The organism is Streptomyces sp. R41 (genome assembly GCF_041053055.1).
GTDB lineage: Bacteria > Actinomycetota > Actinomycetes > Streptomycetales > Streptomycetaceae > Streptomyces.
Map to the genome: position 1 here is coordinate 4,385,001 of NZ_CP163443.1, position 114,699 is coordinate 4,499,699.

The window sequence follows — 114,699 nt, forward strand, 5'->3', positions numbered from 1 at the left end:
GGGAGAGGTGAGTGGCGGTGCGTTGGTACAGGGCGACGAGTTCGTCGGCCTCGGCTCCGGTGAGGCGGCGCTGGCGGCGCAGCAGGGCGTCGAGCCTGTCCCATTCGGCGCGGTGGGCGGACACGAAGACGTCGAGGTCCATCGGGTTGGCTGCTCCTCGGCTGCTCGTCGTGAGTGTCAGCTTGTCGTACTGCGGCGCGATGTGCCCTCAGCTTGGCAGACTGGCCGTTCACGGGGCAGGTCAGGGGAAGGACGGCGAGCGTGAGTGAGCTAGTGACGGGCGAGGCGGTGGCGCTGGAACTGCGCCCCGCGAAGCTGCCGAGCCGAGCGCTGGCCGTGCTGCTCGACCTTGCCGTGGCCGTGGCCGTCTATGTGATCGTGACCATCGGTCTGGTGGCTTCGACGGCCTCCCTGGACGATGCGGCGCAGCTGGCGATCTCGATCGCGAGCTTCGTTCTCGTGCTGGTGGGCGGGCCGATCGCGGTGGAGACGCTCAGCCACGGCCGCTCGCTCGGGAAGCTGGCGTGCGGGCTGCGGGTGGTGCGGGACGACGGCGGGCCGATTCGGTTCCGGCACGCGCTGGTGCGTGGAGCCGTCGGGGTGGTCGAGATTCTGATGACGTTCGGAATCGTCGCGTGCATCGCCTCGCTGGTGTCGGCGCGGGGACGGCGGCTCGGTGATGTGTTCGCGGGGACGCTCGTCGTACGGGAAAGGATTCCTGTCGGCCGTATGCCCTTCGTACCTCCTCCGCCGCCCTGGCTGGCGGGGCGGTTCTCCGGGCTTGATCTTTCCGCGGTGCCGGACGGGCTGTGGTTGGCCATCCGCCAGTACCTGACACGGATGCACCAGTTGGATCCGCAGGTCGGCGGGGCGATGGCGGAGCGGCTGGCCATGGATCTCGCTGCCCGTACGGGGGCTCCGGCGCCGCAGGGGGTTCCGTCGGCCGCGTATCTGGCGGCGGTGATGCAGGAGCGTCAGGCGCGGGAGGCTCGTCGGGCGTTCGGGAGCGGGGCGGCCGGGATCACTCAGCCGGGCCCGGGTGGGGTACCGAGCGCGGTCGGACCGGCGGCACAGTCGGCGGGCGCACCTCCCTCCCCCTTCCCCCACCCGTACCCGTCGGCTCCGTCTGCACCGTCAGCGAATCCCGCAACGGCGCCGCAAGCGCCCCGACCCGCGGTGCCGCAGGCCGACCGCGTCGATCGCCCCTCGACCGGCTTCGTGCCGCCCGCGTAATCAGCAGCCGTTGCGGCTTCGGACCGGCCGCGAGAGGCGTCGCAGATCGAGCCCGCCAGGACATGGCCGCCGGATCTACGTCGGGACGTCGTCGTCAGCTGAATACCGACGGCGGTGATTCGAGGTGTTCCAGTTCGATGCCGGGTGCCGCTAGCACCACGTCTCCCGAGATGTGCACGGCGTGCTGCTCCCCCGTGTCCAGCGCTGTGACCTGGTATTCGTCCACGGTCAGCGGGCCGTTGTCAGTGGCGTGTGTTTCTCTCGAGATCAAGGCCCAGGACTGGTCGAGGGTGCGCGGGGCCAGGACCGGGTCCGTGAAGGCCACAAGGCGTACGCGGGTCGCGGAGGCGGAGGGGGTGAGGCGAAGGAGACGGGCGGTGGCGATGAGGAACGCGGGGGATGTGCCGGTGAAGGCGTGGGCGCGGACATTGCCTTCGGTGGCCTGTGTGCCCGTGGGGTCGGTGCGGACCCAGGTCACGCCGTCGAGGGCGGCGCCGCGGACCTGCCAGCCCGCGGCGTGCAGTTCGAGACGGATGGGGCGGCCGATGTCGTCGACGGCGAGGTCGACGGAACCGGCTTGGTCGCCGGAGGGGGTGGTGAGTTGGGAGACGTAGCGCCAGCCGGAGGGGCCGGGCGCGCAGTGGAAGTGCTCTTCAGAGAGGGGGGTGTGATCGTGCGGATCATGGAGCGAATAACGGCCGCGGGGCATGGGCGTTCAGGTCCTCATCGGGGACAGGCCCCCGCCACGGGGGCGAGGGCCTGCTGACATCCGTACGCCGAGCGGTGGTACCGCTGCTCGGCCGGGTGCTCAGTAGCGGTAGTGGTCCGACTTGTACGGGCCCTCGACCTCGACACCGATGTACGCGGCCTGCTCGGGGCGGAGCGTCGTGAGCTTCACGCCGAGCGCGTCGAGGTGGAGGCGGGCGACCTTCTCGTCCAGGTGCTTGGGCAGCACGTAGACGTCGGTCGGGTACTCCTCGGGCTTGGTGAACAGCTCGATCTGGGCCAGCGTCTGGTCCGCGAACGAGTTGGACATCACGAAGGAGGGGTGACCGGTGGCGTTGCCCAGGTTCAGCAGGCGGCCCTCGGAGAGGACGATGATCACCTTGCCGTCGGGGAACTTCCAGGTGTGGACCTGCGGCTTCACCTCGTCCTTGACGATGCCCGGGATCTTCGCGAGGCCGGCCATGTCGATCTCGTTGTCGAAGTGACCGATGTTGCCGACGATCGCCTGGTGCTTCATCTTGGCCATGTCCGAGGCCATGATGATGTCCTTGTTGCCGGTCGTGGTGACGAAGATGTCGGCCTTGTCGATGACCTCGTCGAGGGTCGTGACCTGGTAGCCGTCCATCGCCGCCTGCAGCGCGCAGATCGGGTCGATCTCGGTGATGATCACGCGGGCGCCCTGTCCGCGCAGGGACTCCGCGCAGCCCTTGCCCACGTCGCCGTAGCCGCAGACGACGACGGTCTTGCCGCCGATGAGGGTGTCGGTGGCGCGGTTGATGCCGTCGATCAGGGAGTGGCGGCAGCCGTACTTGTTGTCGAACTTCGACTTGGTGACGGCGTCGTTCACGTTGATCGCCGGGAACAGCAGGGTGCCGTCGCGGTGCATCTCGTACAGGCGGTGGACGCCGGTGGTGGTCTCCTCGGTCACGCCGCGGATCTCCGAGGCGAGCTGGGTCCACTTCTGCGAGCCGTCGCTGATGGTGCGCTGCAGGAGTTCGAGGACCACGCGGTGCTCGTCGGACTCGGCGGTGTCGACCGAGGGGACCTTGCCGTCCTTCTCGTACTCGACGCCCTTGTGGACGAGGAGGGTGGCGTCACCGCCGTCGTCGAGGATCATGTTCGGGCCGCCGGTGGGGCTGTTCGGCCAGGTCAGAGCCTGTTCCGTGCACCACCAGTACTCCTCCAGGGTCTCGCCCTTCCAGGCGAAGACCGGGATGCCCTGCGGGTTCTCGGGCGTGCCGTTCGGGCCGACCGCGATGGCGGCGGCGGCGTGGTCCTGGGTGGAGAAGATGTTGCAGGAGGCCCAGCGGACCTCGGCGCCCAGGGCGACCAGGGTCTCGATGAGGACGGCGGTCTGCACCGTCATGTGCAGGGAGCCGGTGACGCGGGCGCCCGCGAGGGGCTGTGCCTCGGCGTACTCCTTGCGGATCGACATCAGGCCGGGCATCTCGTGCTCGGCGAGGGTGATCTCCTTGCGGCCGAAGGCCGCCAGGGAGAGGTCGGCGACCTTGAAGTCCTGTCGGTTGTCGACAGTCGTCATTGCGAGCTGCTCCTCGGGATTGGGGCGAGGTGGATACGGCTGGTCTGCGCGGCGGCTGGCATACGCATGCCCGAGCGAGGCACGAACGTGCCCAGCACGGCACAGGAGTGCCTGGTACGCGCAGCGCAGTCCGTCGGAGGCCCTCTCTCCCTCGGCCGGTCCGCGGTGGGACCGCCCGACCGCCATCAGCAGCGACGTCTGGCTCAGTCACCCAAGCTACACCGGTGGGCCCGGCCCTCCCCAGTCCGCCTCCGGACACCGAGGGGTCCGGTGGCAGGCATCAGGCCGATAACGGAACGTCCTCGGGATCGATAACGGCCGGTCCTCGGAAGGGCCAACAGGGGCCATCGGACCGGGGCATCCAGGGACGTTCGGAGCTTTTGATCCAGGGCTCGGGTGTTGCAGGATGCGGGGAGATCGCGGCCATACGAGCGATCTTGCGGGGCGTCCGGGACGGCGTTCCGCGTGACAAAGGCGTCAAAGACGTTAGGAGATCCACGTGACCAGTCCGGCCGGCCCTCCCCCCACGGGCAACGGCGGCGGCGAGCAGAAGCGGTTGAAGCTGCTCGCGGTGACCGCATGCCCGACCGGCATCGCCCACACGTACATGGCGGCCGAGAAGCTCGCGCAGGCCGCGGAGCGCCTCGGTATCGAGATGAAGGTGGAGACCCAGGGATCCATCGGGTCCGAGAACGTACTGGATGACAACGATGTCAAAGCTGCGGACGGCGTCATCGTCGCTGCGACAAGGACGTGGACCTGAGCCGGTTCGCGGGGAAGCGCGTCATCACTGTCGGGGTCGCCGAGGGGATTCACCATCCGGAGCGGCTGATCGAGCGGGTGCGGTCGGCGCCCGTGCACACGGCGGTCGGTGCCGCCGAGACGGCGAGCGGCGGCGGCAAGGAGCGGAGCCTCGCGTACAAGGCGCTGATGAACGGGGTCAGTTACATGATCCCGTTCGTCGTGGTCGGCGGGCTGCTGATCGCGATATCCCTCTCGCTGGGCGGGCACACGGACCCGTCCGGCGGTCTTGTCATCCCGAAGGACTCCTTCTGGATGGACGTCAACAACATCGGTGTCATCGGCTTCACGCTGATGGTGCCGATCCTGTCCGGCTACATCGCGTACGCGATCGGGGACCGGCCGGCGCTGGTTCCCGGCATGATCGGCGGCTGGATCGCCAACACCGGCTCGCTCTACGACTCCAAGGCGGGCGCGGGCTTCATCGGGGCGATCGTGACCGGGTTCCTGGCCGGATATCTGGTGCTGTGGATCAAGAAGGTCCGGGTCCCGAAGTTCGTGCAGCCGATCATGCCGATCATCGTGATCCCGATCGTGGCGACGACGGCGCTCAGCCTGTTCTTCATCTACGTCATCGGCAAACCCATCTCCTGGGTCTTCGAGCATCTGACCAGCTGGCTGAGCGGGATGACGGGGACGAGCGCGGTGCTGCTCGGCGCGATTCTCGGCCTCATGATCGCGTTCGACATGGGCGGGCCGGTCAACAAGACGGCCTTCCTCTTCGGAGCCGGACTCATCGCGACCGGCAATCAGACCGTCATGGGCATGTGCGCGGCCGCGATTCCCGTCATGCCGCTCGGGCAGGGCCTGGCCACGCTGCTCCGGAAGCGGCTCTACACCGAGCAGGAGCGCGAGACCGGGCTGGCCTCGCTGTTCATGGGCTGCTTCGGCATCTCCGAGGGCGCGATTCCGTTCGCGGCCGCGCGGCCCGCGCAGGTCATCCCCGCGAACATGCTCGGCGGCGCGGTCGCCGGTGCGATCGCCGGGCTCGCGGGGGTCAAGGACGCGGTCCCGCACGGCGGGCCGATCGTGGCGGTGCTGGGTGCCGTGGGCGGCGTACCGATGTTCTTCGTCGCCGTGCTCCTCGGCACGGCGGTGACGGCGCTGACGACCGTCACCCTGGTCGACCTCAGTGAGCGCAAGCGGCGCGGGGAGGCGCTGGTGCCCACGCCTCGGCTCGCGCCCGAGCCGGCGCTCGCGCTCTCCGGTGTGGGCGCCGCCACCGCCACCGCCGTACGGACGACGCCCGGCAGCACTTCCACCGGCGCCGACCCCGAAGTCCTCTCCGGCTACCTCACCGAGCGGACCGTCAAGGTGCAGCTCGAATCGCGGGACAAGGAGTCCGCGATTCGGGAGATGGCCGGGCTGCTGGCCTCCACCGGGAAGGTCGCCGATGTGGAGGAGTTGGTGCGGACGGCCTTGCGGCGGGAGGAGCAGGGGACGACGGGGCTCGGGGAAGAGATCGCGATTCCGCATGCCAAGACGGATGCGGTGACCGCGCCGGTCCTCGGGTTCGCACGGTCCGCCGAGGGCATCGAGTGGGGTGCGCTCGACGGGACCAAGGCCAAGCTGGTCTTCATGATCTCCGTACCGGAGGCGGCCGCGGGCGACGAACATCTGCGGATTCTGGCGCTGTTGTCGCGCAAGTTGATGGATCCCGGGTTCCGGGAGCGGCTGACGGCGGCGGAGGACGAGCGCACGATCCTCGGCGTGCTGGGCGAGATCCGGTAGCCGTACCGGCCCCGGCGGGTCCCGTAGCCGGAAGGCTCGGGGCCCGCCGTCGTACGTTCACAGCGAACCGCTAGCCTCTGCGCGCGCGGGAGTGCCGTGCGGGGAGGGGACAGGGATGCGCAGGGGGCGAGGGCTCGCGGTCACGGCGTGGGTGCTGGGGCCGTTGGGACTGGTGATGCTGATCGGGTCCTTCATATACGCGCGGGGTGCGTATACGACGGCCGTGGTGCGGAGCGAGAGCATGACGCCCACGTACACCGTCGGTGAGCGGCTGGTCTTCGAGCGCGTGGGCGGGGACGAGGTGCGGCGCGGTGACGTGGTGCTGTACTCGGCGCCGGAGCGGTACGGACCGGGGGTCAGTGTCATTCAGCGCGTCATCGGGGTCGGTGGCGACCGCGTGGCCTGCTGCGGGGGCCAGGGGGCGGACCAGCGGATCACCCTCAACGGGAAGCCGCTCGACGAGCCGTATGTGCAGGACGGCATAGTCGACGAAACGCAGAGGCCGTACGACCCGTACGACGTCAAGGTGCCTGAAGGGCGGCTGTTCCTGCTCGGCGATCACCGCCTGAACGCAAGGGACTCCCGTTACTTCCGCGACGACCACGGCGGGACCGTGCCCGTCGGCGCGGTGCAGGGACGGCTGACCGACGAGCGCACGGTGCCCATCGCGCTCGCGGTGACCGGGATGCTCGGGGTGCCCGTCGCGCTGGCCGGGGCCGGCTTCGGGATCGCCGCCTTGGTCGTACGGCGGCGGAGTCGGGCGGTGCCGCCGATGCCGCCGTGGGCCGTGCAGGTCTGACGGACGTCATACGGCTCATACGGCCGGGGCCCGCCTGGACAACTCCAGGCGGGCCCAGCCACGTACAAGAAGTACAGGCAGAAATCAGTGCGACTGTGCCGGTCCCCCGGGCGTCGCCTCGCGGTCCGGGCCCTTGGCGGCCTCCGCCTCGCTGTAGATGTCCGGCTCCAGGTAGATCACACGGGCGATCGGGACGGCGGTGCGGATGCGGGACTCGGCGGCGTCGATCGCGGAGGCGACCTCGGCGGCCGTGTCGTCGTGCTGGACGGCGATCTTCGCGGCGATCAGGAGCTCCTCCGGGCCGAGGTGGAGGGTGCGCATGTGGATGATGCCGGTGACGGTGTCGCCGTCGACGATGGCGTCCTCGATCTCCTTGATCACCTCGACGCCCGCGGCCTCGCCCAGGAGAAGGGACTTGGTCTCGGCCGCCAGGACCAGCGCGATCAGGATGAGCAGGACACCGATGCAGACCGTGCCGATGCCGTCCCAGACACCGTCGCCGGTGAGCAGGGCCAGACCGACGCCGCCGAGCGCGAGGACCAGACCGATGAGCGCGCCGAAGTCCTCCAGGAGGACGACCGGCAGTTCGGGGGCCTTGGCACGGCGGATGAACTGCGACCAGGAGTGCGTGCCGCGCAGCTCGTTGGACTCCTTGATGGCCGTGCGGAAGGAGAAGCTCTCCGCGATGATCGCGAACACCAGGACGCCCACCGGCCAGTACCAGTGCTCGATCTCGTGCGGGTGCTTGATCTTCTCGTAGCCCTCGTAGACGGCGAACATGCCACCGACCGAGAAGAGGACGATCGAGACGAGGAAGGCGTAGATGTAGCGCTCGCGGCCATAGCCGAAGGGGTGCTGCGGGGTCGCCTCGCGCTGGGCCTTCTTGCCGCCGATCAGGAGCAGGGCCTGATTGCCGGAGTCGGCGAGCGAGTGGACGCCCTCGGCGAGCATCGAGGACGAGCCGCTGAAGGCGAACGCCACGAACTTCGATACCGCGATCGCGAGGTTGGCGCCGAGTGCCGCCACGATCGCCTTGGTGCCGCCTGACGCGCTCATGTGTCCGGGGTGTCCCTTCGCCTTCGCCTCTGTCCGTCGCCGGGCCTTTGCCAGCCCTTTGCGACGGGCCATTCTTGCAGCCCGGTCCAACAGCGGCGCCTCAGGCCACCACAGTTACCTCATCAGGCCACCACTGTCGCGCGGAAGATCGTGCCGTTCCCGGACACTTCGGCCTTTTCGCCGGCCGGTACGAAGACCGACTGGCCGGGAGCCAGCGTGATGGCGTCCGCGCGCACCGAACCCGCCGTGCAAAGGAGGATCTGCGGGGTCTCACGGGTGAGGTCCCGCGGGGCGGCGCCCTCGGCCAGGACATGGCGGGAGAGGCGGAACTCGTCGATGGGGGTCTCGTAGACCTCCTCGCCGTCCGGGGACGCCTCCGGGCGCAGGACGCCGGGGTCGCTCGCCTCGAAGCGGACGATGCGCAGGAGTTCGGGGACGTCGACGTGCTTGGGGGTCAGGCCACAGCGCAGGACGTTGTCGCTGTTGGCCATGATCTCGACGCCCAGGCCGTTCAAGTACGCGTGCGGGACGCCCGCGCCGAGGAACAGGGCCTCGCCGGGCTGCAGTTGGACGTAGTTGAGCAGCATGGCGGCGATGACGCCGGGGTCGCCCGGGTAGTGGTGGGCGATGTCTGCGTACGGGGCGTATGCGCCGCCGAGGCGGGCACAGGCGGCCGCGGCCTCGGTGACCGTGCGTGCCATGTCCTCGGGGTCCGCGCTCAGCACGGCCGTCAGGACCTCGCGCAGCGCCGCGTCCTCCGGGTGGGCGTGCAGCAGGTCGACGTACGGCTTGAGGGAGTCGACATCGAGGCCCGCGAGGAGCTCGGCGGCCTCGTCGGGGGTGCGGAAGCCGCACAGGCCGTCGAACTCCGTGAGCGCGCAGATCAGTTCGGGCTTGTGGTTGGCGTCCTTGTAGTTGCGGTGCGGGGCGTCGATCGGGACTCCGCGGCGCTCCTCGTCCTCGTAACCCTCCCTGGCCTGCTCCAGGTCGGGGTGTACCTGGAGGGAGAGGGGGGCGCCTGCGGCGAGGATCTTCAGCAGGAACGGGAGGCGGGGGCCGAACTTGGCGACGGCCGCACGGCCGAGTTCCTGCTCGGGGTCCTCGTCGATGACCTCGTTGAGCGGACCGCGCTCGGTGCGCGAGGGTGCGCCCGGGTGGGCGCCCATCCACATCTCCGCCTGCGGCTCACCGCTCGGCTCCACGCCGAGCAGCTGCGGGATGGCGGTCGTCGAACCCCAGGCATAGGGGCGGATGGTGTTGTCGAGGCGGTCCATACGAATCTCTGCGGTTCCTTCTGGGTACGACGCGGGCGACGCGGGTCCTGCCTCCGTGGACGAAGGTCACGGAGGCGCTTGTCGGCGTATCTCGCGTACGAAGGTCAGGGTGTCGGAGTCAAGATCAGGCCCCCGAAGCGAGCGCCAGGTAAACGGCGGCGAAATCCGTGATGGCGATCAGCTCGGCCAGGGTCTCCAGCTCGCCGCCCTCCTCCGGTTCGAGCTCACTGATCGAGGTGTCGTGGCTGAGGGCGAGTTCGCGGGCGGCGGGCGCCGCGCTGATTCCGCCGATCGGGCGGTCACGGAGCAGGACCACGCGCGCGTGCAGGGCCTGCGCCTCCTCGACGCGGTCGCGGAAGAAGTCGTCGGGGTCGGCGCCGGCGGCGAGTGCGCCGGCGAGCAGCACACTGTGGGAGTCGAGTGCCTCGGGGAGCTCGGCGATGAGCGCGGGGCGGCCCGCGAGCTCGGCGAGCGCGGCGGTGAAACGGCGGCCCGCGGGACCCGCGGAGGTGCCCTCCGTCCAGATCACCGGGAGGGCTTCGGCCAGCTCTGCGGCGAGTGTCTTGGCCGGGTTGCTGTAGGTCGCGATGGCCGGGCCGCAGCGCTCGGCGACGTGGTCGAGGCGATTGGCGACCTTCTGCAGGACCTCGGGTGGGGCCGAGATCAGGCCGGTGCGGTCGAGGAGGGAGAGCAGCGGGGTGAGCAGCGCCCACAGGACGCCGGGCGCGGACGCGGCCAGGGGTTCGTCCTGCTCGTACGGAGCTGTCGCCATCGGTACGAAGAGGCCGTGCGCGCCGTCGACCGAGTCGGTGAGCGGGGATCGGGCGGGGGCCACGGCGGCGACGGTGCAGCCGCGCCGGTAGGCCTGCTCGACCAGGAGTTCGAGGCCTGGTTCGGTGCCGTCCGGTGTGGCGACCAGGAGGAGGTCGACCGGGCCCGCCCAGCCTGGCAGCTCCCAGCGCAGGGCTCCCGCGGCGGGGGCGACACCGGTGGGGGTGAGCCGGGTCAGGGGGCAGCTCGCTCCGGCGAGGGTGCCGAGCAGTTCGGCGACGCCGGTGGCGGCCATGCCGGGGCCCGCGATCAGGACGGCGCGCGGGCGGCCGTCCGGCTTGAGGTCCGGGATCCCGGCCTCGGTGGCGTGCCGGACCGCGGTACGTACGCGGGCGCCGGCTTCGGCGGCGCCGCGCAGGAGCGCCCGCCGGTCGGCTCGGGCGAGCGCTTCGGGGTCGTCGAGCAGCGATTCGTCGAGCATGGGGTCGGCAGCCTCCGATCGCCGGTGTGTCGCCATGGTGCGCCGCGTGGGTGCGCCGCGTCGATGCGTCGCGCAGGCGCGTCGCCTTGTGTCGCTTACGCGGGGCGGCGGGCCTCGTCGACGAGCAGTACGGGGATGCCGTCCCGGACGGGGTAGGCGAGGCCGCAGTCCCCTCCCGTGCAGATCAGCTCGCTCTCCTGCTCCTTGAGCGGGGCGTGGCAGGCCGGGCAGGCGAGGATCTCCAGGAGGCCGGCTTCGAGCGGCATGGGGTGTCCTTTCGAACGGGTGGATGCGGCCTGGTCAGAGTACCGCCGGGGCGCGGCGCTGGCTTGTGCGGAGTGCGGTTGCCGGCGCTCGCATGTCCCCGGGGTCGGGGCGGGCGTGGGGGGACAGCGAACCCGGCGCCTTGCCGGGTGCTGCTCTCTTCGGGACGGGCGCCACCCCTCGCGCCACGCATGTCCACAGCTCGGACGGCTGCGATCCCTCAGCCTCTGATGATTTCCAGGACCTCGTCGCGCACCTTCGCCATCGTCGCCTCGTCGCGTGCCTCCGCGTTCAGACGCAGCAGCGGCTCCGTGTTGGACGGGCGGACGTTGAACCACCAGTCGTCGGCAGTGACCGTGAGGCCGTCGAGTTCGTCGAATTCGACGCCCTCACGATCCCCGTACGCGGCCTTGATCGCGGCGAGGCGGGCGGCCTGGTCGTCGACCGTGGAGTTGATCTCGCCGGAGCCGACGTAGCGGTCGTACTCGGCCACGAGCTGGGAGAGCGGGCCGTCCTGGCCGCCGAGGGCGGCGAGGACATGGAGGGCGGCCAGCATGCCCGTGTCGGCGTTCCAGAAGTCGCGGAAGTAGTAGTGCGCGGAGTGCTCGCCGCCGAAGATCGCGCCGGTGCGGGCCATCTCGGCCTTGATGAAGGAGTGGCCCACACGGGTGCGGACCGGGTCGCCGCCCTGCTCCCGGACGACCTCCGGGACCGACCAGGACGTGATCAGGTTGTGGATGACCGTGCCGCCGCCGTGCTTGGCGAGCTCGCGGGAGGCCACCAGCGCGGTGATCGCGGACGGCGAGACCGGCTCGCCGTGCTCGTCGACGACGAAGCAACGGTCCGCGTCGCCGTCGAAGGCGATGCCGATGTCGGCGCCCTCCTCGCGCACGCGCTTTTGGAGGTCCACGATGTTCGCCGGGTCGAGGGGGTTGGCCTCGTGGTTGGGGAACGTGCCGTCCAGTTCGAAGTACATGGGGACGAGGTCCAGGGGGAGGCCGGCGAAGACCGTGGGGACCGTGTGGCCGCCCATGCCGTTGCCCGCGTCGACGACGACCTTGAGGGGGCGGATCGAGGTCAGGTCGACGAGGCCGCGGAGGTATGCCGCGTAATCCTCCAACGTGTCACGCTGCGTGATCGTTCCCGGCGTCGTGTCCGAGGCCTCCGGGGCGCCCGAGTCGAGCCAGGACTCGACGAGTTCGCGGATCTCCGAGAGGCCGGTGTCCTGACCGACCGGGGTCGCGCCCGCCCGGCACATCTTGATGCCGTTGTACTGGGCGGGGTTGTGCGAGGCCGTGAACATGGCGCCCGGCAGGTCGAACTCGCCCGACGCGTAGTAGAGCTGGTCCGTGGAGCACAGGCCGATTTCGGTCACGCGGACACCGCGCGCCGCCGCACCGCGCGCGAAGGCCCGCGACAGCCCGGGCGACGAGGGCCGCATGTCGTGCCCGATCACGATGGCCTCCGCTCCGGTCACCCGGACGAAGGCCGCTCCGAACAGCTCGGCCAACGACTCGTCCCACTGATCCGGGACCACACCGCGTACGTCGTACGCCTTCACGAGCTGCGACAGATCAGCAGTCACGACCAACCCTCCAGAAGTCCACTTCGGTCGCCCCAAACTACTCGTCCCCACCGACAGTCCGCTGTCGGGCCTCTGAGCGGACGCACATCCGTCACCTGGGGGAAACGAGGCTCGTCACAACGGCGCCGGGTCCGTCAGGGCAACATCCACTCCAGGACCGGCGAACTCTGCCCCACCACGATCAGACACATGATCAACAGCAGTCCGGCACTCCAGGGCAGCACCTTGCGCAGCAGGTCGCCCTCGCGGCCCGCGAGCCCGACCGCCGCGCACGCGATGGTCAGGTTCTGCGGCGAGATCATCTTGCCGAGCACACCGCCCGAACTGTTGGCGGCGGCGAGCAGTTCGGGAGACAGTCCCGACTCCCTGGCCGCGCTCACCTGAAGGGCACCGAAAAGGGCGTTCGCCGAGGTGTCGGAGCCGGAGACGGCCACGCCGAACCAGCCCAGAACGGGGGACAGGAAGGCGAGCCCCGCGCCGGCCGCCGCCACGAAGTGGCCGATCGTGGCGGCCTGTCCGGAGAGGTTCATGACGTAGGCGAGGGCCAGCACGGACGTCACGGTGAGGATCGCGAACCTCAACTCGTGCACGGTGGCCGCCCATTCCCCGACGGCCACGCGCGCGTGCACCCCGAGGACGACGGCCGTGCACAGCCCGGCGAGGAGCACGAGGGTGCCGCCGGTCGACACCAGAGGCAGCGTGAAGACATTGCCGCCGACCGGTTCGCCGTCCGGGTTCACGACATTCAGGAACGGCCAGTCGAAGACGCGCGTCGCCTTCGCCAGCCAGTCCTTCACCGCCGGTATCTGCGCGATCGAGAAGATGGCGACGATCAGGGCGTACGGGGCGTAGGCGCGCACGACTTCGGGGCGCGGGTCCTCCTCGTCCAGGTCCTCGCTGCGTACACCGGTCAGGACCGCGGCCCGTACGGGCTCGGCGGCGGGCCTGCGGGCGTGCGGTACGGCGACCAGGGCGGCCGCGCCCGCCAAGGAGGCGCCGATGTCGGCGAGTTGCGCGGAGACGTAGTTCGAGGCGGCGAACTGGGCGGCGGCGAAGGCGACTCCGCACACCAGGGCGGGCACCCAGGTCTCGCGCAGCCCGCGCCGGCCGTCGACCAGGCCGACGAGTACGAGGGGCACGACCAGGGCCAGCAGTGGGGTCTGGCGGCCTACTACGGAGGCGACGGAATCCAGCGGCAGGCCCGTGACTTGGGCGAGCGTGACGACCGGTGTGCCCATCGCGCCGAAGGCGACCGGCGCAGTGTTGGCGACGAGCGCGACGACCGCCGCTCGCACCGGGTCGAAGCCGAGCGCGACCAGCATCACGGAGCAGATCGCGACGGGCGCGCCGAAGCCCGCGAGGGCTTCCAGGAGCGCGCCGAAGCAGAAGGCGACCACGAGCGCCTGGATGCGCGGATCGTCGGACAGCCGCCCGAACGAGCGGCGCAGGATGTCGAAATGCCGGGTGCGGACCGTCATCCGGTACACCCACAGCGCGTTGACGACGATCCACAGAATGGGGAAGAGGCCGAAGACGGCGCCCTGGGCGGCACTGGAGAACGTCTGGCCGACCGGCATGCCGTACGCGAGGCAGGCGACCACAACGGCCGCCAGCAGACCGATGAGCCCGGCCAGGTGCGCCTTCATGCGGACGCCGCCGAGCAGGACCAGCACGATGACGAGGGGCAGGGCAGCGACTAGGGCGGACAGGCCGAGCGAGCCGGCGACGGGTTCCAGTTCCTGGACGTACACGGGCGCCTCCCCGGTTTCCGTGATGCGGAAAGCGATTTCTCACGGCAAACGGAATGGTCGTGTCCGCGACAACTTCACGTCAATGGGTGTGCGTCGCTCGATGAAATCGGCGTACGGGAAACCCACGTACCGGGATGGCGCACGCAGGCGCGGGGAAACGGCGCACGGACGAGTGCGGGGCGCTCAGTTGTCCGGCGAGCGCAGCACCCGGAGATGGCCGCGGCGCGCGACCTCCATCGGGTCCGCCGAGCGGGCGCTGCCCGAGCCACCGGCCTCCGCGGCGCGCTGCTGCGGTCGGGCCGCCTCGCGCACCGCGTTGGCGAGCGCTTCCAGATCGTCACCGCTGGGGCGGGAGGGACCCGAGGCGTCGGCGAGCCGGACGACCTCCCAGCCGCGCGGCGCGGTGAGGCGCTCGGAGTGCTCGGCACACAGGTCGTAGCAGTGGGGTTCGGCGTAGGTGGCGAGCGGGCCGAGGACCGCGGTCGAGTCGGCATAGACGTACGTCAGCGTCGCGACGGCGGGACGGCCGCAAGCGGTGCGCGAACAGCGACGTACAGGGCTCACGACGTTGGACGGTACCGCACTCTTGAGCGGGCCGCGACGACTCTCCCCCAGGTCACCCCACCGTGTCGTGCCGTGAGGCGGCCCACACAGAGCTCCGAACATCCTGCCCTGACCTGGGGCGACATCACGTTCCGAGATCCCGAACGGACCTGAATCCGGTCACCACTTGGCGCAAACCACGTCAATTGCCATGTGAGCGGCGGTCTTGGAGGGATACGGAATCGAGCCCAACCTTGGCTGGAATGGTCATCGAGCGACATCGCACATGATCACCGGACTTCGTACCGTCGGCGTGATCACCGGACTTCGTGCCGTCGGCATGATCACGGGACTTCCTACCGTCGACGTGATCATCGGGCTTTGTGCCGTCGACGTGATCACCGGGCTTCCTGCTGTCGGCATGATCACCGGGCTCGCGCCGCCGGGGCGCGGGCGGCCGCGTGGGGGCCGGGCACCCGGACCACACGGGGACTACTCTTCGTCAGTGATGGACAACCCCGTACAGCCCCGCGCCGCCGCACCCGGGCCCCGCCGTCGTGACCGCCATGGCAGGGGCATGCGCGGCCCCGTCGCGCCGCCCCAGGTGCCGCTCTCCGCGAGCCGCGCCGAGGTGTTCGCGGACCTCGTGCAGGACTCCGTGGAGCGACTGGAGCGGCGCTGGCCGCAGCTCGCCGACATCGACTTCCTGGTCCTCGAAGTGCCCCGCCTGGAGGGCTCGGGCGAGGGCTGGAGCGACGAGGCGGTGCCCCTGGGCGGCACGATCCCGGCGCGCGAGGGCCGGCCCGCGCGCGTGGTCGTCTACCGCCGCCCGGTCGAGATCCGCACCAAGGGTCGTGACGAGCGCGCCGCCCTGGTGCACGAGGTCGTCGTGGAGCAGGTCGCGGAGGTGCTCGGGCTGACGCCGGAGACGGTGGATCCGCGGTACGGCGAGGACTGAACCACCGGGTCCTCGTGCAAGGCCCGGCGGATCACTACCCCATGGGCCGTCGTGCCGGCCCGCAGATCACTACTGACGTTGTCGCTGTGATGTCGTCAAGGTGAGGCCGGTTTCGGCGAGGCATCCGTCGATGCGCTTGCTGCGGTACTGAATCTGGCGGAGACCGTGCCGAAGCGTGCTGATGAGGTGGTCGGGGTCGGTGAAGGCGGTGTTGGTCTGGCTGCTGCGCCGCAGCAGGGACCAGATGCCCTCGACGGGGTTGAGGTCGGGTGCGTAGGCCGGCAGAAAGTAGCAGGTGATCCAGTCGTGGGTGTCGATGAACTCCCGTAATCGGCGGTCTTTGTGGACGTTGAGGTTGTCCCACACCAGCACGATCGGTGCGCCGAGTTGCCGGTGGGCGGCGATGAGCAGGTCGCGATAGTCGGTCCAGGTGAAACTGCGTCTGCCACCGCGTTTGTGATCGAGATGCCGTTTGGGCCGGTAGATCAGCCGTGAGTGTTCGCCCTGCTTGTAGCAGGCGAGCGCGGCAACGGAGAAGCGGCGCTGGGAGCGTCCCCGGACCCGGATGACGGGTGTGTGGCCGCGTCGGGCCCAGGTCCGTGCGGTGGGCGGCGTCATCGAGAACCCGGCTTCGTCTTCGAAGCACAGCCAGGCGTCGAGCGCCGCCACGGCCCTTCCACCTGCGGCCAGGTCTCCTTCACCCAGCCCGCCACGGCCTCCTCGTCGCGCTCGATGGCTCGGCGGGCTGGGACCTGGTGACTGAAGCCGTGCCGGTGCAGCATCCGCGCGATCGCCGACAGCGTCATGCTTTTGTGGAACCGGCGCCCGATCAGCGTCTTGATCCGCGCCAGCGTCCACGTCTGGTCCGGCCAGCCATGGGCGACCGGCCCTTTGGCCAGCTCCTGCTCGAGCACGGCGAACAGCTTCTCGCTCAGCTTGGGCAGCGATACCGGTCCGGCAGACCGCAGCCCCTCCGCGCCGGCGTCGTGCCAGGCCCGGCGCCAGCGCTGCACCGAGCGCACACTCACCCGTAATTCCTTGGCGACCTCGGCGGTGGAGGCACCGACTGCGAAGCGCTCCGCGGCCTCCAGCCGGATCCGCTCGCGAAACGCCTGCCGTTCAGGCGTCAGCCCACCACCCTGCGGATATCTCACACAACCGGCATACCGCGACGATCACACATCGTCATCCCTCAACGACATCACGCCGCAAAAGTCAGTAACAGTGGCTCGCTACTTCAGTAGCACCGAAAGATCCTGTTCCGCCTCCGGCACCGCCACCGTCCCGCGGTCGTCGGGGAGCGTCTGGATCGTGAAGCCGGGGACGCCCTCTTCGGTGGCCGCGAGCATCCGGGAGGCGTAGACGGGGCCTCCGGAGACCGGCTCGACCGTGAGCGCGTACGTCCCCTTGAGGCCGCTCGGGACCGGTGCCTCGACGTTCTGCGTCGTGCCGCCCTTGATCGTGAACGTCTTCGTCACGGCCGTGCCGCCCTCGCTGCCCGCGGACGCGGTGACCTTGACCTGGGCGGCGCGGCCGGGGGCGGCCAAGGCGAGCGTGGAGCCCTTGGAACTGTTGTCGGCGACCGTCGCGCGCGCGGAGACCGGGCTGGTGGCGGGGATGAACGCGGTCTCCTGCTTGTCGCCCTTGCCGCGCACGACGCGCAGGGCCGCGACGACCGGCACCGATGTGCCGGTGGGCGTGAGCACCAGGGAGCCCGCTTCGCCCCGGGTGACGTCGCCGAGGTCTATCGCGGCTGTCATGCCGGACTTCACGTGCAGCGTCTCGTTCCCCGCGGGAGTGATCAGCCCGGAGGGTGAGGCGAGGCGCACCTTCAGGTCGGCGTCGGCGTCGCCGGGCACGAAGGCGACCAGCCGCACGGACGTGGCGTCCTTCGGGATGCCCGGCAGGACGAGGCTGCCGGCGGGGTCCGTGGAGGCGGCCAACCAGTCGCCGCCGAGCTTGTCGTCCAGGGCCTGCACGGCGGCTCCGACGCGGCCGCTGCGGACCTTCACATGCACGGTGAGGTTGGACTGCGGGTCGTCCGTGAGCGTGTTCAGCAGGATCGGCTCGCTGGAGTGGGGCTGGACCGTGATCCCGTCGCCCACCGTGGACTTGAGGGTGCCGTCCTTGCCGTACAGCTCGATGTCGACGACGGCGGCGGAGTCGTCGGGGTTGGTCAGGTGCACGTAGTCGGTGCGCTCGGCGGCGGTGCTGGCGCCCGGGAACCAGAACTCGGTGTCCGGGGCGGTGCAGTTGGTGCCGAGCAGACCGCGCCCGGTGCCCGCGGCGACCTCGGTGGTCTCCTGGACGGTCCAGCCTGGCGCGAACTTGCCCTCGGCGGTGCCGACGAGTGCGGGCGCCTCGGCGCCCGCACTGTCACCGGTGGCCGGCTTGCCGGGCTCCTTGGGTTCCACGACGGGCTTGTCGGCCTTCTTGCCGCTCTTCTGGCCGCCGGTCCCGTCCCCCGACTCCTCGGTCGCCGCCTGGAGTTCGGCCTTGCCGTCGGCGCTCGTGCCCTTCGAGACGGGTGTGAACGACGTGTACGCGGTGTCCGCGATGTCGGAGGTGCTCGGCTGCGGGCAGAGCAGGCTGGTGCGCTCCACGGGCAGCCGCGCGGCCGCCTTGGCGGTGTGCTCGCCGGAGGCGGACGGCTCGGAGAGCGTGGCGAATCCGGTGACGGCGGCGAGCGCGGTCGCGCCGGCGATCAGGGACAGGGTGGTGCGGTTCACTGCTGGCTCCCGTCGGGGCGCTCACTGTCGGTGCCGTGCGGCGGTTGCGCGGGCATCTGGGGCTGCGCCGGGTCGTAGCCCTGGCCGGTCGCGTCGTAGCCCTGGCCGTACGCCTGGTCGTACGAGGTCGTGCCCCCGTAGGCGTACGGGTCGTACTGGCCGCCCTGGTAGGGGTCCGCCTGGTACGGCTGCTCGTAGGTGCCCGCCGGGTACTGCTGCTGGCCCTGGTACTGCTCGCCGCCGTAGGTGCCGTACTCGGCGCCCGCGTAGCTCGATGTGTCCCACTCGCCGTACGCCTGCTGGTGCGGGACGGCGGGGACCTCCTCCTCCGGAGGAGGAAGGGTGTCCGCGTCCTCGGTCTGCGCGGCCTGCTCGGCCTCGGCCTGGGCGCGCAGGCGGCGGGCGCGGCGGCCGTCACCCGTGACGTCCTGGGCGGGCACGGCCTGCTCCTCGGGGAGGTCGTCGTCGACGTCCCGGCGCCGCCCGGGCAGGGCGAGCACCACGAGGACCACGGCGAGCCCGCCCTGCGCCCACAGCCAGGCGGTGTGGCTCACCGGAGCGTCGAAGGTGACGTCCAACTTGCCGCCGTCGGCGGGCAGTTCGAAGCCCTGCGCCCAGCCGTCGACCGTGGTACGGGTGAGCGGCTTTCCGTCCAGGGTCGCCGTCCAGCCCTCGTTGGCCGTGTCGGCGAGGCGCAGGACGCGGCCGTCGGCCCCGGAGGGGATGGTGGTGTGCACCTCGACGGGTCCGGCGGCGATGGACAGCGAGTCGCCGGACTTGGGGACGATCGCGGCGCGCGAGACCTGCTGGTCCACGCGCCACAGGGCGCTGCCGTCCTGCTGGCTGAGCCGGGTCAGGCCCGGCGTGGCGTCCAGGACGCGGCTCACCTCGCGCGGCGCGCCCTTGCGGACGAGGACGTAGCGCACGGCGAAGCCGCCGAGTTCGTCGGCCTGGTCGGCGCCGGAGCCGGCCACGAGATTGGCGACGACCTTGTCGAGCTTCTTGTTCGCGCCGCCCGCCGCCGCGAGCTCGCCGTCGCCGAGGCGGGCGCCGGAGCCGCGCACGAGGGTGTAGCCGACCGTGGCGGCCGACCGGCTGTCCAGGACGAGCGTGCGGGCCTGGTCGCGGGTACCGCTCTCCTCGGCGACGAACGCGGGCACCTGCACCGGGTCGCGGCGCTCCACGGGCCCGTCGGCGCCCCGGATCATCCATCCGGCGGCGACGAGCAGCGGCCCGGCCGCGCAGGCGAAGGCGATGAGCGCGGCCACCGGCTGGCGCCAGCCGAAGCTCTGCTCGGCCACGCGCGCGCGTGCCCCGTCGGCACCCATGGCGGCGGCGGCGAGCAGCCCGAGACCGTAGACGAGGGTGGCGGGGCCGGCCCACGTCGAACCGTTCGACATGACGGCGAAGACGAGCGCCACCAGCGCGACCGCCCACGCCGTCCAGATCCCCGCCTGGCGCTGCGTGCGCATCAGGGCGGCCAGCGCGGCCAGCACGATGCCGAACAGCATCAGCCCGCTGACGGTCCCGGGGCCGCCGGGGCTGGCGCCGAGCAGATCGAGCGCCGAGGCCGCGCTGTCGCCGTACTCCAGACCGGCTTCCTTGAAGAAGCCGAACGGAAGCAGGGTCAGTGACCAGGGGGCGAGGATCAGCAGCGGGGTGCCCAACTGGGCCAGGAAACGCAGCCCATAGGCGGTGATCTCGTTGCGGCGCACTGCGAGGAGTGCGATGCCGAGGACCAGAGCGATGGGCCACACGATCGGGGTGAACGCCGTGATGAACGTGAGCAGCAGGGCGTACGCCCAGGTGGCGCGCCAGCTGCCGCGTGCTCCGGAGGAGTGGGTCAGGCCGCTCGCGGCGATGCCCGCGCGCGCGAGGAGCGGCAGCAGGATCGCGAGGACGGCGGTGCCGATGCGGCCGCCCGCGAGCGCGCCGGTGGCGGCGGGCAGGAAGGCGTACGCGACCGATGCCCAGGCGCGCAGCAGGCGCGAGTCGACGAGGGGCCGCGAGGCGAAGTACGCGGCGAAGCCGGCCAGCGGCACGGAGGCCACGAGGAGCACCGTGACCGCGAGCCCGGTGGAGCCGAGGAGCAGCGAGGCCAGCAGCGCGACGAGCGCGAGGTAGGGCGGCGCGGACTGGGTGCCGCCCGCTCCCACCGGATGCCAGCCGTCGAGATAGTGCGACCACAGCTCGGAGGAGTCGGCGGGCGCGGGCAGCAGCGCGCCGCCCGCGAGCGCCCCGCCGCCGAGCAGCTCACGGCAGGCGAGCAGCGAGACGAACAGCAGCACCAGGAAGAGCATCGGACCGGGGTTGCGGGCGACCCGCTTGAGCCGGGCGAACTGCTCGATCTCCAGGAAGTCGGCGTCGTCGCCGCCCGGCCCGGACTCGACCGCGCCGCCGTGCCGTCCGGCACCGGCGGCGACCTCGGGGTCGGAGCGGCCCACGAGGCTGCTCGCGACCTGTTCGACGGTGGCCCGCACCGTCGCGCCGGGCGGCGGGAACAGCGCGCGCAGCTCGCCCTTGTCGACCTGTGGTCGGCCGCGCCTGCGCCGCCCTGCGATGATCCGCTCGGGGCGCAGCAGGGTGCCCAGGAGGCCGCGGATCTCGTCGACGGCCTGTCCGGGGACCTTGCCGACGAGATACGCGACCGTGCGCAGCAGGGTCCCGAGGACCAGTCGGATCAGGATCCAAGGCAGCTGTGCCGTACGGGCGTTGACGAGGAGGGTGTAGACGGCGCCCGCCTTGTCGACCTTGTGCGGGGACGCGGAGGTGCGGCCCACGCAGTCGACGGTGCGGCGCTCGCGGGAGGCCGCCTCGGCGTGTCGTACGACCGCTTCGGGGGCGACGAGGACGCGGTGGCCGGCGGCCTGGGCGCGCCAGCACAGGTCGACGTCGTCACGCATCAGGGGCAGCCTGCGGTCGAATCCGCCGAGCTGCTCGAAGACGTCGCGCCGGATCAGCATGCCGGCGGTGGAGACGGACAGCACGGGGTGGACGTGGTCGTGCTGGCCCTGGTCCTGCTCGCGGCGGTCCAGACCCGTCCAGCGGCGGCCGGAGTTGGCGATGGTGACGCCGACTTCGAGGAGCTGACGGCGGTCGTACCAGCCGCGGAGCTTGGGGCCCACGACGGCGACTTCCTTGCCGAGCTCCAGCTCGTTCTCCACGACCCGCAGCATGTGCGCCAGGGCGTCCGGCTCGGGGGCGCTGTCGTCGTGCAGCAGCCACAGCCACTGCTCGGGCTCGCCGTGCGGGAGGTCCGGCATGTCGTACGCGTCGTCGCGCCAGGTGCGGGTGACGGGGTCCCAGCCGCTGGGGCGCTTCAGGTAGGGCAGGTCGTCCGGGGTGAGCACGGCGGCGCTGCGGGCGGCCTCCTCGACGGCCTGGCCGAAGCCTGTGCGCCGGGCGAGGTGCAGCACGCGGTCGGCGCCGAGCGCGTCGGTGAGCAGCTGGGCGGAGTCGTCCGCGCTGCCGGTGTCGGCCGCCACCGCGTTCTGCACGGGGCGCTCCTGGCCGAGCAGCCCGGCGAGCGCCTCGGGCAGCCAGCGGGCGCCGTCGTGGGAGACGAGCACCGCGGTCACCACGTGGCGCGGGAACTCAGGAGTGGCAGCGGCGTCGTGATGGGCTGCCGAATGGCTGTGCACGGACATCGAGGTACGGGCCCCGGTTCGATGGACTGCGGTGGACGTCTGTGTCCGGCGGGGACAGCGGGACGTCTCGGACGAGGGCCCACACTAACGGCTGGGCAACACAGCGGCCCGCCGCCTGTGGATAACCCACCTGCGACGGGCCGTTCGTTACGTATCGGTACGGAGGGGTGTGCGCCGTTCGGTCGGGCGGCGGCCTTCTTCGGACAGCGGCGGTCACGCTCAGACGGCGGCCTTCTTCAGCCTTCGTCGCTCACGCTCGGACAGACCGCCCCAGATGCCGAACCGCTCGTCGTTGGCGAGCGCGTATTCGAGGCACTCGGAGCGGACCTCACAGGCGAGGCAGACCTTCTTGGCCTCGCGGGTGGAGCCGCCTTTCTCGGGGAAGAAGGACTCGGGGTCGGTCTGGGCGCACAGCGCGCGCTCCTGCCAGCCGAGTTCCTCGTCCGCGTCGTCGACCAGCAGTTGCTGCACCAGCTCGGTCATGTGCGCCCCTCGTCTGTCTTTCGCGTCCCCGTGATGCTGCCGTTACCGATTTCGGCTGAACGACACGAGTGAAATTACAAGTGTGCCGATCCGGGCCAGTCAAGCCGAGATCTGCTATTGGGCCCCTTATTCACTCTGCGGAACCAAGGCTATGCGGAAAGTGTTCAAATCGGCATAAACCCTGACAGCCCAAGGGTCCAGGTCAGACGCCCGATCCCGCACAGGGAAGGACGCCCGGGAGTTCGATCTCGTTCCGAACGTTTCGAACACGAACATCGAAGCGAGCCGGATCACAGTTGGATCACGGGATCGTCGAGGTTTGTGCGCCCGGTTGAGCGCCATGTGTCCGGGGTGGCTGTTGCACAAACCTTTCGCCTGCCAGATGAACCGGATGAGGTGAAACATTGCCCACATACCGGACATGAAGTTGACAGTCGAGGTGTGAACCGGTGTGCTTGTGGGCATGCTCGCGAACTTGGCACTCACCTCGACCCGCACCGCCGGGTCCCACGGTGCTGCCCGCGCTCGCTGTAGCTGTTGCTGTTCCAGCTGTTGAGTCGTACCGCGCTCCGGCTGCCTTCCGCCCACTGAGGCACCGCTGAGGCACCCCACCGCCCCCATCCGGGCGACTCCTCCCGCTCGTGACCCGGGCGGAACGACCTGCGACACCCCAGCACTCTCCGCCGAGGAACCACCGCACCCCATGAACAGCGACAGCGACCTCCAGATCGCCGGCGACATCCTCGAAGTACCGCACCTCCTCCAGCCGCCGCGCGAGCACCCCGCCACCGTGGCCGAGTTCGTCGGCCTCGCCCGCTCCATCGCCGCCGACCGCTCCCAGTGGGGGCACCTCGTCCAGTACGACGCGACCTCACGCTGGTACCACCGGCTGCGCACCGGACCCGGCTATGAGGTGTGGCTCCTTTCCTGGGTGCCCGGGCAGGGCAGCGGGCTGCACGACCACGGCACCTCGTCCGGCGTACTGACCGTCCTCGAGGGCGAATTGACCGAGCGGACCGAACGCGGCACGCGCGCGTTGGGCGCGGGTTCTCAGCGGGTCTTCGCGCCGGGGTACGTCCACGAGGTCGTCAACGATTCCCTCGAACCGGCCGTGAGCCTGCACGTTTATTACCCGGGTCTCACCGAGATGCCGATGCACACGGCCCAGTGCGCCGCGGCCGCCGTCACCGCCTGAGAACCGCCCGAGGTCTCGTAACCGCCTGACGCGTTGTCGCACCCGCCTGCAAGACTGAACCCCATGCGCATTGTGGTTCTGGCAGGCGGTATCGGTGGTGCCCGGTTCCTGCGTGGTCTCCAGCAGGCCGTGCCGGACGCGGACATCACGGTCATCGGCAACACCGGCGACGACATCCACCTCTTCGGGCTGAAGGTCTGCCCCGACCTCGACACGGTGATGTACACGCTCGGCGGCGGCATCAACGAGGAGCAGGGCTGGGGACGGGCCGACGAGACCTTCCACCTCAAGGAGGAGCTCGCGGCGTACGGGGTCGGACCCGAGTGGTTCGGGCTCGGCGACCGCGACTTCGGGACGCACATCGTGCGGACGCAGATGCTCGGCGCGGGCTATCCGCTCAGCGCCGTCACCGAGGCCCTGTGCGACCGGTGGAAGCCGGGCGTGCGACTCATCCCCATGTCCGACGACCGCGTGGAGACCCATGTCGCCGTCGAGGTGGACGGCGAGCGCAAGGCGATCCACTTCCAGGAGTACTGGGTGCGGCTGCGGGCCTCCGTACCGGCCGAGGCCATCGTGCCGGTCGGCGCCGAGCAGGCCAAGCCCGCACCCGGGGTGCTCGAAGCCATCGCCGAGGCGGACGTCATCCTCTTCCCGCCGTCCAACCCCGTCGTGTCCGTCGGCACGATCCTCGCCGTGCCCGGCATCCGGGAGGCCATCGCCGACGCGGGGGTTCCCGTGGTCGGCCTCTCCCCCATCGTCGGCGACGCGCCCGTGCGCGGCATGGCCGACAAGGTGCTGGCCGCGGTGGGCGTCGAGTCCACGGCCGCGGCGGTCGCCGAGCACTACGGCTCCGGGCTCCTCGACGGCTGGCTCGTCGACACGGTGGACGCGTCCGCCGTGGAGCGTGTGGAGGCGGCCGGCATCCGGTGCCGGGCCGTGCCGCTGATGATGTCCGACCTCGACGCGACGGCGCAGATGGCGCGTGAGGCGATGACGCTGGCGGAGGAGGTACGGACGCCTTGAGCAGAACGCTGCCTCCGGAGGAGGCGCTCGGGAACGGCGGACCGTCGGCCGGCTATCGGGTCTGGGCGCCGGCCGGGTTTCCCGAGGTTCGTCAGGGGGACGACCTCGCGAAGCTCATCGCCGCGGTCGAGCCCGGGCTCGTCGACGGGGACGTGCTCCTCGTCACCTCCAAGATCGTGTCCAAGGCGGAGGGGCGGATCGTCGAGGCCCTCGACCGCGAGGCCGCCATCGACGCCGAGACCGTACGGGTCGTCGCGCGGCGCGGGCCCCTGCGGATCGTCGAGAACCGGCAGGGGCTCGTGATGGCCGCCGCCGGCGTCGACGCCTCCAACACCCCCGCCGGGACCGTGCTCCTGCTCCCCGAGGACCCCGACGCGTCCGCGCGGGCCATCCGGGACGGGCTGCGCGACACCCTCGGCGTCAGTGTCGGTGTCGTCGTCACCGACACCTTCGGGCGGCCGTGGCGCACCGGGCTCACCGATGTCGCCATCGGCGCCGCGGGCATACGTGTGCTCGACGATCTGCGCGGCGCCACCGACGCGTACGGCAATCCGCTGAGCGCGACCGTCGTCGCCACCGCCGACGAGCTCGCCTCCGCCGGTGACCTGGTCAAGGGCAAGGCCTCCGGGCTGCCCGTCGCCGTCGTGCGCGGGCTGCCGCACGTGGTGGCCGAGGACGACGGTGAGGGGGCGCGGGCGATGGTACGCGGCGCGCACGACGACATGTTCCGCCTCGGCACGTCCGAGGCCGTACGGGAGGCGGTGACCCAGCGGCGTACCGTACGGGCCTTCACCGACGAGCCCGTCGACCCCGGTGCCGTACGGCGCGCGGTCGCCGCGGCGGTGACCGCTCCGGCCCCGCATCACACCACTCCCTGGCGGTTCGTCCTCCTGGAGTCCGAGGAGTCCCGGACACGGCTGCTCGACGCCATGCGGGACGCGTGGATCACGGACCTTCGGGGCGACGGGAAGAGCGAGGAGTCCATCGCCAAGCGGGTACGGCGGGGGGACGTGCTGCGCAACGCGCCGTACTTCGTGGTGCCGTGCCTCGTGATGGACGGGTCCCACACGTACGGCGACGTACGGCGGGACGGGGCCGAGCGCGAGATGTTCGTGGTCGCCGCCGGCGCGGGCGTGCAGAACTTCCTGGTCGCGCTGGCCGGGGAACGGCTCGGGTCCGCGTGGGTGTCGTCGACGATGTTCTGCCGTGATGTCGTGCGGGAGGTGCTCGGGCTGCCGGAGGGGTGGGATCCGATGGGGGCCGTGGCCGTGGGGCACGCGGCCGAGGAGCCGAGGGCGCGGCCGGAGCGGGACGCCGGGGCGTTCATCGAGGTGCGTTGAGCTGCTGAAGTAGGGGGTCCTGCGGCGCTCTGCGGAGCGCTTCGGCCGGCACCAGCGTTGTGCAGCACCTTGCGGAGCGCTTCGGCGAGACCGGCATCTCACGGTGCGCTGTCTTGTGAGTGGCGACTTCTGCGTGTCGGGTGACTGGAGCGCCTACCCTCGTAAGGCATCCCTGGCGCATCTAGGACCTCATTCATGGCTGGACGTTTCGCTCCTCGGCCGACGCGTACGACTGTGCGCGGCGGGCATGTCGTCGTGCCCGGTGGTGGGGTGCCGCGGCAGGCGGCCGTGCCCGGGCGCAGTCGTACGTGGACGCCCTCGGGGCCGCTCGACCTCGGGCTCGTGCTCGGGCCGCTGCGGCGCGGGCCCGGCGATCCGACGTTCCGGGCGACGCCGGACGGGGCCGTGTGGCGGACCAGCCGTACGCCTGCCGGGCCCGGGACCCTGCGGGTCGCGCTGCGGGGCGGGGTGGCTCGCGGCGAGGCATGGGGGCCGGGGGCCGAGTGGCTGCTCCATCAACTTCCCGAACTGCTCGGTGCGTCCGACGATCCCGACGTCTTCGAACCTCGGCACCGGCTTGTCGCTCTCGCGCGGCATCGGCGGCCGGGGTTGCGGCTGACGCGGACCGGGCTCGTGCTGGAGTCGCTGATTCCGTCGGTGCTGGAGCAGAAGGTCACCACGGATGAGGCGTATCGGGCGTGGCGGCTGCTCGTACGGAAGTTCGGGGAGCCGGCGCCCGGGCCCGCGCCGGAGCGGATGTACGTCATGCCCGCGCCGCGGACGTGGGCGTTGATCCCGTCCTGGGAGTGGCATCGGGCCGGGGTCGACAACAAGCGGGCTTCTACGATTCTTCGGGCCGTGCGGGTTGCAGCGCGGCTCGAGGAGGCGGTGGGGTTCGATCCCGTGCGGGCTCAGGCTCGGCTCGAGGTGGTGTCCGGGGTGGGGCCCTGGACCTCTGCGGAGGTTGTGCAGCGGAGTCATGGGGCGGCGGATTCGGTGACCGTGGGTGATCTTCATCTTCCCGGCATCGTGGGGTATGCCCTGGCGGGGGACCGGGATGCGGACGACTCCGTGATGCTTTCGCTGCTGGAGCCGTATGCGGGGCAGCGGCATCGGGCGGCTCGGTTGATTCTGCTGTCGGGGCGTACGCCGCCGCGGAGGGTGCCGAAGATGCCTCGGGGGGACATCGGACGGCTGTAGTCGGGCGCCGCCGTCCGGGCTGAGCGCCGAGCGGTTCTCGCCCCCTCCGCCCCTGCCCGTCCCGTACCTGGGGGCTCCGCCCCTCAGACCCCCGTATCGCGCTTCGCTCTCGTCCTCACACGCCGGACGCGCTGAAGGACTGCCGGCCGGGGCCGAGTTTTCGGCCCCGGCCGGAACCGCCGCCCAGCCTCGCCTACTGGTCCGAAGAGAAGCGGATCGCGCCCCCGGGGATTCGGGCGTCGCACCACACCCGTACGCCGGAGCGGAGTTCGTTGTCCGGGCCGATCGTCGCGCCGTCTCCGATGACCGCGCCGGTGAGGAGTGAGCGTTCGCCGATGCGGGCGCGGGCGCCGACGAGGGAGTCGGTGATGACGGCGCCGGGTTCGACGACGGCGCCCTCGAGGATCGTGCTGCCCGAGATGCGGGCGCCCTCGCCGACATGGGCGCCCTCGCCGACCACCGTGCCGCCGGTGAGTTTCGCGTCGGGGGCGACCGTGGCGGTGGGCAGGATCAGGCGGTCGCCGCAGCGGCCGGGGACGGCCGGGGAGGGTGCGCGGCCGAGGACGAGGTCCGCGGAGCCGCGTACGAAGGCCTGGGGGGTGCCCAGGTCCAGCCAGTAGGTGGAGTCGACCATGCCCTGGAGATGGGCGCCGGTGGCGAGCAGGTCGGGGAAGGTTTCGCGTTCCACCGAGACCGGGCGGCCCTCGGGGATCGTGTCGATGACCGAGCGGCGGAAGACGTACGCGCCCGCGTTGATCTGGTCGGTGACGATCTCCTCGGGGGTTTGGGGCTTCTCCAGGAAGGCCGTTACGCGGCCGGTCGCGTCCGTGGGGACCAGCCCGTACGCGCGCGGGTCCTCGACACGGGTGAGGTGGAGGGAGACGTCCGCACCGGTCGTCTCGTGGGTCGCCACCAGCGCCCGGATGTCCAGGCCGGTGAGGATGTCGCCGTTGAAGATCAGTACGGGGTCGTCGGGGCCCGAGTGGAGTCGCGACGCCACATTGCGGATGGCGCCGCCCGTGCCGAGGGGTTCCTCCTCGGTGACGTACTCGATGCGCAGGCCCAGCGAGGAGCCGTCGCCGAAGTACGGCTCGAATACCTCGGCCAGGTAGGAGGTCGCCAGGACGATGTGCTCGACGCCCGCCGCCCTCGCTCGCGCCAGCTGGTGGGTGAGGAACGGGACCCCGGCCGCCGGGACCATGGGCTTCGGTGTGTGCACCGTGAGGGGGCGCAGCCGGGTGCCTCTGCCGCCGACCAGGAGGATCGCTTCTGTCACCTGTCGTCTCTGCTTCCTGCCGGGACCGGCCGAACTGTGTTTCGGCCGGCCAGTGTATGCAGACCGTTCGATGGCGCCTTCGATGGCCGCGCGGTGTCCCTCGATGGCCCTGTGTCGACGTCAGGTGATCTCCGCTGCCCCCGGTCGGCCCCCGCCCGCTCCTACCTGCCCTGGTAGCGGGCCGCCGCTTGGCGGGCCGTGCCGAGCTTGCCGTACAGGAGTCTTCCTGGGCACTCCGTTGCGAACCCGTCGCGATGGCCGGAGATCACGTTCAGTCGTACGTTCTTTCCTTTTCGGTAGAGATTGCCACCGCCGGACTTCAGGTATGTCTTGCCACGCGGATTCGCTCCGTAGAGGCCGAGTTTCCATGCCGTGAGCCGCGCGATGGCTGTGACCGCGGCACCGGAAGGCTTCGTCTTGGCGAAGCTGCCGAGGACGGCGATCCCCATGCTGTTGCTGTTGAAACCGAGGGTGTGGGCACCCATGACGGGCTTCGTCACGCCCCCGGCGCGGCCTTCGTAGATGTTTCCGCACTTGTCGACGAGGAAGTTGTAGCCGATGTCGCGCCAGCCACTGCTCACCACGTGGTAGCGGTAGATACTGCGGATGACCGAAGGGGCTTGGGAGCAGCTGTAGTTGTTGCCCGACGCCGTGTGGTGCACGAAGGCCGCCTTGACCTTCTTCGTGTAGACGAAGCCGCGTTCGCGCAGGCTCTCGTTCGCGCCCCAGCCGCGGCGCGTGATGATGCGCGGGCGTGGGCCGATGTACGGCTTCACGCGCTCGTCGCCCCCGTTCGCGGCGACGAATTCGCGCTCCGTCTCCTGCTGGGAGAGTGCGGGAATCTCCTCCCCGGCGCCGAGGGGCGCGAGCTCGGCGTTGGCGGAGGACGCGGCGGCGTCCTTCGCGGACGGGGCGACGGCTGGAGCGTCCGTGTCGTCCATGGGGGCGCCCGCGTGCGGGGCGTGCACGGAAGCGTCCGCGGTCAGGTCGCCGGCTGAAGCAACCGCGGCCAGGGCGCCCGCGGAAGCGACCGCGGTCGAGGCGGCCGTGGAAGCGACCGCGGTCAGGGCGCCCACGTGCGTCACCGGGGCCGGATCCGCTACCGGAGCGCCCTCGCGTGCGCCGCCCGTCTGCGCGCCCTCGCGCGGGAGTTCCGCGCCGGGATCGACGAGTTCGAGGTGGAGCCCCCTGGGGAGCGGTGAGTCGCCGGGGGCCGTCGCCCGTTCGTCCCCCTCCGGCTTCTCCGCCTGGACGCGTACCTCGACGCCGTCCGAGTTGCCCACCCACAGCGGCGCCGTGGAGCCGTGCACCCGGCGCGATGCGCCCTCGGCGGTGTCCGGGTCGGCCGCGTGCTCGTGGTTGTGCGTCTCGACGTCCTGCCAGCCGGACCAGTGGCCGGTCCCGACCGCACGGGTACGGACCTGGACGCGGCCGTGCAGCTCACGGTCCGGGTTGTCCCAGATGACGCCGACCAGCGAGAACGGCCGTACGTTCCGTGGGGTGAGCCCTTGTTCGGATGCGGCGGGGCCGAGGTCGCGCTCGTCGTCGAGCGGGGTGAGCGGCAGGGACTGGGTGCTGCCGGGGGCGGCCGGTTCGGACGTCAGCACCGGTTGCCCGGCGTGCGCCGGGGCGGGCAGGGCCAGCGGAAGAGCGAGTGCGGCCGCGCAAGTGGCGCCGACCGAGGAAACAAGAAATCCACGCATGCCCCCGATCGTGGACATAGTCATACATATCTGTCCATCGGGGATTTGACGGACCGTCGGGCACGCTCGTCCGAACCGGTGGCGCGGACAGACCGCCCCGCGATCCGCCCCCGCGTACGCTTGCGCGCGTGAACGCCACCGACCGCACCCCTGCCGACCTGCTGCGATCCGCGCTCGCCGCGGACCCCGCGCGCCCCCTGGTGACCTTCTACGACGACGCCACGGGCGAACGCGTCGAATTGTCCGTGGCCACCTTCGCCAATTGGGTGGCCAAGACCGCCAATCTGCTCCAGGGCGAGTTGTCCGCCGAGCCCGGCGAACGGGTCGCGCTGCTGCTGCCCGCGCACTGGCAGACGGCGGTGTGGCTGCTCGCGTGTTCCTCGGTCGGCGTCGTCGCGGATGTCGGGGGCGACCCGGGCGCGGCGGACCACGTCGTCGCCGGGCCCGGGCAGTTCGAGGCCGGGCTCGCCTGCTCCGGGGAGCGCGTCGCCCTCTCGCTCGCACCGCTCGGGCGTCGCTTCCCGACGCCGCCCGCCGGGTACGCCGACTACGCCGTCGAGGTGCCGTCCCAGGGCGACCGCTTCGTGCCGTACGGGCCGGTGGACCCGGAAGAGCCCGCGCTGATCGTCGCCGGGGCCGAGTACACGAGCGCGGAGGTGGTCGAGATGGCCCGTTCGGAGGCGCCCGCGCTCGACCTGACCGGGCCGGGCTCGCGGATCCTGTCGGCGCTTGCGTACGACACGTGGGAGGGGCTCAGCGCCGGGTTGTACGCACCGCTCGCGACCGGAGGGTCCGTGGTGTTGTGCCGCCATCTGGAGCAGCTCGGTGAGGACGCGGTCGCCAAGCGGATCGAGAGTGAGCGGGTGACGGCTACGGCTCGCTGACGATGGTCCGGGGAGGCCGTCTGTCGGGTGCAGGCCGTCTGTGGCTGGTCGCGCCCACACGGCGCAGCCCCATACGTCACAGCCCCGCGCCCCTGACCAGGCCGTCCGACGGCTGCGGGCCGTGCGTGACTGGTCGCGCCCACACGGCGCAGCCCCATACGTCACAGCCCCGCGGCCCTGACCAGGCCGTCCGACGGCTGCGGGCCGTGCGTGACTGGTCGCGCCCACACGGCGCAGCCCCATACGTCACAGCCCCGCGGCCCTGACCAGGCCGTCCGACGGCTGCGGGCCGTGCGTGACTGGTCGCGCCCACGCGGCGCAGCCCCATACGTCACAGCCCCGCGCCCCTGACGGGCGCTCGTCCCCCATTCGGCCCATCACCGCCCGCCCCCCTCCCCCGCCCCGAGCCATGGTCGTAAGAGCACCGCAGCGCGACATGTTCGTACGCCATGAGGGGTGGATCCGCTCGTGACCGACACCGCAGGCACGCTCTCCGGACGGCCGGAAGGGCCGGGGCTGGGAGCGTCGCCCACCGGGGCCGGTCTCATACGTCGGCGGCGGCGCTGGCTGCGCTACACGGCGACAGGTGTCGCGGGCGTGGTGCTCGGCGTCGTAGGGGTGGGCTGGGCGGCCTACGAGAAGCTGAACGCGAACATCACGTCGGACGACGGCGCCGCCGCCGAGCTGGCCCGCTACGAGAAGGAGCGGCCCACCTCGCTGGTGCACGACGCCCAGAACATCCTGCTGATCGGATCGGACTCGCGCTCGGGGGACGGGAACCGGAAATACGGGCGGGACTCCGGGACCGAGCGGTCCGACACCACGATCCTGCTGCATCTCGCGGCGGACCGGCACAGCGCGACCGCCGTCTCGCTGCCCCGCGATCTGATGGTGGACGTGCCGAGCTGCCGGCGCCCGGACGGCACGCGCACCCGGCCGACGTTCGCGATGTTCAACTCCGCCTTCCAGACGGGCGGCTCGGCCTGCACGATCCGGACCGTCGAGAAGCTCACGAACGTCCGCGTCGACCACCACATGGTCGTCGACTTCCATGGCTTCAAGGACATGGTCGATGCCGTGGACGGCGTCGAGGTCTGCCTGAAGGAGCCCATCGACGACAAGGCCGCCAAGCTGAAGCTGCCCGCGGGCAAGGTCGTGCTCAACGGCGAACAGGCCCTCGGCTACGTCCGCGCCCGCAAGAGCATCGGCGACGGCAGCGACACCGACCGGATGGACCGTCAGCAACGGTTCCTCGGCGCACTCGTCAACAAGGTGCAGAGCAACGACGTACTGCTCAACCCGACGAAGCTCTATCCCGTGCTCGACGCGGCCACCTCGTCACTCACCACGGACCCGGGTCTGGCGAGCCTGCGCGGGTTGTACGACCTGGTGCGCGGCATGCGCAACATCCCCACGGAACGTGTGCAGTTCCTGACGGTGCCCCGGACGCCGTACGTCCACAACGCCAACCGCGACCAGCTCGTGGAGCCCGCGGCGACACAACTCTTCACACGGCTGCGTTCGGACGAGCCGGTGGCGGTCTCGAAGAACCTTCCGGAGGATTCCGCCGCAAAGCCGATGGATTCCGGCGTCAAGAGCGGCTCCGCATCCTCCTCGCCCTCCTCGCACGACTACGAAGAGGAGTCGTCCGACGACGAGAAGTCGAGCGGAAAGCGGCCCGGCGCACCGGCCGACACCCCTGATCCGGCGCCGACTTTCCGGGGGAACACGGCGGCCGAGGACGCCTGCGAGTAAAGCGCACACCAAGGTGGGGAACTGCCGCGCTAAGAAGTCTCCGAGAAATGGGGCGGATTGCCCAGTTGTAGGGACGTGGAATTTGTCACCGCCGTCGCTCTTCGCTGAACTGGGCGGATAGTGTGAGCGATCCGGTGCACCCGGCCACGAGGTCAGTCCTGGGGGTCGCGCACTGCTTGACCGAGACCCGAGCGCCTTTAGAGGGGGGAAAGGCGCCGCGTGGCCCCGACGGAGGATTCAGACAACCGTGGACGCGCAAGGCCGTGGGCGGGCGGACAACATCGACCCCGCAGACCAGTGGGTGCTCAACCCGAACACCGGCGAATACGAACTGCGACTGACCCCTTCCGCACCGCAGTCGGGGGTGCCCAGGCCGCGAAGAGGTGACGGTGTTCCCGCGGGAGCGCGTAGCCGTACGGCGCCGGGCCGGGGTCGTGAGGCACCCGGCGCGGATGTGCCGGGGCAGCGCCGCCGTCGTACGGAACCGCCGGAGCCCGTTCCCGGGCGGCGGCGGGGGCGTACGAAGCCGAAGAAGTCGAAGGCGAAGAAGATACTGCTGTGGACCGGCGGCACGATGGCCTTTGTGCTGATCGCCGTCTCGGCCGCCGGCTACGCCTACCTCAAGCACCTCGAGGGCAACGTCAACACGACGGACATCGGCAGCGCGGGCAAGAACGGCTTCAGCAAGGACGAGGCCTTCAACGTCCTGATCATCGGCACCGACAAGCGCACCGGCAAGGGCAACGAGGGCTACGGCGACAAGAACAGCGTCGGGCACGCCGACACCAACATCCTGCTGCACGTCTCCAAGGACCGTACGAACGCGACCGCGATGAGCATTCCGCGCGACCTGATCGTCAACGTCCCGGACTGCCCGACCAAGCAGGCCGACGGCAGCGAAAAGGTCATCTCGGGCACGCAGAACGTGCGCTTCAACACGAGCCTCGGGCAGTACGGCCGCAACCCGGGCTGCACCATGCTCACGGTCAAGGAAGTCACCGGCATCGCACCGGACCACTTCATGATGGTCGACTTCAACGCGGTGAAGACGCTGACGTCCGCGGTGGGCGGCGTCGACGTCTGTCTCGCCAAGGACGTCAACGACCCCGACTCGCACCTCAAGCTCTCGAAGGGCAAGCACACGATCGAGGGTGAGCAGGCGCTGGCCTTCGTGCGCACCCGGCACAGCTTCGGCAACCAGGGCGACCTCGACCGCATCAAGGTGCAGCAGCAGTTCCTTGCCTCCCTGATGCGCAAGATGAGCTCCAGCGACACCCTCACCAGCCCCACCAAGCTGATCAATCTGGCCGAGGCCGCCACCAAGGCGCTGACCGTGGACAAGGGGATAGGGAGGGTCAGCACGCTCAAGGACATGGCCCTGGAGCTGAAGAAGGTGCCGACGAAGAACATCACCTTCACCACCGTGCCGGTCATCGACAACCCCGCCGAGAAGGTCCATGCGACGGTCGTCGTCAACCCGACGACGTCCCAGGCGGTCTTCGACGCGATCAAGAACGACGTGTCCTTCACCGCGGTGAAGCAGAAGGAGAAGAAGGAGAAGGCGGCGGTGGCCGCCCGCCTCAAGGGCTCCCGCTCCGCCGCCTCCGACATCCGCGTCGACATCTACAACGGCGGTGCCGACGCCGGCTCCGCACAGGAAACTCTTAACTGGCTGCAGAATAGTGAGGGCGTGCTCAAGTCCAGCCAGCTCGGAAACGCTGATGAAACACTCAGCAAGACGACCCTGGAGTACTCTCCCGACCAGGCTGATCAGGCGCGCAAACTGGCGGACCTCATGGGGCTGTCCGCTTCTGCGATGAAGCCTGGCAAGAGCGAGAAGAACTCACAGGGTCTGCCCGCGATCGTGCTGACCCTGGGCAAGGACTTCAAGGGCGCCGGGGTGTCGATGACCACTCCGACGAAGGCGCCGGACGTCGAGAAGTCCACGGCGGACAAGACGGTGTGCGCCAGCTGATGACCTAACGGGTCCGTCAGGCGTCTAACAGGACGCGAGGTGCGTCCGGTCGGGCGTGCCAAGCGTCCGACAGGACGTGGGACGGACCCGTTTGTCAGGCGCAGGGTGGGGAGGGGCAGGGAGATGGCGCAGAGCAGTGTGCGTGGGGAGGGAGCGCGACCACGCGTCCGGCGAGCCGGCGGTGCAGGTGGAGCCGGTGGAGCCGGTGGACTGGGCTGGGACGACAGTCCGTACGACGAGAACGGCGATCCGGTTCACCGGACCGACGGCGGTTCCGTTCGGACGGCCGACGGCGATGGAGACCGGACGGCCGACGACACAATGCCGCTCAAGCCGCGCGGCCACAGCCGGCACGGCGGCGGCGGTGGGCGCCGGCACGGGGGCGGGGGGCGCCCGCGTCGCAGACGCCGCATCCTGCGCTGGTCGGCGACGGTCCTGGCGGTCCTGATACTCGGCACCGCCGGTGCCGGTTATCTCTACTACCAGCACCTGAACGGCAACATCAAAAAGAAGGACCTGAACATCGGCGACGAGAAGGACCGCGCCGCCAAGTCCAAACCGAACGCCGCGGGCCAGACCCCGCTGAACATCCTGCTGATCGGTTCGGACGCCCGGGACTCCGCGGAGAACCAGAAGCTCGGCGGCGCCAAGGACACCTTCGACACGCCGGCGCGCGCGGACGTCCAGATGCTGCTGCACGTCTCGGCGGACCGCTCCAACATGTCGGTGGTCAGCATGCCGCGCGACACGCTGCTGCAGATACCCAAGTGCACCGACCCGGACACGGGGAAGACGTACGCGGCGAGCACCTCGCTCACGATGACGAACGACTCGCTGGGCCGCGGTGGTCCCGGCTGCACGGTTGCCACCTGGGAGAAGCTGACCGACATCCACATCGACCACTTCATCATGGTCGACTTCGCGGGTGTGGTGTCCATGGCGGACGCCATCGGCGGTGTCCCGGTCTGTGTGGACGCCAACATCTACTCGCACACCTCCACCGGCCACGGCTCCGGCCTGAAGCTCGAGAAGGGCACGACGTCCATCAAGGGCAAGCAGGCCCTGCAGTGGCTGCGCACGCGGTACGGCTTCGAGGACGGCAGCGACATAGGCCGGACCAAGGCCCAGCACCAGTACATGAACTCGATGGTCCGCCAGCTGCGCGAGAACGCCACGCTCAGCAACCCCAACAAGCTGCGCAAGCTCGCCGAGACGGCCACCAACGCGGTGACCGTCGACGACGGCCTGGGCACGGTGACCAAGCTCTACGACCTCAGCAAAGAGCTGAAAAAGGTCCCGACGAAGCGCATCACCATGACCACCATGCCGTGGGTGTACTCCTCCGACGGCAACCGGGTGCTGCCCAAGCCGACGGACGCGGCGAAGGTCTGGCGGCTGCTGCGCGAGGACATCGCACTGGACGGCAAGGACAAGAAGAAGACGACCACGGAGAAGACGTCGTCCGACCCGGCCGCCGCCGACGACAAGATCGGCGTGATCGTGCAGAACGGCACGCGCACGTCCACACTGGCCCCGGTCGGCGGGCGCGCGAGCACCGTGACCCAGTTGCTCGTCGGCAAGGGCTTCACCGAGGCGAAGGCCGACACGACGACGGCTACCGCCGAGGACACGACGGTCATCCGCTATCCCAGCGCCGATCTGGAGGGCGACGCCCAGCGGGTCGCCAAGTCCCTCGGCATTCCGACGAGTGCGGTGGAGAAGTCGACGAGCGTCTCCGGCATCACGCTGGTCGTCGGCGCCGACTGGCGGGACGGCACGACGTACAAGGCACCCGAGGACGACGACTCGACGCCGGCGTCCGCGAAGCTGGACAAGGGCTCGGACACCGGTGCGTGCATGCACGTCGACCCGGACTACACCTGGTCCTAGCGGCAAGCGCATACGAGTTGGGCCCCTCTCGGCTTCGAGAGGGGCCCAACTCGTATGCGTGGAGGCTCAGTTGGAGCTGAGCACCGCCGGGCGCCGGGACGCGATGACCTTCTTGGCCAGCGCCTTCGGGCTGGTGAGGAAGCCGAAGCCCCACGACATGTGCATCGTGGCGAGGGCGACGGGGATCTGGAGGCGCGCCTTCAGCGGCAGCCCCTTGCCGGCCGGCAGCGAGCCGAGCGCGATGGCCGCGAGGTAGCCGCCGGGGATCAGGAATCCCCAGGGCGTCAGCGCCGCACCCACGACCACGCCCGCCGCGATCGCGCACACGGCGGTCGGCGGGGCGAGGTAGCGCAGGTTGATGGAGCCCTCGTGGTAGCGGGCGACGACGTGCCGCCAGCGCCCGTAGTCCTTGTACTGCTTGGCGAGGGCCTTGACGGAGGGCCGCGGCCGGTACGACACGCGCAGCTCGGGCGAGAACCAGATGAGCCCGCCCGCCTCCCGGATCCGGAAGTTCAGCTCCCAGTCCTGGGCGCGGATGAACTCCTCGTTGTAGCCGCCCTGCTGCTCCAGGGCTTCGCGGCGGAAGACCCCGAGGTACACGGTCTCGGCGGGCCCGGCCTCACCGCCCGTGTGGAACGCGGCGTTCCCGACCCCTATCTTCGAGGTCATCGCGGCGGCGACCGCGTGCTCCCAGTCGTTCTCGCCCTCGGCGTGCATGACGCCGCCGACGTTCTGCGCACCGGTCTCCTGCAGGAGGCGCACGGCGGTCGCGATGTAGTTCGGCGAGAGCATGCCGTGCCCGTCGACGCGTACGACGATGGGGTGCCGGGACGCCTTGATCGCGGCGTTCAGCGCGGCGGGGGTGCGCCCGGTCGGGTTCGGGACGGTGTGGACCCGGGGGTCCTCACGTACGAGCTCGGCGGCGATCTCCTCCGTACGGTCCGTGGAGGGACCGATGGCGATCACGACCTCCATCTCGCCGTCGTACTGCTGCGCCAGGATCGCTTGGACGGCCCCGCGCAGATGCCGCTCCTCGTCGAGGACGGGCATGATCACAGAAACGGCGGGGGGCCGCACGTCAGACTTCTCGCTCATCGGGCGCCACGTTACCGCGAATGGGGGACAGGGGCGCGCGCCGCCCGGCCTACGGCCCGGGCCGCAGATCGTATGGGCCTACGGTGCTCACGGATCCCCACGCCCGGCCTACGCGGAGGTGTCCCCCTTGCCCAGCCCGCCCCGCTCCCCGGCGCGCCCTCAGCGCCACCCGCAGCCGTCCCGCTCGCGGCGGCCCCCCGTACGGCCGCCCGTACGGCGCAAGAAGCCGCGCTGGGCCATGCGGGTGGTGACGACCATCTCAGTGGTGGTCCTCGCCTCGGCGGGCATCGGGCACGCGGTGGTCACCAGCCTGGACGCGGACATCGCCCGGGTCGACCCCTTCAAGGACATGAAGAACCGTCCCGAGGCCGGCCACGGCATGAATGTGCTGCTGGTCGGCACCGACGGCCGGGACAAGATCACGGAGGAGGAGCGGCGGAAGTACCGGCTGGGCGGCGCGCCCTGCCACTGCACCGACACGATCATGATCGTGCACATCTCGGAGGACCGGGAGCGGGCCAGCATCGTCAGCCTGCCGCGCGACTCGTACGCCGAGACGCCCGCGCACACCGACGAGACCACCGGCGCGCGGCACGGCCCCCACCCGATCAAGCTCAACGCGGCGTACGCGGAGGGCGGCCCGAACCTGACCGTGCGCACCGTCGAGAACATGACCCACGTCAAGATCGACCACTATCTGGAGGTCGACTTCACCAGCTTCATGAAGACGGTGGACGTGCTCGGCGGCGTGGAGATCTGCACCTCACAGCCCCTGAAGGACTCGTACACCGGTCTCGACCTGGCGGCGGGCTCGCACCTGCTGGGCGGCGGCCAGGCGCTCCAGTACGTACGTGCCCGGCATGTCGACGGGGCCTCCGACCTCGGCCGGATGCAGCGCCAGCAGCGTTTCCTGGCGGCGCTGGTCGGGCGCGCCACCTCGTCCGGGGTGCTGATGAACCCGATCAAGTTCCGCGACGTCACCCGGGCCGTGCTCGGCTCGGTCCGCGCGGACGAGGAGTTCGGCACGGACGAGCTGCTGGACCTCGGGCGGGCCATGCGGAACTTCTCACCCTCCTCGTCCGAGTTCACGACCGTGCCGATCGGGCAGATGGGATACGTCGTGAAGGGCATCGGTTCGACGCTGAAGTGGGACCCCGCCAAGTCGGCGAAGCTCTTCCAGGCGCTGCGCGACGACAAGCCGCTCGCGGTGCACAAGGCGCGGCCCAAGTCCCTGCGTGTCGACGTGGCCCCGCAGCAGATCCAGGTCCAGGTCGAGAACGGGACGACCACGGCGGGCCTCGGCAGGCGCGTCGACAGCGCGCTCGCCGCCGTCGGGTTCCGTACGACGCACCGGCCCACCAGCGCGGTGGACCCGACCGTCCGACGGACCGTCATCTCGTACGACCCCCGCTGGGACCGCTCGGCGAAGTCCCTCGCGGCCGCGCTGCCCGGCGCGGAGCTGCGCGCGGTCAAGAGGCAGGGACCGATGTTGAAGGTGACCGCCGGAGCGGACTTCAAGCAGGTCAGGCGGGTGCGAGCGGAGGATCCGTATCAGGGGGAGTTCGGGGCGGTGACGGGGGATCAGGTGATGTGCCCGTGACCAGTCCTCGGGGGCGAGGTCTCCGTATCCCTGGATGTCGGCCGTAGAAGTCGGCCCTCGCAGAGCCAGTCCCAGAAGCCGGCCCGGTGCACCGGCCTAGTCGTCGAGACCCTCCGCGGCGCGCTTCTCGCGAAGGTCCATGATCGCGCGGCGGCGGGCCAGCCGGTGAGTGCGGCGGATCTGGGCCTCCTGGTAGCGGCGCTCGTCGCGCTCGGTCTCCGGGAGGACCGGCGGGACGCGACGGGGCTTGCCGTCGGCGTCGACGGCGGCGAAGACGAGATAGGCCGAGCCGACCTGCTGGGGCGGCGTGGACTCGTTCCAACGCTCGGCGAGAACGCGGACGCCGACCTCCATGGAGGTACGTCCGGTCCAGTTGACCTGAGCCTTCACATGGACGAGGTCGCCTACGCGGACCGGTTCCAGGAAGGCCATCTCGTCCATGGAGGCGGTGACGGCGGGCCCGCCGGAGTGCCGCCCGGCCACCGCGCCCGCCGCGTCGTCGACGAGCTTCATGATCACTCCACCGTGCACCGTTCCCAGAAGGTTGGTGTCGTTGTGGCTCATGATGTGGCTGAGGGTGGTCCGGGACGCGGAGGTCGGCTTGCCCGGAATATCGGATTCCGGGGTGGGGGCCTGGTCTGTCATGGCGTCCACCATATGCCGGGCCGCGCAAGGCCCGCTTTGCATCAGCTCTGCAACAGGCGTGACCCAGATCTCCCCACTCCCTTGTAAGCCACACAGTGGTGCCCTGCACACTGGTCGGCATGAACGATTGGCCCGACGGGTGGTCCGGAGACAACCGCAGCAACCGCTATGGACGCGGCAGCGCAGGCGCACAGCCTGAGGGCGCGCGCGTCATGCGGCAGGTCCGCCGAGGGCCGGGCGCACCCGGCCCGGGCCAGTCCGCGCCGCCGTACGGCAACGGCGTGCCGCAGCAGCCGTCGTACGTCGACGGGCAGGGGTACGACGACGGATACGACAACGGGTACGACTCCGGCTACAACACGGGCCAGGTCTACGGCGGCGGCCACGGCGGCGGCGGCTTCGTGCCCAACGACAACGATCCCGACCCGGACTACCAGAGCTACCGTGCGCGCCCGAACTGGCGGCGCCGGATCAAGTGGACCGCGATCACGCTGGTCACGCTGCTGGTCGTGGTCTCCGTCACCACGTACTTCTGGGCCGACTCCAAGCTCCACCGTGACGTTGATCTCTCGAAGGTCATCGACCGGCCCGCGACCGGCGAGGGCACGAACTACCTGATCGTCGGTTCCGACAGCCGCGCCGGCATGTCCGCCGAGGAGAAGAAGAAGCTGCACACCGGGTCCGCCGAGGGCAAGCGCACGGACTCGATGATGATCCTGCACACCGGGGACAACGGCTCCACGCTGATATCGCTGCCGCGCGACTCTGACGTCGAGATCCCCACGTTCGTGGGGTCCGACTCCGGCAAGACGTACAAGGGCACGGGCCGGCACGTGAAGCTGAACGCGGCGTACGCGGAGGACGGGCCCGAACTGCTCGTCCGGACCGTCGAGTACAACACCGGTCTGCGCATCGACCACTACGTCGAGATCGGCTTCGCCGGCTTCGCGAACATCGTCGACGCGGTCGGCGGCGTCGAGATGACCCTCGACAAGGGCTTCAAGGACAAGTATTCCGGGGCCGACTTCAAGGCGGGCAAGCAGACGCTGAACGGCGAGCAGGCGCTGGCTTTCGTCCGCACCCGCCACGCCTTCGCGGCGTCGGACCTGGAGCGCACGAAGAACCAGCAGAAGTTCCTGTCGGCCCTGGCCCACCAGGTCGCGACCCCCTCGACGGTCCTGAACCCCTTCAAGCTGTACCCGACCATGAGCGCGGGTCTCGACAGTCTCACCGTCGACAAGGACATGAGCCTGTGGGACCTCGGCGACATGTTCTGGGCCATGAAGGGCGTCACGGGCGGCGACGGCAAGTCGATGAACATGCCGATCTCCGGCTCCTCCGGCGGCAACCTCGTCTGGGACAAGACCAAGGTGAAGGAGCTGGTGAGCGAATTGAAGAACGACGAGAAGGTGACGGTGAGCGGCAACTGACGCCCCTGCCACCTCCTGGAACATGACACAGCCCCCGGAACTCTTCCGGGGGCTGTGTCATGCCGACTGCCCGGCGGGGCGAGCCGGGTCGGGCAAAGTCACATCCTGGCGCCCGTCATCGTGCGGCACATCTCCGCGCAGCGGCGACAGGACTCGGCGCAGCGCATCATCTGGGGGTCGTCCGGCATGGACATACACGCCTCGGCGCACATGTCGCACGCCTTGGCGCACAGAGCGCACATCTCGGCCGACATGGGCGACCTGCGCATCATCATGTCGGCGCACATGCGGGTCATCTCGGAGCAGTCCATGAGCGCGCGCATGATCTGCATCTGGGCCTGGCCGCCCATCTGCATGCAGGAGCTCATGGTCTCCTCGCACACGCTGTGGCAGGACATGCACGCCTCGACGCAGTCCTGCATCTCCTTGGTCATCGCGGTCATGGTTCCGGGCTGGGTCATGGCTCCTCCTTGGGGTGGCGGGGCCCGGGCCGGGCCCCGTGTGCTGCCCTTCCGTGGTACGCCCCTCGGACGCCCCGCGCCATCGAGCGGACGTGAACAATCCGCTACGTATGCCTCACCACCAAAGCGACAAAAGGCCCCGAAATCCCTCCAGGAGTCCGCCCCCGATACTCCGATCGGTGAAGGCGGGGCGCGTACCGTCACGCCGTACGGCTTCCGCCTCGGACGCCCCGGCAGCCTCCCGCGTGGACTGAGCCCCGGCCGGTGACCCGACGGGAGCGGGTGTCAGGGTGTTCCCCATGACGCTCTCCCCGCACCCGCCATCCGGCAGACCGCCCTTCGGCGCGGTGCTCTGCGACATCGACAACGTGATCCGGATCTACGACTCGTCCCCCGTGACCGTGTTGGAGAGTGCCGCCGGGCTGGCCGAGGGAACCGTCATGAAGGTGGCCTTCGCGCCGGAGACGGTGCTGCCGCTGCTGGTCGGCCGGATCACGCCGAACGAATGGGCGTGGTCGGTCGCGCGCGGCCTGACCGGGCTCGTGCCCGAGGTCACGGCCTTCGAGCTGGCCGACGCTCTCGTCGACTCCCCCTTCCACGCCGACGAGAGGGTCGTGACGCTGCTGCGCCGAGCCCGCGCCGCCCGGATACGCCTGGTCCTCGTCTCCAACGCCTCCGTCCAACTGGAGGAGGACCTCGAGGCGCTGGGTCTGACGGATCTCGCCGACGACGTCGTCAGCAGCGCGCGGGTCGGGATCGCCAAGCCCGACCCGCGCATCTTCGACATCGCCGTCGAACGGGCCGGCGTCCCCGCCGACCGCTGTCTCTTCGTCGACGACACCCTGGAGAACGTGGAGGCCGCGGCCGCGCTCGGCATGCAAGCGGTCCACTACCGCGAACCGGAGGACCTGCGACGCGCGCTGGGCGACCTGTGACCGCGCCGGGCGAACGCCGCGACCACACCCTCGCCGGCGCGAGCAGCGCGATCGGCCCGGCCCGCCCACATGGCTCGCTCGGCGGTGTCGAAGACGGTGGGTTGCGTCATGTGAAGTCCGCGTAGGCGAGGTGCCGATCGCAGTGGCGGCAGCGGAAGAGGTAAGCCGTCGGCTGGCCCCCGGCATCCAGGGCGGCGAGGAAGGCCTCCGTGTCGCCGAGGGGCCCGAGGTCGTGCCGCAGGGTCTCCAATGCGTCCGGGCAGGGCTCCAGTTCGGGGGCGCCGGCGGGGCCGAGGAACAGCGCGGCGTCGCCGCAGTGGGTCAGCCAGCGCTCCTGCTGCCAGGCGGAGAAGCCGGGGGTGCGCTGTGCCACGGCGCGGACGACGTCCATCGGCACCTGGCCGTCCACCTCCGTGAAGAGGGCCTCGAAGCGCTCGGCGGCACTGCCGTCCGCGATGCACCACGGGCAGAGTTCGTCGCCGATGTCCGTCACCGCGTACACGGGACCGGCGTAGACGTATCCGCGGCGGCGTCCGCAGCTCAGACACTCGGTGTCCGAGGGAACGACCGAGCCGGTGGCCAGGGGGTCCGGGTGGTACGGGAAGGACGGCAGGTCCGCTGTCGTGGGGTCGGTCATGGGGTCAGCCTGCCTCAAGGGGGGCCACCGCGGTCCGTGGATCAGTCGCGGAGGCTGATCCGTCCCCGGCTGCGGGGGCCGTCGAACTTCGTGCGGTCCACAGCCGGCTTCGGCTCCGGTTCGGCGGCGATGAGTTTGATCGTGTCCCGGCCGGCCAAGGCCGTACGCCACTGTCCCAGGTGCGGCCTGCCGCCTCGCGGACCGGCCGCCTGTTCCCACAGCGCCGTGACCGCGATCTCCCGTCGGTCGTCGAGGACGCCGGGCAGCGGTCGCAGGGGCTTGCCGGGGGCCACGTAGGCGTCCTGGCTCAGGACGCGCCCCACGACCAGGGCCACTTTGTAGCGATCGCTGTCCACGGTGACGGCGCCCGGCGCTGCCAGCGGATCGTGCCAGTCCGGGGTGTCCGCCTGCTCCAGGACCGGCGGCCGCCCCACCAGACGTACCCCGTCACAGTCCAGGAGGTACGGAGCCGGCCCCGGTCGCACGGCCCACAGCACGTTCGCCTGCGACACGTCCCCGACGACCAGTCCCAGCGCGTGCAGCCACTGGAAGAGTTCGACGACGGCGACCACCAGCGCGTACCGCTCCGCGGGGGACGGCTGCGGGACGGCCTGCCAGGCCGCTTTGGGGGCCCGGAGCAGATACGACAGCTCGGTCAGCCGGAACCGATCAGGCAGGACAGGAGCGCCGAACCGGACTCGTCGCCCGCGAGGTCCGCTGGTACACCGGCACGCGACGGCATTCGGTCCAGGAGCTGATGGATCGCGCGTACGGTTTCGGCTTCCCGTGGGTGTGGGGGACGAAGGACTGACCCGCACCGCAGGACAAGAGGGGCACCCCGGAGAGTGCCCCTCAAGTACCTTGCCCGCGGGGAGAGTTACGGGAGATTGCGGGCCATCACTATGCGCTGGACCTGGTTCGTGCCCTCGTAGATCTGGGTGATCTTGGCGTCGCGCATCATGCGCTCGACCGGGTAGTCGCGGGTGTAGCCGTAGCCGCCGAGGAGCTGGACCGCGTCCGTCGTGACCTCCATGGCCACGTCCGAGGCGAAGCACTTGGCCGCCGCGCCCTGGAAGGTGAGGTCGGCGTCGCCGCGCTCGGACTTCGCCGCCGCCGCGTACGTCAGCTGGCGGGCCGCCTCGATCTTCATGGCCATGTCGGCGAGCATGAACTGGATGCCCTGGAAGTCGCCGATCGGCTTGCCGAACTGCTTGCGCTCCTGGACGTAGCCCTTGGCGTAGTCGAGGGCGCCCTGGGCGATACCGAGGGCCTGGGCGGCGATCGTGATGCGGGTGTGGTCCAGGGTCTTCATCGCGGTGGCGAAGCCCGTGCCCTCCTCGCCGATCATGCGGTCCGCGGGGATGCGGACGTTGTCCAGGTAGACCTCGCGCGTGGGGCTGCCCTTGATGCCGAGCTTCTTCTCCGGGGCGCCGAAGGAGACACCCTCGTCCGACTTCTCGACGACGAACGCCGAGATGCCCTTCGAGCGCTTCGTCGGGTCCGTCACGGCCATGACCGTGTAGTACTCGGACACGCCCGCGTTCGTGATCCAGCGCTTCACGCCGTTCAGGACGTAGGAGTCTCCGTCGCGGACCGCCTTCGTCTTCATGCCCGCCGCATCCGAGCCGGCGTCCGGCTCGGAGAGGCAGTACGAGAACATCCCGTCGCCCTTGGCCAGGGGCGTCATGTACTTCTTCTTCAGATCCTCGGAGCCCGAGAGGATCACGGGGAGCGAGCCCAGCTTGTTCACTGCGGGGATCAGGGAGGAGGACGCGCAGACCCGCGCCACCTCCTCGATCACGATCACCGTGGCCAGCGCGTCGGCGCCCGAGCCGCCGTACGTCTCCGGTACGTGCACCGCGTGCAGGTCGGAGGAGACCAGGGCGTCCAGGGCCTCCTGGGGGAAACGGGCTTCCTCGTCCACCGCTGCGGCGTACGGCGCGATTTTCGCCTCGGCCAGCGAACGGATCGCGTCCCGGAGCATGTCGTGCTCCTCGGACGGGCGGTACAGGTCGAAATCAGCCGATCCGGCCAAGGTCTCTCACGCTCCAAGGGATGCTGTGATGGTGGCGCTAACTACCGTTAAGTAACCCAAATTTTAGGGGTACGCCCACCCGAGTGATACGTGAGCTTGGCGACAAAGGGAAAAGCACGGAAAAGACGCGGCGAGAACTGCCCGGTGAGGGCGCCCGACAGGCCCCGACTATGCTCGGGCACCGCACCCACGGCCGTAAACCCCAGGAGCATCCATGGCCCTCAAGATCACCGTGATCGGCACCGGCTATCTCGGCGCCACGCACGCCGCCGCCATGGCCGAGCTCGGTTTCGAGGTGCTCGGCCTCGATGTGGTGCCGGAGAAGATCGAGATGCTTCAGCGGGGCGAAGTACCGATGTACGAGCCCGGGCTCGAGGAGCTGCTGCGCAAGCATGTGGCCGGCATCGAGGGGTCCACCGGACGGCTGCGCTTCACCATGGACTGGGCCGAGGTCGGGGAATTCGGCGACGTCCACTTCGTCTGCGTGAATACGCCGCAGAAGCACGGCGAGTACGCCTGCGACATGTCGTACGTCGACACGGCCTTCGAGTCGCTCGCGCCGCATCTGCACGGCCCCGCCCTCGTCGTCGGCAAGTCCACCGTGCCGGTCGGCTCCGCGGAGCGGCTGGCCGCCCGGCTCGCCGAGCTCTCGCCCGCCGGTGAGGACGCCGAGCTCGCCTGGAACCCGGAGTTCCTGCGCGAGGGTTTCGCCGTGAACGACACGCTGCACCCCGACCGGATCGTCGTGGGCGTGCGCAGCGAGCGCGCCGAGAAGCTGCTGCGCGAGGTGTACACGACGCCTGTCGCCGAGGGCTCGCCGTTCGTGGTGACCGACTTCCCGACCGCCGAGCTGGTGAAGACCTCCGCGAACTCCTTCCTCGCCACCAAGATCTCCTTCATCAACGCCATGGCCGAGGTCTGCGAGGCCGCCGGCGGCGATGTCGCCAAGCTGGCGGAGGCCATCGGGCACGACGACCGGATCGGCAAGAAGTTCCTGCGGGCCGGGATCGGCTTCGGCGGCGGCTGTCTGCCCAAGGACATCCGTGCCTTCATGGCGCGGGCCGGCGAGCTGGGCGCCGATCAGGCGCTCACCTTCCTGCGGGAGATCGACTCCATCAACATGCGCCAGCGCGGCCAGATGGTGGAGCTGGCCCGGGAGGCGCTCGGCGGCGGTTCCTTCCTCGGCAAGCGGGTCGCCGTGCTCGGCGCGACCTTCAAGCCGGACTCGGACGACGTACGGGACTCGCCCGCGCTGAACGTCGCCGGGCAGATCCACCTCCAGGGCGGCCAGGTCACCGTCTACGACCCGAAGGGCATGGCGAACGCGCGGCGCCTGTTCCCGACGCTCGGGTACGCCGACTCGGCCGTCGAGGCCGTGCGCGGCGCCGACGTCGTACTGCACCTGACGGAGTGGCGCGAGTTCCGTGAGCTGGACCCGGCGGTGCTCGGCGAGGCGGCCTCGGCCCGGGTGCTCCTGGACGGACGCAACGCCCTCGACCCCGAGGTGTGGCGCCGGGCCGGGTGGACGTACCGGGCGATGGGGCGACCCACCGCGTAGGCACCGGCTTCACCGCTCAGACGCCCGCCCTGCCACTTAGGTCCGGCCGCTCCACCGGCATACGGCCGGTGCCCGTCCGGCACTCCCGCCATCCCGTCGCCGATCGGCATCCCGTCGCCGATCGGCCGACTCCAGGGGGCCGGATGGCGTACGGCCAGGGGTCCCCGACTCGCCCGACTCCTCGTACCGCACCACGCTGTCCCTGACGCCCCTTGTGTTCGAAGGTGCCCCTTTCGGGAACGCGTAGCAGCGTGATCCCGCCGACGGGAGGCGGTGACACACAGGTGAGCGACGGATCGCGTCGATCCCGCCGACGGCCGGAGTGGCCCAGCGCGGGTCGCGGCGCGGGTCCCGGCGCGGATCCCGGCCCCGGTCGCGGCGGGCGACGGATGCGGTTCATCGTGCTGGGCAGCCGGCCCGCCCGTGGGGTGGGGGCGGTGGCGCGGGCACGTACGGCCGGGACGGCGATGCGGCGCGCCGGGAACCGCGACAGCGTGGCCGCGACCGTGGGCCACGGGCTGCGGGTGGCCGCGGCGTACGCATGGCGGCTGCTGGTGCTCGGGGTGGCCGTGTACGCGGCCTTCACGATCCTGGGGCGGTTGCAGCTGGTCGCGGTGGCGTTGTTCCTCGCGCTGGTCGTGACCTCGGTGCTGCGTCCGTTGGCCAATCTGCTGGCGCGGTGGCTGCCGAGGGCCGCGGCGGTCGCGATGAGCGTCGTGGGAAGCCTGGTGCTGGTGCTGGGTCTGCTGGCGCTGATCGGAAGTCTGGTGGCGGGAGAGTCGGGCAAGCTGGGAAAGGAGTTCTCCGGGGGCATCGGGCGGATCGAACGGTGGCTGGAGGGCTCCCCCTTCCACGTGAGCCATGCGGTGGTGTCGGATCTCCAGGGCAAGTTGGCCACGTACATCGCGGAGCACCGTTCCCTGCTGATCAGCAGTGCGCTCAGCGGCGCCGGGCGGCTGGTGGAGGTGCTCACCACCGGGGTGCTCGCGCTGTTCTGCTCCCTGTTCTTCATTCATTCCGGGGACAAGTTCTGGCACTGGTTCCAGGAGTTGCTGCCGGAGGGCGCGCGGGACCCGTGGGCGCGCACGGGACGGGCGGCATGGCGCACGTTCGCCGGGTACACGCGGGGCATCATCATCGTCGCGGCCACCAACGCCGTACTGGTCGGGATCGCCCTGTTCGCGCTGCGGGTGCCGCTGGCCCTGCCGCTGACGCTGCTGGAGTTCTTCCTCGCCTTCATCCCTCTGGTGGGCTCGCCCATCGCGCTGGCGGTGGCCACGGTCGTCGCCCTGGCCTCGCGGGGACCGGTCGTCGCGATCGCGGTGCTCGCCCTGATCGTCGTCATCGGCCAGCTCGAAGGCCACGTGCTGCACCCGCTGGTGCTGAGTTGGGCGGTCCGGCTGCACCCCGTGGTGGTGGCCGTGTCCGTCATCGCCGGCGGCATCCTGGCCGGCGTGATCGGCGCGGTCGTGGCCGTCCCGATGGTGTCGGTCGCCTGGTCCGTGATCGGCGAGCTGCGCGCCCCACTCGAGCCGGCCGAGCCCGGACGGCCACCGGGGTGAGGGCGTTCCCCGTATTTCGTTCTTTCGTTTTAGTCGAATAGTCGGGGGAATTCGGCATCAATAAGGGCATATCGCGCCCCCGTAAGGAGGTTCCGCCCGATGTCGACAGGGACACTTCTGGCGATCATCATCACCATCGTGGTGGTGATTGCCCTGGCCGCCGTGGCGGCTTCGCTGTTCGTACGCCGCCGGAAGCTGCGCGAGCGCTTCGGTCCGGAGTACGAGCGGACGGTGGAGGACGCCGACAGCCGCATGGCCGGCGAACGCGAGCTCAAGGCCCGCGAGAAGCGGCACGACTCGCTGGACATCAAGCCGCTGGACAGCAGCGTCAGGGATCGGTACGCCCGGGGCTGGACCAGCGTGCAGGAAGACTTCGTGGACCATCCGGAGGGCGCCGTGCACGACGCGGACCGCCTGGTGACCTCCCTGATGGACGAACGCGGCTATCCGACCCAGGGCTTCGAGCAGCAGCTCAAGGACCTCTCGGTCGAGCACGGCCGCACGCTGGAGCACTACCGGGCCGCCCATGAGGTGGACGAGCTCAGCGTTCGGCACCAGGCGACCACGGAGCAACTGCGGGGCGCCATGGTGCACTACCGCGCCCTCTTCGAAGAACTGCTCTCCGATGGAGGCCAAGCCCGCCACGCCCGGGCCTGAACGGCTCGGCGAACGCAGGAACGGAGAAGTGATGCAACGCCAAGACACACCGGACACCGCCACCGAGAGCGGCCTGTCCACCGACGACATCGCCCAGCCTCGCGACCCGAGGACGGACGATACGGACGACACGGCGAAGTCGCGGTCCGAAGTGCCGACCTTCCCTGGCGAGGGCACGACCTTGGCCGACGAGTCCGCCGAACGCGAGGGCGAGAAAGCCGAGTCCGGCCGCCCGGCCGAGGACGTGGAAGCCGACGCCGGCCCGCCGGCCGAGGACACGGAAGCCGACGCCGGCCCCGCGCCCGAGGCCGAGGCCGCCGACGACTCCGGCACCCGGGACGAGGCCCGCGGCTCGGACGCGCGGGCCGAGGACGAGATGCCCCAACTCCTCACCGAGGAGGACCAGGAAGGGTTCCGCACGCGCTGGCAGGAGGTGCAGAGCAAGTTCGTCGACGACCCGCGCGACGCCGTGCACACCGCCGACGCCCTGGTCGCGGACGTGATGCAGACGCTCGCCGCCACCTTCGCCGATCACAAACAGGAACTGGAGGGACAGTGGAATCGGGGCGAGCGGGCGGACACCGAGGACCTGCGCCTGGCACTGCGCCATTACCGTTCGTTCTTCAACCGTCTGCTGGTCACGTGACGCGGCGCGGCGACGCGCACGGACGACATCGGTCCGGCCGAGGCTCAGTCGGCCGAACACGTACGGACGACGCCGGTCCGGCCGAGGCTCAGTCGGCCGGACCGGCGCCTCTTGCATTCTGCCCCACTTCGCCGTGCGTCGAGCGGTGACCGCCCCACTCCCGCCGCCCTACGAATCCTTGGCGCGGTACCGCCGCATCTTCGCGCGCGCGCCGCACACCGACATCGAGCACCAGCGGCCCCGGCCGGCCGGGCTGCGGTCGTAGTACGCCCAGTGACACTCGGGCAGTTCGCAGGCCTTGAGGCGGAGCCAGGTACCCGCCGTGAGCGCCTCCGCCACGGCCGCCGCGACACGGGAGAGCAGCGGGCCCGCGTCGGCCGGGGCGAGGGCCGCCGAGCCGTCCCGCTCGTCGACCGCCACGTACAGCGGCGCCCGCGCCAGCAGCTCGCCCAGGGGCGTCACCTCACGGTGCGGGGCATGACCGGCGTGCGCCAGACACACGGCCCGCAGGGATTCGCGCAGTTCTCGTACGTCGGCCACGTCCCGCTCCGCGACGCCGAACGCGGCGCGTCCCTCGGCCGTGTCCAGCGTGTCGGCGCCCGACTCCAGGTCCACGGTGTTCACCAGGGCCTCCACGAGGGCCAGCCCCCCGGGCGCGGGCGATCTCTCACTCATGCTTGCGACGTTACCTCCAATGCGGGAGCATGCAGTAACCGCCGTTACCGCTTGAAGCGGTCTACCGGTAACACATCCGCACTAGGAGGAAGTCATGGCTCTCGCCAGACTGGGTGTCGTCGTCCTGGACTGTCCCGACCCGAGCGCGCTCGCCGGGTTCTACGCCGAGGTGCTGGGCGGCACCGTCGAGGGCGAGGGAGACTGGGTGGACCTGAAGGTGCCCGGCGGGCAGTCGCTGGCCTTCCAGGCGGCACCGGAGCACGTACCGCCGAAGTGGCCCGCGCCCGACGACTCGCAGCAGTTCCATCTGGACCTGACCGTCGACGACCTGGACACGGCCGAGAAGGGGGTGCTGGCGCTCGGGGCGAAGCCGCTGGACGCGGAGGACCGCTCGCGGGGCTGGCGGGTCTACTCGGATCCGGCCGGGCACCCGTTCTGTCTCTGCGCCTGCTGACCCTGGAGGACTCATGCCGGCTGTGGCACGTTTTCGTTCCGTCGTGATCGACTGCCCCGACCCGCGCGCGCTCGCCGACTTCTACGCCCGGGTGGGCGGCGGTACGCCCCGGGCCGAGGACGACGACTGGGTCGTGCTCCGGATTCCGGACGGGCCGCGGCTGGCGTTCCAGCGGGCGGACGGCCACACCCCGCCGGAGTGGCCACGGGCCGACCGGAACTCCCAGCAGTTCCACATCGACTTCGACGCCGGGTCCACCTGGGCGGAGGTCGACGCGGCCCACGAGAAGGTGCTGGCGCTGGGTGCGCGACCGCTGGACCTGGAGGACCGGGAGAAGAAGGACTTCCAGGTGTATGCCGATCCGGCGGGGCATCCGTTCTGCCTCTGCCGGATCGAGCACGCGTGATCGAGCACGCGTGATCGACCACCCGCAATGGACCGCCTGTATCGGGCCACCCGTAACGGTCGGCCGTCCCCGACGGTCGGCTATCCGTCCAGCTCGGCGATCTTCGCCGTCGACGGCTCGCGGCGCTGTTGGGCGGCGCGGGCCGTGAAGTCCGCGCTGCGCAGCACCCGCTGGACATTGCCCCGGGTGAGCAGCGCGAGATCGGTCTCGGACCAGCCGCGGGAGAACAGCTCGGCGACCAGGTTCGGGTAGCAGGACGCGTCGGCCAGGTCCTGCGGGTGGGCGGCTCCGGAGTCGTACGTCCCCGAGAGGCCGACGCACTCCGCCCCCGCGAGGGTGCGGACGTGGTCGAGGTGGTCGGCGACGTCCCGTACGGAGGGGCCGGTCTGCTCGGCCGTGAGCGGGACGAGGCACAGGCCCTTGGCGGCACCCAGTTCGACGAGGACGTCGTCGGGGAGATTGGCCGGATGGGGGCGCAGCGCCCAGGCGGCGGAGCGGATGAACAGGACCGGGGCCTTGGAGACCGCGAAGGCACGGCTGATCGTGGCGTTCGAGGTGCCGGAGAGGTCGGCGAGCACGCCCAGGCGGTTCATCTCGCGCAGCACCTCTTCGCCGAACCGGGTCAGGCCCGCCTCGCTCGCCCAGGAGACGCCCGCGAGGGTGAGGATGCGCACGCCGAGCGCGTGCAGGGCGCGCAGGATGCCGAGCGAGTCACCGAGCGCGTCGGCACCGGCGGGGCCGAGCAGGACGGCGACACGGCCGCAGTGCTGGGCATCGGTGATCTCGGCGGCGCTGTACGCCATGCGCAGGCCCTCGGGGTGGTCGTGGACCACCGTCTTCACCAGGTCCAGCTGCTCCAGGGTGGCGCCGACGGCCCGCTCCCCGGCGAGCCCGTCGGGCAGGTGCAGCGACCAGAACAGCGCGCCCACATGCCCTTCCCGCAGCCGCGGCACATCCGTGTCCACGGCGCTCTCGCCCATCTCCAGGTCGTACCAGGGCAGGTGGCGCAGCGCCCAGGGCAGACCGTTGTAGCCGTCGACGACCGGGTGACCGGCGAGGAAGGCATGGGCCCGCTCCAGCGGGTCCGTGTCCGTCCCCGGACGGGTCTCCGTGATGTCCAGGGACTCCGCCTCGGGCCAGGCAACGGGCTGGTCGAGCTCTCCCACCTCGGCGGTGGCGCGCAGTTCGTCCTGCAGGTCTGCCATGACGGGCTCCGTGGGGTGGACGGTGATCGCAATACCGCCACCGTGGCACGGAGCCCGCGGGGCTTCCTGGTGGGCGGGGCGTTTGGGGGTACGTCCCACCCACCGGGCATACCGCCCTGGGGCACTCAGCCGTCCAGCTGCTCCAGCGTCGCGTTCGACGGGCCCCGCTTCGCCCGGAGGTCGCGGGCCACGTCCTCGGCGGCGCCCAGCACCCGTACGGCGTTCTGCCAGGTCAGCTTGGCCACATCGGTGGATGACCAGCCGCGGTCCAGCAGCTCGGCGATCAGGTTCGGGTAGCCGGAGACGTCGTCCAGGCCGTCCGGGGTGAACGCCGTGCCGTCGTAGTCGCCACCGATGCCGACATGGTCGATGCCGGCCACCTCACGCATGTGGTCGAGGTGGTCGGCGACCGTCGCCACCGTGGCGACAGGGCGCGGGTTCGACTCCTCGAAGGCGCGGTGGACCTTCATGGCCTCGGGGGTGGTGTCGAGGTGGTGGAAGCCGTTCGCGCGCATGTTCTCGTCGGCCGCGGCCGTCCAGTCGACCGCCGCCTGGAGAACGAACTTCGGTACGAACGTCACCATCGCCACTCCCCCGTTGGCGGGCAGCCGCTCCAGGACGTCGTCCGGGATGTTGCGCGGGTGGTCGCACACCGCGCGCGAGGAGGAGTGGGAGAAGATCACCGGCGCGACGGAGGTGTCCAGCGCGTCGCGCATCGTCGTCGCGGCCACGTGCGAGAGGTCCACGAGCATGCCCTCGCGGTTCATCTCCCGTACGACCTCACGGCCGAAGGCCGACAGACCGCCCACGGCGGGGACGTCGGTGGCCGAGTCCGCCCACGCGATGTTGTCGTTGTGCGTGAGGGTCATGTAGCGGACGCCCAGCGCGTACAGCCCCCGCAGTACGCCGAGGGAGTTGTCTATCGAGTGGCCGCCCTCCGCGCCCATCAGCGAGGCGATACGGCCCTCCGCGCGTGCCGCCTCCATGTCGGCGGCCGTCAGCGCGGCGCGCAGGTCCGACGGGTGACGGTCGATCAACTGCCGTACGCAGTCGATCTGTTCGAGCGTCGCCGTGACCGCGCCGGGCAGGTCCGAGCGGACGTACACCGACCAGTACTGGGCGCCCACGCCGCCCGCGCGCAGCCGGGCGAGGTCCGTGTGCAGGTGCGCGCTCTGGTCGGCGGCGATGTCGCGGGCGCCGAGGTCGTAGCGGACCTGCTCGCGCAGCGCCCAGGGGAGGTCGTTGTGGCCGTCGACGACGGGGAAGTCGGCCAGGAGTGCGCGGGCCTTGTCGAGGGACGACATGCGCGTCACTTCCCGAAGCCGAAGCCGTTGCCCGCGCCCTCGACCTTGGAGCGCAGCCGCTTGCCCTTCTCGGTGGCCTGGTCGTTCAGTTCCTGCTGGAACTCCCGCATCCGGCCGAGGAGTTCCTCGTCGTGCGCGGCGAGCATGCGGGCCGCCAGCAGGCCCGCGTTGCGCGCGCCGGCGACCGAGACGGTCGCGACCGGGACACCGGCCGGCATCTGCACGATCGACAGCAGGCTGTCCATGCCGTCGAGGTACTTCAGCGGGACCGGCACGCCGATGACGGGCAGCGGGGTGACCGAGGCGAGCATGCCGGGCAGGTGGGCGGCGCCGCCCGCGCCGGCGATGATCGCCTTGAGCCCGCGCTCGGCGGCCTGCTCGCCGTACGCGATCATCTCGCGCGGCATGCGGTGCGCGGAGACGACGTCGACCTCGTACTCGATCTCGAACTCGTCGAGGGCCTGCGCGGCGGCTTCCATGACGGGCCAGTCGGAGTCGGACCCCATGACGATGCCTACAACTGGGCTCATTCGGTGATCGTGCCTCTCAGGTAACCGGCTGCGTGGCGGGCACGCTCAAGGACGTCTTGAAGGTCGTCGCCGTAGGTGTTGACGTGACCGACCTTGCGGCCGGGCTTCACGTCCTTGCCGTACATGTGGATCTTCAGCTGGGGGTCACGGGCCATGCAGTGCAGGTACGCGGAGTACATGTCCGGGTAGTCGCCGCCGAGGACGTTCGCCATGACCGTCCACTTGGCGCGCGGGCGCGGGTCGCCGAGGGGGAGGTCGAGGACCGCACGGACGTGGTTGGCGAACTGGGAGGTGATCGCGCCGTCCTGGGTCCAGTGGCCCGAGTTGTGCGGGCGCATGGCCAGTTCGTTGACGAGGATGCGGCCGTCCGCCGTCTCGAAGAGCTCGACGGCCAGGTGGCCGACCACGCCGAGTTCCTTGGCGATGCGCAGGGCGAGTTCCTCGGCCTGGAGGGCCAGCCCCTCGGCTATGCCGGGCGCCGGGGCGATCACCGTGTCGCAGACGCCGTCGACCTGCTGGGACTCGACGACGGGGTACGCGACCGCCTGGCCGTGCGGGGAGCGGACGACGTTCGCCGCGAGTTCCCGTACGAAGTCGACCTTCTCCTCGGCGAGGACGGGGACGCCGGCGCGGAAGGGCTCGGCCAGAGCCGGGTCCTCCGCGGAGCGGATGAACCACACGCCCTTGCCGTCGTAGCCGCCGCGGACGGTCTTCAGGATGACCGGGAAGCCGTCGCCCTCGTCGCCTGCGGCGAGGCCTTCCGCCGCGAACGCGGCGGCGTCGTCGACGTCGCTCACGATGCGGTGCCGTGGGCACGGCACGCCGATGGCGTCGAGCTTCGCGCGCATCACGCCCTTGTCCTGGGCGTGCACGAGCGCGTCGGGCCCAGGGCGGACGGGGATACCGTCCGCCTCCAGGGCGCGCAGGTGCTCGGTGGGTACGTGTTCGTGATCGAAGGTGATCACGTCGCAGCCCCGCGCGAAGTCACGCAGCGTGTCGAGGTCGCGATAGTCGCCGATGACGACATCGCTGACGACCTGCGCCGCGGAATCCTGAGGGGTGTCACTGAGGAGCTTGAACTTGATGCCGAGCGGGATGCCCGCCTCGTGTGTCATACGAGCGAGCTGCCCCCCGCCGACCATGCCGACTACCGGGAACGTCACGCTCCAAGAGTATCGGCCGCGCCAAGGTGGCCGATTTCCGCGCCTGTGCACCGCAATTTCCGAGCCGGTGACCGCCTGTTTTCTTACCTGTGAGCCCGTCCACAGGCGTCGGAGAGGGCCGCTGGTTAGCATGGCTGGGTTGACGTATTCGACCGACGTATCCCACCGACGGGGGCTGGCGACACCATGGGCAGTGCTTCCTCGGGGTCTCGTGCGAGGCCTCGCAGCGCGGTTCGCCGCCGGTTCGACCAGCTCTTCCGGGAGGTCGCCAAGTTCGGGGCGGTCGGCGGGGCGGGGCTGCTCGTCAACCTGCTCGTGTTCAACCTGGTACGCCATGTCACCGGGCTGCAGGTCGTGCGGGCCAGTGTCATCGCCACGGTCGTCGCGATCGTCTTCAACTACATCGGGTTCCGCTACTTCACCTACCGGGACCGCGACAAGGGTGGCCGCACCAAGGAGCTGACGCTCTTCCTGCTGTTCAGCGTGGTGGGGCTGGTCATCGAGAACGGCGTGCTGTACGCGGCGACGTACGGGTTCGGCTGGGACACCCCGCTGCAGAGCAACGTCTTCAAGTTCCTCGGCATCGGGATCGCGACGCTGTTCCGGTTCTGGTCGTACCGCACGTGGGTGTTCCGGGCGCTGCCGGCACGGGAGGCTGTGGCCAGTGCGGAATCGTTCCTTGACGCGCGGACGGAGCCTCGGCCCCGGGCCAAGGTGAACTGAGCGGTTCGCCCGCTCCACACCCACCGGGGCGGCGGCTGCGGCTCGCCCTGAGCGCCCGAGGTTCGGCTCTGCCGGGCGGGCCTGGGCTGGGCCAGGCTTGAGCGTCGTGCGGTGGGCTCTGGAGGGCAGGCCGGGGCTGAGCCTGGGTTCGTCGGGTTGCCTGCCGAGGTCGGGGCTGGGGCTCGTCGCCGGACCGGGTCGGGTGGAGTCACCTGACCGTGGGCTCGTCTTCCTCCGGTGCCGGGGGCCTCTTCAGTGGGGTGCGGGAGAGGAACAGGCCGAAGACCGGCGGCTGGGCCTGGAGCATCTCCAGGCGGCCCCCGTCGGCCTCCGCGAGGTCGCGGGCGACGGCGAGACCGATCCCCGTGGAGTTGCGGCCGCTGATCGTGCGCTCGAAGATGCGGGCGCCCAGGTCGGTGGGGACGCCGGGGCCCTCGTCCGTGACCTCGACAACGGCCTGGTTGCCGGTCACGCGGGTGCGCAGGGCGACGGTGCCGCCGCCGTGCATGAGGGAGTTCTCGATCAGCGCCGCCAGGACCTGCGCGACCGCGCCCGGCGTGCCGACCGCCCGCAGGTGCCGCTTGCCCGAGCTGACGATGGCGCGGCCCGCGCTGCGGTAGGCCGGGCGCCACTCCTCCAACTGCTGCTTGATGACCTCGTCGAGGTCGAAGGAGACCGCGGAGCCGGTCCGCGGATCGCGGGCATTGGTGAGCAGGCGTTCGACGACGTCCGTGAGGCGCTCGACCTGCGTCAACGCGATCGTCGCCTCCTCCTTCACCGTGTCCGGGTCGTCGGTGAGCGTGATCTCCTCCAGACGCATGGAGAGCGCCGTGAGGGGCGTACGGAGCTGGTGGGAGGCGTCGGCGGCGAGCCGGCGCTCGGCGGTGAGCATCCGCGCGATGCGCTCCGCGCTGCCGTCCAGGACGTCGGCGACGCGGTCCAGCTCGGGGACGCCGTATCGCTTGTGGCGGGGGCGCGGGTCGCCCGAACCGAGGCGTTCTGCGGTTTCCGCGAGGTCGGTGAGCGGGGAGGCCAGGCGGTTGGCCTGGCGTACGGCGAGGAGCACGGCGGCGACGATCGCGAGCAGCGCGACGGCGCCGATGATCAGGAGCGTACGGCCGACTTCGCGGGTCACCGACGAGCGCGGCTCCTCGACCGTGACCGTCTCGCCCTCCTCGCCCTTGGCGGTGGAGTGGATGACGTCGCCGGCGGGCTCGGTGCCGATCTCGATGGGCGGTCGGCCGGGGATCCTGATCACGGCGTAGCGCTCGTCCGTGACCTGGTTCTTGAAGACCTCCGCGGTGATGTTCTCGTCGCCGAGGATGCGGCTGTCCACGATGCTGGCAAGGCGCAGGGCCTCGGAGTCCACGCGCTCCTGGGCGCTGTTGCTGATCGTGCGGGTCTCGACGATGACGAGCGATACGCCGAAGACGGCGATCACCACGAGCACGACGGCGAGCGTGGACTGGATGAGACGGCGACGCACGGGGCCCTCCGGGCGGGATTGCTTACGCGGACCAGTGTGCCTTGACGTTGCGCTGAGGGGGTTCTTCGCCCCCTCCGCCCCTACCCTCCCCCACTCTCGGCTTCGCTCGAGCGGGGGGGACCCCCATCATCCCTGGGGACTGCCGCCCACAGACCCCCGCTTCGGCCTCGACGGCCTCGTCCTCGAACGCCGGACGGGCTGAAGACTGCCCGCCGGGACTGAGAGATCAGCCCCGGCCGGCTCAGCTCTTCTCGAAGCGGAAGCCCACACCCCGTACCGTCGCGATGTATCGAGGATTCGCCGCGTCGTCGCCCAGCTTCTTGCGGAGCCAGGAGATGTGCATGTCGAGGGTCTTGGTGGACGACCACCACGTGGTGTCCCAGACCTCGCGCATGAGCTGGTCACGGGTGACGACGCGTCCGGCGTCACGGACGAGGACCCTCAGCAGGTCGAACTCCTTGGCCGTGAGCTGGAGTTCCTCGTCGCCCATCCACGCGCGGTGCGACTCGACGTCGATGCGCACCCCGTGCGTGGCGGGCGGCTGCTGCGGCTCGGCGGCGCCGCGCCGCAGCAGCGCCCGTACCCGGGCGAGGAGTTCGGCGAGCCGGAACGGCTTGGTGACGTAGTCGTCGGCGCCCGCGTCGAGACCGACGACGGTGTCCACCTCGTCGGCGCGCGCGGTCAGGATGAGGATCGGGACGGTGTGGCCCTCGGCGCGCAGCCGGCGGGCCACTTCCAGGCCGTCCATGCCGGGCAGGCCCAGGTCCAGAACGACCAGGTCGACGCCGCCCTGCATTCCGGCGTCGAGCGCGGTGGGTCCGTCCTCGCGCACCTCGACCTCGTAACCTTCCCGGCGCAGTGCGCGGGCCAGCGGCTCCGAGATGGACGCGTCGTCCTCGGCGAGCAGTACACGGGTCATGGGGTGATGGTAGTCCGCCACGGACGACAGCTGTGGGGTGATCGGCCTCCGTGATTCACACCCGCCACCAGTGTGATTCTTACCTGCGGCTGTGGGATGCGATCCTGGTGAGCACCTTCGAATGGGTGTCCGCGGTTCCATGATCGCCTGTGATCCATGTCTCAAGTCCTTCCATATGCGGCATTGGCATGTCGTATGGTGACCAGACGCCTGTAGCACCACACGGGGACCTTTGGCGAGAGTTTGATGCTGAAGGTCTCTTTTGTGTGCGGGCTGGTGTTCGCCAGCCTTGAAAGGAATGACCTGTGGCCGGGCCCGAGCGCGCTGACGCGTGAAGGGCGTGGATCCCGGTGGTCGCCGTCCGCCGCTTCGCGATCCGGAGCGGACCTCCCCGTGGGCGTGGGGGTGGACGTCGAATCCGCCGGTGCCGGCCGCCCCCACCGGGCGCGCAACCCCCTCTTTCAGCGCGTCCCGAGCAGCAAGGAACGACCATGGCGTCCAGCCTGACGAAGGACTCGGTTCCCCCGGCCCCAACGGGTACCTCCGGTTCCGAGAAGACCTTCTTCGGCCACCCCCGCGGACTGGCCACTCTCTTCATGACCGAGATGTGGGAGCGATTCTCCTACTACGGCATGAAGGCACTGCTCCCGCTGTACCTGGTGGCACCGGGCGGCCTGCACCTGAGCGCGGCCTCCGCGACCGCGATCTACTCGGTGTACCTCTCGCTCGTCTACCTGCTCGCCCTGCCGGGCGGCTGGTTCGCCGACCGTGTTCTCGGCCCCCGCAAGACGGTCGCCGTCGCGGGTCTGATCATCATGCTGGGCCACCTCACGCTGGCTCTGCCCTCGTCCGGCACCTTCTACGGCGGCCTCGGTCTCGTCGCGATCGGTTCCGGTCTGCTGAAGGCCAACATCTCCACGATGGTCGGCCACCTCTACGACGGCCCGGACGACCCGCGCCGTGACGGTGGCTTCACGCTCTTCTACATCGGCATCAACCTGGGTGCCTTCGCCGCGCCGCTGATCATCGGCACCGTCGGTGAGAACGTGAACTGGCACCTGGGCTTCGCGCTCGCCGCGCTCGGCATGGCCCTCGGCCTCGCCCAGTACCTGCTCGGCGGCCGTCACCTCAGCGCCCGCTCGCACGAGGTCCCCACGCCGCTGTCCGCCGAGGAGAAGGCCGCGACGCTGCGCAAGTCCGCGATGTGGGCCGCCGTCGCCGTCGTCTTCTACGCGATCGTCGGCTTCTCCGGTCACTACACGCTGAACTGGCTGCTGGTCCCGATCACGCTCGCCGGTCTGATCATCCCGATCATGGTCATCGGCCGCATCAAGCGGGACAAGGACCTGGACCGCGCCGACCAGTCGAAGATGTCCGCGTACATCTGGTTCTTCGTCGCCGCGGCCGTCTTCTGGATGATCTACGACCAGGGCGGCTCGACGATGTCGATCTTCGCCGACTCGTCCGCCGAGAACACCATCTTCGGCTGGGAGTTCCCGGTCTCCTGGTACCAGTCCGTCAACCCGGTCATGATCATGGCGCTCGCCCCGGTCTTCGCCTGGGCGTGGCTGGCGCTCAACAAGCGCGGCAAGGAGCCGAGCACGGCCACGAAGTTCGCGTCGGGTCTGATCCTGATCGGCGCGTCCTTCTTCCTCTTCCTCGCTCCGCTGACGATCGCCCAGGACGGCCACAAGGCCGCCGCGATGTGGCTGGTCGCCATCTACTTCGTGCAGACCGTCGGTGAGCTGACGCTCTCTCCGGTCGGCCTCTCCGTCACCACGAAGATGGCCCCCGCGAAGTACGCCTCCCAGATGATGGGTGTCTGGTTCCTGGCCGTCACCGCCGGTGACGCCACGACCGGTCTGCTCTCCATCGCCGAGGTCGACCTCAACAAGACGGGCATCGTCGCTCTGGAGGCCACGCTCGCCGTGGTCGCCGGTGTCGCGGTGTGGATGTACCGCAAGAAGGTCAAGCAGCTCATGGGCGACGTCCACTGACGTACGCGTAGCGCTTGTCCATACGAAGGGCCCCGCACCACTCGGTGCGGGGCCCTTCGGCGGCTGGGGTGGGGTTTGTTTCGCCCCCTCCGCCCCTGCCCGTTCCCGTCCCCCGGGGGCTGCGCCCCCAGACCCCCCCTAAAAGATCGCGCAGTTCCCCGCGCCCCTGAGAAGGGGCGCGGGGAACTGCGCGACAAGCGCCCACGGGCAGGGGCGGAGGGGGCGAAGAAACCCCCGAGCGAGTTCAGCGCAGGCGCCGCCCCGGTAGGAACGTGAAGACCGCTCCGCCGAGCAGGATCACGGTCCCCGCGACCAGCCCGAGGGCCTTCAGCGCCCCATGGCTGTCGGAGCCCGTCTCCGCGAGACCCCCGCTGGACGACGTACCGCCCGAGCCGGAGGAGCCGCCCCCCGACGCGCCGCTCGCCTGTTCCGTGGTGTCCAGGGTCAGGGAGACCTCCGTCTTGGACGGGGTGCACGTCGTGGTCGTGCCCAGGGCCTTCACGGTCAGGACGCCCGGGGAGAGGGTCGAACTGCCGCTCGCGCCGGGCTTGTAGGTGCCCGTGAGGTCGGGGATCTCGATCGGGTCGCCCGACTTGATCTCCTTGGCGTTGGTCGGGCCCTCGACATGGACCGTGCCCTTGTCGGAGCCGCCCAGCACGACCTCCATCGACGGCTTGACCGAGTCCGCGGGGATGTCGGCCGGGCTGTCCATGACGGACTTCTTGAACTGGACGGTGAGGTCGAAACTCCCGCCGTTCTTCTTGGCGTTGATCTGCACGGGGGACGTGGCGCTCTTGTCGCCGATGGGCGTCTTGCACTCGTAGGGGATGGAGACTTCCTTGCCGGTGAAGTCCGTCTGACCGCCGCTGTCCCCTCCGCTGGAGCCGCCGCCCGTGTCGCTTCCGCCGGTGCCCCCGGTGTCGCTCGCGCTCGGCGAAGGCGTCCCGGAGCCGGTGGGCAGCTCCGTCGGCAGCGTGGGCAGCCCCGTCGGCAGGGTCGGTGTCCCCGTCGGAAGTCCGCCCGTCGTACCGCCCGAACTCCCTCCGCTCCCCGTCACCTTGATCGTCGCCGCGGACTGCACCGTCTCCTTGGGAGTGCACTTCGTGTCGGTGGACACCGGTTTGCTGACGTTGATGTTGTACGCGTCCGGGGTCAGCGTGACGTCACCCGCCGCCGTCAGCTTCAGCTTGCCCGTCATGTCGGACAGCTTCATGTCGCTGTTCTTGGGGATCGCCGGGTTCGACCGGGGCCCCTCCATGGCGATGTCCGCCGTCTGCGCACCGCCCGCCTTCAGCGTGCCCGTCGGCTTGACCGTGTCCTTCTCCAGGTCGATGACGTCGGGATTCTTGGACGCCGCCTGGACGAACTTCCAGGTGATGGTGACCTCGTCGCCCACCTTCGCCTCGGCCGGCGCGGTGATCTCCACCTTCGTCGTGCCCTCGACCGGGGGGAGCCCGGAGATCGAGGGCGGAACGCACTCCGTCTTGTACGCCACCTCGGCGGCCTGCGCCGGGGCCGCGGCCACACCCAGCAGGATGCCCGCGCCGCCGAGCATCAGCGCGACCCCGGCCGCGCTCACTCTGCGTCCGGCCGTCGGTACCACTCTCCGTTGCGTGCTCACGTATTTCCCTTCGTCGTCGGGCTGTTCTCTTGCGGTGCGGAGAGCTGACCGTTCGCCGTGGTGCCCGGATCGCTGTCCGGCGTGAACCACGGCAGGGCCGGGGTCGTGGAGGTCTTCGACGACACCGGCGCGGGGGCCGGTGGCGGGCTCGACTTCGGTATGCGGAAGGAAAGTTCGGGCAGGCGCAGACCCCGGTGCCGACCCCCGCGCCCGTTCGACCTGCGCGGCCGCACCCGGTCCACCACGGCCATCCCGATGCGGAACACCGCCCCAGGTACGACCACGCAGAGCAGGATCCAGAAGAGGGTCACGCCCCAGGGGCGGCCCACGCCCCACGGCTGCTCGGCGAGCACCTTTCCGCCGTACTTCAGGGAGACGGTGTAGTCGCCGTGCGCACCGGCGGACAGTTCGACCGGGAGTGTGATCTGCGCCTTCCTGCCGGGCGCGATCGTGCCGCGCCATTGCTGTTCCTCCCACTGCGGGGCGAACACCCCGTGGGAGGTGCCGACCTGGAAGACCGGGTTCTTCACGGGGGCGGTGCCGACGTTGCCGACGGTGAAGACGAGCTTGCGGGAGGGGGGTGAGCCGAACCAGGTGAGCAGGCCGCTCGACCCGTCGAGCCGGGTGTCCGTCAGCACCGAGAGCCGGCCGCCGCTCTCCTCCTTCGGCAGCGGCTCGACCGAGTGTCCGGCCACCATGAAGATGGCGTCGGCGTCCGCCTTCTCCCCCGTGACCGTGGCGACGTGCACCACGCACGGACACGGCTTGGGCGGCTCGGTGACCGGCAGCCGCTTGCTGAAGTTGCCCTTCGCGTCGGTGGTGACGGCCCGGCCGTCGGCGTTGGCACAGGAGTTGGTGCCGCCGATCACGCCCCGGGACGGCACGGACTGCCCGCAGATCAGCATCATCAGCAAGGTCTTGGGCCGCCATCCGCTGCCGGTCACCGTGATCGAACCACCCGTCCCCGCCTGGGACTCGGACAGCTTCACACTCGGTTTCCCGTCGGCGGACACAGCGGCCGTCCCCGCCAGCGGGACCAGGACGAGCGCGAGCACCGCCCCCAGCGCCGCCATCCGCACCTTGACGCTCACGACACCGCTCCCGTCAACTCGACTTCCGTACGCGGCTCTTCCTCACGCGCCTCGCCGCCCGGCCCACGACGCCTGTGTCGCCGCACGACCAGCCAGGCACCCACCACCGCCACGAGTCCGCACCCGGCCCCGGCGACCGCGCCCCACGGCACGAAGCGCGCCGACGCGGAAGCCGTGTCGCGCGCCCCGCCCGCCGCCGTCACCGTCAGCCGCACGTCGACCGCGTCCAGCGCCGGGGTGTCCGGCCACGGCTCGCTGAGCGTGACGCGGCGGCCCGGCAGGAGTTCGAGGGGCAGAGTGCGCGGGGCGCGGTCGAGGAGCTCGCCGAAGACGCCGTCGGCGTGCACCGCGAGTCTCGGGGTGAGGACGGTGGTGCCTCGGTTGACCAGCTCGTACAAGATCCGGTCGGCGTGCACGGCGACGTGCTCGACGGTGAGCGCCGACAACGTCGGTCCATTCACCCGCAGTTGGACCCGGGCCGCCGAGGACCGCCCACCGCCGCTCGCGACGATCGCACCGGGGTGGTCCCCGGGCGCCGCGCCCGCCGGGACGCTCAGGGTGAACGGCACATCGGCGCGAGTGTGCGCGGGAACCCGTACGGACAGCTCGCGCACCGCCGTCCGGCGGCCGTCCGTCTCCCGCGCGAAGCCGATCCACGCGCCCGTGTCCGTCGACCTCTTCCGTACGGTGAAGCCGCCGCCCTTGGTGTTGTCGGCGTCCGCGCCGCGCAGCCGCACGGTGAGCGGCTTCGCGCCCGGGTTGAGCACCGACACGGCGTCCTGCAGGACCGTGCCGGGCGCGCCCTCCGCGTAGACGTACGGCCGCCCGTCCGCCGTATCCGCTGTACTCGCGGACGGCACGACGGACCAGCCGTCGTCGGCCAGGGCCAGGGGCACCGGTACCGTGATCGACAACACCAAGGTCAGGCCCAGCACGCGGGCAGCGGAGAGTGCGTACGGCATCGAGCGGCTCCCATGTACAGGGGCGGCGCGCAGCGCCTCATTGAGGGGCGGTGGTCGACAGGCGGGTGGGCGCAGCAGACTTCAGCGGCGTACCGCCTGATGCCTCCGCGTCAGCCACAGCACGCCCGCCGCACCCGCCAGCAGCACCGTGCCGCCGAGCGTGCCGAGGGCGATCGCCGAGTCCTCGGGGCCGGTCTGCGGAAGCTCGCCGCCGGAGTCGGAGCCGGTCTGGGTCTGGCCGGAACTCGACGATCCCGAACCGCCGCTCGCGGCCGTGACATCGAGGGTCAGCGAGGGCTTCGGGTTGTTCGAGGGCGTGCACGTGGTCGTCGTGCCGAGCGCCTTGATGGTGAGCACGCCTGCGGTGAAGGTGACCTTGCCGGTCTTCTTCGGCGTGTACGTACCGCTCAAGTCGCTGATTTTGATGGGGGTGTTGGCGGGGATCGCGGCGGCGTTGGCCGGGCCGCTCACGGGCACCGAACCGCTGTCCGCGCCGCCCAGCTTGATCACGGCGCTCGGCTTCATCGCGCCCTTGCCCAGCTCCACCGGACTGGACGAGACGCCCTTCTGCCAGGACATGGTGAGCTTGTAGCCGCTGCCACTCTTGACGCTCTTGATGTCGATCGGTGAGACGGCGCTCTTGTCCCCGATCGGCGTCTTGCACTGGTAGTTGACGTCCACCACGTCGGCCTGGGCGGCGGGGGCGGCCATCAGCACCGCCGAGCCGGCCAGGGCCGCGGCGAACGCGAGCGCGGCGGTTCGTTTCTGGTACGTCCGGTACGACACCTCGAAGTCCCCTCGTCGCCGAAATTTACTGACGGCACATCAGATTGGGCGCTCAAAGTACGCCCGGGGTCTTGTGGAGGGAAGACAAAGTGCGCGCCGGATCTGAGGAGATCCGGCGCGCATACGGCGACGTACGAAGAGGGGTTCGAACCCTGGGTAACCCCAGATGACGGTTAGGCGGGCGCCCCGAGCTCCGCCCACACGGTCTTGCCCGCGACCCCCGGAGTCCGCACGACCCCCCAGTCGAGACACAGCCGCTGCACGATGAACATCCCGTGGCCGCCGGGGCGTCCCGCGCGGTGCGGGGTGCGCGGGGCGGGCTGGCCGGTGCCCCGGTCGGAGACCTCGACGCGCAGCACCTTGCTGTCGCAGGCGATCCAGAGCTCGTCCGGGCCCTCGGCGTGCAGACAGGCATTGGTGACGAGCTCGGAGACGACCAGCAGGACATCCTCGGCGGCGGCCCGCCGGTCGGCGCTCGCTGCGGGCAGCCAGCCCCACGCGTACAGCGCCTGACGGGCGAAGTCGCGGGCGAGCGGCACGACGCCGCTCTCGCCGTCGAAGCTCAGCCTGCGGGCCTGACGACCGGCGGAGGGGACGGTCACGCCGCCCCGGGACGCGCCGTCTCCGGGCGTCACGCCGTCTCCGGACGCCCCGGAAGCGCCGCCGTCGCCCGACTCCGGGCCGCGGTCGCCCGGCGAGTAAGGCCGGGTGGTGCTCATCAGCGCTTCACCTCACCGATTCACCGGTTCACGATTCAAGACTCAGTACTCAGTACGTAGGGATCAACGGCGCGTTCGCCGCTTGGGCTGTCGACATATGCGGTGCCGACGTGTTCAGGATGTCTCCTGCCCGACCGAACCGTCCGAACACCCACTTATTCGGCACAGAAGATGTGACGCAAGTAACCTGGCGATCACACAGGGGCAACTGAGTCATGACTTCGACGTCGTCGGGCCGGGCGGGTCAGTCGGCCAAGGCCGCGTCGAGCGTCTCGTGGACGGTGAAGACGGCCTCCGCCCCGGTGATCTCGAAGACCCGGGCCACCACCGGCTGCATCCCGGCCAGATGGACCCCGCCCCCCGCGGCCTCGGCCTTCAGCCGGGCGCCGAGCAGCACATTGAGCCCGGTGGAATCACAGAATTCGAGGCGTGAGCAGTCGACGACCAGGCGGGCGTACCCCTTTTCGAGGCAGCTCTCGAGTGGCGCACGCAACAAATCGGCCGTGTAGTGATCCAACTCACCCGCGGGGGTCACGACGGCGCTTGAGCCCTCTTCCCGCACCTCGACAAGAAGCCGGCCCGACTGTGCGCTGCCGACCGTCCCGCGGTCCATGCCGTCTCTCTCCCGAGCGTCGCGACTGCTGATGTACGCACTCGCACACTACGCCTTCCTCACACTCCCTGACACCCGAACAACCCCCTGAAAGCGGACATTTCGCAACGAAACGCACTTGCGGCGACCTCGCGAAAGCGGGTAGGGCTAGTAGAGACAGCTATTCGACACGGCCGGCTTTGGAGGCGCCGCACACCGCAGTGCACGAATTGGCATCGGCGGCCATATGCCGAGAACGATGGAGGACATCATGTCACCCCGGCTCGACGCATCGCAGACCCAGACGGCGACGTCGACACCCTCTCTGGAACGCCCGGAGCACCTCGACGACGCCGATGGAACCAGCGGATTCGACGGACTCGCCGGACTTCCGGAGATCCCCCCGTACGACGAGGTGGGACCGGTGGACGCGCGGGCCCTGTCCAAGACACTCTTCGAGCGGCTGGAGTCCCTCGAAGAAGGCACGCACGAGTACTCGTACGTCCGCAACACGCTCGTCGAACTCAACCTCGCGCTGGTCAAGTTCGCCGCCTCCCGCTTCCGCTCCCGCAGCGAGCCGATGGAGGACATCATCCAGGTCGGCACGATCGGCCTGATCAAGGCGATCGACCGCTTCGAGCTGAGCCGCGGCGTCGAGTTCCCCACCTTCGCGATGCCGACCATCGTCGGCGAGATCAAGCGCTTCTTCCGCGACACCTCGTGGTCGGTACGCGTACCGCGCAGGCTGCAGGAGCTCCGTCTCGACCTGGCCAAGGCGGGCGACGAACTCGCCCAGCAACTCGATCGCGCTCCGACGGTGGGAGAGCTGGCGGAGCGCCTCGGCCTCAGCAACGACGAGGTCGTCGAGGGCATGGCCGCCTCGAACGCCTACACGGCCAGTTCGCTCGACGCCCAGCCCGAGGAGGACGACTCCGAGGGCGCGCTCGCGGACCGCATCGGCTACGAGGACCACGGACTCGAAGGCATCGAGTACGTGGAGTCCCTGAAGCCGCTGATAGCCGAACTCCCGCCGCGTGACCGCCAGATCCTCTCGCTGCGCTTCGTCGCCAATATGACCCAGTCCGAGATCGGCGACGAACTCGGCATCTCCCAGATGCATGTCTCCCGGCTGCTGTCGCGCACGTTGGTGCGGCTGCGGAAGGGGCTGACGATCGAGGACTGACGCCTCGCAGTCGTCCTGTGCGCCCGGTGCCCCAAGTAAGAGGGCGCCGGGCGCAGTTACAGCTTGGCATCGGGCTGGGTTACCCACGGGAACCCCTTTCCCCAAAGGTTCACCTCCATCACTATGGGCACCCCCCATACCCGCCGGTAGGTCAGGGCTACGGCGGGCTGAGCACCGGGGATGCGAGGAGGCACGGGAATGGCTGGGGCCGGCCGGACCGACGCTGAGGACGACGGGGACGGGTACGAGGGCGGGTACGAAGCCGGCGCCGAGGGCGGCGGCATGTTCGCCACCGTCTCGGACGCGCGGCTCACCGAACTGCTGCGCGCCGAGACCGCGACCGCGTATCCGGCGCTGCGCGAACTGCGCCTGCGCCACCGGCCCGCGGTCCTCTCCTACGCCCGTCTGTGCACGGTGGGCGAGTCCGCCGCCCGGCAGCTCACGGCCCAGGCGTTCGCCCTCGCGGCCCGCGACACGGCACGCGGTATCGAACCCCGGGGGCCCTGGCGCCATCAGCTGCTGCTCCTGGCGGGGCGGGTGGCCGCGTCCTGGGCCGTGGACGAGCGCGGGAGCCGCCTCGACCCCGGTCTGCTCGTCCACCTCCGCGAGGCGGGCCCGGACGGACCCGTGCCGCCGATGCTCGACGCGTTCCAGGCGCTGCCGACCCGCGTCCAGGGACTCGTCTGGTACGGCGTCGTCGACGAGGAGCCCGACGCCAGGACCGCGACGCTCCTCGGGGCCACGCCCCCGGACGTGACGTACGGCAAGGAGCCCGCGTTCCAGACGCTGCGCCAGGCCTGCCTCAAGACCCGCCTCGCCCGCTCCGGCAACCCCCGCTGCCAGGATTTCCGCCGGCTGATCGAGGAAGCCGCACACCCCGAGAACCCGCGCTACAGCGCCGACTTGCAGGCCCACATGGCGCACTGCGCGCACTGCGCCGCCGGATACGAGGAGCTGGGCGCCCTGCGGGACACCCCGCGCGAGGCGCTGGCGGACGGGCTGCTGCCGTGGGGCGGGGCGGCGTACGTGATGGGTGGAGCGGGCGGGACACCAACTCGCTCGAAGACACAGGCTGGTTGGGCCTGGCTGCCCTCCCGGCGCCTCGTCCTCGCCTCGGCCGCGCTCGGCGTCGCGGTGGCGCCGCTGCTGCTGTTCCTGCTGACGTCGGGCGGATCGGAGCATACGGAGACGGCCGGTTCGGTACGGACTCCTCAGGCACCGCCTCCGGTGACGGTGACCGCGACGGTTTCGCTGACTCCGTCCCCGTCACCGTCCCCCACGCACACCACCAAGTCGCCGAAGCCCACGCCCACTCCGAAGCCTTCGAAGTCGCCTTCCAAGACGCCCAAGCCCTCTCCCACGCACGCCGCCTCCCATCCCCCGAACGGCACCTTCGCCCAGGTGGTGAACGACGACTCGGGCCTGTGCCTGGACATCCGCGACGGCGACATCGACCAGGGCACGGACGTCGTCGCGGCCCGTTGCACCTCGTCCCGCACCCAGATGTGGCGCGTCGACACCGACCGCGGCGTCCTTCAGTCGTACGCCGACCCCGACTTCTGCCTCGACAGCCGCGGCTCCACGGACAGGGGTGTCGGCATCTGGGACTGCCAATCGGTCTACGGCCGCAACGGGATGAACCTCCGCTTCACGGTGGACGGCAACGGCGTGATCCGCCCGGGCATCGCCCCGGACCACGCCGTCACGCCGTACGGCGACGGTCTTGTGCTGTCCCCGGATCAGGGGCAGGACGACCAGCGGTGGCGGGCCGGTGCCGCCGCCGCGTGACCGGGGCCACGGCCTCTATGCGACGGGAGCCCCGCGCCGCCAGACCTCCGACACGAGCGGTACGCCCGGCCGGTACGCCAGGTGCACATGGCTCGGGGCGTCGAGGAAGGCCAGGTCGGCGTAGGTGCCGGGCGTCAGACGGCCGATGTCGTCACGGCGCAGAGCCGCCGCGCCGCCCGCCGTGGCGGACCAGAGGGCCTCGTCGGGCGTCATCCTCATGTCCCGCACCGCCAGCGCGATGCAGAACGGGACCGACGAGGTGAAGGACGAACCCGGGTTGCAGTCCGTGGAGAGGGCGACGGTGACACCCGCGTCGAGCAGGCGACGGGCGTCCGGCCACTCGGCGCGGGTGGAGAACTCGGCGCCGGGGAGCAGCGTCGCGACGGTGTTGCCGCCGGCCAGCGCGTCCACGTCCGCGTCCGTCAGGTGGGTGCAGTGGTCGGCGCTGGCCGCGTCCAGTTCGACGGCGAGCTGGACGCCGGGGCCGTACGAGAGCTGGTTGGCGTGGACGCGCGGGTGCAGGCCCTTGGCCTTGCCCGCCGTGAGGATCGCGCGGGCCTGGTCGCCGTCGAAGGCGCCCTTCTCGCAGAAGACGTCGACCCAACGGGCGTACGGGGCACAGGCGTCGAGCATCTCGCCGGTCACCAGGGCCACATACGCGGCGGGGTCGTCGGCGTAGTCCGGCGGGACGATGTGCGCGCCGAGGAAGGTGACCTCGTCCGTGTGCGCGGCCGCGATGCGCAGGGCCCGTGCCTCGTCCTCGACGGTGAGGCCGTAGCCCGACTTCGTCTCGAAGGTGGTGGTGCCCTGGCGCAGGGCCTCGCGGAGGTAGTGCGTGAGGTTGCGCTCCAGGTCCTCGTCGCCGGCGGCGCGGGTCGCGGCGACCGTGGTGCGGATGCCGCCCGCGGTGTAGCCGCGGCCCGACATGCGGGCGTTGAACTCCTGGGTGCGGTCGCCCGCGAAGACCAGGTGCGAGTGGGAGTCGACGAAGCCCGGGATCACCGCGCGGCCACCGGCGTCGACGCGATTGTCAGTGGCGGGTGCTTTGCTTGATTCACCGGTCCACGCGATGCGGTCGCCGTCGATGACGACGGCCGCGTCCTGGATCAGACCGAGGGGGGACTCGTCACCGAGGGAGGGGTCGTTGGTGACCAGACTGGCGATGTTGGTGATGACGGTCGTGCTGCTCATGGTGTCCTCGTGGGTGGCGGGACTGGGGGTTGACTTCAGGCGCGCAGGGCGTCGATGGCGTCCGCGAGGGCTGTCGGCACATCCGGTACGAGGGTGTGCGCGCCGTCTCGTACGACGTGCCGGCCGCCCACGACCGTGTGGCGTACGTCGGCCGCCGTCGCGGCGAATACGGCCGTCTCGGCACCGAGGCGCGGCAGCGGTCCCGCTGTCCTGACCGAGTCGAGGGCGATCGTCGTGAAGTCGGCGAGCGCGCCAGCCTCCAGGACGCCCGCGCCGTCCCAGCCCAGGGCCGCGTGGCCGTCCGCGGAGGCGGCGCGCAGGAGGGCGGCCGCCGTCCAGTGGCCGCGGGTGCGGGTGCGCAAGCGCTCGTTCAGCTCCATCGCGCGGGCCTCTTCGAGGAGGTCGATGACGGCGTGGCTGTCGGAGCCCAGGGAGAGGGGCGAGCCCGCTCGCTGGAGGGCGACGGCGGGTCCGATGCCGTCGGCGAGATCGCGCTCGGTGGTGGGGCACATGCAGGTGCCCGTCCTGGAGCCGCCGATCAGGGCGATGTCCTCGTCCGTGAGGTGCGTGTTGTGGACGCCGGTGGTGCGCGGGCCGAGGACACCGTGGTCGGCGAGCAGCCGGGTGGGCGTGCGGCCGTGCGTGTCCCGGCAGGCGTCGTTCTCCGCCGTCTGCTCGGACAGGTGCACATGCAGCGGGGCCCGCCGCTCCTCGGCCCATCGCGCGACTGTCGCCAGTTGCCCGGCGGGCACGGCCCGTACGGAGTGAATGGCCGCACCGATCCGTGCGTGATCCCGGTCCTTGAGAACTGAACAGCGTTCCGCCCAGGCATCGGCCGTGCCGTCGGAGAAGCGCAGCTGGTGCTGGTTGGGCGGCTGTCCGAAGCCGGAGGACAGATAGGCGGTGTCGAGGAGGGTGATGCGGATCCCGGCTTCGGCGGCGGCGGCGATGAGCGCCTCGCCCATCGCGTTCGGGTCGGCGTACGGGGTGCCGCCCGGGGCATGGTGGACGTAATGGAACTCGCCGACGGCCGTGACGCCCGCGAGCGCCATCTCCGCGTACACCGCGCGGGCGAGCTCGTGGTACGTGTCCGGGGTCAGCCGGTCCGCGAAGGAGTACATGATCTCGCGCCACGTCCAGAAGGTGCCGGAGCCGACCTGGACGGTGCCGCGCAGGGCACGGTGGAAGGCATGGCTGTGGGCGTTGGCGAGCCCGGGGAGGGTGAGTCCGCGGAGGATCTCGGCGCCGGGGGGCGGGGTGTCGACGCCCGTACGGACGGCGGTGATCAGGCCGCCTTGCCCCTCGGCGGAGCCGCTTGTCGACACAGTCAGGGCCACGCCCGGCTCGACATGGGTGTCGAGCCAGGCGTGCTCCAGCCAGTACGTCTCCGTCGTCACCTGCAGGCCAGCCCTTCGAGTACGTCGGCGAGTGCGGTCACCCCGGCCACGCAGTCGTCCTCGGCGGCGTACTCGGCCGGGGAGTGCGAGACACCCGTGGGGTTGCGTACGAACAGCATGGCGGTCGGGATGGTGCCGGAGAGGATTCCGGCGTCGTGTCCCGCACCGGTGCCCAGGACGGGGACCGTGAGTCCCGCGGCCCCTTCCACGTCCTTGCCCAGGATGCGGGCGAGCTCGTCGCGCAGCGCGTGCTCGAACTCCACGACGGGGGTGAACGACTCACGGACGACGTCGAGTTCGACGCCGTGCGCCTCCGCGTACTCGCGGGCCGCCTTCTCCACGCCGGTGACCACCGTGTCGAGGGTCGCCTGGTCGGCGGCGCGGGAGTCGAGCCAGCCCCGTACGAGGGAGGGGATGGCGTTCACGCCGTTCGGCTCGACGGCGATCTTGCCGAAGGTGGCGACGGCACCGGCGAGTTGTGCCTCGCGGCGGGCGGCGAGCACGGTCTCGGCGTACGACAGCATCGGGTCTCGGCGGTCCACGAGCCGGGTGGTACCGGCGTGGTTGGCCTCCCCACGGAAGTCGAACCGCCAGCGCCCATGCGGCCAGATGGCGCTCGCGATACCGACACGATCACCGCTCAGGTCGAGCGCACGCCCCTGCTCGACGTGCAGCTCGACGAAGGCGCCGATGCGGGCGAGCCGCTCGGGGTCCGGCCCGATGGTTCCGGGGTCGTACCCGGCCCGCTCCATGGCCTGGGGCAGCGAAATCCCGTCCGCGTCCGTCAGCCGGTGCGCCTGCTCGACGGTGAGCTGCCCCGCCGCGAGCCGCGACCCGACGCACGCCAGCCCGAAGCGGGCGCCCTCCTCGTCACCGAAGTTCACGATGGCGAGGGGCCGGGTGAACTTCACATGGCGGGCGCGCAGTTCGTCCAGCGCGGCGAAGGACGACACGACCCCGAGGGGCCCGTCGAACGCCCCGCCGTCCGGCACGGAGTCCAGATGAGACCCGGTGACTACGGCGTCCCCCTCGGCGGGGTCCCCCAGCCAGGCCCACTGATTCCCGTTCCGGTCCAGCTCGTAGGTCAGCCCCCGCCCCTCGGCCTGCGCCCGAAACCACGCCCGGCACTCGGCATCGGCCCCGGTCCAGGCGAAGCGCCGGTACCCACCGGAGTCGGGGTGCCGCCCGATGGGCTTCAGCTCGCGCCACATGTCGTGAAAGGAGGCACCGGGCCGGGGCCCGGCGGCCGCCGCTGACGGCTGTGGGCCGCCGTCAGCCGCACCCGCGGACGGCGACGAGGCACCAGCCCCCACCGGGGAGCTGCCGCCTCGCGCCGCAGGCGCGGAATCGTGCTGGGTCACGCGTCGCCACCCTCACGCATCGGCACGCGCACGCCGCGCTCATCGGCGACCGACTCGGCGATGTCGTATCCGGCGTCGACGTGGCGGATGACACCCATGCCGGGGTCGTTCGTCAGCACACGCCGGATCTTCTCGCCGGCGAGCTTGGTCCCGTCGGCGACGGAGACCTGCCCCGCGTGGATGGACCGGCCCATGCCGACGCCACCACCGTGGTGGATGGAGACCCAGGACGCGCCCGACGCCACGTTCACCATGGCGTTCAGCAGCGGCCAGTCGGCGATCGCGTCGGACCCGTCGAGCATGGCCTCCGTCTCGCGGTACGGCGAGGCGACGGACCCGCAGTCGAGGTGGTCGCGACCGATGGCGAGGGGGGCCGCCAGCTCGCCGGAAGCCACCATGTCGTTGAAGCGCTCACCGGCCTTGTCGCGCTCGCCGTAGCCGAGCCAGCAGATACGGGCGGGCAGGCCCTGGAAGTGGACGCGCTCACCCGCCATCTTGATCCAGCGGTGCAGGGACTCGTTCTCAGGGAAGAGGTCGAGCATCGCCTTGTCGGTCTTGGCGATGTCGGAGGCCTCACCGGACAGCGCCGCCCAGCGGAAGGGGCCCTTGCCCTCGCAGAAGAGTGGGCGGATGTAGGCGGGGACGAAGCCGGGGAAGGCGAACGCCCGCTCGTACCCGGCGAGCTGGGCCTCACCGCGGATCGAGTTGCCGTAGTCGAAGACCTCGGCACCGGCGTCCATGAAGCCGACCATGGCCTCGACGTGCGTGGCCATGGACTCGCGGGCACGGGTGGTGAAGCCCGCCGGGTCCTTGGCGGCCGCGTCGGCCATGTCGTCGAAGTCGACGCCGATGGGGAGGTAGGCCAGCGGGTCGTGGGCCGAGGTCTGGTCGGTCACGATGTCGATGGGGGCGCCCTCGGCCAGCATCTGCGGGAGCAGCTCGGCCGCGTTGCCGAGCAGGCCGATGGAGAGCGGCTTGCGGGCGTCGCGCGCCTCGACCGCCAGCTCCAGCGCGTGCCGCAGGTTGTCTGCCTTGACGTCGAGGTAGCGGTGCTCGATGCGGCGCTCGATGGCGCGCGGGTCGACGTCGATACAGATCGCGACGCCGTCGTTCATCGTCACGGCGAGCGGCTGGGCGCCGCCCATGCCACCGAGACCGGCGGTCAGGGTGATCGTGCCCGCGAGGGTGCCGTTGAACTTCTTCGCGGCGACGGCGGCGAAGGTCTCGTACGTGCCCTGGAGGATGCCCTGGGTACCGATGTAGATCCAGGAACCGGCGGTCATCTGGCCGTACATGGTCAGACCCAGCTGCTCAAGGCGCCGGAACTCCTCCCAGTTCGCCCAGTCGCCGACCAGGTTGGAGTTGGCGATGAGGACGCGCGGAGCCCACTCGTGGGTCTGCATGACGCCGACGGGGCGGCCGGACTGGACGAGCATCGTCTCGTCCTGCTTCAGGGTCTGCAGCGTGCGGACCATGGCGTCGAAGGAGCGCCAGTCGCGGGCGGCCTTGCCGGTGCCGCCGTAGACGACGAGCTTGTCGGGGTGCTCGGCGACCTCCGGGTCGAGGTTGTTCTGCAGCATCCGCAGGGCGGCTTCCTGCTGCCATCCCAGGGCACTCAGTTCCGTACCGCGCGGCGCTCGTACGGGGCGGGGTCCTGACATGGTCTGCCTCCTATGCGGACTGTTCCGGCTCTGCGGACTGCTCCAGCGAACTGCTCCAGCGGACTGTTCAGCGACTGTTGCAGTAGATATTCACATCCTGACTTCTTGAATAGGACTAGTCAATAGGCGCATAGGCCAGCGCGGGCACGTCATGGATGTTTGGCTGGGATGTATGGGCGCAGACAGGGACAGGACGGGGGATCCGGTGGGCGACGGGGTGGACGGGACTGCGGCGTTTTCCGGCGGTGGGTTCGGCCATGGATCCGGCGGTGGAATCGGCGGTGGGTCCGGCGCCGGCGGCGAGCCGGACTCCCACCGCGTCGTCCGGCGCGACGACGCCGTCCGGGCCGCCGTGGAGCAGGGACTCCTCGGGCCCGGAACCCCCATCGTCGCGCTCCTCGACGTCCCCGGCATCCGGGCCTCGGCGGCAGCCCTGCGGGCCGCCTTCGACGCGGTGACCGCTCCCGGCACCCCCGTGCTGCACGCCTTCGCGGTGAAGGCGACCCCGCTCGTGCCCGTCCTGCGGCTGCTGCACGAGCAGGGCATCGGCGCGGAGGTGGCGAGCGCCGGCGAGCTGGCCCTCGCGCGGGCGGCCGGAGTAACTCCGGCGCGCACCGTGCTCGACTCACCCGCCAAGACGTCCGCCGAGCTGCGCGAGGCGCTGGCACTGGGCATCGCGGTCAACGCGGACAACCCGCAGGAGCTGGACCGCATCGACGGCCTGGTGCGGTCCGCGAGCACCCGCTCCCCCCTCGGAATCCGGGTGAACCCGCAGGTCGGCGGGGGTTCCATCGAGGCGCTGTCAACGGCCACGGCGACCTCCAAGTTCGGGGTCGCGCTGCGGGACGAAGGGGCCCGCGAGTGGATCGTCGGGGCGTACGCCGACCGCCCGTGGCTGACTCGGCTGCACGCGCACGCCGGGTCGCAGGGCATCCCGCTGTCACTGATGGCGCAGGGCGTGGCGGAGACGTACGCGCTGGCCGAGGAGATCAACCGGCGCATCGGGCGGCGGCAGATCGACACGATCGACATCGGCGGCGGGCTGCCGGTGAACTTCGGCTCCGACGCGACGACCCCGACGTACGCGCAGTACGCGCGGCTGCTCGCCGAGGTGGTGCCCGGGCTCTTCGACGGACGGTACGGACTGGTCACCGAGTTCGGACGGTCGCTGCTCGCCAAGCACGGGACCGTGCTCGCGCGGGTCGAGTACACGAAGTCCGCCGGGGGCCGGGCGGTCGCGGTCACGCATGCCGGGGTCCAGGTGGCGGCCCGTACGGTGTACGCGCCCGCGTCCTGGCCGCTGCGGATCGCCGCGTACGACGCGAAGGGCCGCCCCAAGGCGGGACCGGACGTCGTCCAGGACATCGCGGGCCCCGCCTGCTTCGCGGGCGACCTCCTCGCCGAGGGGCGCGCGCTGCCGCTGCTCGAACAGGGCGACTACGCGGCCGCGCTGGACACGGGTGCGTACTACTTCGCCCACCACTACGCGTACAACTCCCTTGCCCGGCCGGGCATCTACGGCTTCGCGCCGGACGGGGAAGGCGGGGTGCGCTTCGCGGTCGTACGGGAGCCGCAGACCCTCGACGAGATCGTCGCGGAGTCGGGCGGGGCGCAGCCGTCGGCACTGACTGGGCTTTAGTCCACCGCAGCCGTCGGTACCTACCGGGCTTTAGTCCACCGCAGCGGTCGGCACTCACGCGGCTTTAGACCACCGCGGCCAGGAAGGCGCTCGCGCCGTCCGGGCTTCAGCCACCGCGGCGAGAAAGGCGCCGCGTCGTCATCGGGCGCGACGCCACGCCACCGCGCGCCCTGGCACACCCGCGCGCGCCCCCTGAAAGGTCTCCAGGGCGGCCCCAACCGGCCGGAAAATATGGCCAGTTGACCCACCTTAGTCACCCCAGGCATGTTCCACAGGAAAATGCCAGAACCCTCACCCCTCGCGCACACGTTGCGTAACTTCGGCGTCACTCGGCCGAACCCTTGGCGGGAGGGGAGACACGGTGCCCGGAATCGACGAGTGCCTACTGGAAGCCATGACACTGCCCGGTGCCCGGGGTGCCGCGGTGGTCGACTGGACCAGCGGCCTGGCCCTGGGCACCGTCGGCGAGGCACCGGGCGGTGACCACGAGACGACCGCGGCGGAGGCGGCCGAGCTGGCCCGGCTCGCCGCGGAGCACCGGGCGTTCGCCCCGGCCGACGGCTCCGACTGGTCCGAACGGGAGACCCCGGTCGAGGACCTGATCATCAGCAACCGCGACAGCTACCACCTGCTGCGGTTCGTGAGCACCACCTTCGACAGCAGTGTGTTCCTGCACCTGTGGCTGGCCCGCTCGGAGGGCAATCTCGCGCTGGCCCGCATCCGGCTCGGCGAGATGGCCGGACGGCTGGTGCTGGTATGACGACGGTCAGGACACCTCCCCCGCCCCGGCTGCCCGTACGGGACAGAGCGACGGAGGCCGGTGGCGGTGTGTCGCCGATGCTCAGCCGGCTCGCCGCCGAGCGGGCCACCGGCGTCCTCCTGCGCGAGCGCGGCACGCTCTACCTCGCCGACGGCGACGTGGTGCACGCCGAGAGCCCGGCCACACCGGGGCTCGAGGTGCTGTTCGCCGCCCGCGGGGTGCTGGACGCCGAGGTGTGGCGGGAGGCCGTCGCCGCGGCCGGGGCACGCCACCGGGTCGGCCGCTTCCTGGTCGACAGCGGCCGGATCGCCAAGGGCGCGCTGGAGCTGTGCCACCTCGGCTCGCTGTACGACGCGGCGTACTTCGCGCTCGGGCCGAGCAGCACCCCGACCCGCTTCCGGTACGGCGCCGCGCACTGGCTCGGCCCCGTCCGCCCCGTGCCGGTGGTCGCACTGGAGCGCGAGACGGTGCGCCGCCGCGCGCTGCTGCACCGCATCTGGCCCGACCCGGCCACGGACACCGCGCCACTGGTGCGCTCCAAACTGGCCGCCGGGCCGTCGGTCCCGCTGCGCCAGGAAGCCGTACTCGGCCGGGTGGACGGCGTGCGCACCGCGGCGGACGTCTCGCTCGCGCTGGGGCGGCCCGCGTTCCACACCCTGGTCGACCTGCGCCGACTGGCCGCCGCCGGGCTCGTGACGGCGGCGGTCCCGCCGCAGCCGCCTCCCGTGCCCGGTGTGCTCACCCAGCCCTCCGCCGATCCCGACGTCGCGTTGCTGCGGCGGCTGCGAGACGCGCTGGAGGCCCTGTGAGCCCCGACCCGCGGGAGGCCTTGTGATCCGCGCGCTGCGACAGCGTGCCGAGAGGAGACTGCTGATGGCGGCGGAGCCCGAAGTCCTCGATGAACTCCACCGGTTGAGGGCCCGCGTGCCCCAGCTCACCGGGGCGCTCGCGGCCAGCGTCGACGGTCTCGTCCTCGCCCAGGACACCCCCGGCGTGGAGCCGGAGGGCCTGGCCGCGCTCACGGCGGCCGCGCTCGGGGTCGCCGTGCGGATGGCGGACGCCACCGGGCAGGGCGACTTCCGCGAGCTGCTGGTGCGCGGCGTCCACGGCTATGTGGCGACGTACGCGGCGGGCGCCTCCGCCGTGCTGACCCTGCTCGCCCAGGACCGGGTCAACGTCGGCCGGCTGCATCTGGAGGGGCGCCGCTCCGGCACCCGGATCGGAGAGCTCGTGGACGCCGCGACGGCGCGCGGCGAACCGGCCGCACCGGCCGCACCGGCCAAGGCGTCCGCCAAGACCGCCACCGGCACTTCACGGACCCGTACGGCGCGCGGCACAGCACCCGCGCGCACCACCCCTACCCCCAACACCCCGACCACATCGGAAAGCTGAAAGGAATCACAGCACCATGGCCAACACCGAAACCGCGCTGAAAGAGGCGCTGGCATCCATCGAGGGAGCGACCGGAGCCGCCCTCGTCGACTACACCAGCGGAATGGCGCTGGGCACGATCGGCGGCAGCAAGGGCTTCGACCTCACCGTCGCGGCGGCCGGCAACACCGACGTCGTACGGGCCAAGCTCCGCACCATGGAGCACCTCGGCCTGAAGGGCGAGATCGAGGACATCCTGATCACACTGACCGACCAGTACCACCTGATCCGGCTGATCAAGGGCCGCGGCGGCAACGGGCTCTTCCTGTATGTGGTGCTCGACGCCAAGCGGTCCAATCTTGCGATGGCCCGGCATCAGCTGAAGAAGATCGAGGCGGACCTGGAGGTGTAGCGAGTCCGCCTCGACACGGTCAGCGGCGCCGCGCTCCGCCGGGCGCGGCGTCGCCCGCCGCGACGCCGGTGGCCCGGCAGGCCTTGACCGGCTTGCCCGCGGGGGCGCCGGCGCCTCTGCCGAGCCAGTCGACGCGCACCCAGATCAGCGCCTGCTCGGCGCGTTCGCGACGCCCGAGCCAGCCGGCCTTCAGCCACAGGCCGACGCCCGCGCCGGCGAGCAGCATGCCGCCCGCGGCGGGCACCGCGAACGAGCTGCCCAGCGCGGCCACGAAGGCGACCAGGAGCCACCAGCGGTGGCCGCGGCGCCAGTTGCGTACCGTCACGGCGCGGTCCTGGAGCACATCGTGCTTACCGGCCCGGGCGGCGGAACGGACCAGGGCGGCGTACCGCTTCCGGCGCCAGTACGCCACCACGGCGCCCGCCACGATGAACAGTGCCGCCCCGGCCATGACCCCGATCCGACGCCCGGTCAGCCCCGGCACCAGCACCCCGACCCCGGCCGCGAACACCCCGCACCACCACAGCGGTGCGGCTCCCGCCCGCACCACGACGGCCACCCGAGCCAGCCCCTGCCCTCCGCGCGCCACGATCCGCCTCCCGTCTCAGCGCCTCTTTGGGCGCGCACGCTAGCGAGGAAAGGTGAGACGAATCTGAGAAGGCACGGGTGCTCCACCAAACCGTGACTACTCCACGAACAGGCCCCTGGCGGCAGCCCGCGTGTCGAACTCCTCCAGCCGGGCCTGCGCGTCCGGCAGGTCGTCGCACATCGCTTCCAGGAGGACGCGGCCCAGCAGCATCGGGGCGCAGGCCGTGTCGAAGGCGAGGCCGGTGCCGACGGCGGCGGGAAGCAGCAGGTCCGACACCTTCGCCACCGGCGCGAAGGCGGAGTCGGCGACCGTGACGACGGTCAGCCCGGCCTCCTTCGCGTAGCCGAGGGAGTCGACGACCTCGCGCGGATGCCGGGGCAGCGCGAAGCACAGCAGTGCCGTCGCCCCGGCCCTGACCGCCGCGTCGATGCGGTCGTGGAGCATCGTGCCGCCCTCGTGCAGCAGCCGTACGTCGGGGTGGACCTTGGCGGCGAAGTACGCGAAGCCGTACGCCTGGGAGGCGGCGGCCCGCAGGCCGAGGACGGGGAGCGGGCGGGAGGCGGCGAGCAGGCGGCCCGCCTTCGCGACCGGGCGCGGGTCGGCGAGCACCTCCGCGAGATGCTTCAGGTTCTCGATCTCGGCCTCGACGGCCTGCTGGTACTCGTTGTACGACCCCGAGTCCACCGTCTGCTCCGCCGGCGCGACCTCGCGCAGGTGCCTGCGCAGCGCGGGGTAGCCGTCGAAGCCGAGCGCGACCGCGAAGCGGGTCACCGACGGCTGGCTGACCCCGGCCAGCTCGGCCAGCTCGACGCTGGACAGGAACGGTACGTCGGCGGCGCTGCGCACCATGCTGTGCGCGATGCGCCGCTGGGTCGGCGTCAGCCGGTGCCCCTCGAAGAGCGCCTGCAGCCGTGTGGCAGGACTGTCCGTCACGTTCATATCCCTGTCCACGCTCATGACGTGTTCCCCCTCCAGATCTCCGTGAATCGGTCCAGCACTGCGGCCGCCGCCGTCACATCGTCCGTGAGCGGCCGGTCGGCCTGGTCCGGTTCGAGCACCGACTCGGCCAGCTCCAGCGCGTGGCCCACCGGCAGCTCCGGCTCGGGCCGCAGGTCGCGCTGGCGCAGCGCCCGTACGGCGGCGACCAGTTCACAGCCGACGACGAGACGGTACGCACCGCACGCCCGCAGTGTCTGACGTGCCGCGAGCGAGGCGAAGCTCGCCTGCTCCTCGACGCCCCGGGAGAGTACAGCGTGCCCGAGCGAGGCGGGCGCGGAGAAGGCCCGCAGGTCGCCCAGGGCGGCCCCGGCGGCGTACTCCAGGATCATCACGCCGGAGGACGCGGGCTCGTGGTCGGCGAGGAAGGGGCGCAGCCGGGTGTAGGCGGGCTCGTTCAGGGTGGAGAGCCGGGAGGTCGACAGGCGGGCGACCTGGGTGACGGCGAGCCTGAAGTGGTCGAGGGCGAGGGCGAGTTGGGCCTGGTAGAAGCCGCCGTGGTGGTACGCGGCCATGTCCTCGGGTGAGATGAGGGGGTTCTCGGCGGCGGCGTTGATCTCCACCGTGAGGACCGCCTCCAGCGCGTCCGCCGCGTCGTGCGCGGGTCCATGGATCTGCGGGACGCACCGGAAGCCGTACGGGTCCTGGATCCTGCCGAGCGGCGGCGTCGGCCGGTCGGCCGCACCGATCAACTCCCGCATCCGCCGGGCCACTTCGACCGACCCGTGGTGCGGGCGGGCGGCGTGCACGGGCGCAGCGTACGCCTCGTGCGACCCGTCGACGGCCAGCAGCGACAGCGCGGCCACGACCTGGGTGGCCCCGATCAGCCCGCGCAGCTCGTGCAGCGCGAGCGCGGCCTGTCCGAGCGTGAGCGCGTTGCTGCTGATGAGCGCGAGGGCGTCGTTGTTGTCCAGGGGCTGGGGAGCGGGGGCGAGATCCTGCGGGGAGCGCCCGCCCTCCAGGACGAGGTCCTCGATGGAGTGTCCGCCCTCCGGCCGCCGCCAGGGATGCTCGCCCACCAGCGCGAGCCCCAGCTGCGCGAGCGCCGCAATGTCGCCCGTACCCACGGACCCGAACTCGTTCACGACGGGATACGCGCCGCTCTCCAGCGCCTCGCACAGCGCCGTGACGACGGTGGGCCGCAGCCCCGCTCCGCCGGCCAGGAGCTGGTTGGCGCGGACGGCGAGCATGGCGCGGACCTGGCGGGCGGGGAGTTCCTCGCCGATGGCGCCGGCGTGGCTGCGCAGCAGGCGCAGGCCGTGCTCGGCGGCGGCCTCGGTCGGCACGTCCTCGTTCCGGTTGGCGCCGACGCCGGTGGAGCGGCCGTAGACGCGGCCGGTCGCGGCGATCTGCCGGGCCGCGTCCCAGGACTCCTCGACCCGCTTCATCGCCTCGGTGCCGGGCACCGGCCGCGCGGCCCCGTCGGCGAGGCGGACGATGTCGTCCACGCCGGTGCCGACACCGTCCAGCACCACGAGGCCCGCCGACACCGCACTCGGCGTATCCACATCCTGAGACGACATAACGCCCAGACTCCCCTCAATACGGACATTGGATCTTGCCTGGTGGTCATAAGTAACGAGCGATTAACGCGGGACCGTTGACAACCTATTCAGGTACAGAGAACTCTGCATGACGATATGCAGACCGGGCAAGGGACACCTCATGATCCAGTTCGACACGGTCCACAAGCGCTTCCCCAACGGCACCACCGCAGTCCACGACCTCTCCCTGGAGATGCCGGAGGGCGGTGTGACCGTCCTCGTCGGATCTTCCGGTTGCGGTAAGACGACCACCCTTCGGATGATCAACCGGATGGTCGATCCGACCTCCGGAACCATCCGCGTCGGCGGCAAGGACGTCCTGGAGCAGGACGCCGCCGAGCTGCGCCGGTCCATCGGTTACGTCATCCAGCAGTCGGGGCTCTTCCCGCACCGCACGGTGCTCGACAACATCGCCACCGTGCCGCTGCTCCTCGGCTGGGGCCGCAAGAAGGCGCGGGCCAGGGCGGCCGAGCTCCTGGAGACCGTCGGCCTCGCCGCCGACGCGGGCAAGCGGTACCCGCACCAGCTCTCCGGCGGGCAGCAGCAGCGCGTCGGCGTCGCCCGCGCGCTCGCAGCCGACCCGCCCGTCCTGCTCATGGACGAGCCCTTCGGCGCGGTCGACCCGGTCGTGCGCACCCAGCTCCAGGACGAACTGCTGCGGCTCCAGAAGGAGTTGAGCAAGACCATCGTCTTCGTCACGCACGACATCGACGAGGCGGTCCGGCTGGGCGACCAGATCGCGATCTTCCGCACGGGCGGCCATCTGGTGCAGTGCGCGACGCCCGCGGAGCTGCTGGCCCACCCGGCGGACGACTTCGTGGCGGACTTCCTCGGCGCCGAGCGCGGCCTCAAGCTGCTCTCGCTGAAGTCCCTCGCGGATCTGCCGCAGGGCCCGGCCCCGGAGGGCGGCGCCTGGACCCTCGTACTCGACGAGGCCCGCAAGCCGCTGCACTGGGCGTCGAAGTCCTCGACGAGCACAGAACTCCCGGTACGGCCGCTGAGGGACACCGACTCCCTGCTGGCGGCCCTCAACGAGTCGATCGCCTCGCCCACCGGCCTGATAGCCCGCGTCGACGCGGCCGGAGTGCTCACCGGAGTCTCGTCGCGGGACGACATCCACGAGCACGCGGGCCGCGCCCACACGGAAGCGAGCGTGCCCGCATGACCATCGACTGGTCGTGGATAGGCGACCACACGGACGACCTCACCACGCTCACCTTCTCCCACCTCCAGGCCGCCCTCGCGGCAGTCTTCTTCGGCCTGCTGATCTCCCTCCCGCTGGCCGTCGTCGCCCACCGGGTCCGCCCCCTGCGCGGCTTCCTGCTCGGCCTCTCGAACGTCCTGTTCACGATCCCGTCGATCGCGATCTTCGTCCTCCTGCTGCCGGTGTCCGGCCTGACCCGCACCACCACGGTCATCGGCCTGACGATCTACTCCCTGGTCGTCCTCCTGCGGAACACGGTCGAGGGCCTCGACTCGGTCCCGGCCAAGACGAAGGAAGCCGCGAAGGCGATGGGCACGCGCCCCCTGCGCACCCTCCTGACCGTCGAACTCCCCCTCGCCCTCCCGGTGATCATGGCGGGAGTCCGGATCGCGACGGTCATGTCGATCTCCCTGGTCTCCGTGGCGACCTACATCGGCGACGGCGGCCTCGGCCAGCTCTTCACCGACGGCTTCCAGCGCAACTTCCCGACCCCGGTCATCGCCGGCGTCGTACTGACCCTGCTCCTTGCCCTGGTCGCGGACGCGCTGCTGGTCGCGATCCAGTACGTACTCACCCCGTGGACGAGGCGGCGAGCCTGATGTACGAACTCTTCAAGAACCTCGGCAGCTGGCTGATCAGCGGCGACCAGTGGTCCGGCACGGACGGCATAGCGCACCGCATGGCCGAGCACCTGGAGTACTCCCTCTTCGCCACGCTCATAGCGGCCGCCATCGCGCTCCCGCTGGGCCTGCTGATCGGCCACACCGGCAAGGGCGCGTTCCTGGCCATCAACCTCTCGTCCTTCGGCCGCGCGCTCCCCACGGTCGGCCTGGTGGTCCTGGTCTTCCTGGTCAGCGGCCTGTCCCTGTGGTCGGTGTACGTGGCCCTCGTCGTCCTCGCCGTACCGGCCATCGTCACCAACACGTACGCGGGCATGAGCGCGGTGGACCCGGAGGTGAAGGACGCGGCGCGAGGCCAGGGCATGCGAGGCCATCAGGTCCTCTTCCAGGTGGAGATCCCGCTGGCCCTCCCCTTGATCATGACGGGCCTGCGCCTCTCCCTGATCCAGGTGGTGTCCACCGCCACGATCGCCGCGTACGTCAGCTTCGGCGGCCTCGGCCGGTACGTCTTCGACGGCCTGGCCCAGCGCGACCTCGTCCAGGTCCTCGGCGGCGCGGCCCTCGTCGCGATCGTCGCCGTCGTACTCGACCTGGCGCTGGCCGGACTCCAGCGCTATCTGTTCCGCCACCGCCGTACCGCAGCCCACTGAGGAGCCGAAGAACCATGAACCGTAGGACTCTGCTCGGCGGCCTCTTCGCCGCCGCCTCCGTCCCCGCCCTCGCCGCCTGCGGCAGCGGCATCACCTCGCTCGACGGCTCCGGCAACGCGGGCAGCGGCGGCTCCGGATCGAGCGCCGGCGGCGTGACCATCGGCACCGCCAACTTCTCCGAGAACCAGATACTCGGCTACCTGTACGCGGGCGTGCTGGGGGCCGCGGGAGTCAAGACGAAGGTCCGCCCCAACCTCGGCTCGCGCGAGATCGTCGTCCCCGCGCTCAAGAGCGGCGACATCGACCTGCTCCCCGAGTACCAGGGCAGCCTCCTCCTCTACCTGGACGAGAAGGCCACGGACACCGAGGCGGGCGCGATGCAGAACACGCTGACCACCGTCCTCCCCAGCGGCCTCGAAGTCCTCCCGTACGCGGCGGCCGAGGACCGCGACAGCTTCGCCGTCACCAAGGAGACCGCCGACAAGTACGGCCTCACCTCCCTCGCCGACCTGCGCAAGGCCAACGGCAAGCTGATCCTCGGCGCCGCGGCCGAGATGAAGAAGCGTGTCGTCGGCGTCGTGGGCCTCAAGGACCGCTACGGCGTGGAGTTCAAGGAGTTCAAGTCCCTCGACTCCTCCGGCCCCCTGGTCAAGGGCGCCCTGAAGAAGGGCGACATCGACGTGGCCAACGTCTTCACCACGGACGTGGACGTCATCGAGAACGGCTGGGTGGTCCTGACGGACCCCCTGAACCTGATCCCGTCCCAGCACATCGTCCCCCTCATCGCCTCCCGCAAGGCCGACGCCAAGGTCCGCAAGGCCCTCGCGACCCTCGGCAACGTCCTCACCTCCGAGGAACTCACCAAGCTCAACCGCCTGGTGGACAAGGACAAGAAGGACCCGGACGAGGTCGCGAACGCCTGGCTGAAGGGGAAGAAGCTGGCGTGAGGGTTGAACTGCCGGGCGGTTCAAGGTGTTTCAGCCCGTCCGGCATTTCTTCGAGGACGAGACCGCCGGCCCACGACGGCTCGCAACAACAAGCGCACGCTGCACGGGACTTCGGGGACGGCGCCGAGGGAGTCATCGGCCCGGCGCCATCACCGCCCTGAGCTCCGCCGCTGTCTTCTTCGCGTCGTAGTCGGCCGCAACGCCGTCCACGAACAACAAGTTGCCCTCGATGTGGTCTTTGCGCAGCGGCAGGATCTCCTGATACGCGGGGGACGCGTACCACGCCTTGATGCTGTCCATGTCGGGGAACTCGACGACGACGATGTCACCCGGCCATTCCCCCTCCACCACTTCGGCCCGGGCGCCATGAACGAGGAACCGGCCGCCGAACGCGGCGAAGGTGTCCTGGACCTGTTCGATGTAGGTCAGGATGTCCTCGTTCAGGCCGGTCGGGAACAGGTTGCATATCGCGTACGCGGACATGAGCCCTCCTTCGGTGGGTGACACCCCGGCGGTCGGCGATGCCGAGCGGTTGCCATGAAGCCTGCCGTACCGCGGGAGCGCGGTCGATTACCTCCGGGGTAAGCCCTGCCACGCGGACAGACCTCGACCGCCTTCACTCCCGCCCGCTGCGGACAGGGGGCCGATCCGGGCGTAACCGTCACGGAAGCACGGCCCTACACCCGCACCGCCGACCCCCGCTCACTCATCCGGGGCGCGCAAAGAATCCGCTTCTTCCGCACCCGCTTCCCCTCGATCGCCGCGACGGTCAGTCGGGCCGCCTCCGCGGCGATCTCGGCGAGCCCCCAGTCGACGGTGGTCAGCGGCGGCGTGAGGACGCGTGAGACGGGGTGATCGTCGAAGCCGACCACGGAGACGTCGCGGCCGACTTCGAGCGATGCCTCGGCCGCGGCCGCGTACACCCCGTACGCGAGGGAGTCGGAGAAGCAGAAGACGGCGGTCGCGGGGCGCGCGCCGTCCAGGACGCGCCGTGCCACCACCGTCGCCTCGCCCAGCTCCTGAGGGCAGGGGACCAGTTCGGCCCGCAGGCCGAGGCGGTCGGCGGCCTCGCGGACATATACGTCGGCGGGGCGGTCCGGCGTACTCGGGCGGGTCGGGGTCAGTACGGTCACCCGGCGGTGACCGAGGCCGTGCAGGTACTCCAGTACGGCGTCGATGCCGGCCCTGTTGTCGAAGATGACCTGTCCGGCGGTGCGGGCGGCACTGAGCGAGTCGCCGACGGCCACCACCGGCAGCGCGTCGGCGATCGCGGCCCAGCCCTCGGCCGAGGGGTTGACGGGAGACACCAGCAGCGCGTCGACGCGCTGGTCGCGCAGCTGCTTGGCGAGGGCCAGCTCGCGGTCGGGGTCGCCGCCCGCGTCAAGGATCAGCGCGTAGCGGTCGCCGGCAAGGAGTTCCCGGCCAATAGCGGCCATGAGCTGCTGCTGCCACAGGTCCTGGAGGTCGCCCGCGAGGACGCCGACCATGCTGGTGCGGCCGCTGGCGAGGGCGCGCGCGATGGGGTCGGCCTCGTAGCCGAGCTCGGCGGCGGCCTTGCGTACCCGCTCCTCGGTCTCCTTCGAGACATGCTTGCCGCGCAGGGCATAGGAGACGGCGGCGGTGGAGAGGCCCGTGGCCTCGGCCACCTCCCGGAGGGTGGTGCGCTTGTTGGGCCTGGCCATGCCGGGAAGCCTACCGGGCCCCGTCCGCATTGTGGGCATGCGGCGCCGTCCGCTCCAGGGGCGCACGGTTGACAGAGGGGCTTGTTAACCGCTTAAGTTAACCGCATAAGTGAAGCGGTTAACCACACTCAGACCAGTCAGACCACCTTTCCCCTCAGACCACCTTTCCCCTCAGACCACCCCTCCCCGAAGATCGAGGACCCGAAGACCCGAGGACCGCCGCGTGCCCACCGACGTCCACCAGCACATCTGGCCGCCCGCCTTCATCGAGCTGCTGCGTGCCCGCACCACGCCGCCGTACCTCGACGGCTGGACCCTGCATCTGGAGGGCGAGCCGCCGTACGAGGTCGACCCGGCCGACCACGACATCGCGGCCCGCACCGAGCTGGCCCGCGCCGACGGCCTCGACCTGGCCCTGGTCTCCCTGTCCAGCCCGCTGGGCATCGAGTACCTGGCGCCCGCCGAGGCCGGGGAACTCCTGACCGCCTTCCACGACGGCGCCCTCGCCCTCCCCGCACCTTTCGGCGCCTGGGCCTCGCCCTGTCTGACGGCACCGGACCCGGAGGCGGTCGCCCGCGAGCTGAGCCGCGGCTGCGTGGGGCTCCAACTCCCCGCCACGGCCCTGCTCGACGCGCCCGGCTGGGACCGCTGCGCCCCTCACCTCGACGTCCTCACCCGCCACGACAAGCCCCTCTTCATCCACCCGGGCGCCGCGCCGCCCACCCCCGACGCCCCGCCGTGGTGGCCCGCCCTGGTCCCCTACCTGCACCAGATGCACGCGTCCTGGTTCGCCTTCCGCGCCTTCGGCCGCGCCCGGCACCCGCGCCTGCGCGTCTGTTTCGCCGCCCTCGCGGGCCTGGCCCCGCTGCACGGCGAACGGCTCGCGGCCCGTGGCGGAGGGCGCGGCGAGATCGACTTCGACGCCTTCTACGAGACGTCGTCCTACGGAACGCGCGCCGTGGACGCGCTCGTCCGGGCCGTCGGCATCGACGTGGTCGTCACCGGCAGCGACCGCCCCTACGCAACCCCCGTCATCCCCGACCTCGGCGCGGACGCCGCCGTCCACGCCCTGCGCACCGTCAACCCCGCCCGTCTGCTGCGCGGCCACGCCTGAGCCACGCCACGCGGCCGACACGACACGACACGAGAGGAGCCATCCATGACGTACGAGGCCCTGCCGCACCGCACGCTCGACAAGCGCGAACTCCAGGCGCTTGTCGACGATCTCGCCGTCCGCCCCGACCTCTGGCGCGAACAGGTCGCCTTCTCCGACGAGGAGCGGCACTACGCGTCCCTGTACCGCGACGAGTACGTCGACGTCTGGCTGCTGTGCTGGACCCGGCAGAACGACACCGGCTGGCACGACCACGACATCTCCTCCGGCGCGGTCGCCGTCGTCCAGGGCGCGCTGAACGAGTCCAACCCGCGCATAGGCGGCAGCCATGTGTCCGTCACCGTCGGCGCGGGCGAGTCGTTCCACTTCGGCCCCGAGCACATCCACCGCCTCACCGGCGCCACCGACGACGCGGTCTCGATCCACGCGTACTCGCCGCCGCTGTGGCGCCTCGGCCAGTACGACATCACCGACGACGGTCTGATGCGCCGGATCTCCGTCTCGTACGCCGACGAACTGCGTCCGCTGGACACTCCGGCCGCCTGAAATGCCCACTACGCCCCACTCGGCAACCATGATTTAACTCCGAACCATTGACCTTCCATTCACTCTCACCGAACCTGCATGGAGTCATACAGAGCGGTGAGAGGACGGGCCATGGCGGAACTGGTGGAGCAGCGCTCGATCGATGTCGTGCCGGACGGCGAACGGCACGGCACCGCCTTTTCCCAGTTCACGTTGTGGCTCGGAGCCAACCTCCAGATCACCGCCGTGGTCACCGGCGCGCTCGCGGTCGTCTTCGGCGGTGACGTGGTCTGGTCGATCGTCGGGCTGCTGATCGGCAATCTGCTCGGCGGTGCGGTCATGGCGCTGCACTCGGCACAGGGCCCCAAGCTCGGACTGCCCCAAATGATCCAGTCCCGCGCGCAGTTCGGGGTGCGCGGAGCCGTTGTCCCGCTGCTCCTCGTGATCGTGATGTACGTCGGCTTCTTCGCCAGCGGCAGCGTGCTGGCCGGTCAGGCGGTCGGCGAGCTGACACACACCGGCGACACGACCGGAATCGTGGTCTTCGCCGCCGTCACGGCGGTGACGGCCGCGGTCGGCTACCGGGTCATCCACGCCCTCGGCCGGGTGGCGAGCGTGATCTGCGCGCTCGCCTTCGTGTATCTCGGGATACGGCTGCTGGACCGGGCCGACGTCGGCGCGCTGCTCGGCGACGCCCACTTCTCGCTGCCCATGTTCCTGCTGGCCATGTCGCTGTCCGCGTCCTGGCAGCTGGCCTTCGGGCCGTACGTCGCCGACTACTCGCGCTATCTGCCGCGTACGACGTCGGGGCGGGCCACCTTCTGGTGGACCCTGTCGGGCTCGGCCGTCGGCTCGCAGTGGTCGATGACCTTCGGGGTGCTCGTCGCGGCCACCGCGGGCGAGAAGTTCCTTGCGAGCCAGGTCGGTTACGTCGTCGCCCTCGGCGGTACCGGCCTCGTCGCGTCCTTCTTCTACTTCGTGATCGCGCTCGGCAAGCTGACCATCAACGTGCTCAACACGTACGGCGGCTTCATGTCGATGGTCACCGGTATCAGCGGCTTCCGGGGGCAGCGGGTGCTCTCGCGGCGCGGCCGGGCGGCGTACATCGGTCTGATCATGGTGGCCGGCACGGCGGTCGCCCTGCTCGGCAAGGACAGCTTCCTGTCCTCGTTCAAGGACTTCCTCCTCTTCCTGCTGACCTTCTTCACGCCGTGGTCGGCGATCAACCTGGTCGACTACTACCTGATCTCGAAGGAGCGGTACGACATCCCGGCCCTCTTCGACCCCAACGGCCGCTACGGAGCGTGGCGCTGGGACGCGCTCGGGGTGTACGCGGCGGGGCTGCTCGCCCAGCTTCCCTTCCTCGCGACGAGCTTCTACACGGGCCCGTTGGTGGAGCCGCTGGGCGGTGCGGACGTGTCGTGGATCGTGGGTCTGGCCGTACCGGCGCTGCTGTATTGGCTGGTCGCACGGCGCAACACGGCGCACATCCCGGAGCGGACGGCGTATCCGCCGGTTCCCGATCAAGAGCCGGTATCGCCGCGGCGATGATCTGACGACGAATCAACCAAGTGTCGTTAAACGGCCACTCAGGGTGAATGTTCCTGTGCGTACGGTGAATGAGCGCTACACGAACAACTCCTGAGGGAGCGTCATGCCCTCGAACCGCAGGGCCTTTCTGGCGGCGACCACCGCCGCGCTCACCGCGACGCCGGCCGCTTCGGCCGCCGCCGCGCCGCATCCACACCCACATCCGACGACCGCCCGTGGGGCCCTCGCCGAACTCCTCGCGGGCAACCGGAGGTACGCCGCCGGACGTTCGCGTCATCCGCACGAGGGGAGTGCTCGGCGGCATGTCCTCGCCGCCGAGCAGCACCCGTTCGCGGTTGTCGTCGGGTGCGTCGACTCCCGTGTGCCGCCCGAGCTGGTCTTCGACCAGGGGCTCGGGGATCTGCTCTGCATAAGGACCGCCGGCCAGGTGCTGGACGAGGCGGTGCTCGGGTCCGTCCAGTACGGGGTCGAGGTTCTGCACATTCCGTTGGTGCTCGTGCTGGGGCACGAGCGGTGCGGGGCCGTTGCGGCGACGCTCGCGCATCTCCGCGACGGGACGCCCGTGCCGGGGCATCTCCGGTTGTTGGTGGACGAGATCATGCCTGCGGCCCGGCGGACCTGGGGTCGGCCCGGGGACTGGGCCGATCTCACCGTGCGGGCGCATGCGGCGTGGGTGCGGGACGCCATCCGGGCGGACCCGGCGTTCGCCTCTGCCGAGGTGGCTGCCGCGCGGTTCGATCTCGACAGCGGGCGGGTTGCCGTGCTGCCGTGAACCGTCGCCGGCCTGAGCCGTTGCTGCCGGGTGCCCTTGCTGTCCTGAGCCCTTGCTGTCCTGAGCCCTTGCTGCCCAGGGGCCTTTGCTGCCCTGAGCCCTTGCTGCAACCGTGCCCGGCGCTGTCGGCTGTGCCCACCCGTTCCGCCCTGCGGAACGACTGCCCACAGCGGGAGCGGGGGGTAGCGGTAGCCGTCGCGGTCTCCGCGTCCGCGCCCACAGCGGTGGCGGTATCTACGGCGGCTGTCGCGTCCGCCACAGCGGGAGCGGGGGGGTAGCGGTAGCAGTTGCGGCCTCCGTGTCCGCGCCCACAGCGGTGGCGGTATCCGTGGCGGCTGTCGCGTCCGCGCCACAGCGGTAGCCGTCGCGGACGCACCGCCCGCGCCGATAACCGCAGCCGTCGCAGAAGCCTCCCCTACAAGCGAAACCCCCGCCCCCGCTCTCGCCCTCGCCCTCGCCCTCGCGGAAGCCACGCCCACAACCGAAGCCGTCGCAGAAGCCCCACCCACTCCCGAAACCACCGCCCTCGCAGAAGCCCCGCCCACAACCGAAGCCCCCGCCATCGCGGAAGCCGCGCCCTCGGCGGTGGCCGTTGTGGCTGCCGTCACCGGTGCCACGCGGTGCGCCCCCTCACCCGCCAACTCCCACGCGAAGAAGCCACACCCCCCATGAAGCGATCCCCCGCCCTTACCCGGGCCCTGTCCGTTCTCCCCGCCCCCGCCGACTTCCTTTCCATGACTCGTGCCCCACGGCGCGACCTCCTCTGTGGGCTCACGGTCGCCGTGGTTGCCCTACCGCTCGCGCTCGGGTTCGGGGTGACCTCCGGGCTCGGGGCCGCGTCCGGACTGGTCACCGCGATCGTCGCGGGGGCGCTGGCCGCGCTGTTCGGTGGGTCGGCGAGACAAGTCAGTGGGCCCACGGGGGCGATGACCGTCGTGCTCGTGCCGATCGTCCACGAGTACGGCGCCGACGGGGTGCTGACCGTCGGGCTGATCGCCGGAGTGATGCTGCTGGCGCTCGCGTTCGCGCGGGCGGGGGCCGCGATGGCGTACGTGCCGGCGCCCGTGATCGCCGGATTCACCGTCGGCATCGCCTGTGTGATCGCGTTGCAGCAGGTGCCGTCGGCGCTGGGCGTACCCGTACCGGGCGGCGACCAGGTCGCCGCGGTGGCGGCGCGGGCGGCGGAGGAGTTCGGGCGGGGCCCGCAGTGGGCGGCGCTCGCGCTGTCGCTGGGGGCGGCGGCGGTGATGCTGGCGGGGGCCCGCTGGCGGCCCGGCGTGCCCTTCTCCCTCGTCGCCGTGGCCGCCGCGACCCTCGTCGCGGAGGGGCTCGGATTGCACGTGGCCCGGATCGGCAGCCTGCCCGCCTCCCTCCCGGCTCCCTCCCTCGCCTTCTTCGACGTCTCCCGCGTGCCGTCCCTCCTCGCGCCCGCCGCCGCGGTCGCCGCCCTCGCCGCGCTGGAGTCCCTCCTGTCCGCCTCCGTGGCGGACGGCATGCGCCCCGGTGAGCGCCACGACCCCGGCAAGGAACTCTTCGGCCAAGGCATCGCCAACCTCGCGGCCCCGCTGTTCGGCGGCGTACCGGCGACGGGAGCCATCGCGCGTACGGCGGTGAACGTCCGTACCGGCGCGGCCTCCCGCCTCGCGGCGCTCACGCACGCGGTGATCCTCGCCGGGATCGTCGCGGCGGCGGCCCCGCTGGTGGCACGGATCCCGCTGGCCTCGCTGGCGGGAGTGCTGCTCGCCACCGCCGTACGGATGGTGGAGACGGACGCCGTACGGGCGATGGCGCGCGCCACCCGCGGGGACGCCCTCGTGCTGGCGCTCACCGCGTTCGCGACGCTCGCCCTCGACCTGGTGCGGGCGGTGCTGCTGGGCCTCGCGGTGTCCGTGCTGCTCGCCCTGCGCGCGGCGGTCCGGGGCACCCGGCTCACCCCCGCCGCGGGCGACGAGGGGCCGGGGTGCGCGGAGGTCACGTATCGCTTCGACGGGCCGCTGCTCTTCGCCGCGGCCCACCGTTTCCGGCGCAGCCTCGCGGATGTGCACGGGGTGTCGGCGGTCGACCTGCGGATGTCGGGGCTGACGGCGGTCGACGCGACGGGCGCGCTGGCGCTGAAGGACGCGGTGGGGGATCTGCGGGGCCGGGGCATCGAGGTCCGCATCACCGGAGTCGAACGGGGTCACCGCAAGGTCCTGGAGTCCCTCGGCGTGCTGCCCTCGGGGGCGCAGCCCAGTTCCAACAGGGGGGCTATCCCCAGTGCCTCGGGGGCCTCGGCTCCCTAACGTAAGCACCATGACCGGTATGGATGCCCGCGGCGACGCCGAACTGAAGAAGGAACTCGACGCCACTCTGCACGCGCGCAGGGAACTGGGTGACGAGTACGAGTCCGCGCTGGTCGACTCGTTCCTGGAGAAGGTCGAGCAGCGCCTCGACGGCGCGGTCGACCGCCGGGTGCGGCGCCAGCTCGCCGAACAGCAGATGGTGGTGGCCCGGGGCTCGCGGTCACCCCAGTCCTCCGACTCCTTCGGCGAGCGTTTCGGCTTCGGGATCGTCTCGCTCGTCCTCGCGGTCCCCTTGTCCGCGATCGGCGGCGGTGTCGCGAACCTGCCGGGCCTGCTGGTCGCCTGGGGCGGCATCGTCGGGGTCAACGTGGTCCAGGCCGCGCGCCTGTCCCCGAACTTCTTCGGCCGCCGCAAGGACAAGTCACAGGCCTCGGACTGGGACGAGTAACCCCCCGGTTGTCGAAGCGACGAACGCCGAAACCACTCATTGAGGAACCACGACGGCGAGAACCAGGTCCGCGAGAGCGGCGCCGGATTAGGCGCAAAAAGGGGCCCCGGCACCTTGACAGGTGCCGGGGCCCTCTTCACGTGTTGCGCGGGGACCGCCGCACCCCCGTTACCGGGGGGCGGGACGACGGCGGTCCCCGCGAGGGACGCGGGCCGGGTCAGGGCCGGGCTTGCGCGTCCTTGGCGTCCATGGAGGTCCGGGAGCCGCTCCGGAGGTCCTTGGCGCCGTTTTCGGTGTCGGCCGGGGCGGGGAGCCGCTCCCGCCCTGCCGACACCCACTAATGTGCCGGACCCGTGTTAAGCGTGTGCTGCGCGGACGTGACGCGCTCGTACCACTTCCGCGAAGTTCCCCGCCGAAAGAGCCGGAAGATCCCTGTCCATGGCGGTACTTCAGGAGATTTCTTGCTGTCTCCCGGCGTATCCCTACTGCTTGGCGCCGCCCTTGGCGAGGAAGGAGAGCAGGTCCTGGCGGCTGACGACGCCGGTGGGCTTGCCCTCGACGAGGACGATCGCGGCGTCGGCGCTGCCGAGCACGGACATCAGGTCGCCGACCGGCTCGCCGGAGCCGACCTGCGGCAGCGGCGCCGACATGTGCTTCTCCAGCGGGTCCTCCAGGGAGGCCCTCTTGGTGAACAGCGCGTCGAGCAGCTCGCGTTCCACGACGGACCCGACGACCTCGGCGGCCATCACGTCCGGGTGCCCGGCGCCCGGCTTGACGATCGGCATCTGCGAGACGCCGTACTCGCGCAGCACCTCGATGGCCTGGCCGACGGTCTCGTCCGGGTGCATGTGGACGAGGGAGGGGATGGCGCCGGGCGCCTTGTCGTTCAGTACGTCGGCGACGCGCGCGCTCGGGCCGGAGTCCTCCAGGAACCCGTAGTCGGCCATCCACTCGTCGTTGAAGATCTTGCTGAGGTAGCCGCGCCCGCTGTCGGGAAGGAGGACGACCACGACATCGTCCGGGCCCAGCCGCTCGGCGACCCGCAGCGCCGCCACGACGGCCATGCCGCAGGAGCCGCCCACGAGCAGCCCCTCTTCCTTCGCGAGCCGCCGCGTCATCTGGAAGGAGTCCTTGTCGGACACGGCGACGATCTCGTCGGCGACGGTCCGGTCGTACGCGGTCGGCCAGAAGTCCTCGCCGACGCCCTCGACGAGATATGGCCGTCCGGAGCCGCCGGAGTACACCGACCCCTCCGGGTCGGCGCCGATCACCTGGACCTTGCCGTCACTGGCGTCCTTCAGGTACCGCCCCGTGCCGGAGATGGTCCCGCCCGTCCCCACACCCGCCACGAAGTGGGTGATCTTCCCCTCCGTCTGCTCCCACAGCTCGGGGCCGGTGGAGTGATAGTGCGAGAGGGGGTTGTTGGGGTTGGAGTACTGGTCCGGCTTCCAGGCGCCGGGCGTCTCGCGCACCAGCCGGTCGGAGACGTTGTAGTACGAGTCCGGGTGCTCGGGATCGACGGCGGTGGGGCAGACGACGACCTCGGCGCCGTACGCGCGCAGCACATTGATCTTGTCGGTGCTCACCTTGTCGGGGCACACGAAGATGCACTTGTACCCCTTCTGCTGAGCGACGATCGCGAGGCCGACGCCCGTGTTTCCACTGGTGGGCTCGACAATCGTGCCCCCCGGCTTGAGGGCGCCGCTCTCCTCCGCGGCCTCGATCATGCGCAGGGCGATGCGGTCCTTCACGGAGCCGCCGGGGTTGAAGTACTCAACCTTCGCCAGGACGGTCGCCTGGATGCCCGCGGTCACGTTGTTGAGCCTCACCAGCGGGGTGTTGCCGACGAGACTGATCATCGAGTCGTGGAATTGCACCGTTGTCTCCGGAGCTGCGTTTTAACAGGAATGGTCCCGTCAGCCTAAGGCCCTGGGGGACCGTTCACGCGCCGTTGAGATTGGCTGACCTGGTCCACGGGGCAAGCAGTGGTTGTACGGCTACGAGGAGGTGGCGGCGACGGATGTCGAGCTTGTCGAGAGCGAGGGTGGCCCGGCGCATCGCGGCGGGCGCGGCGTACGGCGGCGGCGGAATCGGCCTGGTCGGGGCGGCCGCCGTCGGACTGCTACTGGCCGAGGTGCAGCTGGCGAAACGCCACGTCGGCAACGGACACAGTCACGCACCCCGGGCGGACGGCCTGTACGGCTACGCGTACACCGGTCCTGACGATCCGCCCCTCCGCCTGACGATGCTCGGCGACTCCACGGCCGCGGGCCAGGGCGTGCACCGGGCCCGCCAGACACCGGGCGCGCTGCTGGCCTCCGGGCTCGCGGCGGTGGCCGAACAGCCGGTGGAGCTGTGCAACGTGGCGCTGCCCGGGGCGCAGTCGGACGACCTGGACCGCCAGGTGGCGCTCGCCCTCGCGGACACCTCGCGGGTGCCCGACATCTGCGTGATCATGATCGGCGCGAACGATGTGACGCACCGGATGCCGCCGACGCGTTCGGTGCGTCATCTGTCCTCGGCGGTACGGCGGCTGCGCACGGCCGGTGCGGAGGTGGTGGTCGGCACCTGTCCCGACCTGGGGACGGTCGAGCAGGTCCAGCAGCCGTTGCGGTGGCTGGCGCGGCGGGCGTCCCGCCAGCTCGCGGCCGCGCAGACGATCGGCACGATCGAGCAGGGGGGCCGTACGGTGTCGCTGGGCGACCTGCTGGGCCCCGAGTTCGAGGCGAATCCGCGGGAGCTGTTCGGGCCCGACAACTACCACCCCTCCGCGGAGGGGTACGCCACGGCGGCGATGGCGGTGCTCCCGACGGTCTGTGCGGCGCTGGGCCTCTGGCCGGCGGAGGAGGAGCGCCCGGACGTCTCGCGTCGCGAGGGCTTCCTGCCCGTGGCCCGCGCGGCCGCCGAGGCAGCCTCGGAGCCCGGCACAGAGGTCACCGCCGCCATGCCCACGGGCCCGCGCGGCCCCTGGGCTCTCCTGAAGCGCCGCCGGCGCCGCCGCCTCCCCGCCACGGACCCGGCTCCGGCCCCGTCCACCTGACCGCTGGGGGGTTTCTTCGCCCCAGCCCAAACGCCAGACGGGCTGAAACTGGCCGGCGCTGGAGATTTTCAGCCCGTCCGGCGTTCGAGGACGAGGCCGTCAAGGCCGATGGGGGTCCAGGGGGCGCAGCCCCTTGGCGGGGGTTTGGGGGCGGAGCCCCCAAGGAACGGGACGGGTAGGGGCGGAGGGGGCGAAAAACACACCCCGCGCCCCCGGCGCCCCCGCCAGAGAAAAGCAAGCGCTTAGAAAAGTGCGGCCGGAGTCACACACCGACACCCGTGACCTCGACCATACGTACGGGTAACTTCCCAAACAGTCCTGCCAGTCACCCCCGTACGCCAATGGAGCCGTGATGCCCGAAGCCGTGATCGTCTCAGCCGCCCGCTCCCCGATCGGCCGCGCCTTCAAGGGGTCCCTGAAGGACGTACGCCCCGACGACCTGACCGCCACGATCATCCAGACCGCCCTCGCCAAGGTCCCCGAGCTGGACCCGAAGGACATCGACGACCTGATGCTCGGCTGCGGCCTCCCCGGCGGCGAGCAGGGCCACAACCTCGGCCGCATCGTGGCCGTACAGATGGGCATGGACCACCTCCCGGGGTGCACCATCACCCGTTACTGCTCCTCCTCCCTCCAGACCTCCCGCATGGCCCTGCACGCCATCAAGGCGGGCGAGGGCGACGTCTTCATCTCGGCGGGCGTGGAGATGGTGTCGCGGTCCGTCAAGGGCACCTCCGACGGGCTCCCGGACACCCACAACCCCTTCTTCGCCGACGCGGAGGCCCGCACCGTCGCCGTGGCACAGACGGAGGGCTCGACCTGGCACGACCCGCGCGAGGACGGCCTCGTCCCGGACGCGTACATCGCGATGGGCCAGACCGCCGAGAACCTGGCCCGTCTGAAGGGCGTCACCCGCCAGGACATGGACGAGTTCGGCGTCCGCTCGCAGAACCTCGCCGAGGAAGCCATCAAGAACGGCTTCTGGGAGCGCGAGATCACCCCGATCACGACCCCCGACGGCACGGTCGTCAGCAAGGACGACGGCCCGCGCGCGGGCGTGACGCTGGAAGGCGTCCAGGGCCTGAAGCCCGTCTTCCGCCCGGACGGCATGGTCACGGCCGGCAACTGCTGCCCGCTCAACGACGGCGCCGCCGCGCTCGTCATCATGAGCGACACCAAGGCCCGCGAGCTGGGCCTCACCCCGCTCGCCCGCATCGTCTCGACCGGCGTCACCGGCCTCTCTCCCGAGATCATGGGCCTCGGCCCGGTGGAGGCGTCGAAGCAGGCCCTCCGGCGTGCCGGCCTCACCGTCGACGACATCGACCTGTTCGAGATCAACGAGGCGTTCGCCGCCCAGGTGATCCCGAGCTACCGCGACCTGAACATCCCGCTGGACAAGCTGAACGTGAACGGCGGCGCCATCGCCGTCGGCCACCCCTTCGGCATGACCGGCGCCCGCATCACCGGCACGCTCATCAACAGCCTCCAGTTCCACGACAAGCAGTTCGGCCTGGAGACGATGTGCGTCGGCGGCGGCCAGGGCATGGCGATGGTCATCGAGCGCCTCAGCTGATTCCGTACGGGTAACCGCAGTTGAACCCAGCGCGACCGAATCGGCCCAGAGCCCGGTAACCACCGGGACTCTGGGCCGATTTGTGATCCAATCCCCCCCAAGATGTGACCTATCTCCCCCCAGAGAGGCATTTGCGCAGGTCAGAGGCCTTGCGGGCCTAAACATCAAGACCAAAGTCCTGCCCCTTTCGTGACGTTACGCACTGACAGCTCGATGGTCCGCCCTTCAAGCTGATGTAGGAAGTCGGGGGTCGACTTTGGAACCGGGAGTACGTCAGTGAGCGCCATGCCGATTGCTTTGCTGCTCACCACCGCCGCCACCGCGGCCGTGGGCGTCGCCGTTCTGCGCACCCTGCGGGGACTGCGCCGGCAGGTCGCGGCCCTGCGCAGCGAACTCGCCGAGAGCCGCGCCGGTGCCGCGCGCGGCCTCGTGCCCGCGGCCCGCACAGCCGCTGACGCGGACGAGATACGCGCTGCCGTGGCCGAGGCGCTCGCCGAGGAGCGGGAGCGGGAGCTCGCCGAGGCACGGGCGTTCTGGGCCGCCCAGGAGGCACGTGACGCCACGGACATGCCCTCGCTGCTCGGGCTGCCCGACAACGATCTGTTCCTGCCGCGCCCGTCGGACTTCGTGGGCCTGGAGCCCCTGGAGCCGGTGACCGAGGCCGGCCTGGACGCCGAGGAGTTCGCCGGGGACTCCCCCGAACTCGCCGCGGCCCGCCGCCGCCACCCCTCGCACCCCGACTTCGTACCGGTCCAGTCACCCGTCGTCAACGACCATGAGCGCACGGTGGCCTGTCTGGAGGAACTCGCCGAGTCCCGCACGGAGCTGGCTGACGTCCGCCCCGGCCCCCTCGGCACCCTCGACGTCTACGTCTTCGCGGACGGTACGACCCTGTGCATGACGCCGGGTCACCGCGAGACCGCGGAGCAGCTGGCCACGGCCCTGCGCGCCGGCCAGACCCCGGTCCTGCTCGGCGGCTCCGGCGTCTCGGGCGCCTACGCCCTGACCTTCGCGTGCGGCGAGGAGAACGTGTACATCCTGGCGGACCGCGTCATAGCGTCCTTGTAAGAGCGCGCCCACAGGAGCGCCGCAAGGGGCGCGGGGCTCTGACACCGTGCGGCTCCGCCGCGTGGGCGCGACAAGCCACGACGGCCCCGCGGTCGAGAACCGTCCGCCGATACCCGGCGCCACCCAGCGGAGCGCCCTCGCGCTGGAGTCGATTCAGACTCCGGCGCGTTTTTGTGCCTCCGCCACGAGAGTCACCGCCTCAGCCAACTCCCCCTCGTCTTTCAGTGCGACCGCCAAGTCGTGCGCGGCGACAGTGATCTGATCCGCCGCCGCGAACATCCCCGCGTCGGGCATCTCGTGGGGCTCGCACGAAGGATCCTCCAGACGCTGGGCACGCCGTGCCAACTCCCTGGCCAGCCCCAGTGCCTCGGCGGCAGCCCCCCGCTGCAGCCGGCTCTGCGGCGCGGCCCTCAACCGGTCGGCGAAGTGATCCACGGCACGGGTCAAAGGCGTCGTATCAAGCACGCGGCGAGCGTACGCGTCGCAGCAGGACTGTTGCCAACAACCCAACCCTCAGGCACGGTGGCGTGAAGGACCGGCTTACATCCCCTTTGCGTCCGGAGGCGCCGATGTCCCAAGTCTTCTCCGAGGAGACCCATCGCAATCTGCTCGCCCGCATCCCCCACTGCACCGGTCGTGAAGTCTCCGACTGGCTTCGCACCGTCGACGAAGGCCCCGCTCTCTTCCGCTTCGAGGAGAAGGTCAGCTGGCTCCGCGCCGAGCACAATCTCGCGTACGGCCACGCCAAGGCGATCATTCACGAGTACGACCTGAGGAGGGCCGCGCGCAAACTGCTCTGAGCGCGCACCACCGAGACGACAGGCATCCGACGACAGAACGACGAAGGGCCCGCGAACCAGTGGTTCGCGGGCCCTTCGGTTACGTACGGACGACACGTGCTGGGCACGCACTACCGGCTATGACCGGCCTTTTCCGTCGTTTTAGTCGTCGCCGCTGAAGATGGCGACCAGGCGCAGCATCTCGACGTAGATCCAGACGAGGGTCATGGTCAGGCCGAACGCGGCCAGCCAGGCCTCCTCCTTCGGAGCGCCGTACGCGATGCCGTCCTCGATCTGCTTGAAGTCGAGGGTCAGGAAGAACGCGCCGATGAGGATCGCCAGGATGCCGACGATCGCGCCGAGCGGGCCCATGCTGCGCAGTCCGCCGTTCTCGGCGACGCCGAAGACGACCAGCAGCAGGTTGACCGCCGTGACGACGATGAACGCGATGGCGATGGCCATGCCGATGCGCGCGTAACGCGCGGTCACGCGGATCCAGCCCGCCTTGTAGACGAGCAGGGTCGCGCCGGCGACCGCCATGGTGCCCAGGACCGCCTGGAAGGGCGCCCCCGACCACTGGCTGTTGTACATCTCACTGATGACCCCGAGGAAGACGCCCTCGAAGGCGGCGTAACCGAGGATCAGCGCGGGCGAGGCGGTGCGCTTGAAGGACTGCACCATGGCCAGCACGAAGGCGACCAGGGCGGAGCCGATGGCCAGGCCGTAGCTGGTGGACGACACCGGCAGCAGCGCCCAGGCCAGGATGGCGCCGACGGCGACGGTGCCGAGCGTCATGGCCGAGCGCATGACGACGTCGTCCATCGTCATACGGCCGGTGGTGGTGACCGGGGCCTGCGGCGGAGCGCCGTACTGCAGGTCCTGCTGGGCGTACGGGTTCTGCGCGTAGGGGTTGCCGCCCTGCTGGGCGTACGGGTTGCCCTGGGCGTACGGGTTGCCCTGGGTGCCGACAGCGGGTCCCCCGGCCTGCGGCGCCGCGTTGAAGCCCGCGTAGCCGTTGTCGCGGCTGAACCCCCGTCGCGAGAAGACCGGGTTACTGCTCCTCATTTCACTCCTCCATGGCCACCCTTCGTGGCCTTGGCTCAAGAGTAATAGGTAGGCAAAGGATTGACCCTACTGCTTGGGGAGGATCTTTCCCTTGTGGTGCCACGGTACGCGTGTGTCTCTTGCCCTGCCCGCACTGGTACGAAGCCGTGACACCAGCCCTTGTGCCCTCTCAATCCGCCCCGGCCCCCTCTTATTCCGGCTTGTTCCGGTTACTCCAGGGGGAAGCCCGTGTAGCCCTCCGCGAGGTCGGTCTCCGCCGCCCGTGAGCTCGCGACCCGCTCCAGGCGGGCCAGTTGGATGCGGTCCTCGAAGGGGGTCGCGTCGGGGTCGCGGTGCAGCAGGGTCGTCATGTCGTACGAGAACCGCTCGGCCTGCCAGACACGGCGCAGACAGGTCTCGGAGTAGGTGTCGAGCCGCTCGGCCGATCCGGTGTCCCTGAGGTGGATGAGCGCGCGGGCGAAGGTGACGACGTCGCCGACGGCGAGGTTGAGCCCCTTAGCGCCGGTCGGCGGCACGATGTGCGCGGCGTCCCCGGCGAGGAAGACCCGCCCGTGCCGCATGGGCTCGTGGACGTAACTCCGCATCGGGGTGACGGACTTGGAGGTGATGGGCCCCCTTTGGAGCTGCCAGGCGTCGTCCGTCGCGAAGCGCCGCTCCAGCTCGTCCCAGATCTCCTCGTCGCTCCACTCCTGGGCGTCCGTGCCTTGCGGCACCTGGAGGTAGAGCCGGGAGACGGCGGGCGAGCGCATGCTGAGCAGGGCGAAGCCGCGGTCGTGGCGGGCGTAGACCAGCTCGTCGTGCGAGGGCGGGACATCGGCGAGGATGCCGAGCCAGCCGAAGGGGTACGTCCGTTCGAAGACACGGGAGAGCTCGGCCGGTACGGCCTTCCGGGCGACGCCCCAGAATCCGTCGCACCCGACGACGTAGTCGCACTCGAGCACGTCCTCGCGCCCTTCGTACCTGAACCGGACAAGCGGCCGCTCGCTCTCGGCGTCCTGCACGGCGAGCGCCTCGGCCCCGAAGAGCAGCGGGCCACCCTCCTTGAGTTGCAGGGCTATGAGGTCCTTGCACACCTCGGTCTGCGCGTACACCATCACCGAACGCCCGCCGGTGAGCGCGGGAAAGTCGACGCGGTGCCGCTTGCCCGCGAACCGCAGCTCGATCCCGTCGTGGCGCAGCCCCTCCCGGTCCATCCGCTCCGCGGCCCCGGCGGCCCGCAGCACATCCACGGTTCCCTGTTCCAGGATCCCGGCCCGCTGCCGCTGCTCCACATACGCCCGGTCCCGGCTCTCCAGCACCACGGACTCGATCCCCGCGTTGTGCAGCAACCGCGCCAGCAGCAACCCGGCCGGCCCGGCCCCGATGATCCCGACGGTGGTACGCATCGGCACGCCCCTTCGCGTCCTCTGTTCGTCCAGTGAAATTTCCTTCACCATTTCCTGAAGGGAGTCTCCGACCGCATGCGCTTGCTGTCAACGGCCGACGGCGAAGTCTCTCCCGAAGGCCGCGGCCGAGGTGAGAGGTCGGAGGTGCCCGGAACCGGACTTGAACCGGTACGCCCGCGAGGGGCAGCGAGGTTTAAGCTCGCCGTGTCTGCATTCCACCATCCGGGCAGGCCATGGGCTCCGCATCGAGGTTCCGAGCCTATCGGGGCGCATCCCCCGAACAGCGGACGGGCGGCCCGATGTTGTCTTATTTTATTGACGTCTGAGGGTGCATCAGCCCTCGGTACGGGCCATCCGCACTTGCCAACAGCCTTTCGGACGCCCCAGGGCGGCGTATACGGAATGACGGAATTTCACCGTCCGAACGCACCGTCCGAACGCGCGGCCTCCACCACGTCGCCCCTGCGGGTGCCGAGGCCGTACCCGGAGACCGCTCAGGGAAGCCCCGTCATCCCCAGGTATGACACGACCGCTCCCGGTCCGACCGCAGGCTGCCCCCGGAACCGGAACAGCGGCTGACTACAGCGCGCGGATCGCATCCGACGATGGGACAGACCCCAAAAACGTCGTCGTCCCGACAGGAGCACCCTCCCGTGACCACCACTCCCCTCGCCGGCCGAACCACCGCTGTGGCAGCCCGTGCCACGGAACTGTCGAAGGTCTACGGACAGGGCGAGACCCAGGTGGTCGCCCTCGACCGGGTCACCGTCGACTTCCGCCAGGCCGAGTTCACCGCGATCATGGGTCCCTCCGGGTCCGGCAAGTCCACGCTGATGCACTGCGTGGCGGGCCTGGACACCTTCAGCAGCGGCTCCGCACGCATCGGCGAGACCGAGCTGGGCTCCCTCAAGGACAAGCAGCTCACCAAGCTCCGCCGGGACAAAATCGGCTTCATCTTCCAGGCGTTCAACCTGCTGCCGACCCTGACGGCCCTGGAGAACATCACGCTCCCGATGGACATCGCGGGCCGCAAGGCGGACAAGGAGTGGCTGGAGACGGTCATCAAGATGATCGGCCTCGCCGACCGCCTCGGCCACCGCCCCTCCCAGCTCTCCGGCGGCCAGCAGCAGCGCGTCGCCGTGGCCCGCGCCCTCGCCTCCCGGCCCGACATCATCTTCGGCGACGAGCCGACCGGAAACCTCGACTCCCGCTCCGGCGCGGAGGTGCTGGGCTTCCTGCGCAACTCCGTACGGGAGTTGGGGCAGACCGTGGTGATGGTGACCCACGACCCGGTGGCGGCGGCGTACGCGGACCGCGTGGTCTTCCTCGCGGACGGACGGATCGTCGACGAGGTGTACGAGCCGACGGCCGACTCGGTCCTGGACCGCATGAAGCAGTTCGACGGCAAGGGCCGCACGAGCTGACCCACGCCGGATCCCCTCAACTCCCTGCGTCTTCCCGCGATCCCCTGGACTGAGAAACCATGTTCCGTACCGCCTTGCGCAACGTACTCGCGCACAAGGCCAGGCTCCTGATGACCGTGCTCGCCGTGATGCTCGGCGTGGCGTTCGTGTCGGGGACCCTGGTCTTCACCAACACCATCTCGGACGCCTACCAGAAGAGCTCCGCCAAGGGCTTCGACCAGGTCGACGTCGCCATCCAGCCGGAGAGCCGGGCGGACGAGGGCGACACGGTCGGCAAGACGGCGAAGCTCACGCAGCCGCTGCTCGACAAGGCCGCCAAGGTCCCGGGCGCCGCCTCCGCCATCGGCGTCGTGAACGGCTTCACCGCCATCGCCGACAAGGACGGCAAGCTCATCGGCGGCGGCTTCCAGTCGCAGGGCGGGAACTACTGGGGGGCCAAGGACCCCCGGTATCCGCTGACGAGCGGTCACGCGCCCAAGGGGACGGGCGAGATCGCGATCGACTCGGAGACCGCGAAGCGAGCGGGCTACAAGGTCGGCGACACCGTACGGCTGTCCGTCGACGGGCCCGTCCTCACGCCCACCGTCACCGGCATCTTCACCACCGACGACGGCAACGTCGCCGCGGGCGGCAGCCTCGCCCTGTTCGACACGGCGACCGCGCAGAAGCTCTTCCACTCAGTCGGCTCCTACGACGAGATCGACGTGAAGGCGGCGCCGGGCACCAGCCAGACCGCGCTGCGCAATGCCCTGGACGACGTCGTGCCGAAGGACGTCGCCTCCACCACCACCGGTCAGCGGCTCGCCGACGACCAGGCCGAGCAGATCTCCTCCGCGATGAGCGGCATGAAGACGGGCCTGCTGGTCTTCGCCGGTATCGCGCTCTTCGTCGGCACGTTCATCATCGCCAACACCTTCACCATGCTGGTCGCCCAGCGCACCAAGGAGCTGGCCCTGCTGCGCGCCGTCGGCGCCTCCCGCAAGCAGGTCACCCGGTCCGTCCTCATCGAGGCGTTCGTCGTCGGCGCGGTCGCGGCTGTCGCGGGTCTGGCCGCGGGCATCGGCATCGGGGCGGGCATGCGCTCCCTGATGGGCACGCTCGGCGCCACCGTGCCGGACGGGCCACTGGTCATCTCGCCGGGCACGGTCGCCACGGCCCTGCTGGTCGGCGTCCTCATCACGATGCTGGCCGCCTGGCTGCCGGGCCGCCGCGCCGCGAAGATCCCGCCGGTCGCCGCGATGAGCAGCGTGCACGCGAAGGCGACGACGAAGTCACTGGTGCTGCGGAACACGATCGGCGCCCTGTTCGCCGCCGCGGGCGTCGCCGTGGTCCTCTACGCGACGACCATGGACGGCTCGGACGGACAGGCCCCGATGGGCTTCGGCGCGGTCCTGCTGATCATCGGCGTCTTCGTCCTCACCCCGCTGCTGTCCCGCCCGCTGATCGCGGCGGCGGCCCCGGTGCTCCGTATCTTCGGGGTCTCCGGCAAGCTGGCCCGCCAGAACTCGGTCCGCAACCCGCGCCGGACGGCCGCCACCGCCTCCGCCCTGATGATCGGCCTCACCCTCATCACCGGCATGACGGTGATGGCGGGCAGCCTGCAGAAGTCGATCGACAAGATGGCCAGCTCCGCGCTCAAGGCGGACTACGTCGTCTCCATGGCGAACGGCAACTCCCTCTCGCCGGACGTCGAGAAGAAGCTCGCCGGCGTCGACGGGGTCACGGACATCAGCTCCCTGCGCGACGCGCCCTCACGCATCGACCAGCAGACCGAGTACCTGACCGGCGTCAACAGCGCGGCCATCACCAAGCTCACCGACCTCACGATCAGCGACGGGACCTTCAGGGTCGGCGGCGAGCGGATCGTCGTGGACAAGGACACCGCCGAGTCGCACGGCTGGAAGGCCGGTTCGCACTTCACGGTCTCGTACGAGGACGGGAAGAAGGGGAAGCTGTCCGTCGCCGGTGTCTATGAGGGCAACGAGATGATCCACGGCATCATCGTGGACAACGCGATGCTGTCGCCCCACCTGACCGGCACCGCCTCCGACATGCAGGTCATGCTGAAGACGTCGAACGGCACGTCGGACGCGGCCAAGGACAAGCTGGAGAAGGCCCTCGGCGACAACCCGGCCATCAAGGTCCAGGACAAGCAGGACATCTCCAACGGCATCGCGCAGATGTTCACCCTGATGCTGAACATGCTCTACGGCCTGCTCGCCATGGCGGTCATCGTCGCCGTCCTCGGCGTCATCAACACCCTCGCCATGTCGGTCTTCGAGCGCTCGCAGGAGATCGGGATGCTGCGCGCGATCGGCCTGGACCGCAAGGGCATCAAGCGCATGGTCCGCCTGGAGTCCCTGGTCATCTCGCTCTTCGGCGGCGTCCTCGGCATCGGCCTGGGTGTCTTCTTCGGCTGGGCGGCCGGTGAGCTGCTGGGCAGCAAGATGGCGACGTACGAACTGGTGCTGCCCTGGGCCCGGATGGGGATCTTCCTCCTCCTGGCGGCGACGGTCGGCGTCCTGGCGGCGCTGTGGCCGGCCCGGCGGGCGGCTCGCCTGAACATGCTGACGGCGATCAAGTCGGAGTAGCGCTTCTCGGCGGTACGAGAGAGGGGCCCCGTTCCGGGCGGAACGGGGCCCCTCTCTCGTACGTACGTCTCTCCTGCGTCAGGTCATGAACCCCAGGTACGCGCCCGCAGCGGCATCCCTGAGGCACCGGACGCCTCCGGTGTCCTGACCGCCAGTACCTGGTTGACGCCGATGCGGTTGCGCTCGAAGGCGACCGCGCTGGCCGCCATGTACAGCCGCCAGACGCGGGCCCGCGCGGGGCTGGTGAGCTTGACGGCCCGCGCCCACTGCGCCTCCAGGTTGGCGACCCAGCGGCGCAGGGTGAGCGCGTAGTGCTCGCGGATGGACTCCACGTCGCGCACCTCGAACCCGGCACGCTCCAGCTGCGTCACGGTCGTGCCGATGGGCGCGAGCTCGCCGTCCGGGAAGACGTACGCGTCGATGAACTCGTCCACGGAGTACGCCGATTCGTCGCGCCGCGGCCGCCGCGCGATCTGGTGGTTGAGCAACCGACCGCCGGGCTTGAGGAGCTGGTAGAGCACCTCGGCGTACTCCAAGTAGCGCTCGGCGCCGACGTGTTCGGCCATTCCGATGGAGGAGATGGCGTCGTAGGGCCCGTCGATGACGTCCCGGTAGTCCTGCACGCGGATCTCGACCTTGTCGGTCAGCCCCTCGTCGGCGACCCGCTTACGGGCGTACGCGGCCTGCTCCTGCGACAGGGTCACGCCGACGACGCTCACGCCGTGCTCGCGGGCCGCGTGGATGGCCATCGAACCCCAGCCGCAGCCGACGTCGAGCAGCCGCTGACCGGGCTTCAGGTCGAGTTTGCGCGCGATGAGTTCGAGCTTGTCGCGCTGGGCCTCCTCGAGGGTGCCGCCGTCCTCCCAGTAGGCGCACGAGTAGACCATGGACGATCCGAGGACGATCTCGTAGAAGTCGTTCCCCACGTCGTAGTGGTGGCTGATGGCCCGCTTGTCGCTGCGCTTGGTGTGCAGGTGGCGGCGTCTGCGGATCTCCTCTCGGGGCGGGGAGGGCGGCAGCGGGGGCCCGGCCATCTTCACCAGACCCCGTACGGCGGCGCGCACCTCGGGGTCGCGCAGCGCCTCCCCGACTCCCCTGGCGTCCTCGCCCCGCTCCCACACCAGCCCGGACATCAGGTCCAGGGCGGTGTACAGGTCGCCCTCCACCCCCAGGTCTCCGGCAACCCAGGCCCGGGCGAGCCCCAACTCGCCCGGTTTCCACAGCAGCCGGCGCACGGCCTTTCGGTTGCGTACGACGAGGGCGGGGGCGTCGGGGGGGCCCGCTTCCGAACCGTCCCAGGCGCGGATGCGCAGCGGGAGCGGGACCCCCAGCAACTGTTCGACAAGGCTCTTCAGCCGCGGCGCGGCGTCCTGCATGGCGTACACCTCCGAGACAACACTCCCGAACGCTCCAACACCACGTAAACACCAACGGGCCTGCTGCGCAGTCCCCCTTCCGCGTTACAGCTGAGCAAAATAGCTGTAGCGGCCACGCGTTTTTCGCCCCCGCCGCCCCTGTCCGACCCGTCCCTGGGGGCTGCCGCCCCCTGGAAGGGGCGCGGGGAACTGCGCGATCAGCCCCACCGGTCCGTACCAAATCAACAACCCAGGGGGGTCTGGGGGCAGAGCCCCCAGGTACGCCGAAGGGGCCGCCCGCACCACGGATGGCGGGCGGGCCCTTCGGGGCGTTCAGTGACCGGAGGTCAGGAGGCCTTGGCCTTCTCCTCGGTCTTGGCGGCGGGCGCAGCCGCGGCGGCAGCAGGCGCCGGCGCCGGCTTGGCGGCCTCGTAGAACTCCTCGCGAGGAGACTCCATGGCCCCGAGCGAGACGACCTCACGCTTGAGGAACATCGCGAGCGTCCAGTCCGCGAAGACGCGGATCTTCCGGTTCCAGGTGGGCATGGCCAGACCGTGGTAGCCACGGTGCATGTACCACGCCAGACGACCCTTGAGCTTGATCTTCATCTTGCCCATGACGATCATCGCGACGCCCTTGTGGAGGCCGAGCCCGGCCACAGCGCCCTTGTTGGCGTGGCTGTACTCCTTCTGCGGGAAGCCCCGCATGCCGGAGACCACGTTGTCGCCGAGGACCTTCGCCTGTCGCAGCGCGTGCTGCGCGTTCGGCGGGCACCAGGCGTTCTCGACACCGGCCTTGCGGGCGGCCACGTCCGGCACCTGGGCGTTGTCGCCGGCCGCCCAGATGTAGTCCGTGCCCTGCACCTGGAGGGTGGTCTGGGTGTCCACGTGACCGCGCGGGCCGAGGGGCAGACCGAAGCGGGAGAGAACGGGGTTCGGCTTGACGCCGGCCGTCCACACGATGGTGTTGGAGTCGACCTCGAGGCCGTTCTTGAGGACCACGTGGCCGTCGACGCAGGAGTCCATGGACGTCGAGAGGTAGATCTCGACCCCGCGGCTCTCCAGGTGCTCCTTGCCGTACTGGCCGAGCTTCGGGCCGACCTCGGGAAGGATCTTGTCCGCGGCGTCGACGAGGATGAAGCGCATGTCCTCGCGGGACACGTTGGTGTAGTACTTCGACGCGTCGCGGGCCATGTCCTCGACCTCGCCGATGGTCTCCGCACCCGCGAAGCCACCGCCGACGAAGACGAAGGTGAGCGCCTTGCGCCGGACGCCCTCGTCGGTCGTGGAGTCGGCCTTGTCGAGCTGCTCAAGTACGTGGTTGCGCAGGCCGATGGACTCCTCGATGCCCTTCATGCCGATGCCCTGCTCGGCGAGGCCGGGGATCGGGAAGGTGCGGGAGACCGCGCCCATCGCGATGACGAGGTAGTCGAAAGGCAGCTCGTACGCCTCACCCACGAGGGGGGCGATCGTGGCGACCTTGCGGTCCTGGTCGATGGTGGTGACCCGGCCGGTGAGGACCTCCGCCTTGGGGAGCACGCGTCGCAACGGGACGACGACATGCCGAGGGGAGATGCTGCCGGCGGCGGCTTCGGGGAGGAAGGGCTGGTAGGTCATGTACGACCGGGGGTCGACGACCGTGACGGTCGCCTCGCCGTAGCGCATCTTCTTGAGAATGCGCCGAGCTGCGTACAGGCCTACGTACCCACCGCCTACTACGAGGATCCTGGGACGCTCCGTGGTGCTCATGCCATCGAGTATCCACCCGCTCATGGGGGGTCGCTCGTGCGCCCCTTCACAAGCTTGGGCAGGGGCTCTGCTACACTGCGCGGCCCACGTGACCCAGGTCATGGCGGTGGCGGGGAACCACCGTGTACCGCGGACCGTTGTCAACACCGCGTGAGCTGCCGCTCCGGCCTTTCGAACCGACCGGACCAGGCCCCCGTTTCACCCGTCGGCAACAGCCTTGAAACGTTCCCGTGAGCGCACCCTCGGACCGCCTGAGCCCTCCTGGATGACCGCGGGGACACATTCCTCGCCCAGCAGGGCCCTTTTCCTTGTGAAGAACTTCACGAAGTTTCCTGGCGACGCGTCACCGAGGGGCTTTTCGGCGCCGCTCAGGTGCGCTCATACGTTATCCGAACTGCTCAGCCGAGGGCTACTGATCGGTAGCAATGGAGACCTATGACACCGCGCGAAGGGGCTTACGCCACCGACCACGCGATGCCGTCGAGGATGTCGTGCTCGCTCACCACGACCTCCCGCGCCCCGATCCGCTCCATGATCGAGAGCAGGACGAGAGCGCCCGCGGCGATCACGTCGACACGACCCGGGTGCATGGAGGGGACGGCCGCGCGCTCGGCGTGGGTGGAGTGCAGCAGCCACTCGGTGATCTCGCGGACGCGGTCGTGCGAGACGCGGGAGTGGTGGATGGCCGTGGAGTCGTACTCGGGCAGGTTCTGCGCGATCGCCGACACGGTGGTGACGGAGCCGGCGAGGCCCACCAGCGTGTGCGCCTCGCGCAGCGGAACCGTCTTCTCGGCCAGGTCGAGGGCCGCCTCGATGTCGGCCCGCATCGCCGCGATCTGCTCCGCGGTGGGCGGGTCGGTCACGACGCCGTCGTGCACGAGGTGCCGCTCGGTCATTCGCACGCAGCCGACGTCCACGGAGCGCGCCGCGCGCACGTGGTCGTCGCCGACGACGAACTCGGTCGACCCGCCGCCGATGTCCACGACCAGGTACGGCTTGGCGAGGTCGTCGCGACCCGTCAATTCCTTGGTCGCGCCGGTGAAGGAGAACTCGGCCTCCTGGTCGCCGGAGATGACCTCCGGTTCGACCCCGAGGATGTCGAGCACCCCGCGTACGAACTCGTCCCGGTTCTCGGCGTCGCGGGATGCCGAGGTGGCCACGAAGCGCAGGCGCTCCGCGCCGTGTTCCTTGATGATCGCCGCGTACTCGTGGCATGCCGCGAACGTCCGCTCCAGCGCCTCCGGCGCGAGCCGCCCCGTGCGGTCGACGCCTTGCCCGAGCCGCACGATCGTCATCCTGCGGTCCAGCTCGACGAGTTCACCCGTCCGCGGGTTCACGTCGGCGACGAGCAGCCTGATGGAGTTGGTGCCGCAGTCGATGGCAGCGACCCTGGTCATGGTGTCCGGTCTCCTGTCGTGATGGTTCTCGCCCCCTCCGCCCCTACCCTCCCCCACTCTCGGCTTCGCTCGAGCGGGGGGACCCCCATCGTCCCTGGGGGCTGCGCCCCCAGACTCCGCTGGGTTGTGTTTTTGCTGCGGGCCGGTGGGGGTTGTTCGCGCAGTTCCCCGCGCCCCTTTCAGGGGTGCGGGGAACTGCGCGATCTTTTGAGCGGAGGCCTCGAGTGAGGCAGGGGGTCAGGCCCCGTCCACGGGGACTACGCACGCGCCCTTGCGCCACCACTCCGGCAGCATCGCGATGGCCTCGTCCCCGAGGGGGTTCACCCCGGGTCCCGCGGCCAGGGAGTGGGCCACCAGGACATGGAGGCACTTCACCCGGTCCGGCATGCCGCCCGCGCTCGGGAAGCCCTCCAGGACCTCGATGGAGTCGCGGCGCGCGATGTAGTCCTCGTGGGCGGCGCGATACGCGGCGGCCAGCTCGGGATCGGTCGCCAGCCGGTCCGTCATCTCCTTCATGACACCGTTGGCCTCGAGCGTGCCGATCGCGGACGCGGCCCGCGGACACGTCAGGTAGTACGTCGTCGGGAACGGCGTCCCGTCGGGAAGACGCGGCGCCGTCTCGACGACGTCCGGCTGCCCGCAGGGGCACCGGTGCGCGATCGCGCGCAACCCGCGCGGCGGCCGGCCCAGCTGCTGCTTGAAGGCCTCGACGTCCGCGTCGGTCGGCTCGGTGCGCGGGGTGGGCGGCGGTGGCGTTTCCATGCCGTGAGTCACTTGTCTTTCTGGTCAGTTCACTGGTCGGCGGCGTCGGACTTGTCCACGCCGTCCCAGACATTGGCGTACCAGGGACGGGCAGCCGCCCCCTTGTCGGCGCGGGCCTGCTTCGACGCGTCCGGGTCGATCACGATGTAGCCGGTCTCGCCCGGCATCACATAGTGCAGCCGCTGCCGGATCTGCTGCTCGGCGTACGCGTCGTCCTTCCAGCGTGCCTTGAGGTCGCGCAGCTGCTCGACCCGCTGGCGGGCCTGCTCCCGCTGCCGCTGCACATCGGCGATCTCGGCGCGCTGGGAGACGTACTGCCTTATCGGGTACGCGAGGGCCACGATCAGGGAGCACAGGACGAGGGCCAGGAGCGCCGCCCGGCCGGTCAGCCGCGAGCGGCGGGCCTGCCGCTTGGTCTGGGAGCGGTAGACACGGGCCGCCGTCTGCTCGCCGAGCAGCCGCAGCCTGGTCGCGGTGGAGAACCGGTCCCGGTCCTTCACGGCCATGAGTCCCGCCTCCCCGGTGCAAGCCCGTCACGTGCGTACGTCCCCGCACACGGTACGGGACCGAGTACGGGGACGTACGTACGACGCTTCCTACGACGCTACGGCTCAGGCCTTGCTGTGCCCGTGGTCCGCGGAGCGGACGTGCGGGAAGACTCAGCCCTTGCCGTGCCCACGGTCCGCGGAGCGGACGAGCGGGAAGGCTCAGCCCTTGAAGCGCGGGAAGGCGCTGCGGCCGGCGTACACCGCGGCGTCGTCGAGGATCTCCTCGATGCGCAGCAGCTGGTTGTACTTGGCGACGCGGTCCGAGCGGGCCGGGGCACCGGTCTTGATCTGACCGCAGTTCACCGCGACGGCGAGGTCGGCGATGGTGACGTCCTCGGTCTCGCCGGAGCGGTGCGACATCATGCACTTGAAGCCGTTGCGCTGGGCCATCTCGACGGCGTCCAGGGTCTCGGTCAGCGAACCGATCTGGTTGACCTTGACGAGCAGGGCGTTGGCGGAGCCCTCCTCGATGCCGCGGGCCAGGCGCTCCGGGTTGGTGACGAAGAGGTCGTCGCCGACGATCTGGACCTTGTCGCCCAGCTTGTCGGTGATGACCTTCCAGCCGGCCCAGTCGTCCTCGTACAGCGGGTCCTCGATGGAGACCAGCGGGTACGCGGAGACGAGCTCCTCGTAGTACTCCGTCATCTCGGCGGCCGAGCGGGACTTGCCCTCGAACTCGTACTTGCCGTCCTTGTAGAACTCGGACGCGGCGACGTCGAGCGCGAGCGCGATCTGCTCGCCGGGGACGTAACCGGCCTGCTTGATGGCCTCGACGATGAGGTCGAGCGCGGCGCGGTTGGACTCCAGGTTCGGGGCGAAGCCGCCCTCGTCGCCGAGGCCGGTGGACAGGCCCTTGGTCTTCAGCACCTTCTTGAGGGTGTGGTAGACCTCGGCGCCCCAGCGCAGGGCCTCGGAGAAGGACTCCGCGCCGATCGGCGCGATCATGAACTCCTGGATGTCCACGTTCGAGTCGGCGTGCGAGCCGCCGTTCAGGATGTTCATCATCGGAACGGGCAGCAGGTGCGCGTTCGGGCCGCCCAGGTAGCGGAAGAGCGGGAGGTCGCTGGCCTCGGAGGCGGCGTGCGCGACGGCGAGCGAGACGCCGAGAATGGCGTTGGCGCCGAGGGAGCCCTTGTTGTCGGTGGCGTCCAGGTCGAACATCGCCTGGTCGATCAGGCGCTGCTCGGTGGCGTCGTAACCGACGAGCTCCGGGCCGATCTGCTCGATGACGGCGAGGACGGCCTTCTCGACACCCTTGCCCTGGTAGCGGTTGGGGTCACCGTCGCGGAGCTCGATGGCCTCGAAGGCGCCGGTGGAGGCGCCGGACGGGACGGCGGCACGACCCGTGCTGCCGTCGTCGAGGCCGACCTCGACCTCGACCGTGGGGTTGCCTCGGGAGTCCAGGATTTCCCGGGCTACGACGACGTCGATGGACGGCACGAGCATCTCCTTCTGGGATGTGACGCGGGTACGCGGGGCCGTGGGGCCCGTAGTGCACGGAGCCGCGGTCGGCTCCGCGAGATGAGCCTAACCGCCTCCGGGGGATCGGCCAGCCGGTCGACCACCCCTTGGGCAGAACCGAGAGTAAATTGTTTCCGAACGGAACAAAAACCTGCCCCGTACACGAAACTCGCCGCGCACGAGAGCCGCGCACAAAAAGCCCCGCCCCGGTGCGTACGGGGGAACACGCACCGGAGCGGGGAGCCCGTGGGGACGGGGGACCCTCACGAGGCCTTCACTATGGAGACCACGTATAGGAGAGGGCTGTGG

At 70.6% G+C, this 114,699-nt stretch carries 100 protein-coding genes, 1 tRNA gene and 1 pseudogene (1 of these 102 cut by a window edge); 46 read left to right on the top strand and 56 right to left on the bottom strand.

The window, feature by feature from the left end:
* Positions 1-142: the beginning of a stage II sporulation protein M gene (locus AB5J53_RS20095; protein WP_369247038.1), read on the bottom strand. 866 nt of this gene lie to the left of the window's left edge; the window shows 142 of its 1,008 coding nt (coding positions 1-142); its start codon is at positions 140-142; its stop codon lies off the left edge, out of view.
* Between the two features lie 119 nt (positions 143-261).
* Here AB5J53_RS20095 and AB5J53_RS20100 point away from each other — a divergent pair, with 119 nt between their 5' ends.
* Positions 262-1,233 (top strand): RDD family protein, encoded by a 972-nt coding sequence (locus tag AB5J53_RS20100; protein ID WP_369247039.1) that lies wholly within the window; start codon positions 262-264, stop codon positions 1,231-1,233.
* A 94-nt stretch (positions 1,234-1,327) separates the two neighbouring features.
* On the opposite strand, the gene AB5J53_RS20105 is transcribed toward AB5J53_RS20100, so the two are convergent.
* Both AB5J53_RS20105 and ahcY read right to left on the bottom strand, forming a co-directional pair.
* The gene (locus AB5J53_RS20105; protein WP_369247040.1) at positions 1,328-1,942 is read right to left on the bottom strand and encodes a hypothetical protein; all 615 of its coding nucleotides are present in this window, start codon (positions 1,940-1,942) and stop codon (positions 1,328-1,330) included.
* A gap of 99 nt (positions 1,943-2,041) precedes the next feature.
* A complete protein-coding gene (gene ahcY / locus AB5J53_RS20110) occupies positions 2,042-3,499 on the bottom strand; it encodes an adenosylhomocysteinase (protein WP_369247041.1) in 1,458 nt (485 codons plus the stop codon).
* 499 nt (positions 3,500-3,998) lie between these two features.
* Here ahcY and AB5J53_RS20115 point away from each other — a divergent pair.
* Together AB5J53_RS20115 and lepB are read left to right on the top strand one after the other, a co-directional pair.
* Positions 3,999-6,031 (top strand): annotated as a pseudogene (locus AB5J53_RS20115) (fructose-specific PTS transporter subunit EIIC).
* A gap of 115 nt (positions 6,032-6,146) precedes the next feature.
* Positions 6,147-6,830 (top strand): signal peptidase I, encoded by a 684-nt coding sequence (lepB, locus tag AB5J53_RS20120; RefSeq protein ID WP_369247042.1) that lies wholly within the window; start codon positions 6,147-6,149, stop codon positions 6,828-6,830.
* Positions 6,831-6,914: 84 nt separating this feature from the next.
* Here lepB and AB5J53_RS20125 read toward each other — a convergent pair whose 3' ends face one another.
* From AB5J53_RS20125 to AB5J53_RS20155, 7 genes are all read right to left on the bottom strand, one after another.
* Entirely contained in the window at positions 6,915-7,886 is a 972-nt protein-coding gene (locus AB5J53_RS20125; protein WP_369247043.1) for a cation diffusion facilitator family transporter, read from the bottom strand.
* 122 nt (positions 7,887-8,008) lie between these two features.
* Complete coding sequence (manA, locus tag AB5J53_RS20130) at positions 8,009-9,160, bottom strand: mannose-6-phosphate isomerase, class I (protein ID WP_369247044.1); 1,152 nt, start codon at positions 9,158-9,160, stop codon at positions 8,009-8,011.
* A gap of 124 nt (positions 9,161-9,284) precedes the next feature.
* Positions 9,285-10,412, bottom strand: a complete 1,128-nt coding sequence (locus AB5J53_RS20135; protein ID WP_369247045.1) for an SIS domain-containing protein — start codon at positions 10,410-10,412, stop codon at positions 9,285-9,287.
* 95 nt (positions 10,413-10,507) lie between these two features.
* Positions 10,508-10,678 (bottom strand): Trm112 family protein, encoded by a 171-nt coding sequence (locus AB5J53_RS20140; protein ID WP_099501666.1) that lies wholly within the window; start codon positions 10,676-10,678, stop codon positions 10,508-10,510.
* Between the two features lie 218 nt (positions 10,679-10,896).
* Positions 10,897-12,261, bottom strand: coding sequence for a phosphomannomutase/phosphoglucomutase (locus tag AB5J53_RS20145; protein ID WP_369247046.1), 1,365 nt, complete (start codon positions 12,259-12,261; stop codon positions 10,897-10,899).
* A 134-nt stretch (positions 12,262-12,395) separates the two neighbouring features.
* A complete protein-coding gene (locus AB5J53_RS20150) occupies positions 12,396-14,012 on the bottom strand; it encodes an L-lactate permease (protein WP_369247047.1) in 1,617 nt (538 codons plus the stop codon).
* 183 nt (positions 14,013-14,195) lie between these two features.
* Entirely contained in the window at positions 14,196-14,678 is a 483-nt protein-coding gene (locus tag AB5J53_RS20155) for a DUF3499 domain-containing protein (RefSeq protein ID WP_369247048.1), read from the bottom strand.
* Positions 14,679-15,063: 385 nt separating this feature from the next.
* Here AB5J53_RS20155 and AB5J53_RS20160 point away from each other — a divergent pair, with 385 nt between their 5' ends.
* Complete coding sequence (locus AB5J53_RS20160; RefSeq protein ID WP_369252348.1) at positions 15,064-15,513, top strand: metallopeptidase family protein; 450 nt, start codon at positions 15,064-15,066, stop codon at positions 15,511-15,513.
* 69 nt (positions 15,514-15,582) lie between these two features.
* Here AB5J53_RS20160 and AB5J53_RS20165 read toward each other — a convergent pair whose 3' ends face one another.
* From AB5J53_RS20165 to AB5J53_RS20185, 5 genes are all read right to left on the bottom strand, one after another.
* Positions 15,583-16,131, bottom strand: a complete 549-nt coding sequence (locus AB5J53_RS20165) for a transposase (RefSeq protein WP_369251986.1) — start codon at positions 16,129-16,131, stop codon at positions 15,583-15,585.
* Positions 16,128-16,667: a transposase gene (locus AB5J53_RS20170; protein WP_369243776.1), complete on the bottom strand. Its 540-nt coding sequence runs from the start codon at positions 16,665-16,667 to the stop codon at positions 16,128-16,130. Before AB5J53_RS20170 ends, AB5J53_RS20165 begins: the two co-directional genes overlap by 4 nt.
* 78 nt (positions 16,668-16,745) lie before the next feature.
* Positions 16,746-18,242, bottom strand: coding sequence for a DUF5719 family protein (locus AB5J53_RS20175; RefSeq protein WP_369247049.1), 1,497 nt, complete (start codon positions 18,240-18,242; stop codon positions 16,746-16,748).
* Entirely contained in the window at positions 18,239-21,889 is a 3,651-nt protein-coding gene (locus AB5J53_RS20180) for a glycosyltransferase (RefSeq protein WP_369247050.1), read from the bottom strand. The genes AB5J53_RS20175 and AB5J53_RS20180 overlap by 4 nt, the downstream gene beginning before the upstream one ends.
* A gap of 219 nt (positions 21,890-22,108) precedes the next feature.
* Positions 22,109-22,372, bottom strand: coding sequence for a WhiB family transcriptional regulator (locus AB5J53_RS20185; RefSeq protein ID WP_003975777.1), 264 nt, complete (start codon positions 22,370-22,372; stop codon positions 22,109-22,111).
* A gap of 703 nt (positions 22,373-23,075) precedes the next feature.
* Here AB5J53_RS20185 and AB5J53_RS20190 point away from each other — a divergent pair.
* From AB5J53_RS20190 to AB5J53_RS20205, 4 genes are all read left to right on the top strand, one after another.
* Positions 23,076-23,567: a cysteine dioxygenase family protein gene (locus AB5J53_RS20190; protein ID WP_369247051.1), complete on the top strand. Its 492-nt coding sequence runs from the start codon at positions 23,076-23,078 to the stop codon at positions 23,565-23,567.
* Positions 23,568-23,630: 63 nt separating this feature from the next.
* Positions 23,631-24,590 (top strand): 2-phospho-L-lactate transferase, encoded by a 960-nt coding sequence (cofD, locus tag AB5J53_RS20195; protein ID WP_369247052.1) that lies wholly within the window; start codon positions 23,631-23,633, stop codon positions 24,588-24,590.
* Positions 24,587-25,930, top strand: a complete 1,344-nt coding sequence (locus tag AB5J53_RS20200) for a coenzyme F420-0:L-glutamate ligase (RefSeq protein ID WP_369247053.1) — start codon at positions 24,587-24,589, stop codon at positions 25,928-25,930. The genes cofD and AB5J53_RS20200 overlap by 4 nt, the downstream gene beginning before the upstream one ends.
* Positions 25,931-26,125: 195 nt before the next feature.
* Positions 26,126-27,130, top strand: a complete 1,005-nt coding sequence (locus tag AB5J53_RS20205) for a DNA-3-methyladenine glycosylase (RefSeq protein WP_369247054.1) — start codon at positions 26,126-26,128, stop codon at positions 27,128-27,130.
* Positions 27,131-27,323: 193 nt separating this feature from the next.
* On the opposite strand, the gene AB5J53_RS20210 is transcribed toward AB5J53_RS20205, so the two are convergent.
* Positions 27,324-28,406, bottom strand: a complete 1,083-nt coding sequence (locus AB5J53_RS20210) for a sugar phosphate nucleotidyltransferase (protein WP_369247055.1) — start codon at positions 28,404-28,406, stop codon at positions 27,324-27,326.
* A gap of 161 nt (positions 28,407-28,567) precedes the next feature.
* On the bottom strand, positions 28,568-30,109 hold the full coding sequence (locus tag AB5J53_RS20215; RefSeq protein ID WP_369247056.1) for a peptidoglycan recognition protein: 1,542 nt from the start codon (positions 30,107-30,109) through the stop codon (positions 28,568-28,570).
* 128 nt (positions 30,110-30,237) lie between these two features.
* On the opposite strand from AB5J53_RS20215, the gene AB5J53_RS20220 reads away from it, so the two are divergent.
* From AB5J53_RS20220 to AB5J53_RS20235, 4 genes are all read left to right on the top strand, one after another.
* The gene (locus AB5J53_RS20220) at positions 30,238-30,993 is read left to right on the top strand and encodes a TIGR03089 family protein (protein WP_369247057.1); all 756 of its coding nucleotides are present in this window, start codon (positions 30,238-30,240) and stop codon (positions 30,991-30,993) included.
* Between the two features lie 468 nt (positions 30,994-31,461).
* Entirely contained in the window at positions 31,462-32,748 is a 1,287-nt protein-coding gene (locus AB5J53_RS20225; protein WP_369247058.1) for an LCP family protein, read from the top strand.
* A gap of 247 nt (positions 32,749-32,995) precedes the next feature.
* Complete coding sequence (locus AB5J53_RS20230) at positions 32,996-34,723, top strand: LCP family protein (protein WP_369247059.1); 1,728 nt, start codon at positions 32,996-32,998, stop codon at positions 34,721-34,723.
* Positions 34,724-34,846: 123 nt separating this feature from the next.
* The gene (locus AB5J53_RS20235) at positions 34,847-36,613 is read left to right on the top strand and encodes an LCP family protein (RefSeq protein WP_369247060.1); all 1,767 of its coding nucleotides are present in this window, start codon (positions 34,847-34,849) and stop codon (positions 36,611-36,613) included.
* Between the two features lie 66 nt (positions 36,614-36,679).
* On the opposite strand, the gene AB5J53_RS20240 is transcribed toward AB5J53_RS20235, so the two are convergent.
* Positions 36,680-37,708 carry a glycosyltransferase family 2 protein gene (locus tag AB5J53_RS20240; RefSeq protein ID WP_369247061.1) on the bottom strand — a complete coding sequence of 343 codons (1,029 nt, stop codon included), beginning with the start codon at positions 37,706-37,708 and terminating at the stop codon, positions 36,680-36,682.
* A gap of 238 nt (positions 37,709-37,946) precedes the next feature.
* On the opposite strand from AB5J53_RS20240, the gene AB5J53_RS20245 reads away from it, so the two are divergent.
* Positions 37,947-39,308, top strand: a complete 1,362-nt coding sequence (locus tag AB5J53_RS20245) for an LCP family protein (RefSeq protein ID WP_369252350.1) — start codon at positions 37,947-37,949, stop codon at positions 39,306-39,308.
* Between the two features lie 96 nt (positions 39,309-39,404).
* On the opposite strand, the gene AB5J53_RS20250 is transcribed toward AB5J53_RS20245, so the two are convergent.
* Positions 39,405-39,953: an acyl-CoA thioesterase gene (locus AB5J53_RS20250; RefSeq protein ID WP_369247062.1), complete on the bottom strand. Its 549-nt coding sequence runs from the start codon at positions 39,951-39,953 to the stop codon at positions 39,405-39,407.
* 119 nt (positions 39,954-40,072) lie between these two features.
* Here AB5J53_RS20250 and AB5J53_RS20255 point away from each other — a divergent pair, with 119 nt between their 5' ends.
* Positions 40,073-41,383: an LCP family protein gene (locus tag AB5J53_RS20255; protein ID WP_369247063.1), complete on the top strand. Its 1,311-nt coding sequence runs from the start codon at positions 40,073-40,075 to the stop codon at positions 41,381-41,383.
* A 98-nt stretch (positions 41,384-41,481) separates the two neighbouring features.
* On the opposite strand, the gene AB5J53_RS20260 is transcribed toward AB5J53_RS20255, so the two are convergent.
* Positions 41,482-41,844, bottom strand: coding sequence for a four-helix bundle copper-binding protein (locus tag AB5J53_RS20260; protein ID WP_369247064.1), 363 nt, complete (start codon positions 41,842-41,844; stop codon positions 41,482-41,484).
* 299 nt (positions 41,845-42,143) lie between these two features.
* Here AB5J53_RS20260 and AB5J53_RS20265 point away from each other — a divergent pair, with 299 nt between their 5' ends.
* Positions 42,144-42,779, top strand: coding sequence for an HAD-IA family hydrolase (locus AB5J53_RS20265; RefSeq protein ID WP_369247065.1), 636 nt, complete (start codon positions 42,144-42,146; stop codon positions 42,777-42,779).
* Positions 42,780-42,885: 106 nt separating this feature from the next.
* On the opposite strand, the gene AB5J53_RS20270 is transcribed toward AB5J53_RS20265, so the two are convergent.
* The 3 genes from AB5J53_RS20270 to AB5J53_RS20280 all read right to left on the bottom strand — a co-directional run bounded on the left by AB5J53_RS20270 (position 42,886) and on the right by AB5J53_RS20280 (position 45,451).
* Positions 42,886-43,416: a CbrC family protein gene (locus AB5J53_RS20270; protein ID WP_369247066.1), complete on the bottom strand. Its 531-nt coding sequence runs from the start codon at positions 43,414-43,416 to the stop codon at positions 42,886-42,888.
* A gap of 41 nt (positions 43,417-43,457) precedes the next feature.
* Positions 43,458-43,988, bottom strand: a complete 531-nt coding sequence (locus AB5J53_RS20275; RefSeq protein WP_369247067.1) for a hypothetical protein — start codon at positions 43,986-43,988, stop codon at positions 43,458-43,460.
* 305 nt (positions 43,989-44,293) lie between these two features.
* Positions 44,294-45,451, bottom strand: coding sequence for an acyl-CoA dehydrogenase (locus tag AB5J53_RS20280; RefSeq protein WP_369247068.1), 1,158 nt, complete (start codon positions 45,449-45,451; stop codon positions 44,294-44,296).
* Between the two features lie 214 nt (positions 45,452-45,665).
* Between AB5J53_RS20280 and AB5J53_RS20285 the strand changes: the two genes are divergently transcribed.
* From AB5J53_RS20285 to AB5J53_RS20300, 4 genes are all read left to right on the top strand, one after another.
* On the top strand, positions 45,666-47,009 hold the full coding sequence (locus AB5J53_RS20285; RefSeq protein WP_369247069.1) for a UDP-glucose/GDP-mannose dehydrogenase family protein: 1,344 nt from the start codon (positions 45,666-45,668) through the stop codon (positions 47,007-47,009).
* Between the two features lie 437 nt (positions 47,010-47,446).
* Complete coding sequence (locus AB5J53_RS20290; RefSeq protein WP_369247070.1) at positions 47,447-48,571, top strand: AI-2E family transporter; 1,125 nt, start codon at positions 47,447-47,449, stop codon at positions 48,569-48,571.
* A 99-nt stretch (positions 48,572-48,670) separates the two neighbouring features.
* Positions 48,671-49,228, top strand: a complete 558-nt coding sequence (locus AB5J53_RS20295; protein WP_369247071.1) for a hypothetical protein — start codon at positions 48,671-48,673, stop codon at positions 49,226-49,228.
* A 31-nt stretch (positions 49,229-49,259) separates the two neighbouring features.
* Positions 49,260-49,874: a hypothetical protein gene (locus tag AB5J53_RS20300; protein WP_369247072.1), complete on the top strand. Its 615-nt coding sequence runs from the start codon at positions 49,260-49,262 to the stop codon at positions 49,872-49,874.
* A 168-nt stretch (positions 49,875-50,042) separates the two neighbouring features.
* Here the strand turns inward: AB5J53_RS20300 and AB5J53_RS20305 are convergent, their stop codons facing one another.
* Complete coding sequence (locus tag AB5J53_RS20305; RefSeq protein ID WP_369247073.1) at positions 50,043-50,549, bottom strand: CGNR zinc finger domain-containing protein; 507 nt, start codon at positions 50,547-50,549, stop codon at positions 50,043-50,045.
* A gap of 94 nt (positions 50,550-50,643) precedes the next feature.
* Here AB5J53_RS20305 and AB5J53_RS20310 point away from each other — a divergent pair, with 94 nt between their 5' ends.
* Positions 50,644-51,003: a VOC family protein gene (locus AB5J53_RS20310; RefSeq protein WP_369247074.1), complete on the top strand. Its 360-nt coding sequence runs from the start codon at positions 50,644-50,646 to the stop codon at positions 51,001-51,003.
* A 13-nt stretch (positions 51,004-51,016) separates the two neighbouring features.
* Positions 51,017-51,409: a VOC family protein gene (locus AB5J53_RS20315; RefSeq protein WP_369247075.1), complete on the top strand. Its 393-nt coding sequence runs from the start codon at positions 51,017-51,019 to the stop codon at positions 51,407-51,409.
* 80 nt (positions 51,410-51,489) lie between these two features.
* Here AB5J53_RS20315 and AB5J53_RS20320 read toward each other — a convergent pair whose 3' ends face one another.
* The 4 genes from AB5J53_RS20320 to AB5J53_RS20335 form a co-directional block, all read right to left on the bottom strand.
* A complete protein-coding gene (locus AB5J53_RS20320; protein ID WP_369247076.1) occupies positions 51,490-52,614 on the bottom strand; it encodes a dipeptidase in 1,125 nt (374 codons plus the stop codon).
* A 125-nt stretch (positions 52,615-52,739) separates the two neighbouring features.
* Positions 52,740-53,918 carry a dipeptidase gene (locus AB5J53_RS20325; protein WP_369247077.1) on the bottom strand — a complete coding sequence of 393 codons (1,179 nt, stop codon included), beginning with the start codon at positions 53,916-53,918 and terminating at the stop codon, positions 52,740-52,742.
* Between the two features lie 5 nt (positions 53,919-53,923).
* Positions 53,924-54,448, bottom strand: a complete 525-nt coding sequence (gene purE, locus AB5J53_RS20330) for a 5-(carboxyamino)imidazole ribonucleotide mutase (RefSeq protein ID WP_369247078.1) — start codon at positions 54,446-54,448, stop codon at positions 53,924-53,926.
* Positions 54,445-55,611, bottom strand: a complete 1,167-nt coding sequence (locus AB5J53_RS20335) for a 5-(carboxyamino)imidazole ribonucleotide synthase (RefSeq protein ID WP_369247079.1) — start codon at positions 55,609-55,611, stop codon at positions 54,445-54,447. The genes purE and AB5J53_RS20335 overlap by 4 nt, the downstream gene beginning before the upstream one ends.
* 186 nt (positions 55,612-55,797) lie before the next feature.
* Here AB5J53_RS20335 and AB5J53_RS20340 point away from each other — a divergent pair, with 186 nt between their 5' ends.
* On the top strand, positions 55,798-56,334 hold the full coding sequence (locus AB5J53_RS20340; protein ID WP_369247080.1) for a GtrA family protein: 537 nt from the start codon (positions 55,798-55,800) through the stop codon (positions 56,332-56,334).
* Positions 56,335-56,542: 208 nt separating this feature from the next.
* Here AB5J53_RS20340 and AB5J53_RS20345 read toward each other — a convergent pair whose 3' ends face one another.
* Together AB5J53_RS20345 and AB5J53_RS20350 are read right to left on the bottom strand one after the other, a co-directional pair.
* Positions 56,543-57,820: an ATP-binding protein gene (locus AB5J53_RS20345; protein ID WP_369247081.1), complete on the bottom strand. Its 1,278-nt coding sequence runs from the start codon at positions 57,818-57,820 to the stop codon at positions 56,543-56,545.
* Positions 57,821-58,061: 241 nt separating this feature from the next.
* Positions 58,062-58,739: a response regulator transcription factor gene (locus AB5J53_RS20350; protein WP_018566970.1), complete on the bottom strand. Its 678-nt coding sequence runs from the start codon at positions 58,737-58,739 to the stop codon at positions 58,062-58,064.
* A gap of 491 nt (positions 58,740-59,230) precedes the next feature.
* Between AB5J53_RS20350 and AB5J53_RS20355 the strand changes: the two genes are divergently transcribed.
* On the top strand, positions 59,231-60,736 hold the full coding sequence (locus tag AB5J53_RS20355; RefSeq protein ID WP_369247082.1) for an oligopeptide:H+ symporter: 1,506 nt from the start codon (positions 59,231-59,233) through the stop codon (positions 60,734-60,736).
* A gap of 244 nt (positions 60,737-60,980) precedes the next feature.
* Here the strand turns inward: AB5J53_RS20355 and AB5J53_RS20360 are convergent, their stop codons facing one another.
* The 6 genes from AB5J53_RS20360 to AB5J53_RS20385 form a co-directional block, all read right to left on the bottom strand.
* The gene (locus tag AB5J53_RS20360) at positions 60,981-62,291 is read right to left on the bottom strand and encodes a hypothetical protein (protein ID WP_369252352.1); all 1,311 of its coding nucleotides are present in this window, start codon (positions 62,289-62,291) and stop codon (positions 60,981-60,983) included.
* A 62-nt stretch (positions 62,292-62,353) separates the two neighbouring features.
* A complete protein-coding gene (locus AB5J53_RS20365; protein WP_369247083.1) occupies positions 62,354-63,448 on the bottom strand; it encodes a hypothetical protein in 1,095 nt (364 codons plus the stop codon).
* Positions 63,445-64,410, bottom strand: a complete 966-nt coding sequence (locus AB5J53_RS20370; protein WP_369247084.1) for a hypothetical protein — start codon at positions 64,408-64,410, stop codon at positions 63,445-63,447. Before AB5J53_RS20370 ends, AB5J53_RS20365 begins: the two co-directional genes overlap by 4 nt.
* 81 nt (positions 64,411-64,491) lie before the next feature.
* Positions 64,492-65,196, bottom strand: coding sequence for an LPXTG cell wall anchor domain-containing protein (locus AB5J53_RS20375; protein WP_369247085.1), 705 nt, complete (start codon positions 65,194-65,196; stop codon positions 64,492-64,494).
* A 173-nt stretch (positions 65,197-65,369) separates the two neighbouring features.
* A complete protein-coding gene (locus AB5J53_RS20380; RefSeq protein ID WP_369247086.1) occupies positions 65,370-65,915 on the bottom strand; it encodes an ATP-binding protein in 546 nt (181 codons plus the stop codon).
* A 244-nt stretch (positions 65,916-66,159) separates the two neighbouring features.
* Positions 66,160-66,528, bottom strand: a complete 369-nt coding sequence (locus AB5J53_RS20385; RefSeq protein ID WP_369247087.1) for an STAS domain-containing protein — start codon at positions 66,526-66,528, stop codon at positions 66,160-66,162.
* A gap of 250 nt (positions 66,529-66,778) precedes the next feature.
* Between AB5J53_RS20385 and AB5J53_RS20390 the strand changes: the two genes are divergently transcribed.
* Together AB5J53_RS20390 and AB5J53_RS20395 are read left to right on the top strand one after the other, a co-directional pair.
* Positions 66,779-67,690, top strand: a complete 912-nt coding sequence (locus AB5J53_RS20390; RefSeq protein ID WP_369247088.1) for an RNA polymerase sigma factor SigF — start codon at positions 66,779-66,781, stop codon at positions 67,688-67,690.
* Positions 67,691-67,972: 282 nt separating this feature from the next.
* Positions 67,973-69,478 (top strand): ricin-type beta-trefoil lectin domain protein, encoded by a 1,506-nt coding sequence (locus AB5J53_RS20395; protein WP_369252354.1) that lies wholly within the window; start codon positions 67,973-67,975, stop codon positions 69,476-69,478.
* 15 nt (positions 69,479-69,493) lie between these two features.
* Here the strand turns inward: AB5J53_RS20395 and hutI are convergent, their stop codons facing one another.
* The 4 genes from hutI to hutU all read right to left on the bottom strand — a co-directional run bounded on the left by hutI (position 69,494) and on the right by hutU (position 75,088).
* Positions 69,494-70,669 (bottom strand): imidazolonepropionase, encoded by a 1,176-nt coding sequence (hutI, locus tag AB5J53_RS20400; RefSeq protein WP_369247089.1) that lies wholly within the window; start codon positions 70,667-70,669, stop codon positions 69,494-69,496.
* A 35-nt stretch (positions 70,670-70,704) separates the two neighbouring features.
* On the bottom strand, positions 70,705-72,066 hold the full coding sequence (locus tag AB5J53_RS20405) for a formimidoylglutamate deiminase (RefSeq protein WP_369247090.1): 1,362 nt from the start codon (positions 72,064-72,066) through the stop codon (positions 70,705-70,707).
* Positions 72,063-73,277: an allantoate amidohydrolase gene (locus tag AB5J53_RS20410; protein WP_369247091.1), complete on the bottom strand. Its 1,215-nt coding sequence runs from the start codon at positions 73,275-73,277 to the stop codon at positions 72,063-72,065. The genes AB5J53_RS20405 and AB5J53_RS20410 overlap by 4 nt, the downstream gene beginning before the upstream one ends.
* Positions 73,278-73,423: 146 nt before the next feature.
* The gene (hutU, locus tag AB5J53_RS20415; protein ID WP_369247092.1) at positions 73,424-75,088 is read right to left on the bottom strand and encodes a urocanate hydratase; all 1,665 of its coding nucleotides are present in this window, start codon (positions 75,086-75,088) and stop codon (positions 73,424-73,426) included.
* A gap of 172 nt (positions 75,089-75,260) precedes the next feature.
* Here hutU and AB5J53_RS20420 point away from each other — a divergent pair, with 172 nt between their 5' ends.
* From AB5J53_RS20420 to AB5J53_RS20440, 5 genes are all read left to right on the top strand, one after another.
* Complete coding sequence (locus AB5J53_RS20420) at positions 75,261-76,727, top strand: diaminopimelate decarboxylase (protein WP_369247093.1); 1,467 nt, start codon at positions 75,261-75,263, stop codon at positions 76,725-76,727.
* 361 nt (positions 76,728-77,088) lie between these two features.
* Positions 77,089-77,487, top strand: coding sequence for a hypothetical protein (locus AB5J53_RS20425; RefSeq protein WP_369247094.1), 399 nt, complete (start codon positions 77,089-77,091; stop codon positions 77,485-77,487).
* Positions 77,484-78,296 carry a transcriptional regulator gene (locus AB5J53_RS20430; RefSeq protein WP_369247095.1) on the top strand — a complete coding sequence of 271 codons (813 nt, stop codon included), beginning with the start codon at positions 77,484-77,486 and terminating at the stop codon, positions 78,294-78,296. Before AB5J53_RS20425 ends, AB5J53_RS20430 begins: the two co-directional genes overlap by 4 nt.
* A gap of 64 nt (positions 78,297-78,360) precedes the next feature.
* Positions 78,361-78,879, top strand: coding sequence for a roadblock/LC7 domain-containing protein (locus tag AB5J53_RS20435; protein ID WP_369247096.1), 519 nt, complete (start codon positions 78,361-78,363; stop codon positions 78,877-78,879).
* A 16-nt stretch (positions 78,880-78,895) separates the two neighbouring features.
* Complete coding sequence (locus AB5J53_RS20440) at positions 78,896-79,270, top strand: hypothetical protein (protein ID WP_369247097.1); 375 nt, start codon at positions 78,896-78,898, stop codon at positions 79,268-79,270.
* Between the two features lie 19 nt (positions 79,271-79,289).
* Here the strand turns inward: AB5J53_RS20440 and AB5J53_RS20445 are convergent, their stop codons facing one another.
* The 3 genes from AB5J53_RS20445 to AB5J53_RS20455 all read right to left on the bottom strand — a co-directional run bounded on the left by AB5J53_RS20445 (position 79,290) and on the right by AB5J53_RS20455 (position 82,378).
* Positions 79,290-79,859, bottom strand: coding sequence for a hypothetical protein (locus AB5J53_RS20445; RefSeq protein WP_369247098.1), 570 nt, complete (start codon positions 79,857-79,859; stop codon positions 79,290-79,292).
* Between the two features lie 96 nt (positions 79,860-79,955).
* A complete protein-coding gene (locus AB5J53_RS20450) occupies positions 79,956-80,816 on the bottom strand; it encodes a MurR/RpiR family transcriptional regulator (RefSeq protein WP_369247099.1) in 861 nt (286 codons plus the stop codon).
* The gene (locus tag AB5J53_RS20455; protein WP_369247100.1) at positions 80,813-82,378 is read right to left on the bottom strand and encodes an aromatic amino acid ammonia-lyase; all 1,566 of its coding nucleotides are present in this window, start codon (positions 82,376-82,378) and stop codon (positions 80,813-80,815) included. The genes AB5J53_RS20450 and AB5J53_RS20455 overlap by 4 nt, the downstream gene beginning before the upstream one ends.
* A 142-nt stretch (positions 82,379-82,520) precedes the next feature.
* Here AB5J53_RS20455 and AB5J53_RS20460 point away from each other — a divergent pair, with 142 nt between their 5' ends.
* From AB5J53_RS20460 to AB5J53_RS20475, 4 genes are read left to right on the top strand one after another with little or no spacing between them, the layout of a single operon-like run.
* Positions 82,521-83,564 carry an ABC transporter ATP-binding protein gene (locus tag AB5J53_RS20460; protein ID WP_369247101.1) on the top strand — a complete coding sequence of 348 codons (1,044 nt, stop codon included), beginning with the start codon at positions 82,521-82,523 and terminating at the stop codon, positions 83,562-83,564.
* The gene (locus AB5J53_RS20465) at positions 83,561-84,202 is read left to right on the top strand and encodes an ABC transporter permease (RefSeq protein ID WP_369247102.1); all 642 of its coding nucleotides are present in this window, start codon (positions 83,561-83,563) and stop codon (positions 84,200-84,202) included. The genes AB5J53_RS20460 and AB5J53_RS20465 overlap by 4 nt, the downstream gene beginning before the upstream one ends.
* Positions 84,202-84,873 carry an ABC transporter permease gene (locus tag AB5J53_RS20470; protein WP_369252356.1) on the top strand — a complete coding sequence of 224 codons (672 nt, stop codon included), beginning with the start codon at positions 84,202-84,204 and terminating at the stop codon, positions 84,871-84,873. Before AB5J53_RS20465 ends, AB5J53_RS20470 begins: the two co-directional genes overlap by 1 nt.
* Positions 84,874-84,887: 14 nt before the next feature.
* Positions 84,888-85,820, top strand: a complete 933-nt coding sequence (locus AB5J53_RS20475; protein WP_369247103.1) for an ABC transporter substrate-binding protein — start codon at positions 84,888-84,890, stop codon at positions 85,818-85,820.
* Between the two features lie 132 nt (positions 85,821-85,952).
* Here AB5J53_RS20475 and AB5J53_RS20480 read toward each other — a convergent pair whose 3' ends face one another.
* Both AB5J53_RS20480 and AB5J53_RS20485 read right to left on the bottom strand, forming a co-directional pair.
* Complete coding sequence (locus AB5J53_RS20480) at positions 85,953-86,303, bottom strand: DUF1330 domain-containing protein (RefSeq protein WP_369247104.1); 351 nt, start codon at positions 86,301-86,303, stop codon at positions 85,953-85,955.
* 194 nt (positions 86,304-86,497) lie between these two features.
* On the bottom strand, positions 86,498-87,502 hold the full coding sequence (locus tag AB5J53_RS20485) for a LacI family DNA-binding transcriptional regulator (RefSeq protein ID WP_369247105.1): 1,005 nt from the start codon (positions 87,500-87,502) through the stop codon (positions 86,498-86,500).
* Between the two features lie 223 nt (positions 87,503-87,725).
* Here AB5J53_RS20485 and AB5J53_RS20490 point away from each other — a divergent pair, with 223 nt between their 5' ends.
* The 6 genes from AB5J53_RS20490 to AB5J53_RS20515 all read left to right on the top strand — a co-directional run bounded on the left by AB5J53_RS20490 (position 87,726) and on the right by AB5J53_RS20515 (position 94,194).
* Positions 87,726-88,616 carry an amidohydrolase gene (locus AB5J53_RS20490; protein ID WP_369247106.1) on the top strand — a complete coding sequence of 297 codons (891 nt, stop codon included), beginning with the start codon at positions 87,726-87,728 and terminating at the stop codon, positions 88,614-88,616.
* A 45-nt stretch (positions 88,617-88,661) separates the two neighbouring features.
* Positions 88,662-89,162, top strand: coding sequence for a cysteine dioxygenase family protein (locus AB5J53_RS20495; RefSeq protein ID WP_369247107.1), 501 nt, complete (start codon positions 88,662-88,664; stop codon positions 89,160-89,162).
* 111 nt (positions 89,163-89,273) lie between these two features.
* A complete protein-coding gene (locus AB5J53_RS20500) occupies positions 89,274-90,692 on the top strand; it encodes a cytosine permease (protein WP_369247108.1) in 1,419 nt (472 codons plus the stop codon).
* Between the two features lie 103 nt (positions 90,693-90,795).
* Positions 90,796-91,464 carry a carbonic anhydrase gene (locus AB5J53_RS20505; RefSeq protein ID WP_369247109.1) on the top strand — a complete coding sequence of 223 codons (669 nt, stop codon included), beginning with the start codon at positions 90,796-90,798 and terminating at the stop codon, positions 91,462-91,464.
* A 668-nt stretch (positions 91,465-92,132) separates the two neighbouring features.
* Positions 92,133-93,746, top strand: a complete 1,614-nt coding sequence (locus AB5J53_RS20510; RefSeq protein ID WP_369247110.1) for a SulP family inorganic anion transporter — start codon at positions 92,133-92,135, stop codon at positions 93,744-93,746.
* A 10-nt stretch (positions 93,747-93,756) separates the two neighbouring features.
* Positions 93,757-94,194 (top strand): hypothetical protein, encoded by a 438-nt coding sequence (locus AB5J53_RS20515; RefSeq protein WP_369247111.1) that lies wholly within the window; start codon positions 93,757-93,759, stop codon positions 94,192-94,194.
* Between the two features lie 482 nt (positions 94,195-94,676).
* Here the strand turns inward: AB5J53_RS20515 and AB5J53_RS20520 are convergent, their stop codons facing one another.
* Complete coding sequence (locus AB5J53_RS20520; protein WP_369247112.1) at positions 94,677-96,071, bottom strand: cystathionine beta-synthase; 1,395 nt, start codon at positions 96,069-96,071, stop codon at positions 94,677-94,679.
* A 143-nt stretch (positions 96,072-96,214) separates the two neighbouring features.
* On the opposite strand from AB5J53_RS20520, the gene AB5J53_RS20525 reads away from it, so the two are divergent.
* The 3 genes from AB5J53_RS20525 to AB5J53_RS20535 all read left to right on the top strand — a co-directional run bounded on the left by AB5J53_RS20525 (position 96,215) and on the right by AB5J53_RS20535 (position 99,875).
* Positions 96,215-97,234, top strand: coding sequence for an SGNH/GDSL hydrolase family protein (locus tag AB5J53_RS20525; RefSeq protein WP_369247113.1), 1,020 nt, complete (start codon positions 96,215-96,217; stop codon positions 97,232-97,234).
* A gap of 352 nt (positions 97,235-97,586) precedes the next feature.
* Positions 97,587-98,807, top strand: coding sequence for an acetyl-CoA C-acetyltransferase (locus AB5J53_RS20530; protein ID WP_369247114.1), 1,221 nt, complete (start codon positions 97,587-97,589; stop codon positions 98,805-98,807).
* 285 nt (positions 98,808-99,092) lie between these two features.
* The gene (locus tag AB5J53_RS20535) at positions 99,093-99,875 is read left to right on the top strand and encodes a hypothetical protein (RefSeq protein ID WP_369247115.1); all 783 of its coding nucleotides are present in this window, start codon (positions 99,093-99,095) and stop codon (positions 99,873-99,875) included.
* Positions 99,876-100,028: 153 nt separating this feature from the next.
* Here AB5J53_RS20535 and AB5J53_RS20540 read toward each other — a convergent pair whose 3' ends face one another.
* Positions 100,029-100,340, bottom strand: coding sequence for a hypothetical protein (locus AB5J53_RS20540; protein ID WP_369247116.1), 312 nt, complete (start codon positions 100,338-100,340; stop codon positions 100,029-100,031).
* A gap of 104 nt (positions 100,341-100,444) precedes the next feature.
* Between AB5J53_RS20540 and AB5J53_RS20545 the strand changes: the two genes are divergently transcribed.
* Entirely contained in the window at positions 100,445-100,675 is a 231-nt protein-coding gene (locus AB5J53_RS20545; protein ID WP_362506619.1) for a DUF4287 domain-containing protein, read from the top strand.
* A gap of 141 nt (positions 100,676-100,816) precedes the next feature.
* On the opposite strand, the gene AB5J53_RS20550 is transcribed toward AB5J53_RS20545, so the two are convergent.
* The 3 genes from AB5J53_RS20550 to AB5J53_RS20560 all read right to left on the bottom strand — a co-directional run bounded on the left by AB5J53_RS20550 (position 100,817) and on the right by AB5J53_RS20560 (position 103,332).
* Positions 100,817-101,719 (bottom strand): Bax inhibitor-1/YccA family protein, encoded by a 903-nt coding sequence (locus tag AB5J53_RS20550; RefSeq protein WP_369247117.1) that lies wholly within the window; start codon positions 101,717-101,719, stop codon positions 100,817-100,819.
* Positions 101,720-101,928: 209 nt separating this feature from the next.
* Positions 101,929-103,104, bottom strand: coding sequence for a 4-hydroxybenzoate 3-monooxygenase (locus tag AB5J53_RS20555; protein ID WP_369247118.1), 1,176 nt, complete (start codon positions 103,102-103,104; stop codon positions 101,929-101,931).
* A 145-nt stretch (positions 103,105-103,249) separates the two neighbouring features.
* A tRNA-Leu gene (locus AB5J53_RS20560) sits at positions 103,250-103,332 on the bottom strand.
* Between the two features lie 425 nt (positions 103,333-103,757).
* Here AB5J53_RS20560 and AB5J53_RS20565 point away from each other — a divergent pair.
* Positions 103,758-104,528 carry an ABC transporter ATP-binding protein gene (locus AB5J53_RS20565; protein ID WP_369247119.1) on the top strand — a complete coding sequence of 257 codons (771 nt, stop codon included), beginning with the start codon at positions 103,758-103,760 and terminating at the stop codon, positions 104,526-104,528.
* Positions 104,529-104,587: 59 nt separating this feature from the next.
* Positions 104,588-107,119 carry an ABC transporter permease gene (locus tag AB5J53_RS20570; protein WP_369247120.1) on the top strand — a complete coding sequence of 844 codons (2,532 nt, stop codon included), beginning with the start codon at positions 104,588-104,590 and terminating at the stop codon, positions 107,117-107,119.
* An 83-nt stretch (positions 107,120-107,202) separates the two neighbouring features.
* On the opposite strand, the gene AB5J53_RS20575 is transcribed toward AB5J53_RS20570, so the two are convergent.
* The 6 genes from AB5J53_RS20575 to eno all read right to left on the bottom strand — a co-directional run bounded on the left by AB5J53_RS20575 (position 107,203) and on the right by eno (position 114,375).
* Entirely contained in the window at positions 107,203-108,495 is a 1,293-nt protein-coding gene (locus AB5J53_RS20575) for a class I SAM-dependent methyltransferase (protein WP_369247121.1), read from the bottom strand.
* Between the two features lie 326 nt (positions 108,496-108,821).
* Positions 108,822-110,222 (bottom strand): NAD(P)/FAD-dependent oxidoreductase, encoded by a 1,401-nt coding sequence (locus AB5J53_RS20580; protein WP_369247122.1) that lies wholly within the window; start codon positions 110,220-110,222, stop codon positions 108,822-108,824.
* A 455-nt stretch (positions 110,223-110,677) separates the two neighbouring features.
* Positions 110,678-111,619: an exopolyphosphatase gene (locus tag AB5J53_RS20585; RefSeq protein WP_369247123.1), complete on the bottom strand. Its 942-nt coding sequence runs from the start codon at positions 111,617-111,619 to the stop codon at positions 110,678-110,680.
* A gap of 237 nt (positions 111,620-111,856) precedes the next feature.
* Positions 111,857-112,381 carry a DUF501 domain-containing protein gene (locus tag AB5J53_RS20590; protein ID WP_369247124.1) on the bottom strand — a complete coding sequence of 175 codons (525 nt, stop codon included), beginning with the start codon at positions 112,379-112,381 and terminating at the stop codon, positions 111,857-111,859.
* Between the two features lie 29 nt (positions 112,382-112,410).
* Complete coding sequence (locus AB5J53_RS20595) at positions 112,411-112,887, bottom strand: septum formation initiator family protein (RefSeq protein ID WP_369247125.1); 477 nt, start codon at positions 112,885-112,887, stop codon at positions 112,411-112,413.
* A 201-nt stretch (positions 112,888-113,088) separates the two neighbouring features.
* On the bottom strand, positions 113,089-114,375 hold the full coding sequence (gene eno / locus AB5J53_RS20600; protein ID WP_369247126.1) for a phosphopyruvate hydratase: 1,287 nt from the start codon (positions 114,373-114,375) through the stop codon (positions 113,089-113,091).
* Between the last annotated feature and the right edge of the window lie 324 nt (positions 114,376-114,699).

Coding starts and splice junctions, on each gene's coding strand:
- AB5J53_RS20105 (WP_369247040.1), bottom strand. CDS start 1,942: ATGCCCCGCGGCCGTTATTCGCTCCATGATCCGCACGATCACACCCCC.
- ahcY (WP_369247041.1), bottom strand. CDS start 3,499: ATGACGACTGTCGACAACCGACAGGACTTCAAGGTCGCCGACCTCTCC.
- lepB (WP_369247042.1), top strand. CDS start 6,147: ATGCGCAGGGGGCGAGGGCTCGCGGTCACGGCGTGGGTGCTGGGGCCG.
- AB5J53_RS20125 (WP_369247043.1), bottom strand. CDS start 7,886: ATGAGCGCGTCAGGCGGCACCAAGGCGATCGTGGCGGCACTCGGCGCC.
- manA (WP_369247044.1), bottom strand. CDS start 9,160: ATGGACCGCCTCGACAACACCATCCGCCCCTATGCCTGGGGTTCGACG.
- AB5J53_RS20135 (WP_369247045.1), bottom strand. CDS start 10,412: ATGCTCGACGAATCGCTGCTCGACGACCCCGAAGCGCTCGCCCGAGCC.
- AB5J53_RS20140 (WP_099501666.1), bottom strand. CDS start 10,678: ATGCCGCTCGAAGCCGGCCTCCTGGAGATCCTCGCCTGCCCGGCCTGC.
- AB5J53_RS20155 (WP_369247048.1), bottom strand. CDS start 14,678: ATGTTCGGAGCTCTGTGTGGGCCGCCTCACGGCACGACACGGTGGGGT.
- AB5J53_RS20160 (WP_369252348.1), top strand. CDS start 15,064: ATGGACAACCCCGTACAGCCCCGCGCCGCCGCACCCGGGCCCCGCCGT.
- AB5J53_RS20165 (WP_369251986.1), bottom strand. CDS start 16,131: ATGACGCCGCCCACCGCACGGACCTGGGCCCGACGCGGCCACACACCC.
- AB5J53_RS20180 (WP_369247050.1), bottom strand. CDS start 21,889: ATGTCCGTGCACAGCCATTCGGCAGCCCATCACGACGCCGCTGCCACT.
- AB5J53_RS20185 (WP_003975777.1), bottom strand. CDS start 22,372: ATGACCGAGCTGGTGCAGCAACTGCTGGTCGACGACGCGGACGAGGAA.
- AB5J53_RS20190 (WP_369247051.1), top strand. CDS start 23,076: ATGAACAGCGACAGCGACCTCCAGATCGCCGGCGACATCCTCGAAGTA.
- cofD (WP_369247052.1), top strand. CDS start 23,631: ATGCGCATTGTGGTTCTGGCAGGCGGTATCGGTGGTGCCCGGTTCCTG.
- AB5J53_RS20205 (WP_369247054.1), top strand. CDS start 26,126: ATGGCTGGACGTTTCGCTCCTCGGCCGACGCGTACGACTGTGCGCGGC.
- AB5J53_RS20215 (WP_369247056.1), bottom strand. CDS start 30,109: ATGCGTGGATTTCTTGTTTCCTCGGTCGGCGCCACTTGCGCGGCCGCA.
- AB5J53_RS20235 (WP_369247060.1), top strand. CDS start 34,847: ATGGCGCAGAGCAGTGTGCGTGGGGAGGGAGCGCGACCACGCGTCCGG.
- AB5J53_RS20240 (WP_369247061.1), bottom strand. CDS start 37,708: ATGAGCGAGAAGTCTGACGTGCGGCCCCCCGCCGTTTCTGTGATCATG.
- AB5J53_RS20245 (WP_369252350.1), top strand. CDS start 37,947: ATGCGGGTGGTGACGACCATCTCAGTGGTGGTCCTCGCCTCGGCGGGC.
- AB5J53_RS20250 (WP_369247062.1), bottom strand. CDS start 39,953: ATGACAGACCAGGCCCCCACCCCGGAATCCGATATTCCGGGCAAGCCG.
- AB5J53_RS20255 (WP_369247063.1), top strand. CDS start 40,073: ATGAACGATTGGCCCGACGGGTGGTCCGGAGACAACCGCAGCAACCGC.
- AB5J53_RS20260 (WP_369247064.1), bottom strand. CDS start 41,844: ATGACCCAGCCCGGAACCATGACCGCGATGACCAAGGAGATGCAGGAC.
- AB5J53_RS20265 (WP_369247065.1), top strand. CDS start 42,144: ATGACGCTCTCCCCGCACCCGCCATCCGGCAGACCGCCCTTCGGCGCG.
- AB5J53_RS20270 (WP_369247066.1), bottom strand. CDS start 43,416: ATGACCGACCCCACGACAGCGGACCTGCCGTCCTTCCCGTACCACCCG.
- AB5J53_RS20285 (WP_369247069.1), top strand. CDS start 45,666: ATGGCCCTCAAGATCACCGTGATCGGCACCGGCTATCTCGGCGCCACG.
- AB5J53_RS20295 (WP_369247071.1), top strand. CDS start 48,671: ATGTCGACAGGGACACTTCTGGCGATCATCATCACCATCGTGGTGGTG.
- AB5J53_RS20300 (WP_369247072.1), top strand. CDS start 49,260: ATGCAACGCCAAGACACACCGGACACCGCCACCGAGAGCGGCCTGTCC.
- AB5J53_RS20305 (WP_369247073.1), bottom strand. CDS start 50,549: ATGAGTGAGAGATCGCCCGCGCCCGGGGGGCTGGCCCTCGTGGAGGCC.
- AB5J53_RS20310 (WP_369247074.1), top strand. CDS start 50,644: ATGGCTCTCGCCAGACTGGGTGTCGTCGTCCTGGACTGTCCCGACCCG.
- AB5J53_RS20315 (WP_369247075.1), top strand. CDS start 51,017: ATGCCGGCTGTGGCACGTTTTCGTTCCGTCGTGATCGACTGCCCCGAC.
- AB5J53_RS20320 (WP_369247076.1), bottom strand. CDS start 52,614: ATGGCAGACCTGCAGGACGAACTGCGCGCCACCGCCGAGGTGGGAGAG.
- AB5J53_RS20325 (WP_369247077.1), bottom strand. CDS start 53,918: ATGTCGTCCCTCGACAAGGCCCGCGCACTCCTGGCCGACTTCCCCGTC.
- purE (WP_369247078.1), bottom strand. CDS start 54,448: ATGAGCCCAGTTGTAGGCATCGTCATGGGGTCCGACTCCGACTGGCCC.
- AB5J53_RS20340 (WP_369247080.1), top strand. CDS start 55,798: ATGGGCAGTGCTTCCTCGGGGTCTCGTGCGAGGCCTCGCAGCGCGGTT.
- AB5J53_RS20350 (WP_018566970.1), bottom strand. CDS start 58,739: ATGACCCGTGTACTGCTCGCCGAGGACGACGCGTCCATCTCGGAGCCG.
- AB5J53_RS20355 (WP_369247082.1), top strand. CDS start 59,231: ATGGCGTCCAGCCTGACGAAGGACTCGGTTCCCCCGGCCCCAACGGGT.
- AB5J53_RS20360 (WP_369252352.1), bottom strand. CDS start 62,291: ATGCTCGGCGGCGCGGGCATCCTGCTGGGTGTGGCCGCGGCCCCGGCG.
- AB5J53_RS20370 (WP_369247084.1), bottom strand. CDS start 64,410: ATGCCGTACGCACTCTCCGCTGCCCGCGTGCTGGGCCTGACCTTGGTG.
- AB5J53_RS20380 (WP_369247086.1), bottom strand. CDS start 65,915: ATGAGCACCACCCGGCCTTACTCGCCGGGCGACCGCGGCCCGGAGTCG.
- AB5J53_RS20385 (WP_369247087.1), bottom strand. CDS start 66,528: ATGGACCGCGGGACGGTCGGCAGCGCACAGTCGGGCCGGCTTCTTGTC.
- AB5J53_RS20390 (WP_369247088.1), top strand. CDS start 66,779: ATGTCACCCCGGCTCGACGCATCGCAGACCCAGACGGCGACGTCGACA.
- AB5J53_RS20395 (WP_369252354.1), top strand. CDS start 67,973: ATGTTCGCCACCGTCTCGGACGCGCGGCTCACCGAACTGCTGCGCGCC.
- hutI (WP_369247089.1), bottom strand. CDS start 70,669: ATGAGCAGCACGACCGTCATCACCAACATCGCCAGTCTGGTCACCAAC.
- AB5J53_RS20410 (WP_369247091.1), bottom strand. CDS start 73,277: ATGTGGCGCGAGCTGAAGCCCATCGGGCGGCACCCCGACTCCGGTGGG.
- hutU (WP_369247092.1), bottom strand. CDS start 75,088: ATGTCAGGACCCCGCCCCGTACGAGCGCCGCGCGGTACGGAACTGAGT.
- AB5J53_RS20420 (WP_369247093.1), top strand. CDS start 75,261: ATGGGCGCAGACAGGGACAGGACGGGGGATCCGGTGGGCGACGGGGTG.
- AB5J53_RS20430 (WP_369247095.1), top strand. CDS start 77,484: ATGACGACGGTCAGGACACCTCCCCCGCCCCGGCTGCCCGTACGGGAC.
- AB5J53_RS20435 (WP_369247096.1), top strand. CDS start 78,361: ATGGCGGCGGAGCCCGAAGTCCTCGATGAACTCCACCGGTTGAGGGCC.
- AB5J53_RS20440 (WP_369247097.1), top strand. CDS start 78,896: ATGGCCAACACCGAAACCGCGCTGAAAGAGGCGCTGGCATCCATCGAG.
- AB5J53_RS20450 (WP_369247099.1), bottom strand. CDS start 80,816: ATGAGCGTGGACAGGGATATGAACGTGACGGACAGTCCTGCCACACGG.
- AB5J53_RS20455 (WP_369247100.1), bottom strand. CDS start 82,378: ATGTCGTCTCAGGATGTGGATACGCCGAGTGCGGTGTCGGCGGGCCTC.
- AB5J53_RS20460 (WP_369247101.1), top strand. CDS start 82,521: ATGATCCAGTTCGACACGGTCCACAAGCGCTTCCCCAACGGCACCACC.
- AB5J53_RS20465 (WP_369247102.1), top strand. CDS start 83,561: ATGACCATCGACTGGTCGTGGATAGGCGACCACACGGACGACCTCACC.
- AB5J53_RS20470 (WP_369252356.1), top strand. CDS start 84,202: ATGTACGAACTCTTCAAGAACCTCGGCAGCTGGCTGATCAGCGGCGAC.
- AB5J53_RS20475 (WP_369247103.1), top strand. CDS start 84,888: ATGAACCGTAGGACTCTGCTCGGCGGCCTCTTCGCCGCCGCCTCCGTC.
- AB5J53_RS20480 (WP_369247104.1), bottom strand. CDS start 86,303: ATGTCCGCGTACGCGATATGCAACCTGTTCCCGACCGGCCTGAACGAG.
- AB5J53_RS20485 (WP_369247105.1), bottom strand. CDS start 87,502: ATGGCCAGGCCCAACAAGCGCACCACCCTCCGGGAGGTGGCCGAGGCC.
- AB5J53_RS20495 (WP_369247107.1), top strand. CDS start 88,662: ATGACGTACGAGGCCCTGCCGCACCGCACGCTCGACAAGCGCGAACTC.
- AB5J53_RS20500 (WP_369247108.1), top strand. CDS start 89,274: ATGGCGGAACTGGTGGAGCAGCGCTCGATCGATGTCGTGCCGGACGGC.
- AB5J53_RS20505 (WP_369247109.1), top strand. CDS start 90,796: ATGCCCTCGAACCGCAGGGCCTTTCTGGCGGCGACCACCGCCGCGCTC.
- AB5J53_RS20510 (WP_369247110.1), top strand. CDS start 92,133: ATGAAGCGATCCCCCGCCCTTACCCGGGCCCTGTCCGTTCTCCCCGCC.
- AB5J53_RS20515 (WP_369247111.1), top strand. CDS start 93,757: ATGACCGGTATGGATGCCCGCGGCGACGCCGAACTGAAGAAGGAACTC.
- AB5J53_RS20525 (WP_369247113.1), top strand. CDS start 96,215: ATGTCGAGCTTGTCGAGAGCGAGGGTGGCCCGGCGCATCGCGGCGGGC.
- AB5J53_RS20530 (WP_369247114.1), top strand. CDS start 97,587: ATGCCCGAAGCCGTGATCGTCTCAGCCGCCCGCTCCCCGATCGGCCGC.
- AB5J53_RS20535 (WP_369247115.1), top strand. CDS start 99,093: ATGCCGATTGCTTTGCTGCTCACCACCGCCGCCACCGCGGCCGTGGGC.
- AB5J53_RS20545 (WP_362506619.1), top strand. CDS start 100,445: ATGTCCCAAGTCTTCTCCGAGGAGACCCATCGCAATCTGCTCGCCCGC.
- AB5J53_RS20550 (WP_369247117.1), bottom strand. CDS start 101,719: ATGAGGAGCAGTAACCCGGTCTTCTCGCGACGGGGGTTCAGCCGCGAC.
- AB5J53_RS20555 (WP_369247118.1), bottom strand. CDS start 103,104: ATGCGTACCACCGTCGGGATCATCGGGGCCGGGCCGGCCGGGTTGCTG.
- AB5J53_RS20570 (WP_369247120.1), top strand. CDS start 104,588: ATGTTCCGTACCGCCTTGCGCAACGTACTCGCGCACAAGGCCAGGCTC.
- AB5J53_RS20575 (WP_369247121.1), bottom strand. CDS start 108,495: ATGCAGGACGCCGCGCCGCGGCTGAAGAGCCTTGTCGAACAGTTGCTG.
- AB5J53_RS20580 (WP_369247122.1), bottom strand. CDS start 110,222: ATGAGCACCACGGAGCGTCCCAGGATCCTCGTAGTAGGCGGTGGGTAC.
- AB5J53_RS20585 (WP_369247123.1), bottom strand. CDS start 111,619: ATGACCAGGGTCGCTGCCATCGACTGCGGCACCAACTCCATCAGGCTG.
- AB5J53_RS20590 (WP_369247124.1), bottom strand. CDS start 112,381: ATGGAAACGCCACCGCCGCCCACCCCGCGCACCGAGCCGACCGACGCG.
- AB5J53_RS20595 (WP_369247125.1), bottom strand. CDS start 112,887: ATGGCCGTGAAGGACCGGGACCGGTTCTCCACCGCGACCAGGCTGCGG.
- eno (WP_369247126.1), bottom strand. CDS start 114,375: ATGCTCGTGCCGTCCATCGACGTCGTCGTAGCCCGGGAAATCCTGGAC.